The organism is Nonomuraea jiangxiensis, assembly GCF_900099965.1.
GTDB lineage: Bacteria > Actinomycetota > Actinomycetes > Streptosporangiales > Streptosporangiaceae > Nonomuraea > Nonomuraea jiangxiensis.
Genome location: NZ_FNDJ01000012.1, coordinates 56790 through 170682 on the forward strand (window position 1 = coordinate 56790; position 113893 = coordinate 170682).

A 113893-nucleotide genomic window follows, 5' to 3' on the forward strand; every position below is an offset into this window, starting at 1 on the left:
CCCAGGTCGTCTACGCGGTGGGCCTCGCCCGTGGGGCGTTCGACCTGCTCCTGGAGTCCGCGGACCGCGCGGCGGACGCGGACGACCACGGCGCCAGGGTGATCGCGCTCGCCCAGGCCGTGGTCACGGCCTGCCGGTTCACCTCGGGCTTCGCCGACCCGATCCCCCGCTCCCGGTTGCGCACCCTCCTGACCCAGGCGGCCACGATCGCCGATCCCGCGCCGCACGCGGCTCCGGCCGGGCAGCCGGACGGTGGGAGGAGCATCGACGGGGCCGTGGTGGGTGCTCATGTGGCTGCCGCGAGTACCTGGTGTCCGGGTCCGTCATGGGACTCGCCCGATCCGGTGCTCGCCGAAGCGGCCGTGGCGGCGGCACGGGTGACCGGCGACCCGGTGCTCATCAGTGCCGCGCTGGACGCGACCGGTACGCAGGCGATCCGGGCGGGCCGGTTCCGGCAGGCGTACCGCATCGCGCGGGAGCGGCTGGCGCTGGTGGAGGAGATGGACCGGCGTCACCCGGCCTCCGCGGCGGAGATCCTCGACTCCTTCCACAACGCCTGGCTCTGCGCGTTCGCCGCCGGTGACCTGCTCGCGGCGCTGTCCACGGCCGAGCTGATCGCCGGGGACGAGCTGCTGGGCGCCCATCCGTACCGGTCGGCGGGCAAGCTGATCCCGCCGCTGGTGCTGCTCGGGCGCTTCGACGAGGCGTTGGAGCTGGCCCAGCCCATGTGGCAGGCGTGGCGGCGCTCCGGCACGCCGATCGCCGCCTGGCTCTCCCCCGCCGCCTCGGCCGTCGCGCTCGCCCACGGCCTGCGCGGCGACCACCCCGCGTACCGGCTCTGGCAGGCCCGCGCCGAACAGGCCCTGGGTCCCGGCAACCCCGCCCCGGCCGCCGACTCCATGGTCTTCGCCGCGTTCGTGGCCGCTCGCGTCGCCGTACACACCGGTGAGGACGTGGCGGCTCCGGTCACCCGGGCCTTCGCCGGCTCCGCCACCGGGTGGCCCGCCGCCTACGCCCGTGCCGCCGGGGCCGAGCTGGCCGTGCTGAGCGGCCTGCCCGACGCGGACCGGCGGCTGGCGGCCGCGGCTGAGACGGCCGGCGAGAACGACTGGGCCGCCGCGTGCCTGGCCCGTGCCCGGGGCCACCGGTACGGCGACGCCGCCGCGTATCGGGAGTCGCTGCGGGCCTGGACCCGCATCGACGCGCGGTTCGAGCGAGAGCACACCTCGGACCTCCTCGTCACCGGCCCACGATGCCCCGCATGACACCACACCACCTGCCCGGCGACGTTCACAGCCTGGCCCGGGTAGGGGCTGCCCGCTCTCCGCTGGGTCCGCTCCGGGCGAACCGCAGGGCGGCGGCTCCGGCGAAGTAGGCTGCCAGCGCCGCCGTGGGCAGACCGGCCGGGCCGTGGTGACCGGGGCCGGCCGAGGCGATGCCGAACAGCCCGGCCACCACCGCGGCCATGCCGGCGGCCGTGAGCGGGCCCGCGCCGCGTCCCGGCTCGCGGTACGGGCGGACGCGCTGCTCGATGGGCCCGAACAGCATGACCAGCAGCCCGAGGAACACCCCCAGGACCGCCAGCCAGGGCAGCCGCAGCAGCAACCACGGCACCGACCCCGGCGCGGGCTGCGGGAACACCCCCGTCACGTACAGCGCCAGGACGCCGAACACGACGGCGGTCATGTGCCACAGGAACACCGTCATGATCACTGAGTTGACCGCGACCACCACCGTCCACGGGCCCACGTCGCGCAACCACCGGTTGACCCGGTCATGCAGCAGCAGCACGAACCCGGTCTGGGCCGTGGCCAGCGCCAGTAGCGCCAGGGTGGGCGGCGAGGTGTTCTGGCCCACCATGCTGACCGGGTACGGCCCCCACACGGTGAGCCCCACCAGCACGGCCAGCCCGCCGAGCGCCAGCGGCGCCGCCACCGCCGGCCGGGACGGCAGGCGCCCGTCCCGCCAGGCGAAGCCGAGCTGGTGGATCGCCAGCCAGGCGAACAGGTAGTTGCCCTCTCCTCCGTGCGGGACCTGCCACACCAGCCCCGCCAGGTCGCCCGCGCCGACCAGGACGAGCAACGCGAGGGGCACGGCCAGCCCGAACCGCTGATGGAGCGCGTACGTCACGGGAGTCAGGACGACCACCGCCAGGTACGCCACCAGGAACCACAGCGGGATCCCGGCCACCCAGGTGGCCAGGCCGACCAGCGTGGGATCGACCCCCGCCGCCCCGGCCGCCAGAGCCGCCACGGTGAGCACGATCAGCAGCATGGTGGTGGGCCGCACCAGCCGTTCGGTACGGCGCAGCGTCCAGCCGGTGACGGTCCCGCCCCGGCGCCGGTGGGAGGCGAGCGAGGCCGCGTTGGCGAAGCCGCCCACCAGGAAGAAGATCGGCATGACCTGGAACAGCCAGGTCAGCGGGCGGGTCCACGGCACAAGGTCCAGGACGCTGCCGCCGCGGAACCCGCCGTCGTAGGCGACCTGGACGATCAGCCAGTGTCCGGTCACCACGGCGGTGATCGCCATCGCGCGCAGCAGGTCGACATGGCGGTCCCGGCGTGCGGGAGTCCGCTCGGCCTTACGCCGCAGCCCCCGCGCCACCCGCCGGAAGGCCGCCAGGGCGTCCGGGTTCATCCGCGCTCCGGCCGCACCAGCGGCCCGGGGTTCGTGCGCCCAGCCGCCCGGGAGCCGGGGGCCTTGCTGGGCTCCCCCGCCGCCCGGGGTCCGGGGGCCTTGCTGAGCTCCCCCGCCGCCCGGAGTTCGGGGGCCTTGCTGAGCTCACCCGCCGTCCGGGGTTCGTAGGCATTCTTAGGCTCCCCCGCCACTCGGGGTTCGGGGGCTTTGCTGAGCTCCCCCGCCGCCCGGAGTTCGGGGGCTTTGCCGAGCTCACCCGCCGTCCGGGGCCCATGCGCGGGCGGGCCGCCCGGCCTTCCGTACTCGACCATGCCGGACCCCCGTACTCGACCATGTGGGGGTCCTACCCCGGCCCGCCTGCGGAAAGCCCCTCACCGGCGTGGGACAGGCCGGGTGTGCAGGAGCCGCAGGAGGATGGGAACCGGGTGGCGGCCCGCCCGCGACCGGGCGGGCGGCCAAGGGCGTCTGCGGCGACGAACGCGGAGCGCGGCCCAGGCGCAGCCTGTCAGCGCCGAGGCCGCGAACACGCCCAGCCTGAACAGGTCGCCGGTCCCGAACGACAGCTCCCCCTTCGCGTGCACGAGGAACCCCGTCGCGAAGCACCAGGCCATCACGCCCGCCGCCAGAGCGGGGAGACAGCGCCGCGCCCAGACCCCGAACAGGCCGACGGCCGCCACCATCAGGGCGACACGAGCCGTGGTCTCGATGAAGACGAGCGCGGCCGTGACGCAGGCGCCGATCGCGCAGGCGAAACCCACCGGAAGCAGCACCTCCGCACGATGCACGGACATCGGCCCTCCCTTCCCACCAGCCATACGCCTCACCGAACACCGCCGCAACGCCCAGGACGCCGATTTTCACGAGATCCATGCGCATTGACCACGACCGCCGCCGTCCTCTTGACGCGGCAAACGCTTACCGCCGTCGCCGCCCGCTCCCGCACGCTTCCGCCCACTCCCGCACGCTCCCGCACGCTCCCGCACGCGGCCCAGATCCGGGGCGACCGATCAGCCGGGGTACCGGTGGTCGCGCCACTCCCGATCCCATCGCGCGACCGCCCGGCGGGCGGTCCACCACGCGTACAGCGCCGGAACCGCCAGCCAGGTCAGCGTCCCGGCCGGGAGCGCGGCGAGCAGGAAGCCGAACACGACCTCCACCGCCCCGACCGGCCGCGACGCGGGCCGTCCCAGGTCGTCGAGCCAAATCCGCACGGCCGTGTCCGACACGCGCTCCAGCGGACGGCGCGCCCAGCCGCTGCGCCGCCCGCCGTCCCAGGTGACGCGGGCCACGACGGCCCTCTCGTCCATGACCTGGGCGACGACCTGGTGGTGCGTGGCGGCGTAGGAGCCGCGCTCGGCGCGCAGGGCGACCACCGCCGCCGCCCCGGCCGGCAGCGCGACGCACAGGGCGACGAGCAGCGCGGCCCGCGCGACGACAGGCCGGGCGAAAGGCCGGGCGACGGATCGGGCGGCGGATCGGGCCCCGGATCGGGCGGCGGGCCGGGCGGCGCGGTGGAACGGGTCCCACCTGCGGAGGGTCATGGTTTGAACCGGTATCCCATGCCGGGCTCGGTGATCAGGTGGGCGGGGTGGGCCGGGTCGCGTTCGAGTTTGCGGCGGATCTGGGCCATGTACTGGCGCAGGTAGTGGGTCTCCTTGACGAACTTGGCGCCCCACACCTCGGTGAGGATCTGCCGCTGGCTGATCAGCTTGCCCGGATGGCGCAGCAGCAACTCCAGGATGTGCCACTCCGTCGGGGTCAGCCGTACGTCGCCGGAGACCGACTTGCTGGTGAGGTCGATGACGTGGTCGCCGAGCTCGATCCGGGCCAGCTCGGCCTCCTGGATGGAGGCGCGCCGGGTCACCGCCCGTACCCGGGCCAGCAGCTCGTCGATCCCGAACGGCTTGGTGACGTAGTCGTCGGCCCCGGCGTCCAGCGCCTCGATCTTGTCCTGGTTGCCGGCCCGGCCGGACAGGACGATGATCGGGATGGCGGTCCAGCCGCGCAGGCCGTGGATGACGTCCACCCCGTCCAGGTCGGGCAGCCCCAGGTCGAGGATGACCAGGTCCGGCGAGTTGTCGACGGCCACCCTGAGCGCCGAGGCGCCGTCGGCGGCGACGGCCACCTCGTAGTGGCGGGCGGCCAGGTTGATCCGCAGGGCGCGGAGGATCTGGGGTTCGTCGTCGACGACGAGGATGCGGGTCACGGCGTCACCGCCGGGCCGCGATGGGCAATGTGAGTCTCATGGTGAGACCTCCCCCTGGTGTCTCTTCGGGTAGCAACGTGCCTCCCATCGCCTCGGTCAGGCCGCGGGACAGAGCCAGCCCGAGCCCGACGCCGGAGTGGTTGTCGCGGTCGCCGAGCCGCTGGAACGGCTGGAAGACCCGGTCGTGGTGCTCGGGCGGGATGCCCGGCCCGCGGTCCATCACGCGGATCTCCACGTTCTCGCCGTACCAGCTCGCGGTGATCAGCACCGGCTGGTCCGGCGGGCTGTAGCGGACCGCGTTGGACATGAGGTTGACCAGCACCCGTTCCAGCAGGGCCGGGTCGGCGAGGATCTCCGGCAGTTCGATGGAGATGTCGCCCTCGACGCGGTCGCGCAGCGGGCCCAGGTCGTCGATGGCGCGCGGCACGATCTCCTCCAGGGCCAGCGGTTCCGGGGCCGCGCCGAGCACGCCGGCCTGCAGGCGGCTCATGTCGAGCAGGTTCGCCACCAGCCGGCCCAGCTTGTCCAGCGATTCCTTCGCGGTGGCCAGCAGTTCGGCGCGATCGTGGTCGCTCCACGCGACGTCGGTGTTGCCCAGGCTCTCGACCGCGGCCTTGGCCGAGGCGAGCGGGGTGCGCAGGTCGTGGCTGACGGCGGCGAGCAGCGCGGTGCGCATCTTGTCGGCCTCTGCCAGCGGGCGGGCCTGCTCGGCCGCCTCCTGAAGGCGTTCCTGGCGCAGCGCGACGGCGGTCTCGGCGGCGAACGCCTCCAGCACCGTACGGTCGGCGGCGTCCAGCGGCCCGCCCTGGGCGGCCAGGATCATGTCGTCGTCGATGACCACGTCCGTGTCGGACTGCCCGGGGCAGGTGGACGGCGCGCCGCCGGAGGTCGCCACGATCCGCCAGGCGTCGGGATCCGACTGGTCGTCGGGGGTGCGGGCGGCCTCGGACCGTCGCTCCAGCAGGGTGACGGAGGTCAGGCCGAAGGTCTCGCGGGTACGTTCCAGCAGCGACGGCACGGCGGCCTGGCCACGCAGCACGTGCCCGGCCAGCGTGGACAGCAGCTCGGCGTCGGCGCTGGCGCGGGCGGCCTCACGAGTGCGGCGGGCGGCGATGTCCACGATCGTGGAGACCGCGGCGGCCACCACCACGAACACCAGCAGCGCGAACAGGTTCTCCGGGTCGTTGATGGTGAACTCGCCGATCGGCGGCGTGAAGTAGTAGTTGAGCAGCAGCGACCCGCCGACAGCCGCGGTGATGGCCGGCCACATGCCCCCCGCCAGCGCGACCCCGACGGTCAGCGTGAGGAAGAACAGGATCTCGCTGGGCAGCGACACCACGTCCCGGAACGGGACCAGCGCCGCCGTCAGCAGCGGCATCCCCGCCACCGCCATCACCCAGCCGCTCAGCCGCCGCTTGCGGGTCAACGCGGCCCGGGTGAGAGCGGGGCGGCGCCGCCCCTTCTTGGCCTCGTCGTGGGTGATCATGTGGACGTCGATGGAGCCCGACCGGGAGGTGGTCTCCACCCCCACGCCCCGCGAGAAGAGTTGCGCGAACCGGCCGCGCCGGGAGGCGCCGAGGACGAGCTGGGTGGCGTTGACCCCGCGGGCGAAGTCCAGCAGGGCACGCGGGACGTCGTCGCCGACGACCTGGTGGTAGGTGCCGCCCATGCTCTCGACCAGGGTGCGCTGGCGGGCCAGGCTGGCCGGGTCGGCCCCGGCCAGCCCGTCGGCGCTGGTGACGTGGACGGCCAGCAGGTCGGCGCCCTTGGTCCGGGCGGCGATGCGGGCGGCCCTGCGTACCAGGGTGTCGCCTTCCGGGCCGCCGGTCAGGGCGACCACCACCCGTTCGCGGGCCTCCCAGGTGGTGGCGATGCCGTGCTCGGCGCGGTAGTGGTCGAGCTGGTCGTCCACCTTGCCCGCCACCCACAGCAGCGCCAGCTCGCGCAGCGCGGTGAGGTTGCCGATCCGGAAGTAGTTCGACAGCGCGGCGTCGACCTTCTCCGGCGCGTAGACGTTGCCGTGCGCCATGCGGCGGCGCAGCGCGTCCGGTGACATGTCGACCAGCTCGACCTGGTGGGCCCGCCGCACCACCTCGTCCGGTACGGTCTCCCGCTGCGGCACGCCGGTGATCTCCTGGACCACGTCGTTGACCGACTCCAGGTGCTGGATGTTGACCGTCGAGACGACGTCGATCCCGGCGTCCAGGATCTCGTCGATGTCCTGCCAGCGCTTGACGTGCTTCGAGCCCGGCACGTTGGTGTGGGCCAGCTCGTCGATCAGCGCCACCTTGGGCTCACGGGCGATCACCGCCGCGGTGTCCAGTTCGGCGAAGGTGGCGCCCCGGTGCGTCACCGTCTTCCGCGGGATCACCTCCATGCCCTCCAGGAGGGCTGTGGTGCGGGGGCGGCCGTGTGTCTCGACGAGCCCCACGACCACGTCCCGGCCGCGCTCGCACGCCCTGCGGCCCTCGCTCAGCATCGCGTACGTCTTGCCGACCCCGGGGGCCGCCCCGAGGTAGACCCGCAGGCGGCCTCGTCTCATGACCGGTCGAGCGCCAGGTTGAGTTCGAGCACGTTGACCGCGGGCTCGCCCATGAAGCCCAGGGCCCGGCCGGTGGTGTGCTCGCCGATCAGCGCCTTCACCTGGTCGACGGAGATCCCGCGTTCCTTCGCCACCCGAGGCGCCTGGAGGTCGGCGTAGGCCACGGTTATGTGCGGGTCGAGGCCGGAGCCGCTGGCCGTCACCGCGTCCGCCGGCACGGCGGGCGTTCCGGCCGTGCCCCTGATCGGGACCGTACGACCAGCCGCGTAGTCCTCACCCGGCTTGCCGCATTCCACCTTCCTGCCCTGGTACTCGGCGATGAAGGGGGTGGCGGGGCAGGCCTGGTTGACGCTCACGGCGCGGCCGGGGAAGACCTTCAGCACCGCGCCCACCCCGTCCGAGGTGCAGTACGGGCGGGCGCCGCTGACGCCCTCCAGCTCGCCGACGGCCTTGGACCGGGCGCAGACCTGGGTGAGCAGCGACTGCTTGCCCTCGTCCGGGTTGCCCTCCTCGTCCTTGGCCCCCGGCACCGGCAGCATGTCCACGACGTCCTCCGGGCCCAGGTTACTGGCCGACGTGGAGGTCGGGTCGTAGCCGTCCCCGGCCGCGGACGGCCGGGACTGGAAGTATTTCCCGATCGGGTTGCCGTCGACGTCGGTGAAGGACTGGCCGATGATCGAGCTGCCCACGTCCTTGCCACCGGCCTGGATGATGGAGCCGTTGGCGTTGCCGTTGAACAGGGCCTGCGCCACGCCGGTCGTGACCAGCGGGTAGATGAGGCCGAGCAGCACGGTCAGCACCACGACCGCCCTGAGCGCGGCGACGTGCTGGCGGATCCAGCTAGGCATTCTGTCCATTTATGACATCCCCGGAAGGAACTGAATCAGCAGGTCGATGAGTTTGATGCCGATGAACGGGACGATGATCCCGCCCAGGCCGTACAGGTAGAGGTTGCGGGAGAGCAGCTTGGAGGCGCTGGAGGGCCGGTAACGAACCCCGCGCAGCGCCAGCGGGATCAGCGCCACGATGACGACCGCGTTGAAGATCACCGCCGACAGGACGGCGGACTGCGGGCTGGTCAGGCGCATGACGTTGAGGGCGTCCAGGCCCGGGTAGACCGCCGCGAACATCGCCGGGATGATCGCGAAATACTTGGCGATGTCGTTGGCGATGGAGAACGTGGTCAGCGCGCCCCGGGTGATGAGCAGTTGCTTGCCGATCTCGACGATCTCGATGAGCTTGGTGGGGTTGGAGTCGAGGTCGACCATGTTCCCGGCCTCCTTGGCGGCCGAGGTGCCGGTGTTCATGGCCACGCCGACGTCGGACTGGGCCAGGGCGGGGGCGTCGTTGGTGCCGTCGCCGGTCATGGCGACCAGCCGGCCGCCTTCCTGTTCCTTCCTGATCAGGGCGAGCTTGTCCTCGGGGGTGGCCTCGGCCAGGAAGTCGTCCACTCCGGCCTCGTCGGCGATGGCCTTGGCGGTCAGCGGGTTGTCACCGGTGATCATGACGGTGCGGATGCCCATCCGGCGCATCTCGTCGAACCGTTCCCGCATGCCGGCCTTGACCACGTCCTTGAGGTGGATGACGCCGAGCACCCGGCCCTGCTCGGCCACGACGAGGGGCGTGCCGCCGGAGGCGGAGATGCCGTCCACGAGGTGACCGACCTCGTCGGTGGGGTGGCCGCCGGCGTCGCGCACCCATTTCATGACGGCGGTGGCGGCGCCCTTGCGTACCTGGCGGCCGTCGAGGTTCACCCCGGACATGCGGGTCTGCGCGGTGAACGCCACCCACTCTGCGCCGTGGATCTCGCGCTCGCGCAACCCGTAGCGTTCCTTGGCGAACACCACGATCGAGCGGCCCTCGGGGGTCTCGTCGGCCAGGCTGGACAGCTGGGCGGCCTCGGCGAGCTGCTGCTCGCTGACACCGGCCACGGGTACGAACTCGCTGGCCTGCCGGTTGCCGAGGGTGATGGTGCCGGTCTTGTCCAGCAGCAGCGTGGACACGTCACCGGCGGCCTCCACCGCCCGGCCGCTCATGGCCAGGACGTTGCGCTGCACGAGGCGGTCCATGCCGGCGATGCCGATGGCCGACAGCAACGCGCCGATGGTCGTCGGGATCAGACACACGATCAGCGAGACCAGCACGATACCGGTGACGCCGTCGCCGGTGAGGGCGATGGAGTCGGCCACGCCGGGGTTGACCAGCTTGGAGTAGATGGCCAGCGGCTGCATGGTGACCGTGGCGACCAGGAAGATGATCGTCAGCGCGGCGAGCAGGATGTTGAGGGCGATCTCGTTGGGGGTCTTCTGCCGGTTGGCGCCCTCGACCAGCGCGATCATGCGGTCGATGAAGCTTTCACCCGGCTTCTGGGTGATCTGGACGATGATCCGGTCGGACAGGACCCTGGTTCCGCCGGTCACGGCGGACCGGTCGCCGCCGGACTCGCGGATGACCGGGGCGGACTCGCCAGTGATGGCCGACTCGTCCACCGACGCGATGCCCTCCACCACATCGCCGTCACCCGGGACGACCTCCCCGGCCTCGACGATCACGAAGTCGCCCTGCTGGAGCTCGGCCGCGCCGACGACGTCCCAGTCGGCGGCGGCGCGGCTCTTCAGGCGGCGGGCGGTGGTGTCGCGCTTGGCCGCCCGCAGCGTGGCGGCCTGCGCCTTGCCCCGGCCCTCGGCGACCGCCTCGGCCAGGTTCGCGAACACCACGGTCAGCCACAGCCACACCACGATGGCCCAGGCGAAGAACGAGGGATCCAGGACGGCCAGCACGGTGGTGAACACCGCGCCGACTTCCACGATGAACATGACGGGGTTGCGCCACAGGGTCACCGGATTGAGCTTCTTCAGCGCGTCCGGGAGCGAACTGATCAGCTGTTTGGGGTCGAGCAGGCCGCCGCTGACCCGGCCGTTCTTCTTGGGCGCGGGTGCCTGGCTCGGCGCCTCGAGCACAGAGGTTGACATTTCAGGACAGTCCTTCTGCGATGGGGCCGAGCGCGAGCGCCGGGAGGAAGGTCAGTGCGACCAGAATGATCGTCACGCCGACGACCATGGCGACGAACTGCGGCCGGTGCGTCGGCAGCGTGCCGATCGATTCGGGCACCGGCGCCTGCCTGGCCAGCGATCCGGCCAGGGCCAGTACCAGGATGATCGGCAGGAACCGGCCGAAGACCATGCACAACCCGGTCGCCACGTCGTACCAGGGGCTGTTGACCGTCAGGCCCGCGAACGCCGAGCCGTTGTTGTTGGAGGCGCTGGTGAAGGCGTACAGGATCTCGGACAGGCCGTGCGCCCCGCCGTTGAGCATGCTCGCCCGCTGCTCGGCCGAGCCCATCGCGAACGCGGTGCCGACCAGGACCAGGATCGGGGTGACCAGGAAGTAGGACGACGCGAGCTTGATCTCCCGGGGGCCGATCTTCTTGCCCAGGTATTCGGGGGTGCGGCCGACCATCAGCCCGGCCACGAACACCGTGATCACGGCCAGGATGAGCATGCCGTACAGGCCCGCGCCGACGCCGCCGGGGGCGACCTCGCCGAGCATCATGTTGAACATCGTCATCAGGCCGCCGAACGGCGTGTAGGAGTCGTGGAAGGAGTTCACGGCTCCGGTGCTGGTGAGCGTGGTGGCCGCGCCGAAGGTGGCGGAGTTCGAGACGCCGAACCTGACCTCCTTGCCCTCCATGGCCGCCCCGACCGCCTGGGAGACGGTGGCGTTGCCGCCCAGCTCGAACGCGTTGGTCAGCAGCACGCTGGCCAGCGCGATGATGCCCATCACCGCGACGATCGCGTAGCCCTGCCGGACCTGGCCGACCATCCGGCCGAAGGTGCGCGGCAGCGCGAACGGGATCACCAGGATCAGGAAGATCTCCAGCCAGTTGGTCCAGGCGGTGGCGTTCTCGAACGGGTGGGCGGAGTTGGCGTTGTAGAAACCGCCGCCGTTGGTGCCCAGCTCCTTGATCGCCTCCTGGGAGGCGACCGGGCCACCGGTGATCGTCTGGGTGCCGCCGGTCAAGGTGGTGATCTGGTGCCCGCTAGAGAAGTTCTGGATCACCCCGCCCGCCACCAGCACGAGCGCCCCGACGAACGCGATCGGCAGCAGGATGCGGACCGAACCGCGAACCAGGTCCACCCAGAAGTTGCCCAGCGTCCCGGACCTGCGCCGGGCGAACCCGCGTACCAGCGCGATCGCCACCGCCATACCCACGGCCGCCGAGACGAAGTTCTGCACCGCCAGCGCGGCCATCTGGGTCAGGTGGCCCATGGTGGACTCACCGGAATAGGCCTGCCAGTTGGTGTTGGTGACGAAGCTGATCGCGGTGTTCCACGCGACGTGGTCGGTCACCGGCGGGCGCCCCAGGCTCAGCGGCAGCTTGTCCTGCAACCGCTGGATTCCGTACACGACCAGGATGGACAGCACCGAGAACGCCAGCAGGCTCCGCGCGTAGACGCCCCAGCTCTGCTCGGTGTCGGCCCGGACGCCGAGCAGGCGGTAGACGACCCGCTCGACGACGTTGTGCCGGGTGGTCGTGTAGACGCGGTACATGTAGTCGCCGAGCGGCTTGTGCACCAGGACCATGGCGAGGATCAGGGACGCGATGAAGAGCATCCCCGCAGCGGTGGCGTTCATCAGAACCGCTCCGGGAACAGCAGCGCCGCGACCATGAAAATCACTAAGGCCACCGCGATCACGAGGCCGGTGGCGTTGATCGCGCTCATGAGCGCTCCACCGCCTTCACCACAAGCCCGAAGACCGCGAAGATCGCGATCGTCAGGGCGACGAAGATGACGTCAGCCATCCCCACTCCTCAAAGCTTCGGAACGCATTGCCGGCCGCCCGGTCGAGCGGCACCAGACAAGCAAAGCCCCGAATTGACCCAGATTTTCCGTTCTTGACGGGTTACCTACGTTTGAGGAGGGATTCTTGATGACATCCGTACACCGTCCTCACGCCCGTCAGCCGACGTGGACGCGGGGCCTGCGTTCCGGGTCCGGCTCGGCCTGACGCAGCACCTCTCGGCTCAGCGGCGGCACGTCGCCGCCACCGAAGACCAGATACCGCAGCATCGCCACGACGGGGTTGCCCTCGGCCCAGTGGAAGTAGATGTGCGGCACGGAGCCGGTCCGGTCGCGCAGGTAGAGCAGGAGGGCGGCCAGCGAGTTCGGCACGGCCGAGCTCTCGATGGCGAGGATCCGGTGGCCGAACCGTTCCTCCCCCTTGACGTGCAGCTCCGTCTCGAACTCGGAGGCGTCCGGCACCGACACCTCCACGAACAGGACCGGCTCCGCCGTGCGCAGCCGGTGATTGATCCACTGTTCGCGCAGCTTGTCGGTGTACTCGGCCTGGTCCCGCGCGTTCGGCTCGTTGGCGATCAGGTGGATGTCGCCGCACGCCTCGTTGACGAACCGCTCGGCCAGCGGGTCGAGGCGTACCTCGGTGACCCGCAGCTCGGTGGAGCGGGTGGCGCGGGAGATCAGCGAGGTGATGACGATCGCCGCGATGAAGAACGACGCGATCTTCACGCCGTCCGGCCGCTCGATCACGTTGTCCACCAGCGTGTACGCCAGCACGGCCGTGATCAGAGCGAACCCGGCGGTGGCCCCGTGCCGGCGTTTCCTCCTGGCCGACAGGGTCACGGCGACGGCGGCGGAGAGCATGAGCACGAGGACCCCGGTGGCGTACGCGCCGCCCTGGGCGTCCACGTCGGCGTCGAAGATGACCGTGATGGCGAACGCGATGGCCGAGAACACCAGCACCAGCGGCCGCACCGCGCCGGTCCACTCCGGCGCCATGCCGTAGCGGGGCAGGTAGCGCGGCACCAGGTTGATCAGCCCGGCCATCGCCGAGGCCCCGGCGAACCAGAGGATGGCGATCGTCGAGACGTCGTACGCGGTGCCGAACCAGTCCCCCAGATACTGGTGCGCGAGATACGCCAGCGCCCGCCCGCTCGCGCTGCCGCCCTCCTCGAACTCCCGCTGCGGGATCAGCACGGTGGTGGCGAAGCTGGACAGGACCAGGAAGCCGCTCATGATGAGGGCGGCGGTGGTGAGCAGCCGCCGCGTGCCCCTGATCCGCCCCTGGATGTCGCCCTTGACCACCGGCATCACCGCGACGCCCGTCTCGAACCCGGACATGCCCAGCGCCAGCTTCGGCATGACCAGCAGCGACAGGCCGATCATGGCCGGCGGGCCGCTGAAGTTCAGGCTCAGCGCGCGCTGCCAGTCCACGACCAGCTGCGGCGCGCCGACGACGTGCACGACGGCGGTCGCCACCACGACCGCGTTCATGCCCAGGTAGACCAGGACCAGCAGGACGGCGATGCCGATCGCCTCGGTGAAACCCATCAGGAACACGCCGCCGAGCAGCGCGAGCAGCACCAGCGTGACCAGGACCCGCTGCCCGTCCAGGAAGTCGGGCACGAACGGGTTCTCCAGGATGTGCGCGGTCGCGTCCGCCGCCGACAACGTCATCGTGATCACGAAGTCGGTGGCCGCGAAGCCGAGCAGGGCCAGCACGAACAGCTTGCCCCACCACTGCGGCGCCAGCTTCTCCAGCATCGCGATCGAGCCCTGCCCGTACGGGCTCTCCGCGGCCACCTGACGGTAGACCGGCAGCGCGCCCAGCAGCGTGAGCCCCACCAGGAACAGCGTGGCCAGCGGCGAGAGGAACCCGGCGGCCACGGCGGCGATGCCGGGCTGGTAGCCGAGGGTGGAGAAGTAGTCCACCCCGGTCAGGCACATCACCCGCCACCACGGGTGCTTCACGTGGGGACCGTGCTCTATCTGCTCGCGGTCGGTCTGCAGCCCCTGCAGCAGCCAGGAACGCAACGTCCCCGCAGTGGCGGCCGGCCGTTTCGCCAGCACCATTCGGTCACCCCAAATCGCACAAATCCGTCAAATTAGCATAAAGACGCATTGCACCTTACTGAGGGTCTGGGGGTGTTTGGCCTGGTTAGGGCGTCAAGAAGGCGTATGGAGGCGTATCGGGACAACCGGCGCCACCGGGCGTCGAGGGCTTCACCGCGGCCCGTTCGCGGATGCGAGCGGGATCACCGAATCATCCGATGTCTTGACTTGACCCGCGCCACCGGGAAACCCTACGGTTCGGCCATATGGAACACGGTGATCCCTCCCTGCGGAGCTCCTCGGAATCGGCCGCGAACCGGCTGGTCGAGGTGACCTGCACGGTGAACGGAACGGCCCGGAGCCTGCGCGTTGACCCGCGGGCGACACTGCTCGACACCCTGCGCGAACGGCTGGAGCTGACCGGCACGAAGAAGGGCTGCGACCGCGGCCAGTGCGGGGCCTGCACGGTGCACGTGGACGGCAGGCGGGTGCTGTCGTGCCTGACCATGGTCGCCACGCTGGACGGCCGGGAGGTCACCACGATCGAGGGCCTGGCCGAGGGCGACCGGCTGCACCCGGTGCAGAGGGCGTTCATCGACCAGGACGGGTTCCAGTGCGGCTTCTGCACGTCGGGGCAGATCATGTCGGCGGTGGCCCTGCTGCGCGAGGGGCACGCGAGCACGGACGGGGAGATCCGCGAGGCCATGTCGGGCAACATCTGCCGCTGCGGCGCCTACCCGAACATCGTCGAGGCCGTGAAGCAGGCGAGGTCCTGATGCGCGCCTTCGACTTCGCCGTCCCCCACGACATCGACGACGCCCTCGGCCTGGCCCGGGACGAGTCGGCCTTCCTGGCCGGCGGCACCACGCTGGTCGACCTGATGAAGCTCGAAGTGGTCTCCCCCGAGCAGGTCATCGACATCAACCGCCTGCCGCTGCACGGGATCCGGCCGGAGCCGGACGGCCTGCGGGTCGGCGCCCTGGAGCGGATGGAGGACGTCGCCCGCCACCCCGCCGTGGCCGGCCCGTACCCGGTCATCGCGCAGGCGCTGCTCGCCAGCGCCTCACCGCAGCTGCGCAACATGGCCAGCATCGGCGGCAACCTGCTGCAGCGCACCCGCTGCGGTTACTTCCGCGACGTGGCCACGCCCTGCAACAAGCGCTCGCCCGGCACCGGCTGCCCGGCGCAGCACGGCGACAACCGGGGCCACGCCATCCTGGGCACGAGCGCGTCATGCGCCGCCACGCACCCCAGCGACCTCGCGGTGGCGCTGGTCGCGCTCGAAGCGTCCGTACGGCTGCGCGGCGCCGACGGCGAGCGCACGATGCCGCTGGCGGACTTCTACCTCCCGCCCGGCGACACCCCGCACGTGGAGAACCGGCTGCGGCCCGGCGAACTGATCACCGAGGTGATCGTGCCGCCCCTGCCGTGGGCCGGGCGGTCCCGCTACGTCAAGGTCCGCGACCGCCAGTCGTACGAGTTCGCGCTGGCCTCGGCCGCCGTCGCGGTCGACCTCCACGACGGCGAGGTACGCGACGCCCGGGTCGCGGTCGGCGGCGTCGGGACCGTGCCCTGGCGGCTGCCCGCCGTCGAGGACGCCCTGCGCGCGGGCCGGAGCCACGAGGAGGCGGCCGCGCTCGCCGCGGCGGGCGCCCGCCCGCTGGCCGGCAACGCATTCAAGGTGACACTCGTACAGCGCGCCATCCTGCGCGCCCTGACGGAACTGGCGGGCCCGCGATGAGGTCGGTGAACAGGGAAGACGGGCCGGTCAAGGTCACCGGCGCGGCACGCTACGCGGCCGACCACCACCCGGAGGGGCTCGCCTACGGCTATCTGATCACCAGTACGGTCGCCCGCGGCACCATCCTCGGCATGGACACCGCCCCGGCGGAGCGGGCACCGGGGGTGATCGCGGTCTACACCCCGTTCAACCCGCTCCGGCTCCACCCCTACACCCAGGCGGACACCGCCGAGCTCCTCCCGCCGCTGCAGGACGACCGCGTATGCTACTACGGCCAGGTCATCGGGCTGGTCGTGGCGGAGACGTTCGAGCAGGCCAGGGACGCCGCGGCGCTGGTGACCACCCGCTACGACGCCGAACGCCCCCGCGCCTCCTTCACCGCCGGCCTGCCGAACGCCACCCCGCCGTCCGGCGGCACGCCCGAGACGGACGTGCTGGCCCCGGGCGTCACCTCCATCGACGAGGCGCTGGCGGCGAGCGACGTCTCCATCACCGAGACCTACACCACCCCGGCCGAGACCCACGTCGCGATGGAACCCCACGCCACCGTGGCGTCCTGGACCGGTGACCGGCTGACGGTCCACACCGCGAGCCAGGGGGTGCGGCTCCCCGTGGAGCGGCTGACGGAGTCACTCGGCATCGACGCCGCGCAGATCCACGTCATCAACCCCTACGTCGGCGGCGGATTCGGCAACAAGTGGGGCACCTGGGCGCACACTCCGCTGACCGCGGCGGCGGCCCGCGCCCTCGGCCGCCCGGTCAAGACCGTCCTCACCCGCGAGCAGGTGTTCACCGTGATCGGGCACCGGCCGATCACCAGTCAGACCGTCTCACTCGGCGCCGCCGCGGACGGCACGCTCGTCGCCGTCAAGAACGACGGCATCTCCAGCAAGTCCGCCGCGAACGACTTCTACGAGTCGGTCGCCGACCTCTCCCTGGCCCTGTACGGCTCGGCCAACCTGCACGTGAGCAGGAAGGTCGTCACGATGGACGTCCCGGCCACGACCATCATGCGCGCGCCCGCCGAGTCCAACGGCTCCTTCGCGCTGGAGAGCGCCATGGACGAGCTGGCCGACGCGCTCGGCATGGACCCGCTCGACCTTCGCCTGAAGAACGACACCCCCTCCCACCCGGTCAGCGGGCTTCCCTGGTCGAGCAAGCATCTGGAGGAGTGCTACCGGGTGGGCGCCGAGCGGTTCGGCTGGTCGCGTCGGAGCCCCAGGCCCGGCACGGTCACCGACGGCGACTGGCTGGTCGGCCTGGGCATGGCGACCGCGACCTTCGGCGCCTCGCGCGGCGAGGCCTCGATCGAGGTACGGCTGCGCGACGACGGCCGGGCGGTGGTGTCGGGCGCCGCGGCCGACCTCGGCACCGGCCAGTCCACCGTGTTCGCCATCCTCGCGGCCGAGGTCCTGGGCATCCCGGTGGACCGGGTCACGCCCGTGCTCGGCGACTCGGCCACGCCGCCGGCGGCCAAGGCGGGCGGCTCCGGCTCGACCTCCGCCAACGGGCCCGCCGTCCGCCTGGCCGCCGAGGCCGCCAAGGAGGCGGTGGTCAAGCTGGCGGCCGAGCACGAGAAGTCTCCGTTCAGGGGCGAGGCGGTCACGTACGCGGACGGGGAGGTCAGGGGCGGCGGGGACGCGATGCCGTTCGGCGAGTTGCTGGCCCTGCTGGGGGTGCCCGAGGTCGAGGTCACCGCGACCTCGCCCCGCCATCCCCGGCGCGAGCACGCGTTCAGGTCGTTCGGCGCGCACTTCTGCGAGGTGCGGGTCAACCGGTGGACCGGGGAGCCGCGCGTCGCGCGGTGGCTGTGCGTGGTGGACGCCGGCACGATCGTCAACGTCAAGACGGCCCGCAGCCAGATCGCCGGCGGCGTCGTCATGGGGATCGGCCAGGCGCTGCTGGAGGACCTGCGGATCGAGCCGGACACGGGCCGGTTCGGGAACGCCACGATGGCCGACTACCTGGTCCCCGTCAACACCGACATTCCCCCGATCGACGTGGAGTTCCTGAACTATCCCGACACCGTGCTGAGTGATCTCGGTGCCCGCGGCATCGGCGAGCTCAGCATCGTCGGCGCGGCGGGCGCCGTGGCGAACGCGGTCCACAACGCCACCGGCAGGCGCGTCCGCGATCTCCCCATCACCCTGGACAAGCTTTTGTGACCCGGGGCCCGTCCGATGAGTCGCGCGGGAGCCTCACCAGCAGCGTCGTGCCGCCGCCCGCCGGACTGGAGATGTCGAGCGTGCCGCCGAGCGCCGCGACCCGGTCGGCGAGGCCGAGGAGTCCCGTCCCGCGGCTCGGATCGGCGCCGCCCACCCCGTCGTCGCGGATGGACAGCCGCATCGCCGCCCTCTCCTCCGTGACGGAGACGCAGGCGAAGGTGGCGCGCGCGTGTTTGGCGATGTTGGTCAGCGCCTCGGACACGATGTAATAGGCGGTCTCCTCGACCCGCTCGGCCGGCCGCCGGCCGACGTGCAGGTCGAGCTCGACCGGCAGGGGTGAGCGACGGGCCAGCGTCTTCAGCGCGGGCTCCAGGCCGCCGCTGGACAGGATGGCCGGATGCAGCCCGCGGGAGACCTCCTGGAGCTCCTCGACCACGCCCTTGACGGTCCGCAGGGCACGCGCCAGCTGCTCCTTGGACTCCGTGCACTCAAGCGGCAGCCCCACCTCGGCGGCGCGCAGTTCGAGCCCGAGGGAGATCAGGCGCTGCTGGGTGCCGTCGTGCAGGTTGCGCTCGATGCGGCGGCGGGTGTCGTCGGCGGTCGCCAGGACCCTGGCGCGGGACTCGGCGAGCTGCGCACGCGCCTGGGCGTTCCCGATCGCCGTGGCGAGCAGCTCCGTGAACTCCTGCATCCGCTTCTCCACGCCCTCGGGCAGCATCTCGGGGGTGGAGGAGACGGCGATCATGACGCCCCACATCCGCCCTTCGACGATGATGGGACAGCCGACGGCGCAGGCCACGCCCCGCTTGCGGGCCCATTCGGCGATCTCGCCGGAGACGGAGCCGTATCCGGTCATCCGGGCGGGCTGCCCGGTCTCCCACACCAGCGCGGCCACGCTCGGCTCGTCGACCGGCCACCGCGACCCCACAGGCATGCGGAACGCGGCCCCCCGCGCGCTCCAGGTGCCGACATAGAGCATCGTGAGGTCCGGGTCATAGCGCACGATCGCGGTGGTCTCCACCTTCAGGATGCGGCCCATCTCGCTCGCGACCGCGCTGAACAGCTCGGACGGAGAAACGCCGCGGGCCACCAGGGTGGCCACCCGCCGCAGGGCGGCCTGCTCCTCGACGATGTGCCGCAGCTCGTCACGGCTGCGATCCAACGCCCGCGAGATGGCCGCGCGGTCGCCGGCGGCCCGCAGGAGGGCCACGAGGGAGGGCCGCAGCCGCGCTATCGAGGGTCCCAGCTCAGGCTCGGCCTCCGCGGGGACGATCAGCGTCCCGAACCGCGACGCGCCCTCCTGGATCGGCACGGCCACGCAGCCCCCGGGGGCGGTCACCTCGCCGAGCTCGATCGTGACGTCCGCCGGGCCCAGCGACTCGCTCAGCAGGCGTGAGGCGGCCGACAGAGCCGGGCGCAGATCCTTCGCGCCCAGCACGAGCCGGGTCATCCGGGCGGAAAGGTCGGCGGCGCGACGGCGATCGTCGATCTCGGTGATCAGCGGGCGCACCATCGCCGCGAGCAGGCACACCATGAGCGCCACGACGACGAACACGCTCAGCTCCAGCCACTCCCTGGGGCTGAAGAGGTTGAAGGACATCAGAGGGGCAATATAGAAGTAGGAGAAGGCGATGCCGCTGGCGACGACGGTCGCCATGCCCAGCCACGGGCCCCACACCAGCGAGACCAGGAGAATGCCGGGGACGTAGACCTCCCCCTGCGCGCGCGCCGGCGTCAGCTCCACCAGCGCCCCGACCAGCAGGGTCTCCGCTGCGACGCACAGCAGGCCGACCGCGACCCCCAGCGCGAACGGCGGACGTCTCGCGCGAAGCAGCGACGGCAGCAACCCCTCGCTCATATCAGGTAACTATACGCTCATATTCGCAGGTAGAAGCCTGGGTAGCAGCTTGGGTGGCGGCTCCGCCGGAAGCTCCGGCGGCAGTGCCGGGCGGCACCGGTGACATTCCGAGCCTGCCCGGCGCGCCGGAACCCCGGCGCGGGCCTCGGAACGATCGACGCAGGACGGGACATGACCGGAAGCCGGACACGGGTGGCGCTGGCGGACGACGACGTCCTGCTCCGGGAGGGGCTCGCCTCCCTGCTCGAACATGCCGGATTCGACGTCGTCGGCCAGGCGGGCAACGTGCCGGAGCTGCTCCGGGTGGTCCGCGACCAGAACCCTGATCTGGCCATCATCGACATCCGGATGCCCCCGACCAACACGACCGAGGGCCTCGACGCGGCCCGCGAGATCCGCGCCGGGTGGCCGGACCTGGGGATCCTGCTGCTGTCGGCGTACGTCGAGGCCGAACGGGCGATGGAGCTGCTGGCCACCGGCCGCCGGGTGGGCTACCTGCTGAAGAACCGGGTGATCGACGTGGCGGACTTCGTGGGCGCGGTCCGGCACCTCGCGGAGGGCGGGACGGTCGTCGATCCCAGCCTGGTCCAGGAGCTCATCGCCGCCCGCCGCCGGGACGACCCACTGGAGCAGCTCACGCCGCGGGAGCGGGAGGTGCTCGCCCTGATGGCGGAGGGGCGCTCGAACGCCGGCATCGCCCACCAGCTCTGGATCACCGAGGGCACGGTGGAGAAGCACGTCCGCAGCATCATGACCAGGATGCGGCTGCCCGAGACCGAGGACGTCCACCGCCGCATCCTCGCGGTGCTGACCTTCCTCGACTCCCGCTGACCACGCCCGTCAACAGTGATCATGTGCGGCCCTGCCGAGGATCTCGTGGATCGCCGCCGCGGACAGATCGGACTTCGACAGGAACCCGACAGAGGGGCACTGCGCGAGTACGTCGGTGAGATCCCTTTCCGGGTACGTCGAGATGAGGATGACCCGCGCCCCCCCGCCCCCGTCCCCGTTGCCGCCGCCGGCCAGCCGCCTGGCCAGGTCCAGCCCGTTCTCCTCTCCGAGCTGGACGTCGACCAGGGTCACGTCGGGGCGGCACTCCTCGAAGCGCGCCAGCGCCTCGGAGCAGGTCGAAGGAATGCCGACGACGGTGATCCCCTCCCGCTCCAGGAGCCACCGGGCGGCCCGGAGGAAGTGATCATTATCATCGACGATGAGACAGCGCAGAACCACACATCCAGGATCTCAACCACGGTTACGCCGTCACATTGACGCTAGCTGCAATCTGCGTGGCCCGACTGCCTGCCATCCCAAGATGGGTGCTGGCAGCGAAGACATCGCAGGCCCGGGGCGCGATCCTTGAGGGAGAAAGCAGTTCAGCACGGAAGTGGGAACCATCCCATGAGCGCAACACACCTGGTCCACGCAGTCCCGATGGACATTCCGCAGCCCGGCGCGCGGCGGGGTGTCCGGGTCACGCTGCACGACGCAGGCGTGTTCCGCTGGCCCAGCTCCTTCATCCGCCGGTTCCGCTGGTTCACCGGGGGCGGAAGGCCACCCCCCGACCACCGGGCGACCTGGATCCTGCCGGACGACCTGTCCTCGGTGCCGGCCGGACGGCGCCTGATCCACGCGCAGCTCGCCGAGTGGCACTTCCCCGGCGACACGGACGTCGCGGAGCTCCTCGTTGACGAGCTGGTCACCAACGCGCTGCGGCACGCCTGGGGGCAGCCGGTGCTCAGCCTGTCCCTCTCGGACAGCGTGCTCCGCTGCGCGGTGGCGGACGAGACCTCGAAAGTGCCGCACGCCCAGACCCCCGACAGCTGCGAAGAGAGCGGCCGGGGGCTGCAGATGGTCAACATGCTGGCCTCCAACTGGGGGGTCGAGCTCACCCGTACGGGGAAGGCCGTCTGGTTCGAGCTCCGCGCGGACCAGCCTGCGTTGTGATCTACCGCCCCTCCCCGGGACGTAGGTCGCGCGGGCGTCACGGGGCCTCGCAGTGCGCCTCGGCGACCGCCGACATACGGTCCCCGACGATGGCGAGCTCCTCGGCCCCGAACCCACCGAACGCCTCCACCACCCGCCGCTCCAGCCCTCCCCAGTACGCCTGCCCCGCGGCGAGCGCCGGCACGATGAGCACCCGGCGCCGATCGCGAGCCGCCCCCTCGACGCCGTGCAGCCCGTATCCGCCGCCCCCGCCGGGACCGATAGGGTTCTCGGGCTCCGGTCTCACGTTCGCGCGGCGCCGGGCGTCTACCGGAAGGGGTTCGCGGGATGGGTGACCGGGTGCACACCGTGGTGGAGAGTCCCGTGGGGCCGCTGACCCTCGTGGCCGACGACGGCGCGCTGGCCGGGCTCTACATGGTCGACCAGCTCTACCGCCCGCCGCAGGAGAGCTTCGGCCCCCGGGACGACGAGCCCTTCACCGAGCCGGCCAGGCAGCTGGCGGACTACTTCGCCGGCCGCAGGACCGCCTTCGACCTGCCGCTGCGCCTTTCCGGCACCCCGTTCCAGCGCACGGTATGGACGGCGCTGTCCGAGATCCCGTACGGCGAGACCCGCACGTACGGCGAGCTTGCCGAGCACATCGGCCGGCCGACCTCGGCGCGGGCGGTGGGGCACGCGAACGGCCGCAATCCCGTCGGCATCATCGTGCCCTGCCATCGCCTCGTGGGCTCGACGGGCGGCCTGCGCGGCTACGGCGGCGGCATCGAGCGCAAGAGCCTGCTACTGGCACTCGAACGCGGCCTGCCCTGGTGACCGCGGCGCCTGCCCTGGGGCCTATGTGGCCGGTGCGACCAGGCCGGGGAAGGGCCGGATCCGGCCAGCCCAGCGGGGTTCTCGACCGGATCATCGCTAATTAAACTCCGATCCGGAGCGCAGCCGTCCGACCGGGCGGCCGCTCCCGCTCGTCACCCGCCGGGGAGGGTCATGGCTCTCTCCGGCGTGCGCTTTCTGACGGGGTGACCTGACGCCTCCTGGGCGGCCCGGCGAGTGCACGCAGCCCCTCGACCAGGAGGTCCTCTCGTGCCATTCGGTTCTCACTTACCCAGCGCGCGGCGGCTCGGCTCGGTCGCCGTCGGCCTGAGTCTCGTCGTGGCCATGAGCGCCGCGCCGGCCGCGGCCGATCCCCCGTCGTCACCCCCTTCATCACCATCCGCCGACCGGTGGACGGCCATCCCCCTGACCGGCGCCGAGGTGGTGGACGGCGCCACGTCCCCGACGGGCAAGCTGGCCAGGAGCGACCAGGCGCTGCTGCGCAACACCTCCCCGGCGCCGGTCAACATCGTGGTCAAGCTCGACTACGACTCGCTCGCCGCCTACCGGGGCGGCCTGCCCGGCCTGCCCGGCACCAGCCCCGCCGTCACCGGCCGCGCCCTGGACACCAGGAGCACGGAGGCCAGGCGGTACGGCGAGCACATCCAGCAGGTCGAGAACGCCTTCCTCGCCGACCTGGCCGAGAAGGTCCCCGGAGCCGTGGTGGGCCAGCGGATCAGAACGGTCTACGGCGGCATCGCCCTGCGCATCCCGGGCGACAAGGCGGCCCAGGTGCTGAAGCTGCCCGGCGCGGTCGCCGTGCAGGAGGACAAGCCGCAGCGGTTGCTCACCGACTCCAGCCCCGCCTTCATCGGCGCCCCCACCGTCTACAACCAGCTCGGTGGCAGCGACTCCGCCGGCAAGGGCGTGATCGTCGGCATCCTCGACACCGGCGCCTGGCCCGAGCACCCGTCGTTCGCCGCCCGTCCCGGCCTGCCCGCCCCCGGCCCCACCAAGGACGGCACGCCACGGGTCTGCGACTTCGGCGACAACCCGCTGACCCCGGCCGGCGACCCGTTCCCCTGCAACAACAAGCTGATCGGCGGGCAGCCGTTCCTGGAGACGTACAACGAGGTCTTCGGCGGCGAGGTCTACCCCGACAGCGCCCGCGACTCCAACGGCCACGGCACCCACACCGCGACCACCTCGGCCGGCGGCGCGGTGGCCGACGCCAACCCGCAGGGCATCAGCCGGGGCGCGATCCACGGCATCGCGCCCGGCGCCGCGGTCTCGGTCTACAAGGTGTGCGGCGCGCAGGGCTGCTTCCCGTCGGACTCGGCGCAGGCGGTGGCCCGGGCCATCCTGGACGGCGTCCGGGTGATCAACTTCTCCGTCTCCGGCGGCAGCGACCCGTACAGTGACCCGGTCGAGCTGGCCTTCCTCGACGCGTACGCGGCGGGCGTGCTGGTCTCGGCGTCGGCGGGCAACTCCGGGCCAGGCGCGGACACCACCGACCACCTCGGCCCGTGGGTGACCACGGTGGCGGCCTCCACGCAGACCAGGACGTTCCAGTCCACGATCACGCTGAGCGGCGGCGGCGCGACGGCGACGATCAAGGGGGGCTCGATCACCCCGGGGCTGGCCGGGCCGCGGCCCCTCGTGCTCGCCTCGGCGCCGCCCTACAACAACCCGTCATGCGAGGTCCCGGCGCCTCCCGGGATCTTCACCGGGAAGATCGTCCTGTGTGAGCGCACCCCCAACCGGGTGCTGAAGAGCTTCAACGTCAGGCAGGGCGGCGCGGCCGGGATGATCCTCTACAACAGCTTCCCGTTCGACGTCTTCACCGACTCCCACTGGCTCCCGTCGGTGCACGTGGACAAGCCGGAGGCCGACACGCTGCTGGGCTTCCTGGCCGCGCACCCGGGCGCGACCGCGTCCTTCACCCAGGGGACCAAGGCCACCTGGCAGGGCGACGCGATCACGCACTTCTCCTCGCGCGGCCCCGGCGGGGACTTCCTCAAGCCGGACGTCACCGCGCCCGGCCTGCACATCATGGCGGGCATGACGCCGACCCCCGAGTCGCCGCTCGAAGGCCCGCCCGGCAACCTCTTCCAGGTCATCTCGGGCACCTCGATGTCGGCGCCGCACGTCGCGGGCTCGGCCGCGCTGCTGTTCGCGCTGCACCCGGACTGGACGCCGGGCCAGGTGAAGTCGGCGCTGGAGACCACGGCCAGGACCTCGGTCACCAAGCAGGACCGGACCACCCCGGCCGACCCGTTCGACATGGGCGGCGGCCGGATCGACCTGACCAAGGCCGGTGACCCGGGCCTGACCCTGGACGAGAGCGCGGCCGGCTTCGTCGCCTCGGCCGCCGACCCGATGGGCCGCATCGACCTGAACCTGCCCTCGATCAACGCCCCGACCATGCCGGGCATCGTCACCGCCGAGCGCACGGTCACCAACATCACCGGCAAGCGGCTCACCTTCACCGCCACCGGCAAGACCGTCAGCGGCGCCGACATCACGGTGCTGCCGCCGCTGCTGTCCGTCGCGCCGGGCAAGAGCGCCAAGTTCCGGGTGGTCATCACCGCGCCCGACCTGCCCGACGGCCAGTATTTCGGCCAGGTGGACCTCAAGCAGGTCGGCGGCTCCCGCGCGCTGCACCTGCCGGTCGCGTTCTTCCGCCAGGAGGGCGCGGTGCCGGTCGAGCAGACCTGCACGCCGTCCACCATCCCGCGGAACACCGGCGTGTCCACCTGCACGGTCACCGTACGGAACGACACGATGCAGGACACGGAGGTGACCGCGCTCAGCACCCTGGACGCGCGCCTGCGCCTGAACAGCGTCACGGGAGCCACCAAGGTCGGTACCCAGATCGCCACCGCCAAGGCCACGCTGGCCGGCAGGCAGCCTCCCACGCCGACGATCGAACCGGGCGCCGGTCCCGCCGGTTACCTCCCGCTGGACATCTTCGGCGTCACGCCGATCCCGATCGGTGACGAGCAGGCGGTCAACTTCACCCTGCCCCCCTTCATCTACGCGGGCCGGACCTACACCAGGCTCGGCGTCACCTCCAACGGCTACAGCGTCGCGGGTGGGGCCATCGGCTCCGACATCCTGGCCGACCCGCAGACGTTCCCCGACCCGGCACGGCCGAACGGCGTGCTCGCCTCCTACTGGACCAACCTTGACGGCGCCGGCGCCCCGGGGATCCTCGCCACGATCCTGACCGACGGCGTCAGCGACTGGCTGGTGGTCGAGTGGCGGCTGAACATCTTCGGCACCACCGACCTCAAGGTGTTCCAGCAGTGGATCGGGCTCAACGGCGTGGAGGACATCAGCTTCGCCTACGACCCGGCCAACCTGCCCGGCGCCCCGCCCGCCGGCGCGGGCCTGACCGTGGGCGCCGAGAACGCCGAGGGCACGGGAGGCGACCAGATCAGCGGGCCGCCCACCGAGGACCTGGTGGTCCGGAGCGCCCCCGCGGCTCCCGGCGGCACCCTGACCTACTCGATGCAGGTCAAGGGGGTCAGCCCGGGGAACGGGAAGGTGACGACGGCCACCTCCACACCGCAGGTCAAGGGGATCACCGTCGAGGTGGACACGATCACCGTGCAGTGAACCCCGCCGAGCCGCGGGCGGGGCACCCGCCCGCGGCTCTCCCGGCGGCGGCCTCCGCCGCAACCTGAGCGCACAACGCCGCGACGTGGGGGACCGGCAGCACCCGCACGGGGAACGATTCCGGCCTGCGGAATTCAAGGTAGGGACCATTGCACCTAGTGGAAGCCCTACATAGGTTCCCCTTAACCATGCGGTAACACGAGCCCCAGGTTAGGAAGGAGGCTGCCGTGGTATCCCTCGCCCGCGTGTCGGCCGGACGCGGCTCGGATCTCGGCCTCAAGGTGGCGGGCATCGCGGTGGCCCTGCTGCTGGTGGAGCTGTGCACGCGCAGCGGGCTGCTGCCGGAGCGCTGGTTCCCACCGGCCGGCGAGATCTACGCCGAGTTCTTCCGGCTGGCCGGCGGACGGCCGCTGTGGGTGGAGATCGGCAGGACGTTACTCGGCTGGGCCACCGGGCTCGGCCTCGGCGCGGTGCTCGCGGTGCCCATCGGCATGGCGCTCGGCTCCAGCCGTACGGCCTACCGGCTGTCCCGCGTCGTCATCGAGTTCTGCCGGCCGGTCCCGCCGGTGGCGCTGATCCCGCTGACCGTCCTGGTGTACGGCACCGATTTGCAGACCAAGACCTTCCTCGTCGCCTTCGCGGTGTTCTGGCCGATGCTGTTCCAGACCATCTACGGCGTCCAGGACGTCGACCCGGTCGCCATCGACACGGCCCGCGCGTACGGACTCGGGACGTTCGCCCGGTTCCGCACGGTCGTCCTCCCGAGCGCGACCCCCTACATCGCGACCGGCCTGCGCATCTCGTCGTCGATCGCGCTGATCCTGGCGATCACCGAGGAGCTGGTCGTCGGCACGCCCGGCCTTGGCCGCGCCATCATCGTCGCGCAGTCCGCGGGCGACCCCACCCGCATGTACGCGCTGATCATCGCGACCGGCCTGCTCGGCTGGGCCCTCAACGCGGCGTTCGGCGCCCTGGAACGGCGGGTGCTGTCCTGGCATCCCGCGCAACGGCAGGAGGTGGCCCGATGACGCGTACCGCGATCGGCACGGCGGCCGGCGGGCGGACCCGTCCGGCGGCCGGCGGCGGGACCCGCCGGTGGGGACGCGCGCTGCGGCTGCTCGCGCTGCAGCTCGTCGTCCCGGTCGTCCTGCTGGCGGGCATCTGGTGGTGGACCGGCCAGGCGGGCAGCTTCTACTTCCCGCCCGCCTCCGAGGTCGCCCGGTATTTCGCCGACCTGTGGCTCTTCGAGCGGGTGGGCGGGGACGTGCTGCCCAGCCTCGGCCGGATGTTCGCCGGCTACGCGATCGCGGTCGTCGTGGGGATGGTGCTCGGCACGGCGCTCGGGCTGTCCCGGCTGCTGCGGACCGCGGCCGACCCGGTGGTCCAGTTCCTGCGGGCGCTCCCGCCGCCCGCGCTCATCCCGTTCGCGCTGCTGCTGTTCGGGGCCGGCGACTGGTCAAAGGTCTTCATCATCGCGCTGGGCACGGTCTGGCCGATCCTGCTCAACACCATCGACGGCGTCCGCGGCGTCGAGTCGCAGCTGCTGGACGCGGCGCGCTCGTTCCAGATCCCGGCGGGCGCCCGGCTGACGCGGATCGTGCTCCCTGCGGCCACCCCGCGGATCTTCGCGGGCATGCGGACCAGCCTGTCCATCGCGATCATCCTGATGGTGGTCTCGGAGATGGTCGCCAGCGACAACGGGATCGGTTACTTCGTACTGGAGTCGCAGCGGTCCTTCGCCATCCCGGAGATGTGGACCGGGATCGTGCTGCTCGGCGTGCTCGGCTTCGTCCTCAACTGGCTCTTCGTGGTAATGGAGGCACGCGTCTTGTTCTGGCACCGCGGTCTGAAGGGGAACTCCGATGCTTGAGGTCGCCCAGCTCAGCAAGGTCTACGGGCCCGACCCGGCCGCCCGGCCCGCCGTCGCCGATCTGACCTTCGACGTCGCGGCGCGTGAGTTCGTCTGCATCCTGGGGTCGTCCGGGTGCGGGAAGACCACGATGTTGCGCTGCCTGGCGGGGCTGGAGCCGGTCACCTCCGGCCACGTACGCCTGCGGGACGAGGTCGTCTCCGGGCCGCCCCGGGAGATGGCCTTCGTCTTCCAGGACTACAGCAGGTCGCTGTACCCGTGGATGACGGTGGAGCGGAACGTCGCCTTCCCCCTGCGCTACAAGGGGGTCCCGAAGCAGGAGGCGCGGGCCGCCACCCAGGAGGCGCTGGAGGCCGTCGGGCTCGGTGGGCGCGGCCGGTCGTACCCGTGGCAGCTGTCCGGCGGCATGCAGCAGCGCGTGGCCATCGCCCGGGCGCTGGCCTACCGGCCGCAGATCCTGCTGATGGACGAGCCGTTCGCCTCGGTCGACGCGCAGACCCGGGCGGGCCTGGAGGACCTGCTGCTCGACGTCTGGCAGCGGTACGAGATCACCGTGCTGTTCGTCACGCACGACATCGACGAGGCGGTCTACCTGGCCGACCGCGTCCTGGTCCTGCGGGCGCCCGCGCACGTCGCGCTCACCGTCGAGGTGGACCTCCCCCGGCCGCGCAACCAGCTCACCACCAAGGGCCATCCGGACTTCGGCCGGCTGCGCAGCGAGCTGCTCGCCGCGCTCAGCCCGGCGGGAACGCCGCAATGACCAGGCTCGGCCGGGTCGGCGCCCTGCTGGCCGCGCTGTTCCTGGTCACCGCGTGCAGCGACTACCCCGGTGACCTGTCCGGCGGCGGCTCCGGCCCGGCGGGCGGCAGCGCCGGGCTGACCCAGATCAAGGTGTCCGACACGGCGGGCATGCCCGCGGCCTTCATCACCTACGGGGTGCAGCGCGGCTTCTTCAAGGAGCAGGGCCTGGACGTCCGGATGCAGACCTCGGCGGGCGGCGCCGCGGTGATCCCGGCGCTGCTCAACGGCGGGCTGGACGTGGCCGGCTCCAACGTCGTCTCCGCCGTGATCGCGATGAACCGGGGCCTGCCGCTCACCATGGTCGGCTCGGGCACCAGCACGGCCGACGACCCGGAGCAGGACTTCTCCGGGATCGCCGTCCCGGCGGGCAGCGCGATCACCAGCGCGGCGGGGGTGAACGGCAAGCGGATCGCCGTCAACACGCTACGCAACATCAACGACATCGTGATCGACGCCTCCATCCGCAGGGCCGGGGTCACCCCGGCCGGCGTCAAGTACGTCGAGATGGGCTTCCCCGACATGCTGCCCGCCCTGGAACGCGGCGACGTGGACGCGGCGATGCTCATCGAGCCGTTCCTGACCATGGCGCGGTCGGCCGGGATGCGGGTGGTGGCCGACCCGTACACCGACGCCCGGCGGGGGCTGCAGATCGGCACGTATCTCATGGCGGCCGAGAAGGCGCGGCAGAACCCGCGGCTGGTGTCGTCCTTCCAGGCGGGGGTGCGCCGGACGGCGGAGGCCATCCGGCGGGACCCGGCCACGTTCCGCGCGGCGCTGCCGAAGATCGCGGGGATCAAGCCCGAGCTGGCCGGGAGCATCCACCTGCCGCAGTGGAAGGGAACCACCGACCGCGCCTCGGTGGACCTCATCGCGACCTCCATGAGGCGCCTGGGCCTCACCGACCGCACCTTCGACCACGACAGGTACGTGCTCAAGTAGCCCGGGTCAGAGGCTGGCGCGCAGCAACCGCTGGACGGAGGCGGCGGCCCCGTCCAGCAGCGGCACGAAGTCGCGGCGCGCGTCGGCCTGGCCGATCCGCGCCGCGGGCAGCAGCACGGCCAGCGCCGCCAGCGGGGCGTTCGTCAGGTCGCGCACCGCCACCGCGACCGCGCACACGCCCTCCTCGCCCTCCTGCTCGTTGAGGGCGTAGCCGTGCCGCCGCACCAGCGCCAGCTCCCTCTCCAGCCGCTCCCAGGTGGAGATGGAGTTGGGGGTGCGGGTGACCAGGGTCCGGTCCTGGTAGCGGCGGTCGAGCTCCATCGGGGACAGCCCGGCCAGGATCGCCTTGCCCGCGGCCGTGCAGTGCGCGGGCATGACGATGCCCGTACGGTCGCCGACGCGGACCGTGCGCGGGCTCTCGACGCAGTCCACGAAGCGGACGTTGCGGCCCTCGATGAGGCTGAGGCTGACGGTCTCCCGGGTCTGCTCGCTGAGCTCCTCCAGCACCGGCCGGGCGACCGAGCGGATGTCGATGCGCCCGATGGCGGCCAGGCCGATCTCGTGGAGCACCGGGCCGGGCCGGTAGACCCCGTTGGGCTTGTCCTGGAGCACGAACCCGTGCCTGCGCAGCGCGCTGAGCAGGCGGTGCGCCGTCGAACGCGCCACGCCGAGCCGCTCTGCGGCCTCGGAGACGCGGATGGTGCGCTGCTCGCCGATCAGGGCGAGCAGGCTCAGCGCGTTGTCCACCGACGTGGGCACGGAATCCGACCCCGGAACCAAATTCGACATACAGGAACTCTACCGTCTTGCCTTTCGCACCTCCGGAATAGCTGATTACCGTCGAAGGCATGACCCAGCTCACTGATCTGCCGGTGATCGTCGTCGGGGCGGGGCCGGTCGGGATGACGGCGGCGGCGCGGCTGGCCGTGGACGGCGTGCCCGTGGTGGTGGTCGAGGCCGAGCCCGTCCCGAAGACGGACTGGCGGGCCTCGACCTTCCACGCCGCCACGCTGGAGTTGCTCCAAAGCATCGGCGTGACGGACCAGATGAACGCCGAGGGCCTGGTCGCACCCATCTACCACTTCCGCGACCGCAGGGACGGCCTGGTCGCCGCGTTCGACTTCGGGCTGCTGGCCGACGAGACGGCCTTTCCGTACCGGCTCCAGCTCAACCAGCAGCACCTGGTACGCATGCTGCACGACCGGCTGCGTGCCGACGACCACGTGGAGCTGCTGTTCGGCTCCCGGGTCACCGGAGTGGCCGGCACCGCGGACGGCGTCACCGCCACCGTCGAGACCCCGGACGGCCCCCGCGAGCTGCGCGGCAGCCACCTGATCGGGGCCGACGGCCCGGCCAGCACGGTGCGCCGGTCCCTGGGCATCGAGTTCGCCGGCTACACCTACCCCGAACGCTTCCTCATCGTCAGCACCACCGTCGACCTGAGCGCGCGCATCCCCGGCCTGGCCCACGTCAACTACATCGCCGACCCTGCCCAGTGGCTGTTCTTACTGCGCACGCCCGAGTCGTGGCGGGCGGTCTATCCGGTGCCGCCGGACGAGCCCGCCACGGCGGCCACCGCGCCCGACCGGATGCAGGAGCAGCTCCAGGCGGTGGCGCCCTACCCGGCCGGCTACCCGATCGTCGACTTCCAGGTCTACAACGTGCACCAGCGGATCGCCGCCACCTTCCGGGCCGGGAACATCGTGCTCGCCGGCGACGCGGCGCACATCAACAGCCCGCTCGGCGGCGTCGGCCTCAACAGCGGCATCCACGACGTGATGGACGTGGTCCCCCGCATCGTGCGGATCCGCGCCGGCCAGGGAGACCCCGACGCGGAGCTGGGCACGTACGACGCTGTGCGCCGCCAGGTCGCCACGGAGTACATCCAGGCCGACACGCAGCGCAACACCGAGCGGCTCAAGGAGACCGACGAGGCGCGCAGGCGGGCCAACCAGGAGGAGATGCGGGCCGTGGCGGCCGATCCGGCGCGGGCCCGCGCGTACATGCGGCGGGCCTCGTTGCTGGAGAGCGTGCGGCGCTTCGGCATCGGCCTGCCCCCCGGACACACCATGGAGGTGCCGTCATGACGACGACGACCGACGAACTGCAGGACCTGTACGCGCGCCTGGAGGCAGCGAGCCTGCGCCCCCTGTGGACCATCACCGAGCAGTTGCTCACCCCCTCACCCCGGCCCAAGGCGGTGCCCTGGCTCTGGCCGGGACGGGTGCTGCGCCCGCTGGCCGAGCAGGCCATCCGGCTGGTCCCGGTGGAGCGCGGCGGCGAGCGCCGGGTGTTGTCCCTGGCCAACCCCGGGCTGGAGGGCAAACCGTACGCGGCCGGCACGCTCTGGGGCGCCCTCCAGGCCCTGGGCCCCGGCGAGTCGGCGCCCGCGCACCGGCACTCGCCCGGCGCCATCCGGTTCGTCCTGTCGGGACAGGGCGTCTGGACGACGGTGAACGGCGAGTCCTGCGCGATGTCCCCCGGCGACCTGATCCTCACGCCCGGATGGGCCTGGCACGACCACACCAACGGCGGCGACGAGCCGATGTTCTGGTTCGACGGCCTCGACCTGCCGATGATCGAGGCCCTGGACTGCATCTTCTTCGAGCCGCACCCCGAGGACCGCCAGCCGGTGCGGGGCCCGCACGACCCCGCGGGGCACGGCCCGGCGTACGTCCCCGGGCAGGTCACCGAGGCCCTGGACCCGGCCCCGTCGCCCCTGCTGGTCTACCGGTGGGCCGACACGGACGCGGAGCTGACCCGGCTGGCGGCGGGCACCGACGCGGGCACGGTCAGCCTGGAGTTCACCAACCCGGTCTCGGGCGCCAGCGTCCTGCCCACCCTCGCCTGCGGCATGCACCGGATCGTCCCGGGGCGCGGCACGCTGCCCGTCCGGCGCAGCGGCAACACCGTCTACGTCGTCTTCCGCGGCGAGGGTCACTCGATCATGGCGGGCCGCCGCTTCGACTGGCGGGCGGGCGACATGTTCGCGGCGCCGTCGTGGGTGCCGGTGGAGCACCACGCCGCCACCCCGGCGGACCTGTTCAGCCTCGGTGACGCCCCGGTGCACCGCGCCCTGGGGATCTACCGGGAGGAGACCCTGGCCGCCCCGCAGGCGGTCACGTCCACGTTCATCCCCGAGGAGCCCTCATGAGACTGGCCCTGTTCGACGACTACCGGCTCGGGGTGGTGACCGGTGACGGCGTCGTCGACGTGACGGACGCGCTGCCCTGGCCCCACGATCCCGACCCGCTGAGCGCGGGCTGGTGGCGCCGGCTGTGCCGGGACTTCGCGGACGTGCGGGAGGCGCTGGAGAAGGCCGCCGAACTGGGCCGCCCGGTGCGGCCGGCGCGGCTGCTCGCCCCGGCGCTCAACCCGTCCAAGATCGTCGCTTCGGCCAGCAACTACGCCGACCACGTGGCCGAGATGCACGACGTGCAGGAGCGCACCCTCGGCGGCGTCGTGTCGTGGATGTTCGACTTCGACGTCTTCCTCAAGGCGCCGTCGTCGATCTCCGGGCCGCAGGACGACATCGTGCTGCCCGACGCGGTCGTGGCGGCCGGCCAGGAGATCCACCACGAGTCCGAGCTTGTCGTGGTCATCGGCGCCGGCGGCAAGGACATCCCGGAGGAGTCCGCCCTCGACCACGTCGTCGGCTACACCCTCGGCCTGGACATCACCGTGCGCAGCGCCGCCGACCGCTCCCGCCGCAAGAGCTACGACACCTTCAGCCCGCTGGGCCCCTACCTGGTCACGGCCGACGAGGTCGGCGACCCGGCCGGCCTCGACATCCGCCTGTCGGTGAACGGCGAGGAGCGCCAGGCGGTGCACACCTCCACCATGATCACCAAGGTTCCGGCCATCGTCGCGTACGCCTCGTCGATGATGACGCTGCTCCCCGGCGACCTGCTCTTCACCGGAGCCCCGCCCGGTGTCGGCCCGATCCACCGCGGCGACGTCCTGGACACCGGCATCAGCCGGATCGGGACCATGCGCCTGACCGTCCGTTAGCCGCGCGGGGCCGGGCCCACCGCGGCGGACCCGGCCCCGCCCGCCGATGACGTGCGACTCGATGACCTAAGCTGGGACGGGTCGTTCTCCCGCGAACAAGGAAAGACCCGTGCCCGACGACGCCCGTGCCACCGCCATCTCGGTCGACCAGTTCATCCCCGCGCCGCCGGCGAGAGTGTGGAGCTCCCTGACCGAGCCCGACCTGCTCGCCCGCTGGTGGGCTCCCGGTGACATCCGCCCCGTCGTCGGCCACCGCTTCCACCTGCTCATGCCGGGCCGGGGCCCGGTCCCGTGCGAGGTGCTCGAAGTCGAGCCGTACGAGCGGCTCGTCTACACCTTCAACGGCACCTGGACGCTGACCTGGAGCCTGGTCGCCGAGGGCAAGGGCACCCGGCTGCTCCTGGAGCACTCCGGCTTCGACCTGGACGACCCCGGGGACCTCAGCGCGTTCGACCGGATGGGCCGGGGGTGGCGGAGCACGGTCCTGCCCCGGCTGGCCGCCCTCGCCGCCCAGCCCGCCTGAACGGCGCCCCGCCCGCCCCGGCCACTCGCGCCTACCGGCCCTGCTCGTCCGCCTCCTGCTCCTCCAGCACGGTGTCGTGCAGGAGCCGCAGCCGTTCGCGCCAGTAGGCCTCGTACGGGTGCAGCCAGTCGGAGATCTCCCGCAGGGGTTCCTGGCACAGTGAGTAGTGGCGCTCCCTGCCGACCTTCCGCTCGGTCACCAGGCCGGAGTCCCGCAGCACCTTGAGGTGCTCCGACACGCTGGGGCGGGCCATGTCGAAGTGCGCGGCGAGGGCGTTGACGGACTGCGGACCTTGGAGCAGGAGCTGCAGGATGCGGCGCCTGACCGGGTTGGCCAGCGCAGGGAACACGTCGTCGAGCAAGGTGGGGACCTGGTCCGGTGACGCCGTCTTCCCGCTCCGCGGCATGGTTCGCAGTCCTCGATCGCGCTCACGCCGGGGCCCCGGTGCCCGCCGGCCCCACCACATTACCAGTAGGGGCTCTCCTACCCGTCAAACGCGCGTGCGACAGGGCGGTCAGGCGGGACCGTCGGTGAGGATGAACGTGTTGCCGTCGGGGTCGGCGAAGGTCGCCTGGTTGCCCCACGGGGTCCGCTGGGGGTCGTCGATGGCGACACCGGCATCGCGCAGGGCGGCGACGGCCAGGTCGGTGTCCTTGGTCGCGAGCATGGCGCCCCGCAGCTTGGGCGCGTCCGGCAGCCAGTCGCACAGCACCAGCGTCGTCTGCGCGCCCTTGGGCGCCACCTCGATCCAGCGCGAGTTCTCGCCCATCGGCACCGGCAGGTCGCCGCGGAGCTCGAAGCCGAGCTTGCCGACATAGAACGCCTTGGCGACGTCCTGGTCGGTGACGGGGACGGTCAGCTTATGCACATGTGTGATTTCCATGCGGCCACCTTAGGTAGGGAACATCCTACCCGTCAAGCGTCGGCTATATCCTACGGATTTCATCGTCCCATGTCCGGGGCCTTCGTGGCAGCACTGTGGGAGAAGGCTCTGACCGGCCCGTCAGGCATCCTCAAGACATGCACCCGACGAGGCGAGGGCGCGTACTCGTGGCAGGCCGGGACCTCGCCGGGATCGCGCCGGAACTCACGCCGCGCGACCGCGCGGTCGCGCGTCTCCCGCGCGGCTCAGCCCTGCCCGTCGCCCGGCCGCTTCTCCCGCGCGGCTCAGCCCTGCCGGTCGCCCGGCCGCCTCTCCCCCGCCCGGCTCGCCAGGTAGGCGGCGCCTCGCGGGGAGATCCGGTAGCCCGTGTCGAGGCTGACGGTGAGGCCGAGGTTCTTCAGCTTGCGCACGTCCAGCTTGAACCGCGCCACCTCGCGGCCCAGCTCCGCGGCCAGGTCGCCGGCGCGCACGGCGGGCCGCCGGTCGATGATCTCCAGCGCCGCCTCCGTCCACGGGCCCGTCCTGCTCGCCCGGTCCAGCCGGGCGAGCCTGGCCGCCACGTCCGCCAGCTCGTCCGCGGGCAGGTCATCGGTGGCCGCCAGCTCGTCGCGCGGGTCCGGCTCGGGGACGTACCTGATGGCGAGCCGGTAGACCGGGTCGCCGGGGCTGCCGCGAAGGTCCTCGATCGCGGCGGCGGCGGACGGGTAGCCGGCGGCCGTCGCGTCGGCGTCGGTGATCTGGGCGGTCGTCACGACGTCGATCGCGTCGACCGCCACTCGGCCCAGCGCGGTGCGGTACACGTGGCCCGCGCTCGCCTGCCGCTGCCGCCAGCGGCGGAACAGCACCGTGATCGTGCCGTCCCGGATGCCGTCATGCCGTTCCCTCTCGATCAGCATGATGAGACGATATCGAGCGGCGTCGGTGATCCCGGGCTGCATGCCGGTGGCTTCAGGAGCCGGTCCGGGGTGGCGACGACCTGGTCCCAGCCCGGCGCCCGGCCGGTCAGCACGAAGCCGCCCACCCGCTCGTCCGGGTGGCCGGCCGCACTCCCCCCATCGCGGCAACGCCGGGAGGACTGACCTGTGGCTTTCCTGACCGTCCCGGCCGCCCCCGCCGGCGCCGTCCCGACCGGCGCGCGGCTCGTACCGGCGGCCTCATGAGCACGGCCGCAGCGACCCCACCCCCGCGCCGGGCGATCGCCGCCGGCCGCACGTCCATCCCTTCCACCGGAGCGAGTACTCGACGTCAGGAGCTCACATGCCCCCTCAAAACGCCGGATTTCTGACGCGGCTCAACGAGCAGCACCACAAGACCGCCCTCGGGCTCTTCCTGGTGATCGTCGTGGCCCACTGGGCCGAGCACATCGCGCAGGCCATCCAGATCTACGCCCTCGGCTGGCCGCTCAAGGAGGCGCGCGGGGTGCTCGGTGTGCCGTTCCCGTGGCTCGTCACCTCCGAGTGGATGCACTACGGCTACGCCCTGATCATGCTCGCCGGCCTGCTCCTGCTCCGGCGGGGCTTCACCGGCCGCTCCCGGACCTGGTGGACCATCGCGCTCGGCATCCAGTTCTGGCACCACATCGAGCACTTCCTGCTGCTGGTCCAGTCCATGAGCGGCACGTATCTCGCCGGTCGGCCCGTCCCGACCAGCATCATCCAGCTCCTGGTCCCCCGCGTCGAGCTGCACCTGTTCTACAACGCCGTGGTGTTCGCGCCGATGGTGGTCGCGATGCTGCTGCACCGCAGGCCGACGCCGACCGAGCGCGCCGACATGCGCTGTGGTTGCGCGCTCGCGCCCGCGCCCGCACCCGCGCCGGCATGAGGCGACGGCCCCTGCCCCTGCCGCTGGCCGCCGTCCTGCTGCTCGTCGCCGGGCTCCTGGTGTCCTGTACGGCACCGGCGCTCGGCCCGGCGCTGCGGCTGGCCGGCGGCGACGGCCGGCCCGGAACCTTCACCGCCCGGCACCTGGAGTGCGTCCAGCACCCCGGCCACGAGACCTGCACCTGGATCGGCGACTTCCGGTCTGAGGACGGCGCCGTCCGGCGCGCGGGGGTCGCCCTCGCCGGCAGCGACCGGGGCACCCACCAGGCGGGCCTGCCGACCGAGGCGATCGACGTCGGGCTGGCCGGCCGGGTCTACGGGCCGGCCGGGTCAAGCGAATGGATCTTCACCGCGATCCTGTTCCTGGCCGCGCCGGCGCTGGCGGCCTTCGTGCTCGCGCCGGTCGCCGGGGCGCTTCGCCGCAGGCGGGCACTCGCCCGGGAAGGACACGAGCGTGATCGTCGCCTCCCCGTGGCGCGAGGGGCTGACGGCTGACGGGCCGTGCCGTACGTCACGCCGAACGCGCCGGGCCCGCGGGCCCGGCGCGCCGGTGGATCCGGGCGGCCGCTAGTCCACCTCGACGACCGCCTGGGCGAACTGGGCCGAGTACAGCCGGGCGTAGGCGCCGTCCGCGGCCAGCAGCGACTCGTGCGTGCCCTGCTCGACGATCCGCCCGTTCTCCATGACCAGGATGAGGCTGGCGTCGCGGATCGTGGAGAGCCGGTGGGCGATCACGAAGCTCGTACGGCCCGCGCGCAGCGAGCTCATCGCCCGCTGGATGAGCACCTCGGTCCGGGTGTCGACCGAGCTGGTCGCCTCGTCCAGGATGAGGATCGCCGGCTCGGAGAGGAACGCGCGGGCGATCGTGATCAGCTGCTTCTCGCCCGCGCTGACCGTCCCGCCCTCGTCGTCGATCACCGTGTCGTAGCCGTCGGGCAGCGTGTGCGCGATGCGGTCCACGTGGGCGGCCCGCGCGGCGGCCTCGATCCGTTCGCGGGTGGCGCCCTCCGCGCCGTAGCCGATGTTCTCCGCGATCGTGCCGCCGAACAGCCAGGTGTCCTGCAGCACCATGCCGATGTTGGCCCGCAGCTCCTCCCTGGACATCTCGGCGATGTCGACGCCGTCGAGCGTGATGCGGCCGCCGGTCACCTCGTAGAAGCGCATGATGAGGTTGACCAGCGTCGTCTTGCCGGCGCCCGTGGGGCCGACGATGGCCACGGTCTGGCCCGGCTCCACGTTCAGCGAGAGGTCCTCGATCAGCGGCCGGTCCTCGGCGTAGCGGAAGGACACGTTCTCGAACGTCACCCTGCCCCTGACCTGGTCGGGCCGCGCCGGCTTGGCGGGCTCGGGAGACTGCTCCGCGGCGTCCAGCAGCTCGAAGACCCGCTCGGCCGAGGCGATGCCCGACTGCACCAGGTTCGCCATGCCGGCCACCTGGGTCAGCGGCTGGCTGAACTGCCGCGAGTACTGGATGAAGGCCTGGACGTCGCCCAGCGAGATCGAGCCCGAGGCCACCTTGAGCCCGCCCACCACAGCGACCAGCACGTAGTTGAGGTTGCCGATGAACATCATCGCCGGCTGGATCAGCCCGGAGATGAACTGGGCGCGGAAGCTGGCGGCGAACAGGGCCTCGTTGTGCTCGGAGAAGGTCTCGGCCGCCTCCTTCTGCCCGCCGAACACCTTGACCAGCGTGTGCCCGCTGTACATCTCCTCGATGTGGCCGTTGAGCTTGCCGGTCGAGGACCACTGCTTGATGAACTGCGGTTGCGACCGCTTGCCGACGACCGCGGTGACGTAGATCGACACCGGCACCGTGACCAGCGCGATCAGCGCCAGGACCGGCGAGATCACGAACATCATCGCCAGCACCGCCACGACCGTCAGCACCGACGTGATGAGCTGGCTCATCGTCTGCTGCAACGTCTGGGCGATGTTGTCGGTGTCGTTGGTGGCCCGGCTGAGGATCTCGCCGCGCGGCTGGTCGTCGAAGTAGCTCAGCGGCAACCGCGCCAGCTTGGCCTCGATCTGGTCGCGCAGCCGGGACGCCGCCCGCTGCACGACGGTCGTGGTCAGCCGGAACTGCGCGATCCCGAGCACCGACGCCACCAGGTAGATCACCAGCACCCAGCCCAGCACCTGGGCCAGCGCGGTGAAGTCGATGCCTTGCCCGGGCACCACGCTCATCGACGACACCATGTCGGCGAACGTGTTCTGGCCCTGGGCGCGCAGCCCCGCCACGGCCTGCTCCTTGGTGACCCCGGCGGGCAGCTGGGCCCCGATGATGCCGGAGAAGATCACGTCCGTGGCGTGGCCGAGGATCTTGGGGCCCGTCACGGTCAGCGCGACGCTGACCGCCCCGAGGGCCAGGATGACGGTCAGCAGCGTGCGCTCGGGGCGCAGCAACCGCAGCAGGCGGCGGAACGAACCGCCGAAGTCGAGCGCCTTCTCCGCGGGCCCGGACATCATCCGGCCGGGTCCGAAGGCGGGAGGACGGCGCGCGGGGGTCTGCGTCGTCATGCCGCGGCCTCCTGTTCGGTGAGCTGGGAGAGCACGATCTCCCGGTAGGTCGGGCAGGTGGTCATGAGTTCGGCGTGGTCTCCGCTGCCGACCACGCGGCCCTCGTCGAGCACGAGGATGCGGTCGGCGTGGCGGATCGTGTTCACCCGCTGGGCCACGATGATCATCGTGGCGTCCGCGATCTCCTCGGCCAGCGCGGCCCGCAGCCGGGCGTCGGTGGCGTAGTCGAGGGCGGAGAAGGAGTCGTCGAACAGGTAGATCTCCGGCCGGTGCACCAGGGCCCTGGCGATGGCCAGGCGCTGGCGCTGGCCGCCGGAGACGTTGGTGCCGCCCTGGGAGATCGGCTCGTCCAGGCCGCCGGGCATCTCCTCGACGAAGTCTCGGGCCTGAGCCACCTCCAGTGCCCGCCACAGCTCCTCGTCCGTGGCGTCCTGCCGGCCGTACCTGAGGTTGGAGGCGACGGTGCCGGAGAAGAGGTAGGGCGACTGCGGGACCAGTCCGACCGCGCGGGAGAGCGCGGCCGGGTCGAGGTCGCGCACGTTGACGCCGTCGACCAGCACGTCTCCGGCGGTCGCGTCGAACAGGCGGGGGATGAGGTTGAGCAGCGTGGTCTTCCCGCTGCCGGTGCTGCCGATGATGGCGGTGGTCCGGCCCGGCCGCACCGTGAAGCTCACGCCGGACAGCACCGGCTCCTCCGCGCCGGGATAACGGAAGTCCACGGACCGCAACTCCAGCTCGCCGATCTGCCTTTCCGGGACGACGGGCTCCGCCGGCGGATGGACGGTCGGCTCGGTGTCGAGCACCTCCTGGATGCGCTCGGCGCAGACCTCGGCCCGCGGGATCATCATGAACATGAACATCGCCATCATGACCGACATGAGGATCTGCATCAGGTAGGAGATGACCGCGGTCAGCGCGCCCACCTCCATGGAACCGTCGGCGATGCGGTATCCGCCGAACCACACCACGGCCACGCTGGACACGTTCACCACCAGCATGACCGAGGGGAACATCAGCGCCATCAGCCGGCCGACCCGCAGCGACACGTCGGTCAGGTCGGCGTTGGCCACGCCGAAGCGCTCGCGCTCGTGCCGGTCGCGGACGAAGGCCCTGATGACCCGGATGCCGGTGATCTGCTCGCGCAGCACCTGGTTGATCCGGTCGATGCGCTCCTGCATCGTGCGGAAGAGCGGGCGCATCCGCATCACGATCAGGCCCACGATGACGATCATCAGGGGCAGCACGACGACCAGCAGCGACGACAGCGCCGTGTCCTGACGCAGCGCCAGCACGATGCCGCCGACGCACATGATCGGCGCGGCCACCATCATCGTGAACGTCATCAGCACGAGCACCGTGACCTGCTGCACGTCGTTGGTGGTCCGGGTGATCAGCGACGGCGGGCCGAACGCGTTGACCTCCTGGACGGAGAAGTCCTGCACCCGGTGGAAGATCGCGGCCCGCAGATCCCTGCCGAGCGCCATCGAGGTCCGGGCACCGTAGTAGACGGCCACGGCCGAGCAGATGATCTGTACTAACGTCACCCCGAGCATCACCAGCCCGATGCGCATGATGTAACCGGTGTCGCCCTTGACGACACCGTCGTCGATGATGTCGGCGTTGAGGGTGGGCAGATAGAGCGTGGCCAGTGTCTGCACGAACTGGAAGAGGACGACGAGCGTGATCTCTTTCCGGTACGGCCTGAGCTGGCCCCTTAGCAGGCGGAACAGCATCAAGAGGGGCTTTCTGTCGAAGGAGTGGAGAGGGGCCGGACCAGCAGTCCGTCGAGCAGGACGGAGACGATCTCCTCGTCGTCCATGTCGCCGAACTCGCCGCCCTGGCCGAAGCCTCGGTGCACGCTCACCGCGACCAGCATGAGCAGCAGTTGGGCGGTGGCCTGGGGGGAGCGGCGCAGCCGGGCACGGTCGGGTTCGACCAGGGCGGCGAGCCCGTCCATGATCCGCCGCCGGTCGTTCATCAGCCGCTCGCGGAACTCGGTGTCGTCGGCCAGCAGCTCCTTGGGCGCGGCGACGAGGTTGGCGTTGGCGTTCATCCCGAATCGCAACATGGTGACCGCCTTGCGCAGCCGTACGCGCAGGTCCAGCCGCGGGTCGATGGCCGCCAGCGCGTCCACCGCGGGCTGCGGGTCGAAGGCGGCCATCAGCGCCGCCCGCAGCAGCGAGGCCTTGTCGGGGAAGACGCCGAAGATCGTGCCCTCGGCCACGCCCGCGGCCTCGGCGATCTGGCGGGTGCTCACCGCGGTGCCGTGCTCGCGGAGCAGCGGGATCGTGGCGGTGATGAGCGCGGCCCGACGGTCCTCCGGCGCCATCGCCGGCACCCTTCGCCTTCTGGTCATGCCGGGGAGTCTAATGAGCGAGTACTCACTCGTTCAAATCAATTAACGGTGATATGCCCCACTGAGGGCAGACCCCTCGCCGGGGACCGTGCTTTCATCCGCGGTGACGCGCGACCGCCGCGTCACCCTCCCGCCGGCTGGTCGGCGCGCCGCCAGCCGAGATATCCCCCGTCGAGGGTGCGGGCGGTGTAGCCGTGCTCGCCGAGGACGCGGACTGCCTCCGCGGACACCGCGCAGTACGGCCCGCCGCAGTACGCGATGATCTCCGCCTCCTTCGGCAGCTCGTCCAGCCGGTCGCGCAGCTCGGCCAGCGGCAGCGAGATCGCCCCCGGCACGTGGCCGGCCGCGTAGTCGGCGGGCGAGCGCACGTCCACGACCAGCGTGCCGGCGTGGGACAGGCGGGCGGCCAGCTCGTGCGCGGTCACGCCCTCCGGGGAGGCCAGCCGCTCCCGTACGGCGTCGCGCAGGTCGGCGAGCCGGTCGTGCGCGAAGCCGTGCAGCTCCCCGAGGAAGCGCGACACCCGGTCGTCCGCCACCCGGTAGTAGACCCGGGAGCCCTCCTTCCTGCTGGTCACCAGGTGCGCGGCACGCAACTGCTGGAGCTGGGCCGAGGTGTTCTTGAGCGCCACCCCCGCCGCCTGGGCCAGCTCCTCGACCGTGCGCTCGCGCTGGTCGAGCACGTCCAGCAGGCGCAGCCGCACCGGGCTGGCCAGGGCCTTGCCGATGCGGGCCAGCTGCTGGTAGATCGGCTCCTCCGGGAAGTCGGACATCAGACCATGTACTGGTCGTGGCGCAGGTACAGCTCCGTCCACTCCTCGGGAGTGAGCTGGCGGCCGGTGTGGGAGATGTCGGCCAGCTCCTCGAAATACGCCTCGCGGGGCGCACCCGGGGTGAACAGGATCAGCATCGAGGCGGGCTCCCCGGACTGGTTGCGGAAGGCGTGCACGCCGCCCTCGGGCACGAACAGGAAGTCGCCGGGCCGCCCTTCAGCCCACTTCTCGCCGTTGTAGAGCTGGATCGCGCCGGACAGCACGTAGAACGACTCGGTGATCGTGCGGTGGAAGTGCGCGCCGGGGCCGGACGGGCCGGGACCCATCTCCCATCGGTACAGGCCGAACGCGCCGTTCGTCGAGCCGCCGGTGCCGAGGTAGTGCACCTGCGTCCCGCTGGCCATGGACAGGTCGGCCGGCAGATCGGCCGCACGCACGACGCCACTGTGCTCGCCGGTCTCTCCCAGGTAGCGGGGCTCGGGATAGGACATTCCAACTCCTCCTCAGATTCTAAGGATCGTTAGAATAGCATCGCGCGCGCCGGCCTCCCCTCGGCGGTGGGCCCGCTCACCGGGCCGTCTCGCGCGGTCCTCCCGTTTGCAGCAGTTCCAGGAGGGCGCCGGCCGCCGGGGTGAGGCTGCGGACCAGGGCGTGGGTGGTCCGGGTGATCTCGATGGCGGAGATCGGCCGGAGCACGACGCCGTCGGGGACGCCGACCACCGTGGCGACGAGCTCGGGCACCAGGCCCGCGCCCAGGCCCTCGCGGACCATGCGCATGACGAGCGCGTAGTCGTCGGCGGTGTGGACGACGTTGGGGTGGAAGCCGGCCAGGGCGCAGGCGCGGTCGAGCATCTCGTGGTCGGTGGTGTCTCGGGAGCCCGCCACCCAGGGGTCCCGGCGCAGGAGGCGCAGGTCCACCGCGTCCGCCACGGCCGGGTGGCCTTCCGGGAGGGCGATCATGATGGGCTCGGCGCCCAGGACGCGGCCGGTGGCGCCGGGTGGCGGCTCCTCGGGGATGAGGTTGTAGGTGAAGGTGATCGCGAGGTCGCAGCCGCCGGCGCGGAGCGTGTCGAGCGCCTCGCGGGGTTCGAGCTCGTACAGGATCACGTGCAGGTCAGGGTGGCGGGTCCTGGCCACGGCGATGGCGGGGAGCAGCCGGTGGACCGCGGCCGTGGCGAAGCAGGCCACCCGGAGCGGTCCGCGTGGGGTCGCGGCGGAGCGGAGGTCCTCCTCCGCGGCGTCCAGGGCGTTCAGGACGATGTGCGCGTGCCCCAGGAGGCGCTCGCCTTCGGCGGTGAGGCGGACGCGGCGGCCGGCCCGCTCGAACAGCCGGACGCCGGCCTCGCGCTCGAGCGTGGCCAGTTGCTGGGAGACGGCGGAGGAGGTCATCCCGCAGGACTCGCCCGCGGCGGTCATCGTGCCGTGATCGGCGAACTCGCGCAGCAGGCGGAGCCGGGCCGGATCCAACATCAAGCAATCCTTACAGATCAGCGCAGAAACACTAAGTGGACATTGCCAATTGCAGCACGCGACACTGGCAGCCGCCTACTACGAGAAACGGAGCACGGCATGGTCACCGTCGTTGAGGTTCCCCAGTGGCAGGGGTCGTTGTCGCCCACCGCCCCCAGGCTCGTCGAAGGCGCCGCCCGGCTGGCGGCGATGGTGCCGGGGGCGCGGCACGTCCGGGTGGAGACCGGCGCCACCCTCCGCGAGACCGCCGACCGGGTCCGGCGGTCGCTCCCGGACGACGACGACTTCGTGGTCACCGTCGGCGGCGACTGCGGCGTGGAGCTGGAACCGATCGCCTCCGCGCTGCGCAGGCACGGCGACCGGCTGGCCCTGGTGTGGTTCGACGCGCACGGAGACCTGAACAGCCCGGCCACCTCCGCGTCGGGCGCCTTCCACGGCATGATCCTGCGCACCCTCCTGGGCGAGGGCCCGCCCGAGCTGGTGCCCGCGCCCGCGCTGCGCCCCGGTCAGGTGTCCATGGTGGGAACCCGGTGCCTGGATCCCGCGGAGGAGGACTACATCCGCGACAACGGCATCGGCGGCCCGGACACGATCGACGCGGACGCGGTCGTGTACGTGCACGTCGACCTCGACGTCCTGGACGGCTTCGCCTCGGTCGGCTACCCCGAACCGGACGGCCTGTCCGCCGAGGCGCTGACCGCGGCGGTCGCCCGCCTGACCGCCCGGCACGAGATCGCCGGCCTGGGGATCACCGAGTACGCTCCCGCCGACCCGAAGGACGAGGAACTGCTCAGGCGGCTGGTGCCCGACCTGGTACGCCTGTGCACTTCCCGCTGAATCCTCCGGGCGTCCCGTACGTTCAGGACAGAAGCTGACCGCTATTGACGGCAGCCTGGTACTCGACGGCAGAACGAAAAGAACGGAAGGCCGAGAGCCATGACTGTCAACGAGCTGACCACCCGCGAGCGCGCCGACCTGCTGGCGGCGCTGGCCCAGCACCGGCACTTCCTGCGGTTCACCACCAGGGACCTCACCGACGAGCAGGCCCGGCTGCGGACCACCGCCAGCGAGCTGTGCCTGGGCGGCCTGATCAAGCATGTCGCCGCGGTGGAACGGGCGTGGATGGAGTTCATCCTGACCGGTCCGTCGGCGATGGGTGACGCCGCCACCATGACCGAGGCCGACTGGGCCGAGCATGCCGACCAGTTCCGGATGCTGCCCGGCGAAACCCTGGCCGGGCTGCTGGACGAATACGCGGAGGTGGCCCGCCGGACCGACGAGCTGGTGACCAACCTGCCCGACCTGGACGCCGCCCAGCCACTGCCGGAGGCCCCGTGGTTCGAGGCCGGCGCCCAGTGGTCGGCCCGCCGGGTGCTGATGAACGTCATCGCCGAGACCGCCCAGCACGCCGGCCACGCCGACATCATCCGCGAGTCCCTGGACGGCGCCAAGAGCATGGGCTGACGCGCTTCACCGTTCACGTCAGGGCGTCGGCGGCGAATCGGGGGCGCTGTTTTCCGATAAAAATGCAGGACTTTCGGCCGTACTCGAAAGACGTCGACGTCCCCGGCAGCCGGATCACACACTTCACCTATGACGCCGAACGAGAAACGGCGCACAGAGAAGGGGATTGTCACAGTGATCCGACGGGGACGCATCATCGCCGCGCTGGGGGCGGCGGGCGCACTGGTCACAACCCTGCTCATCGGGGGAATCAGCGGCGCCTCCGCGGAAACGCGGAACACCACCACCACGCAGGCCAGAATCGCCGATGTGCCGGAAATCAAGCTCACCGACCCGGAGAAGCAGGCGCTGCAGGCCGAAGTGGACAAGCACCTGAAGGACTATGGCGGCGGCAAGCAGATCGGCATCAATGAGATCGCCTACGAAGACAACCGGCTCATTCTCACGTTACCGCTGCCGGGTGAGAAGAAGGCCCGCGCGGCCAACGAGCCCATCACCCCGTTGGGGGTCGCCAACTGCGCGTATGAGTACGCCTGCCTGTGGTCGGACACCAACTTCAACGGCACGCGAATCGCCAGGTACGCCTGCGGGACCATCGCGCTGGGAGCGCCCTTCAACTCCAGCGTGGGATCCATCCACAACAACCAGACGACCGGGACGCAAACGCTGCTCCTTAACGGGTCGCGTCAGATTCTGAACGGAAGCCTGGCGCCGAGCAGGGTCAACGACACGGGGGTCGGAAGCCGCGCGAATGCCCGCAACTGGACGGTCTGCTGATATCCAGCACCTTTCCAGGTTGGACCAGTAAAGGGATCTGGCCGAATGTGGCGCCACCTGCCCGAGCCGGGCAGCGGCCCCCTCGGCCAGATCCCTTCACCATGTGAAGACGATTTCACCCGACAACCGTCTGGCCTCTGCTTTACCGCACCTCTACGATCATCTCCATGATGGGACGAAATGTGTGCTTAACCGTTGGTGCGGTGACCCTTTCTCTCGCCGCGTACGGCGTTTTGGTAGTCGACACGCCAGTGGACATCGGCAGGGTTTCCGCTCTCGCCATCGTGGGCGTGGGCTTCATGATCGGTGCTGTAGCCCTGGCCATGGGAGTGGACCATCGACACCGTAGACGTCCTCAGCCACCGAAGGACAGGCCGACGCACCCCAGCCAGGGGGTAAGGCTCTGAGCCGTCATCGCTAGTCAGCGCACCGGCAGGCCGGTGACGGCGCGGCCGATGATCAACCGTTGGATCTCCGAGGTGCCTTCGAAGATCGTGTAGATCTTGGCGTCTCGGTGGAAGCGCTCCACCGGGTGCTCGCGCGTGTACCCCGCGCCGCCCAGGACCTGGATCGCCTGCTCCGTCACCCACACCGCCGTCTCCCCCGCCACCAGCTTCGACATCGATCCCTCCGCCTGCTCGAACGGCCGGCCGTTGCGGGCCATCCAGGCGGCGCGCCAGGTCAGCAGGCGGGCCATGTCCACGCGGGTGGCCATCTCGGCCAGCAGGAAGGCCACCGCCTGGTTCTCGCCGATCTTGCGGCCGAACTGCTCGCGTTCGCGGGCGTAGTCCCTGGCGTACTCGAAGGCCGCCCTGGCGATGCCGACGGCCATCGCGGCGACGGACGGGCGGGTGGTCTCGAACGTCCGCATCGCCGCCTGCTCCCCGGCCCGCTCCCCACCGCGTACGCGGGCCAGCCGGGCATCCAGCTTCTCCTTGCCGCCGAGCAGGCACGAGCCAGGGACGCGGACGTTGTCCAGGATCACCTCGGCCGTGTGGGAGGCCCGGATGCCGTGCTTGCGGAACTTCTGCCCCATGGACAGGCCGGGGGTGCCGGGCGGGATGACGAAGGTGGCCTGCCCCCTGGTGCCGAGGGACGGCTCGACGGAGGCCACGACCACGTGGACGTCCGCGATGCCGCCGTTCGTGGCCCAGGTCTTGACGCCGTTCAGCACCCAGTCGCCCCGGTCGTGGACCGCACGGGTGCGGATGGCGCCGATGTCGGACCCGGCGTCCGGCTCGGAGGCGCAGAAGGCGCCGAGCTTGACCTCGGTCGCCGACCCGAACATCTGCGGCAGCCACTCCCCCACCTGCTCCGGCGTGCCGTTGCCGGACAGGGCGGCGGCGGCCAGGCCGGTGCCGACGATGGACAGGCCGATGCCCGCATCGCCCCAGAAGATCTCCTCGAACGCCACCGGCACCCCCAGCCCGCTCTCCTCGAACCACTGCGTGGCGAAGAAGTCGAGCGAGTACAGGCCGATCTTGGCGGCCTCCTGAAGGACGGGCCAGGGGGTCTCCTCGCGTTCGTCCCATTCGGCGCCGGCCGGGCGGATCACGTCGCGGGCGAAGGCGTGCACCCAGTCGCGTACCTCGACGACCTCGTCACTGAGCTCCGGGCAGAACCCGCTCATGCGTCCCTCCAAGGGTTACCAGTGGTAACACCTTACCGGTCGGTAGCCCGCACCGGGAAGCAGTCGGCGCGGCGGGCGGGATCACCACGCCGGAGCAACCCGGGTGGTCATGGTGATCATCGGCGGGCGTTCCGCGATGCCGATGTCGCGGACAAGGACGTGGTGCCCGTCCCAGCTCTTCCTGAACTGCGCCAGCCGGGCCGAGGGCGCGTGCCGGGACTCGATCTTGCCCTGGCGTTCCAGCCGTGACCAGGCGGCCAGCATGATCTGCGACGCCATCCCGCCGAGCGCCTCCGTCGACTGCGGCGCGTGCTCGCGTGTGCCCAGATCCACCTGCGCGAACGCGTCCAGCCCCGCGAGGTCGAGCAGATCGATCAGCAGGCCGAGCTCCACGCCGTAACCGGTCAGGAACGGCACCCGCTCCAGCGCCGACCGGCGACCGGCGTACTCGCCGGCCAGGGGCTGCACGAAGCCGGCCAGCAGCGGCCAGTGCAAATTGATCAGCGGGCGGGCCACCAGCTCGGTCACCCGGCCGCCGCCGGTCGGGGAGCCGTGCAGCGGACGGTCGTAGCATCCCTTGGCGTAGACCACGGAAGGATCCGCGAGAAGCGGCCCGAGCAACCCGAATATCAACGAAGCACGAAATTTCCGGATATCGGCGTCGGCGAACACCAGCACGTCACCCGACGTGACGGCCAGCGACTTCCACAGTGCCTCCCCCTTGCCGTCGAGCGGCCTGAGGTGCGGCAGGATCGAGTCCTGGGCGTGCACCGCGGCCCCCGCCCGCGCCGCCACCAGCGCCGTGTCGTCGGTGGAGCGTGAGTCGATGACCACGATCTCGTCGATGAGCCCGCCCAGCTCCCGCCGGATGACCCCGACGATCTCCCCCACGGTGTCGCGTTCGTCGCGGGCGGGGAGCACGACGCTCACCGTGGTCCGCCCCTTGGCGTCCACCAAGTCGCGGATCGGCCAGTCCGCGGCGGACGACGTGCGGTGCCGCAACCATCCACGCACTTCAGGCAGCATGGCGACCCCTCCCCCGAATCCCCGCTTTTCAGGTCAGGCAGTGGTGGCGTGTCGCTCCAGGAACGTGTAGACGTCCGCCTCGTCCACCCCGGGGAACGACCCCGGCGGCAGCGCGGCCAGGACGTGGGAGTTGGCCCGGGCGGACGGCCAGGCGTATCCCTCCCAGCGTTCGGCCAGCTCGGCGGGCGGGCGGCGGCAGCAGTCGCCGCTCGGGCAGTTGGACTTGGTGCGGTTGGTGGTCTCGCGCCCGCGGAACCATCTCGATTCCTTGTAAGGTACCCCGAGGGTGATCGCGAAATCCCTCTCCCGCGACGGATCCACGTGAGCCACGCAGAAATAGGTGCCCGTCGGCGAATCCGAATACTGGTAATAGACGGAGAACCGGTCCGGCGAGGCGAACACCTGCCTCCCCGACCACTGCAGGCACATCCGTTGCCCCTCGATGGCGCCCTGCTCGTCGGCCGGGAAGACGATGCCGTCGTTCTCGTACGCCTTGTAGATGGTGCCGCCGGCGTCGTTGCGCACGAAGTGGCAGACGAGGCCGAGGTGGTGGGTGGCCAGGTTGGTGAAGCGGTGCGCGGCCATTTCGTACGACACGGCGAACACGTCCCGCAGGTCCTCCACCGACAGCGCCCGGTCGGACTTGGCCTCCTGGAGATAGAGCGTGGCGGCCTTCTCGGGGACGAGCACGGCGGCGGCGAAGTAGTTCGCCTCGGTGCGCTGGCGCAGGAAGTCGGCGAAGTCGCGGGGCTTGTCGTGGCCGAGCGCGAGGTGCCCGAGGGTCTGCAGCAGGATCGTGCGCGGGGTGTGCATGCCGAGCTGCTCGTGCTTGACGTAGATGCGGCGGTTGCGCAGGTCGGTGATGGAACGTACGGAGCGGGGCAGGTCCTGAGCGGTGTGGACGGTGTAGCCGAAATGCGTGACCAGGCTCTGGATCATGCTCTGCGACAGGGCGCCCGTACGGTATCCGACCGCCTCCAGGGCCTCGGCGGCGGCCTTCTCGATGTCGGGGAAATAGTTGCCCTGCTCGCGCTGCCGCCGGCGGAGCTCGGCGTTGGCGACCCTGGCCTCCTCCGGCGTGGCGGTGCCCCTGGCCTGCCTGGCGCGCAGCTCGCCGTACAGGCCGAGCAGGTGTTCGAGCACGTCGTTGGGCACCCGGGCGGAGACCTTGAGCCGGGGCAGGCCCAGACCGGCGTAGATGGGGTCGCGTTGCGCCTCCTCCAGCGCGATCTCCAGCTGGGCGCGGCGGTTGGGCGGCTGGCGGCGCAGCAGCTCTTCGACGGGCACGCCCAGGGCGGTCGCCAGTGCCTTGAGCAGTGAGAGCTTGGGCTCACGCTTGCCGTTCTCCAGCAGTGACAGCTGGCTGGGCGCCCTGCTGACGCGGGATCCCAGGTCGGAGAGGGTGAGGCCGCGCTGTTTGCGCAGGTGGCGGAGGCGCTGGCCAAACGCGATCAGATCCAGCTCTTGCGTCAAAGACAGCGGTTCTTCGCCCAGCAACGACGCCATGACCGAATCATAGACAGAAAATCCGCCCATTTTCTAGCCTCCTCACCCTCTCCTCCGGCACCTGTGCGCGGACCGGCCCGGCCCGCTTTCGCTCCACGCGATTGGTCTAGTCCAACGGGAAAATTCGCGAATTGTTCACCGCTGAATCCCTACCTCAAATGACCCATATGGAAACTATCGCGATTCTTCTCCTTCGCTCGATCTATGGACGGGGTCCTCCCGGGCACAGACTCTGCGTGAGCCCCAGGGGACGACCCAAGGAGTGAACGATGAACGATCGCCTCAAGGGAGCTGCTGAGCAGCTGCGCGAAGAGTGGGAGAACGACCCTCGCTGGGAGGGTGTCGAGCGCACGTATGACGCGGAAGACGTGATCAGACTGCGTGGCAGCGTCCAGGAGGAGCACACGCTGGCCCGGCTCGGCGCCGAGCGGCTGTGGGACCTGCTGCACACCGAGGACTACGTCGCCGCCCTCGGCGCGCTGACCGGCAACCAGGCGGTGCAGCAGGTGCGGGCCGGGCTGAAGGCGATCTACCTGTCCGGCTGGCAGGTGGCCGCCGACGCCAACCTGAGCGGGCAGACGTACCCGGACCAGAGCCTGTACCCGGCCGACTCCGTGCCCGCCGTCGTGCGCCGGATCAACAACGCGCTGCTGCGCGCCGACCAGATCACCTGGTCGGAGGGGGCCGCCGGCGCCCCGTACTGGCTGGCGCCCATCGTGGCCGACGCCGAGGCCGGTTTCGGTGGCGTACTGAACGCGTTCGAGCTGATGAAGGGCATGATCGCGGCGGGCGCCGCGGGCGTGCACTGGGAGGACCAGCTCGCCTCCGAGAAGAAGTGCGGCCACCTGGGCGGCAAGGTGCTGATCCCCACCGGCCAGCACATCAAGACCCTGAACGCCGCCCGCCTCGCCGCGGACGTCGCCGGAGTCCCCACCCTGGTCATCGCGCGGACCGACGCCCAGGCCGCGACGCTGCTGACCAGTGACGTGGACCCGCGCGACCAGGAGTTCACCACCGGCGAGCGCACCGCGGAGGGCTTCTACCGGGTCAGGAACGGCCTGGCGGCCTGCGTGGCCCGCGGGCTGGCGTACGCGCCGTACGCCGACCTGCTCTGGATGGAGACGAGCACGCCCGACCTCGACGTGGCGCGCGAGTTCGCCGAGGCGATCAAGGCCGAGTTCCCGGAGCAGATGCTGGCCTACAACTGCTCGCCGTCGTTCAACTGGAAGCAGCACCTGGACGACTCCACGATCGCCAAGTTCCAGCGGGAACTGGGGCACATGGGGTACAAGTTCCAGTTCATCACCCTGGCCGGGTTCCACTCGCTGAACCACTCGATGTTCGACCTGGCCAGCGGGTACGCCACCGACGGCATGGCGGCGTACGTCGGGCTGCAGGAGGCCGAGTTCGCCGCGGAGGCACGCGGCTACACCGCCACCCGGCACCAGCGCGAGGTCGGCACCGGCTACTTCGACCTGGTCAGCACGGCCGTGGCGCCGGACTCCTCGACCACCGCCTACAAGGGCTCGACCGAGGAGGAGCAGTTCACCCGCTGACCGCCTGAACTCGCCGGTACCTCCAGGGCATGGGACGGTTCCCCGGCGATCGGCCGCGCCGACCTCCCCCCAGCGCCGGCGCGGCCCCCTTCGCAGCGCCGCGCCGGTTCGCCACCGGCGCGGCGCTGCCCTTCGAAGGAGCCTGGACCCGTGGTCACGGAGACTGCGTGACGGTGGGGGTCAGGGTGGGTGAGGCCGACACGGTGGGATCCAGGGTCTCGCCGGGTCCCTCCTGCGGGATCGTGCTGATCGACTGCGACGGGGAAGGGCAGTTCGGGCGGGCCGCGTCGCCGCGCCTGTTCCGCGCCGGGTTCGCGCACTCTCCCGGATCGGCGTCCGGCCAGTCGCCCGGGGCGCCGGTGTTCGACGGCCGGAACGTGCGCTTGCGCTCGGGGGGCGAGGTGAGCAGGGCACGCGGCCCGCCGGTCCGGGTACGGGTCACGAAGACCGTCGGGGTGACGACCGGGGACGGGCTCGTGGTCGCGGTGGCCGGGGTGGGCAGGGCGCCGGTCGGCAGGGGCCCGGTCGGCGGAGCCGTGGTCGGCAGGGCCCAGGTGGGCGGGATGCCGCCGACGGGCGTGGCCGTGCGGCGAGCGGTGGCTCCGGCGTTCACCTCGGACTGCGTGATCGGCGGGTCGCCGGGGATGAGCGAGCCGCCGTCGGCGTTCGTCCGGTCGCCGCCGGACGCGGCGATCACCGTGACGGCCGCGATCGACACCGTGGCCAGCGCCGCGAACGTGGCATGCGACAGATGCGCCCCCGCCCTCCCCCTCCGCCGCCCCCCAGCCGCACCGCCACCCGCAGCCGCACCGGCACCCGCATCGAGTCCCCCGGTTTCCCACGGGCCGGAGCCTGCTCGCGCCCAGGGGGTCACGAGATCCCGGCCGTCGGGCGCGCCGGGCTCCCAGGACTCCCCCGGCCCCGAGTACCCGGCCTCCTCCGGCTCCGGGTCCCCCGGTGACATGGCGAGGCTGCCCCGGCCCGGCCGGGGCGGATGGGGGACGGCCGTCCAGATCGCGGTCATCACGCCCGCCACCTCCTGGCGCAGGTCCCACGGATCCCCCACCCCGCCCGCGGCCAGGAGCACCCGCAGCAGGTCGGCCGCCCTCGGGCGGTCGGCGGGAACCTTGGCCAGGGCCGCCTCGACGGCCGGCCGGAGCAGGGCGGGCACGCCCTCGACGCGCGGCGGCTCGAACACGATCCGCCGGGTCAGCACGTCCGGCTCCCCGGTCCCGAACGGGTGGTGCCCCGAGGCGGCGAACGCCACCAGGCACCCCCACGCGAACACGTCAGAAGTCGGCATCGCCGGCCCGCCCGTCAGCCGTTCCGGCGCCACCCAGCCCGGGCTTCCCATGACCTGCCCGGCCTGCGTGTGCGCGGCCGAGGTGTCCACGTCGCGGGCGATGCCGAAGTCGATGACCCGCGGTCCCCGCGGGGACAGCAGCACGTTGGCCGGCTTGAGGTCCCGGTGCACGAGTCCGGCCTCGTGCACGGCCACCAGCGCGGCGGCGACCCCGAGCGCGAGCCCGTAGGCGAGGTCGGGCGGGAGCGGCCCGCCGGCCGCGACGACCTGGGAGAGCGCCGGGCCCGGGATGTACTCGGTGACCAGGAAGGGGCGGTCCCCGTCGGTGCCGTCCTCCACGACCGCCGCCGTACAGAAGGGGACCAATCTTCGCGAGAAAGCGACTTCCTCAGCGAAACGCGCCCGTAGCGTGGCATCGTTGAGATGCACCGCATGCGGTGTCTTGAGGGCGACCAGGCCGCCCTGAGGGTGTTCGGCCAGGTACACCACTCCCATCCCGCCCGTGCCGAGGCGGCCGAGGAGCAGGTATCGGCCGATGATGACCGGATCGCCCACGGTCAGTGGTCGTACGCCAGCAGGCATGTCGCAAGCCCCACCACGCGCCATGCGGGTTCGCCTCTCCTGTCCAGGACACGGCAAGGCACACTGTGGCCCGTTCCGGGGCAGCTTTCCGCATGTCTGTCATAAGGGGTATTGCAGGTAAGACCTTCATGCCTCCGAGGTCAGTAAACAGACGGTCTGGAGTGACGTCGCGCGGCAGGCGTGCCGGATGGGAATGATCGCGGTCAGGAGGCCACGGCGGCCTGCTCCTCGGCCTCGACCCGGCGGTTCCAGTCGGGCTTCACCGCGCGCCACCCCTCGTCGTCCACCCCGGTCCGCCAGTATCCGGAGATGGACAGCCGATCCATCCCGATCCCCCGCTCCAGGCGCAGGTGCCGGCGGAGCTCCTTCACGAAACCGGCCTCCCCGTGCACGAACGCGTGCACGTCACCCTCCGGGAACTCCAGCTCCCGCACCGCCCGGACGAGCGCCTCGCCCACCGGGCGGTCGCGCCGGTGGATCCAGGTGATCCGGGCCTCGCAGGCCGTCCTGAGCTTCTGCTCGTCCTCGGGCCCGTCCACCTCCAGCAGGACGTGGGCCACCGCCCCGTCACCGAGCGCCTCCAGGGACGCCGCGATGGCGGGCAGCGCGCTCTCGTCACCCACCAGCAGGTGCCAGCCGGCCGCGGGGTCGGGTACGTAGTTGCCGCCGGGGCCCAGCATGACCACCTCGTCGCCGGGCTCCGCGCGGGCGGCCCACGGCCCGGCCAGGCCACTGTCGCCGTGGACCACGATGTCGAGGGTCAGCTCGCGGGCGTCGGGGTCCCACGCGCGTACGGTGTAGGTCCGCAGCCGCGGCCACAGCTCGCGGGGCATGGTCTCGCGGCAGGTCCGCACGTCGAACGGCTCGGGATAGTCGACCCCTTCGCGGGGGAAGACGAGCTTGACGTAATGGTCGCTCATCCCGCTCGTGGCGAAACCGGCCAGGCCGTCGCCTCCGATCACGAGGCGGACCATGTTCCGGGAGATCCACTCGGATCGCAGGACGACACCCCGGTGCTGGTTCGCGGGCTTCTCGGCCATCCAACCGCCCCCTGACGCCAAGTTAGGCATACCTAACCTTATACTTACCGATGTCGCCAGCGTACGTCCAACCGCTGAATTGCGGCTGTAGCGAAGGTCACGCCGCGGCCGAATCCCCCCTGGACGCGGGTCTGGCCGCCACCGCGCTGACGAACTGCTTCATGTGCCGGAACGCCAGCCGCGCCTCCGGCAGCACGTCCGCCAGGATCGGGAAGACGTGCGGCATCCGTGGCCATTCCTCGTAGCGGACCGGCACCCCGGCCTGGCGCGCCCGCTCGGCCACCCGCCTGGCCTCGTCCCGCAGGACCTCCGTGGAGCCGGTCACGATCATCAGCGGCGGCAGCCCGGTGAAGTCACCGAGCACCGGGGAGACGAGCGGGTCCCGCGGGTCCAGCCCTGAGGTCCACCGGCGCGCCAGCCAGCGCACCCGCCCGGCGGGGAGCATGGGGTCCTGCCACCGATTGGCCCGGCGCGGGAAGTCGGTCAGGTCGGCCCACGGCGACAGGCAGATGGCCGCCCCGGGCAGCGGCAGCCCGCCGTCGCGCAGCGCCAGCATGGTGACCAGGGTCAGGTGGCCGCCGGCGGAGTCCCCGGCGAGGATGACGTCCCCGGGCGCGTGCCCGCGCCCCAGCAGGCAGTCATAGGCATCCAGCGCGTCCGCGAGCGAGTCGGCCAGCTTGAACACGGGCCCCTGGCGGTAGTCGAGCGCCAGCACGGGCCGCCGGGTCGCCGCCGACAGCCGCCACGTGATGGACCGGTGCGTACGCGGCGAACACGAGAAATATCCCCCACCGTGGAAGTAGAGCACCACCTTCCCCTCGTCCAGCTTCGGACCGCCCCGGATCCACTCACCACCGCACGACGAGAACTCCTCCGGTGCGATCAGGACATGCGGGGGATGGGGCATCTGAACCAGGCGAGCGAGGTCGCCCAGCCGGTTGGCGCAGGCGAGCGCGACCGGATGACGCATCAGCAGGCTGGAGAACGGCTTCAGCGTGCCGTACATGACACCGGTGAGAGCCCGAGCCTGCCAGCTCAAAGGGTAGTCAGGCACAAGGTCCCGATCAATCCGCATAACGGCCCTCCAAGGCCATTGTTCCCGCGCGGACCCCGCCATACCAGCCAGTAAGCGTCTGATTCTTACAGGGATATTTCGCCAATGTTTCAAGCGAGCGACCTGGCGGGCCCGCGAGCCTGAGCCCACCCGGGCGCCATGCCCGGCCCCCGGCCGCCCGGCACCACCGAGACCCCGGAGCCGCCGGCTTTGCGCCGCATTTAAACGCGTTGCGGACGCTCGGCCAGGCGACGCATAATTCCATGCTTTCCCAACGGCAGACCCGTGCGCGGGCACGGACACGGCCTGTCACCGTGTCCTCACACCCTGGAGGTGCAAAACCATACCGCTCTATAGCCGGCTCGTCCGGTACGGCTTCCGCAAACACGCCACCTACGCCGGCGCCGCGCTCGCCGGCGCGTTCACCAACAGCGTCTTCGGCGTCCTGCGCGCCTACATCCTCATCGCGTTGTGGCAGGCCCGCCCCGGGCTTGCCGGATACGACGTGGCCGACGCCATCACCTTCTGCTTCATCACCCAGGCCTTCATCGGGCCGATGCAGCTGTTCGGCGGCGGGCTGTCCATCCCCGAGCGCATCCGCAGCGGCGACATCGCGCTCGATCTGGTCCGCCCGGCCTCGTTGCAGCTCTGGACGCTGGCCGAGGACCTGGGCAGGGGGGCCTACCTGTTCATCGTGCGGAGCATCCCGCCGATGCTGCTCGGCGCGGCCCTGTTCGGCATCGTCCTGCCCACCGATCCCGGCCGGTGGCTGGCCTTCCTGGCGGGCTTCGCGATCGCCCTGCTGGTCAGCTTCGGCTGGCGTTACCTGGTGGCGCTGTCGGTCTGCTGGCTCCTCGACGACCGCGGCGTGGCCGTGCTGTCGCTGGTCCTGACGACGTTCTTCAGCGGGATGATGCTGCCTTTGCGCATCTTCCCCGGCTGGCTCGGCGACCTGGCCGGGGCGCTGCCGTGGGCGGCCATGGTCCAGTTGCCCACCGACCTCTACCTCGGCAAGGCGCCGGTCCTGGACACGCTGGCCTTCCAGGCGTTCTGGGCCGTCGTGCTGCTCGGGCTCGGCATGCTCGGCACCCGGGCGATCCGCCACAAGGTGGTGATCCAGGGTGGTTAGGACGTACGTCCTGCTGCTGTGGACCTGGACCAGGGCCGCCGCCGCGTACCCGGCCTCGTTCACGCTGATGATCCTGCTCGGCTTCGTCACGGCCGGGCTCGACGTCGCGGTGATCCTGGTCGTCTTCGCCAACACCACCACCCTCGCCGGGTTCACCCGCGAGGAGGTGCTGTTCCTCTACGGCGCCGCGAGCCTGTCCTTCACCGTCTGCGACACGTTCGTCGGCAACATCGACCGGGTCAGCCAGCACATCAAGGCGGGCACCCTGGACACGTTCCTGATCAGGCCGGTCGGCGCGTGGATGCAGCTCACCGCCGACCGCTTCAACGCCAACCGGGCCGGGCGGATCGTCCAGGCGGCCCTCGTGCTCGGCTACGCCTGCGCCGCGCTCCACCTCGACTGGCGGCGGGCCTGGATGATCCCCGTCATGGTGATCACCGGGATGGTCATCTTCTCGGCGCTGTGGACGCTCGCGGGCGCGATGCAGTTCGTGCTGACCGACGCGCCCGAACTGGCCAACGCCTTCACCTACGGCACCCACCAGCTGAGCCAGTATCCACTCAGCATCTACGCCCGCGACCTGGTCAAGGGCGTGACGTACGTGCTCCCGCTGGCCTTCGTCAACTGGCAGCCCGGCCTGTACGTGCTGGGCCGGGACGACCCCTTCGGCACGCCGGAGTTCATGCGCTTCCTCGGACCGGCCGCCGCGCTGGTCCTCGCCCTGCTGGCCGCGCTGGCCTGGCGGCAGGGCCTCAGGCACTACCGATCCACGGGGAGTTGACGATGATCGAACTCGACCGGGTGGGACGTTCGTTCAAGGTGAAGCGGAGCGTCGTCCACGCCGTACAGGACCTGTCGTTCACGGTGTCGGCGGGGGAGTTCGTCGGTTACCTCGGGCCGAACGGGGCGGGCAAGTCCACCACGATCAAGATGCTGTGCGGCATCCTCACCCCCACCTCCGGCAAGGTGCGGGTGGCCGGGCTGGACCCCTCGCGCCGGCGCACGACGCTGGCGCGGCGCATCGGGGTGGTGTTCGGGCAGCGCACGACGCTGTGGTGGGACCTGCCGCTGGCCGACAGCTTCCAGCTGATCAGGCACCTCTACCGGGTCGACCGCGCGACCTTCAGGACCCGGCTCGACGAGCTGACCGAGACGCTCGACCTGGGCGGGTTCCTGCGCACGCCCGTGCGCCAGCTCAGCCTGGGCCAGCGCATGCGCGGCGACCTCGCGGCGGCGCTGCTGCACGCGCCCGAGGTGCTGGTGCTCGACGAGCCGACGATCGGGCTGGACGTGGTCAGCAAGGCCGGCATCCGGGCCTTCCTGCAGCGGGTGAACGCCGAGCAGGGCACGACCGTGCTGCTGACCACGCACGACCTCGGCGACATCGAACGCCTGTGCCGCCGCGTCATGGTGATCGACCATGGGCGGCTGGCGTTCGACGGGACGATCGACGACCTGATGGCCACGGCGCCGGGCCAGTCCAGCATCGAGGACGTGGTCACCCGCCTGTACACCGGGGAGGCGTCGTTGCCCGGGTCCCCGTAGCGGTCCCGCGGCTCAGTAGTAGCCGCCCTCCTGCTCGGTCTCGTAGTCCTCGTCCTCGTCGTCGTGCCGGCGTGCCCAGCGCGAGGGCATCAGGACGGGGATGAAGAGCGCCACGCCGAGCAGGGCGAACACCCCTGTGGTCAGCATCGTCCGGACGCCGAGTCCGGCGTCCCGGATGATCTGGTCGACCGAGGGCTCGGACGGGATGAGGGACAGAGCCCTGTTGACGTCGAGCGCGTACACGACCGTCCAGGCCAGCAGCACCATGGACGGGATGAACGTCGCCACCGGGGAGATCCGGCCCGCCGTCACGAGCCCGACCACCAGTCCGACGGCCGCCATCGCGCCCAGCGCGATCCACAGTTTCTGGTCCTCCGGTGGCGCCGCCGCCGCACCGCCGAAAGTCTGCTGAACAGCCCATCCCCCGCCGCCCAGGACGGCCGCCGTCACGACAAGTCCGACGAGCAAACCCGCTAAGTGCCGCAACGCTCTCACCTCTATGTCAACGTGCTCGGCACGACCTTAGCGACAAAAGCCATTTCGGCCCAGGCATTGCCTCAGCTTCGATGGGGAGGTCTCAAAACGCGCCGCCCCATGAGAGCATGAGCACACTTATGCGTGCGCGACTCCCCCTCAGGCTCGCGCGGACGGCCGCCTTCACCGCTGTCTGCGTGACCCTGGCCGCACTCGCCCACGTGCTGGGCGGTGGCTCGGCGCCCGAGCCGTGGGTGGCCGGGCTGGGCCTCGTGGCCGTCTTCGGGCTGGGGCTGGCGCTGTGCGGCCGGGAGCGCTCGACGGCGGCGATCAACGTGCTGCTGGTCATCGCGCAGTTGGGGCTGCACGAGCTGTTCGCGGGCGAGGAGACGGCCTACGTCTCGGTGCACGAGCACGGGCAGGGCGGCCTGGCCATCAACCTCGGCATGCTGCTCACCCACCTGACGGCCAGCGTGATCACGGGGCTGTGGGTGGCGCGCGGGGAGGCCGCGCTGTGGGCGCTGCTGCGCCGCCTCGGCCGCCGTCTCGTGCTGCTGGCGCCGGTCGTCGTGCCCGCCGTGCGGCCCGCCGTACCGGTCGTTCTCACCAGGGTGGTCCCGCTGCCGCCGGTCCTGCGGCACAGCGTGGCCAGGCGTGGTCCTCCACTTCCCGCCTGACACCTGACACCCCTTTTCTGACATTCACCCAAGTGGAGATTTCGCATGTCCTTCATTCGCCGTGCCGCGACCGTGCTCGCCGCCGCCACCGCCATCACCGCCGGCCTCGCGCTGCCCGCGCTGGCCCACGTCACCATCCAGCCGGGGAGCGCCGAGCAGGGCGGGTTCACCAAGGTCGCGTTCCGGGTGCCCAACGAGCGCGACGACGCCTCCACCGTCAAGCTGGAAGTGTCCTTCCCCACCGATCACCCGCTGGCCTTCGTCTCCGTCAAGCCCGTGTCCGGATGGGACGTCAAGGTCACCGAGGGCAAGCTGCCCACGCCGGTCAAGACCGAGGACGGCGAGCTGACGGAGGCCGTGACCAAGATCGTGTGGTCCGGCGGCAAGATCGCGCCCGGGGAGTTCCAGGAGTTCGAGGTGTCCATGGGGAAGCTTCCCACGGACACTGACACGCTGGTGTTCCCCACCAAGCAGGAATACTCCGGCGGCGAGGTCGTCGACTGGGCCGACGCCCCGAAGACGGACGGCACGGAGGCCGAGCACCCCGCCCCGACCCTCAAGCTCGTCCCGCCGGCCGCGGCGAGCTCCACCTCCTACGCCACCCCCACGGCCGCCGCGGCCCAGGCCGCGCCGTCGGTGACCCCGGTGGCGGCCTCCGCGTCGTCCTCCTCCTCTGACGGCACGGCCCGGCTGCTGGGCGGCGCGGGTCTGGCGGTGGGCGTCATCGGCGTCGTGACCGCCGCCGTCGCCCTCCGCCGCCGCCCGACGGCCTGATCCAGGCGCGGGGAGGGGCCCAAAAGTGGCCAGGGTGTGCCGTCAGGACGTGATGTCCTTGCCGGAGAAGCGGGCCCAGGCGATCGAGCCGAACAGCGCGATGTACGCCCCGAAGGCCACCAGCCCCTCCCTCAGCGCCCCGAAGTCGACCGGGGCCCGGAGCACCGCGTCGAAGTTGGTGAACCAGGTCGGCAGCAGGTACGGAGTGATCGAGTCCAGCTCGGGGATCGCCCGCAGCACCTGGCAGACGATGACCAGCACGATGGTGCCCGCGATGGCCCCGATGGAGACCTCGGTGAACGTCGACAGCGCCAGCCCGATCGCGGCCAGGGCGGCCATGCCCGCGCCGACGTACCCGACGGCGATGAGGATGCGCAGCAGGCCCTCGGCCATCGTGATGGTGGTGCCGGACAGCAGCGTCACGGGGCCGGCCGGGAACAGCACCAGGCCCGTCAGCAGGGCCGACAGCGCCACCACGGCCGTGACCGCGTAGGCGTAGATCGCCGCGTTGAGATATTTGACCAGCAGCAGCCGGGTGCGGCCGGCCGGGGCCGCCAGCAGGTAGCGCAGGGTCCCCGCGCCCGCCTCGCCCGCCACCGAGTCGCCCGCCACCACGGTGACGGCGACCGGCATCATCAGGAGGACCAGGAAGGACAGCGCGAAGAACGTCAGCATCAGGCTGTTGCCCGCCACGTCCGCGATGATCCCACCCATGCCCCCCTGACCGCCGACGATCCGCAGCGTCACGCCGATGATGACCGGCACGCACGCGATCACGGCCAGCATCGCCAGATTGCGCGGGCGGCGGAAGGTCAGGCCCAGCTCCGAGCCCAGCAGCCGCCAGAACGCCCACCGCTCGCGAGCCGACGGCACCGGCGGCGTGGGGGTCTCCGGCCGCGCGTGGCGCTCGGTGGTCTCCAGCGTCTCCGCCACCGGTACGAGCCCCGGCGTACGCCGCGCCTCCCCCGCCCGAACCCCGGACCCCGCGCCGGGCGACGTCGAAGTGTCAACCGTCGACATCGAAGCCCTCCCCTGTCAGTCCCACGAACACGTCCTCCAGGCTCGGCCGCAGCACGGCCAGCCCCCGGACGGCCACGCCCTCCTCCACCAGCGCGGCGTTGATGCGCTCGGGCGCGTGCCCGCCCAGCTCCGCCGTGACCTGCCCGGCCTCGGAGCGCACGTCGGCCAGGCCGAACGTGCCGAGCACCCGGGCGGCGTCGGCCGTGTCCGGGGTCTCGATCCGGACCCGGGTGGCCAGCCCGCCGCTCAGCGAGGCGATCGTGCCCTGCGCCACCAGCGTGCCGGTCCGCATGATCGCCGCGTGCGTGCACATCTGCTCGACCTCCGCCAGCAGGTGCGACGAGACGAACACCGTGGTGCCGTCGGCGGCGATCTCCTTCACCAGCGCGCGCACCTCGCGGGTGCCCTGCGGGTCGAGGCCGTTGGTCGGCTCGTCCAGGATGAGCAGCTCGCGCGGTCCCAGCAGGGCGGCGGCGATGGCCAGCCGCTGGCGCATGCCGAGGGAGTAGTTGCGGTAGCGCTTGCCGGCGGCGGCCGACAGGCCCACGCGTTCGAGCGCCTCGGCGACGCGCCGCCTGGCGGTGGTCCGCGGGGCGGTCGGGTCGGCGGCGTCGAAGCGCAGCAGGTTGGCCGTGCCCGACAGGTACGGGTAGAAGGCCGGCCCTTCGACCAGCGCCCCCACTCTCGGCAGCGCCTGCGTGGCGGGCAGCCCGAGCACGGAGTGGGTGCCGGCCGTGGGCGTGACCAGGCCGAGCAGCATGCGGATCGTGGTGGTCTTGCCCGAGCCGTTCGGGCCCAGGAAGCCGAACACCGAGCCCCGCGGCACGGCCAGGTCGAGCGCGTTCACGGCGACCTGGCCGCCGCGGAAGCGCTTGGTCAGCCCCTCCGTGACGATGGCGCTCTCCCCGGCGCCGTCCGCCGGGGGCGGGGCCGCCCCGAAGGGCGCCCCCGCTTCCTGCGTGACGGTTGTCACTTGGTGCCCGCCGCCTCGATGATCTCCTCCGGCGTGACCGCGCCGACGAGGAGACGGCCGTCGTCGGTCACCAGGGCGGTGACGAGCTTCGTCTTGATCAGCTTGCCGGAGCCCCACGTGCCGCTCACCGGGGTGGCGGACTTGAGCACGCTGTCCAGCAGCGCGCTCGGGTCGGAGCCGCCGCCGCCGAACGGGTCGTGCGCGTCCGCCGAGCCGGTCGCGGGCGTGGGCGCGGGCGCCAGGTCCGACGGCGAGAACGGCACGACGGCCACGCTCGTCCAGCCGTCACCGACGACCTTCAGCTGGTCGGCGACGTCCTTGGCGTGCTCGGCCCGCTGCTCGGCCTGCTGGCCGGCGGCGTCGAGGCCGAGCGTCCTCTCCTCCACCTTGGTGCCCGCGGGCGGGGTGAAGGTGAAGTTCTCAGGCGCCGGCGGCGTGAACGTCACCTGCGTGAACCCGAGCTGGAACGCCGGCTCCGCCGAGCCCTTGGCGTAGACCTGGACCTGCAGCGGGACGTAGTTCTCCCCGTCGAGCGCGATCCGGATCTCCTGCACCAGCGAACCCGGGTCCTTGGGCGCCACCACGAGCTGGTAGGCCGGGCGGCCCGCCACCTCCGCATTGTTGATCACCCGGACGGCGGTGTGCTGGTCGACGTTGGCCAGCAGCCGCTCGGCCACCTGCTGCGGGGTCACGTCGGTCGGCTGCGGCGTGGGCAGCCGGTGCTGCTTGCCGGCCTCTCCCTTGATCGTCAACTTGGTGGCGGTGTTGCTGCTGCTGTCGTAGTACCAGGCCTGGCCGCCGTTCAGGATCAGGTTGGTCTCGTTCATCTGGGTCGGCATGGCCACCCGCAGCTTGTCGTGGGCGCCGTACCAGACCTTCACCTCGTGCGAGCCGGACAGCAGGCTCAGCGGCGACTCGACGCCGGTCTGCGGCAGGGCGGGCAACCCGAGGGAGGCCGTCTGCTGCACGGTGCCGGACATCGGCGGGAGGCCGCCGTCCTTACCGGTCGCGGCGGCGGCGTCGGCCAGCAGTTGCTGGGGCGTGCGCTCCGGCAACACGGGCTCTCCGCTCACTGCGGCGATGACAGGGCCGGCGCCGATCGCGGCTCCGATCACGGCCGCGGTCGCGATCGGGACTCCCCACCTCACGAACGTGCCTCTTCGCATCTCACTCCCTAACGGTATGTCGTCGCGGACTCGGCGACGTTAGAAGTCGTTAGTGAGAGCCTGCGTGATGCATCCTGTGACGAGCCTGAGGCTGTCTGAGACCGCTCTCAGGCTTCTCAGCGTGGTCTCAGCGCACGAACGGGAGAATCGCCACATGAGAGTACTTGTCGTCGAGGACGAGCGGCGGATGGCCGCCGCGCTCCAGCGGGGGCTCCAGGCCGAGGGCTTCGCCGTGGACCTCGCCCACGACGGCGAGGAGGGGCTCCACGCGGCCAGGAACGGTGACTACGACGTCGTGGTGCTCGACATCATGCTGCCCAGGCTGTCGGGCTACAACGTGTGCAAGCAGTTGCGCGCGGAGGAGAACTGGGTGCCGATCCTCATGCTCTCCGCCAAGGACGGCGAATACGACATGGCCGACGGCCTCGACCTCGGGGCCGACGACTACCTGACCAAGCCGTTCTCGTACGTGGTGCTGGTGGCCAGGTTGCGGGCGCTGATGCGGCGCGACTCCGGGCGGCGGCCGTCGGTGCTGGCGGCGGGAGACCTGGCGCTGGATCCGGCGCGGCGCAGGGTGACCCGCGGCGAGCAGGCGATCGAGCTGACGCCCAGGGAGTTCGCGCTGCTGGAATATCTGCTGCGGCGGCGTGACGAGGTGGTGTCGAAGTCGGAGATCCTGGAACACGTGTGGGACACGTTCGACACCGACCCGAACGTGGTCGAGGTCTACGTCGGCTATCTGCGCCGGAAGATCGACGCCCCGTTCGGCCGGAACGCGCTGCAGACCGTGCGCGGCGCCGGCTACCGGCTGGCGGGCGACGGTGGCTGACTCCCCGCTGGACTGGTGGCGGCGGCAGGGGCTGCGGTTCCGGCTGACGGTGGCGGCGGCCGCCGTGCTCGCCCTGGCGCTGGCGCTGTCGGCGTGGGTGCTGCTCACCGTCCTGGACGGGGCCCTCATGGACACCGTGGACGAGACCACCATGCAGCAGGCGCAGGCCGTGCGGGTGGCGGCCGACGCGAACACGCTGACCAGCCCGATCACCACGCATGACGGCACGATCGTGCAGGTCATCGACGCGCGGGGGCGGATCACGCACGTCACGTACGGCACCGACCGGCTCGTGCCGCTGCTGGACGCGCGGGCCCGGGCCGACGTGCTGGCGCACGGCCGGCCGACGATGCTGGACGGGCGGCCGTACGCGATCCCGGGGTTCCTGCGGGTGGTCGTGCTCAGCGCGGACCACGGGCAGACCGTGGTGGCGGCCCGGCCCATCGGCGAGATCCAGACCAGCCTGGCCACGGCCGCCCGCGTCCTGCTGGTCGGCACGCCCGCGCTGGTGGTGCTGCTGGCGGTGGCGAGCTGGCTGATGATCGGGCGCACGCTGCGGCCGATCAGCGCGCTGCGCAAGAGCGCCGCGGACATCACGGACACCGCCCGGTCGCGCCGGCTGCCGGTCCCGCAGTCGCATGACGAGGTGCACTCGCTGGCCACCACCCTCAACGGCATGCTGTCCCGGCTGGAGGAGGCCGAGCAGCGCCAGCGGGCGCTGGTGTCCGACGCCGCGCACGAGCTGCGCAGCCCGCTGGCCAGCATCCGGCTGCAGTTGGAGGTGGCGCTCGGGCATCCCGAGGGGCAGCAGTGGCCGGAGACCGCCGAGGGCGTGCTGGAGGACACGATGCGGCTGTCCCGGCTGGCCGAGGACCTGCTCGCGCTGGCCAGGCTGGACGAGCGCGGCGGCGTGCCGGCCCGGCGCGAGCCCGTCGACCTCGACGAGGTGGTGCGCCAGACCGTCGACCGCTACGGCGAGGCCCGCCTGGCGGTCTGCGACCCGGTGGTGGTCCGCGGCGACGCGCTGGACCTGAGCCGGGTGCTGACGAACCTGATGGACAACGCGGTACGCCACACCTCCTCCAAGGTCGAGGTGACCCTGACCGCCGACGGCGTGCTGACGGTCACGGACGACGGTCCCGGCATCCCCGAGCAGGACCGCGAGCGGGTGTTCAACCGTTTCACCCGGCTCGACTCCGGCCGCAGCCGCGACGAGGGCGGCGCCGGGCTGGGGCTGGCCATCGTGCGGGAGACCGTGCACGCGCATGGCGGCACGGTCGCGCTGCAGGACGCCGCGCCGGGGCTGCGGGTCGTGGTGAGTCTTCCGGTGTCCCGATAGGGACGAAGGCTCCGATCCTGGGTCCTCTTCACGCCGGCGGGGGGACGACGGCGGGTCCGACGGCACCGCTCGCGCGCCCGGCAGGGACGCGCCGGCCGGTACGGACGAGTGGATGGATCAGGAGCCGAGGGTGGCCCTCAGGGGCACGGCGTCCTCGCCGGGCCCCCTGGGCTCGGTGGTTTCCGGGCCCTTTGTACGGTAGTGGTGGACATGGAGCGTTCCGAGGGGGCTCAGGCGGCGGTGCCCTTCTCGGCGGTGGCCAGGAAGTCCTGGGCGATGAGCGGCAGCCGGCGACGGGCGTGCACGACGGCGATGACCCGGCGCACGGCCGGTTCGAGCGAGCGCACCACGAGGCCCGCGCGCGCGGCCTGCTCGGCCAGCCCGCGGTACCACAGCAGTGACGCCTGGCCCGTGCGGACCGCGTTGAGCCAGCCGTTGCGCTCGTCGGTCTCGAGTACGACGACCGGGGTGACCGCGTACTTGCCGAACATCGCGTCGAGCTCCCTGCGCCGCAGGCTGCCACGGGCGGGCAGCGCCAGGCGCATGCCGTGCAGCTTGCCCATCGGCACGGGATTGGGCAGGTCGAGCCCGGGCGGGGAGATCAGCACGATCTCCTGACGCTCGAGCGGGTGGGTGATGAGGTCGGTGGGCACGGGCAGATCGGTCAACCCGAGATCGGCTCGCTGATCCCGGATCGCGCTGACGACGGCGTCCCTGCCGTCGCAGCGCACGATGTGCACGCGTACCCCCGGATGTTCGGCCGTGTAGGCGGGCAGAAGCCGCCCGGCGAGGCCGGGTTCGAGGCTGGGGGTGGAAGCTATGCGGAGCTCGGCCTCGGTGACGGTGCCATGATTGGCCAGACCCTCGATCTCGTGAACCGCGTCGAGTGCCTCCCTTGCCAGCTTGACCACCCGGCGGCCTTGTGCGGTGACGACCACGCCACGGCCTGAACGAGCGAAGAGCGTCATGCCGAGCTCCCGCTCCAGATCACGGATCGCGCGGGACAGCGCAGGCTGCGCGATGTAAAGCGATCTTGCCGCGTCGGTCATGGTGCGGTGCTCCGCAGTCGCGACCACATAGCGGAGCTGCTGGAGATTCATGCCAACGAAGCTAGGACACCGCCTGCCACGCGCACCGGAAGATAGCGGAGATCACCTCGAATGATTTCGGACTGTAACCGAGCACCGCTACATCCGTGACGGGTGAGAAATCAGTATGCTTTTGCCCCAAATTTGGCAAGGGTCCGGCAAGTCCTCCGACAAAGCCCCCATTGCCGACAAGTAGGTGAACGGGGATACAGGGTGACAGGGAACGGTCAATATCCACCGCCGCCACAGGGGCCAGGGCAGCCACACAGGCCACCCTCGTTACCATGGCCGCCGCCTGGGCACCGCCGGCCGCAGCCGCCGGGGGGCGGGCAGGGGAGCCCGTACCCGCCGGCCGGTCCTCCTTATGCCCCACCGCAAGCCCCGCCTCCTCAGGCCCCGCCGCCGCAGAGCCGGCCGCCGTACGGTTCGCCGCCCCAGGGACGGCCGCCGCAGGCGTGGCCACCGCAGGGGCCGCCACCGCCTCCGCAGGGGCGGCCGTACCCGCAGGGCGGGCCGCCACCGCCGCCACCCTACGGGCAGCCGCAACAGCAGTACCGGCAGCCCCCTCCCCCGCCGCCGCCTCCCATGCCGACGCGGCAGTGGCCGCAGCCGCCGCAGCGCAGGAAGTCCGGGGCGGGCGTCCTCGGGGTGATCGGTGGCGTGCTCGGGGGCCTGGCGGCGCTGTTCGTGCTGCTCATCATCGGGTCCGCGATGCTCAAGAGCTCGCCGGGGTCGGACACGACCACGCCGGTCGCGATCCCGACGTACGAGCCGTCGGAGCGGGCCACCCACGAGGCCGAGCCCTTCCCCACGCGGACCAGGACGCGCGAGCCTTCGCGGGAGCCGACGCGTGAGCCGGCCGAGGAGGACGACACCCCCGTGAACCCGCCCGCCCAGGTCACGCTCAACACGTCGCTGAAGAACAACACCGTCTACCGGGCGGGGACACTGCCCAGGCTGAACTGCCGGGCGGGCAACGTCAGCATCTTCAGCCACAGCCAGCTCAAGGCGCTGATCCTGAAGACGGGCAGGTGCATGGACCAGGCGTGGCAGCCGATCCTGGAGAAACAGGGCATCCGGTTCAGCCCGCCGAACTATGCCATCGCCGCCACCCGCGGCCGGGGCGCGTGCGGGGATTACCCGTCGGCGGGGAGCATGGTGCCGTACTATTGCCCACAGAACAACACGATCTACGCCTCCACCGGGGCCATGGCCAGGGGCAACGGCAACGCCCGCGGATACGGCCAGATCATCACCTGGCACGGCGGGATCATCAGCATGCTGGCCCACGAATACGGCCACCACGTCCAGAACATCACCGGCCTGATGGACTCCTGGTGGAAGTCGACCCTGGACGCCGGCAGCCAGAGCGGCAAGCTGGCGCTCAGCAGAAAGCTGGAGCTCCAGGCCACCTGCTTCGGCGGCATGTGGATGCGTTCGGTGGCGGCGTCCTATCCGGTGAACACGGGGAACCGGAGCCGGCTGTTCTGGTTCTACGGCCAGGTGGGCGACTACCCCGGCTATCCGCGCGACCACGGCTCCCGGACCAACAACAACCGGTGGTTCAGGCAGGGGTGGGAGCGGAACGCGGCCTATCAGTGCAACACGTGGATGGCGCCGTCCTCCACGACCTCCTGACGGACATATGGCGTTCATCTCAGGTTGAGCACATGTCTTTGATGTCCAGATAAGGGCACTAGAATCCTGGCAATCTTGTGCCCCGTGGCGGGCAATGTCCAGTTTTGCCTGGTAGGCGGGTAAAGGAGCCGGGTGTGAGTGAGCGCGATGGGGTAGAGGCCGTTCCCGGAGACAGGAAACGGCGCCCCATTCGCCGCCGCCCTCGCCCCGGCTCCGGTTCCGCCGCACCGCGGTTCGCCAAGCCGCTGACCACCGGTTCCGTGCTGGGCTGGACCGCGCTGTCGGCCGTCCTGCCCGGCGCCGCCCACCTGCGGGCCGGGCACCGCCGTACCGGGCTGGCGCTCATCGGCGCGTACGCGGTGCTGCTGCTCGCGGTCCTGGCCTACGTGCTGATCAACAGCGACGACCTGCTGGCGAGCGCCACCTCGTTCGTCAGCGACGGGATGATGGTCGCGGTGGTCGTCGCCGCCTCGGTCCTCGCGCTGGCGTGGTTCGCGCTGCTGGTGAGCTCCTACATCGCGCTCGGGCCCAACCGGCTCAACCAGCAGGGCCAGGTGGTGACCGGCATCGTGGTCGGGGTGCTGTGCGTGGCGGTGATGTCGCCGTTCGCCCTGGTCGGCAACACCGTGCTGACCGTACGGAACACGATCCAGAACATCTTCCCTTCGGTGGTCGACCCGGACGCGCCCGCCGCGGCCAAGGACGGCGAGGACCCCTGGCACGGCAAGACCCGGGTGAACTTCCTGCTCGTCGGCGGTGACGCGGCGGGCAACCGCACCGGCGTGCGTACCGACAGCATGAACGTGGCCAGTGTGGACCTCAGGACCGGCGCCACGGTCCTGTTCAGCCTCCCGCGCAACCTCCAGCACGTGCGCTTCCCGCCGACCTCCCCGTTGCACAAGCAGTTCCCCAACGGCTACATGGCGGAACTGCCCAACGGCGGCCTGCTCAACGAGGTCTGGCAGTACGCCAACGACAACCCGCAGATCATGGGCGGCAGGAACAAGGGCCCCCGGGCGCTGATGGACGCCATCGGCTACACCCTGAACCTGAAGATCGACTACTACATGCTGATGAACATGTACGGCTTCGCGGACCTCGTCGACGCCATCGGCGGTCTGAGGATCCGGGTCGACCAGGACGTCAAGTGGGGCGGCCTCTACGGCACGGCGGGCACCATCAAGGCGGGCTTCCGCCGGCTGACCGGCGAGCAGGCCCTGTGGTACGGCCGCTCCCGGGTCAACAGCGACGACTTCTCCCGCATGGCCCGCCAGCGCTGCGTCATCGGGGCGTTCGCCCAGCAGGCCACGCCCGCCAAGATCCTGGCGAACTTCACCAAGATCGCCGGTGCGGCCCGGCGGCTGGCCCAGACGAACATCCCGCAGCACCTCGTGCAGCCGCTGGTGGAGCTGGCCGTCAAGGTCAAGGACGCCAAGATCACCAGCCTGCAGTTCGTGCCGCCGGAGTTCTACTCGGGCCGCCCGGACTGGGTCAAGATCCGCCAGGCCACGCGGAAGGCAATCAGCGACTCGACCCGGCCGGTCCAGGCCAAGGCCGCCAACGTGAGCGCCGCGCCGAGCCGCACCAGCAGCCCGACGGCGTCCCCGACGGCCACCCGGCCCGTCACGCCCACGCAGACGCCCACCAGGAACACGCAGAAGGCCGACAACGCCAAGTCCCTCGACGAGCTGTGCGGCCTCTGAGCACCGGCCGCCACCGGAGGACCTGGGGCCGCGGACGGCCGGCCTGACGCGCCAGCGGCGCACACCGCAGGAGCCGCCGGCGCCGATTCACACCGGCGCTGGTCACACCGGCGCGATGGTCTTCCGCGGCAGCAGCGCCAGCGCGCCGACGTAGAGCACCGCCGCCACGATGAGCAGTCCCTTGTAGCCGATCAGCAGTGACGCGTACTCCAGGCACCCGCCGACCATCGCGCCGAGCAGGTTGGCGCCGAAGGACGTGGTGGCGTCGGCCGTGTCGGCGAAGCGCTTGGCGAAGACCACGTTCGCGGCGAAGATCGGCAGGAACGCCACCGTCACGGCCGCCACCGCGCGCAGCGGCACGGGCAGCGACAGCAGCCACTCGTTGGGCACCAGCCAGGCCAGCAGCAGGCCCGCCAGCAGCACCCCGTACATGACCGGTAGTGGCGGCATCCGGAAACGGCGGGTCACCTCAACGGCGGCGAGCACCGCGACCAGGACGCCGGCGAAGACGATCGCGTTGACCACCCAGGTCGTGCCGAACAGCAGCGCGAACCCGGTCACGCTCTTCGTCTCCAGCAGCATGAACCCCACGCCCAGCAGGAACAGGTCCGCGTACGGGCGCATGCGGTCGTAGGGGCCGGCGACGGCGCGGACGGCGAGGAGGCTGACGAGGAGGATCAGGCCGAGTGTGATGAGGTAGATCGGCGGGATCGTCGCGTCCTTGAGGTAGAGGAAGGGCCGGTCGTCGTCGGCGGGCGCCGGCGTGCCGGGGGCGGCGCCCGGCCACTCGCCCGCGCAGCGCTGGTCCGCGGCGGTCAGGCCCGCGGTGATCACGGCCTGCTGGCCCGCGACGTTGACCACGTCGACGCACGGTTTGTGGCCGAAGGCCTGCTGCATGGTCGAGGCCAGCCGGTCGACGAGCCAGCTCTCGCGGTAGTAGTTGTACATCGAGAAGGTGCCGCCCGGCTTGAGGCGGGCGCGGGCCGCCTTCATGGCCTCCTCGGTGAACAGGTAGCTCTCCAGACGCAGGGAGCTGGCCCCGGAGACGAGGGTGAGCGAGTCGGGCAGGGCGAACAGGATCAGGTCGTACTTGCTGTCGGTGCGCTCGAGGAAGGCGCGGCCGTCGGTGATGTGGGTGAAGACGCGCGGGTCGTCGTAGGGCTTGTCGGGGTGGATCGCCATGCCGAGCTCGTGCAGCTTGGGGTCGATCTCCACGGCGTCGACGCGGCCCGCGCCCTTGGACAGCGCGATGGCGACGTCGGTGCCGCTGCCCGCCCCGACGATGAGCACGTCCTTGGGCGGGTTGGTGGCCCGCTCGTACGGCAGGCCGTACTGCTGCTCGAACTGCAGCCGGAAGCCGGCCGGCATGGTCTGCTGGTGCGGGATGCCGTTGACCGCGATGTCGGTGATGGGGATGCCGGCCTGCCGGAGCTCCGGGCTGGTGGCGTCCTTGGTGGTGACCTTGTAGTAGGGCGACCAGATCGCCCCCGCCGTCAGCGTCTCGGCCAGCAGCAGCCCGACCACGACCAGCGAGGGCACGGCCACCAGGCCGACGTAGAGCGCGCGCGGCCGGGGCACCAGCAGCACGGCGTAGCAGCCGGCCGCGATCAGCCCCCAGAACACCGGCGGGGCGCTGAGGAACGACAGCGCCGTGAACGCCGCGATCCCGGACAGGCTGCCGATCAGGTCGTAGCGGTAGGCCTCCAGCCGGGGCAGCTCGGGAAAGCAGCGGCCGACCAGCTCGGCGGGCCCCATGAGCACGGCGGCGGCGGCGCAGAAGATCACCGGCAGGATGAGCCAGGCGGGCGGGCCGCTGGTGGACAGGCTCGTCCAGTACAGGACGCCCTCGGTGTTGCGGTCGACGGTCACCGGGAACGTGAACACGACGACGACCAGGACGGCGAGCACGACCGGCGAGTAGTACGGCTGCCGCCGCGAGCGCCCCACCCGTAGGAAGCCGAGCCCGATGCCGAGGAACGAACCGAGCAGGACGAAGTTCGTGAAATAGCTGAGGTGGACGATGTTGGATCCGGTCCACCGGATGAGCGCCAGCTCAAGGAAGAGCATGAAAGCGCTGGCCAGAATGAGCCTGGGCCGCACCGCCAGCCAATGGTCCTTCTCCCCGCCAGTGACCGGCGTCTGCGCCTGGAGCGTCATAACGCATCACCGTAGTGAACTGATCGAAAACAAGGAAGTACGGCCGCCCAGAATAATGTCGTCCGCTTCGCCTGGAATGCGGCATTTTTGCAGGTCAAACCCCTGAGAGGCGCTGGACGAGGGCGCGTTGATGAGTGAATGTTAGGGCATTCGTTTCCCTCCGACTCTCCGGTGGTGGCTCATGCGAGTCCTGATCCAGCTCCGTCCCTCCCCCGACCTCGTGGCGGCCGTCGCCGACCCCGAGCAGACCGCCACCACGGCCGACGTCGCCGACGGGTTGCCCGGGGTCGAGCTCGACACGGCGTTCGTCCCCGTGGCGGTGCCGCGGCCCGTTCCCCCGGCCGGTGGTGATCCGCTCTCGCTCAACCAGCCGCTCGACTTCTCCCTGGCCGCCGAGGACGCCTCCGTGCTGGTGCGCGGCACGATCTCGGACGACGAGCTGGCCGCCAGGGTGACGCTGCTGCCCGCGCTGAGACCCGACGTGGTCGGCGTCTTCTCCGACCCGGTCATCGGGTCCACGCTGACGTGCGGCGGCGATCCGCCGGTCGGCACCTGGCACGACGTGGAGCGCCTGCTGAACGTGCCGGGGCTGCACGCCGAGGGCCTCGACGGCACCGGGGTGGCGCTGGCGGTCCTCGACACCGGGATCAACACCGCCCATACAGCCAGGCAGCTCGGCCGCGGGGTCACGCTCGACGCGGGGCGCTGCTGGAGCCCCGCGGGCGTGCGGGGCAAGCCGGGCGAGTTCGAGGTGGACCACGGGACGATGTGCGCGTTCGACACGCTCATCGCCGCTCCCCAGGCGACGCTGCTCGACATCCCCCTGCTGCTGTCCACCCGGCCGGGCGGCTCGGCGATGGACGGGCTGCTGTCGGACGCGGTGTCGGCGTTCGCCCACCTGCGTACCGTGCTCAACGCCCAGCCCGCCGAGTCCAGGGCGCTGGTGGTGAACAACTCGTGGGGGTCGTTCTCCCCCGAGTGGGACTTCCCGGTCGGGCATCCGGGCAACTACTCCGACAACGCGGCGCATCCGTTCAACCTGATGGTGGCCGAGCTGGACAAGGCGGGCGCCGACGTCCTGTTCGCGGCGGGCAACTGCGGGAAGGAGTGCCGGGACGGCCGCTGCGCCTACCACGAGCGGCCCCTCGTGGGCGCCAACTCCCACCCCAAGGCCCTGTCGATCGGCGGGGTCGACGTCAACGGTGAGCGGGTGGGCTATTCCTCGCAGGGGCCGGGGCGGCTGACCGCGCGCAAGCCCGACCTGTGTGCCTACACGCACTTCTCCGGGTCCAGGGCGTTCGGCGACCGGGCGCCGGACTCGGGCACGTCCGCGGCGACGCCGGTGGCCGCGGGGCTCGTGGCCGCCGTACGTACCCGCTGGCCGGCGACCCGGCTGTCGCCGGCCCAGCTGCGGGCGCTGCTGCGGCGCACCGCGGAGGACCGCAGCGAGGTGGGCTTCGACTACGACTACGGCTACGGGATCGTGGACCCCGCCGGGATCATCGCCGCGCTCCAGCGGCGGGCCAGGAGCGCGGCGTGAGAGCCCGCCAGGCGTTCGCCGGTGAACGCCTGGCGGCCGGCGCTAGGCGTTCGCCCGGTTGAACACGCGGCTCCCGACCGTGAGGGCGACCGCGGTGAAGACCACGGTCACCGCCACGCCCGCCCCCACGGTGCCCGTCAGGTAGTGCCCCTGGAACAGGTCGCGCAGGGCCTCCAGGACGTATCTGAACGGGCTGACGCGCGAGATGGCGTCGAGCCAGCCCGGCGCCATCGACATCGGCAGGAACGAGCCCGACAGCAGGATGAGCGGCACCACGGCCGTGGTCATCACCGGCGCGAAGAGCTCCTCGTTCATCGTCAGCGCGACGCTGTACGACAGCGCGGCCAGGCTGATCCCCAGCACCACGACCAGCACCAGCCCGGCGACCAGCCCGAGCGCCGGAGCGCGCAGGCCGAGGGCGAAGGCGACGGCGAGCAGGACCACCGTCTGGATCACCAGCGTGACCGCGTTGTTGAGCACCCGGCCGAGCAGCAGGGCCAGCCGGCTGGCCGGGGTGACGCGCATGCGCTCCAGCACGCCGGAGCGCTTCTCGAAGACCACGCCGAACCCGGCCAGCCCCATGCTCAGCAACCCGAGCTGGATGATCAGGCCCGGCACCAGCGTCTCCCACGTGCCGAACGTGGTGAAGATCGGCCCGAACAGCACCAGGAACAGCATCGGCTGGATCGCGCCGACGACGATGCCGACCTTCTGCCGCAGCGTGACGCCCAGGCCGTGGCGGAACAGCACCAACGTGTCGCGCAGCATCAGGCCCCCTGCCCCGTCAGCGCGCTCTCCTCGCGCAGCGACCTGCCGGTGATGTCGAGGAACACGTCGTCGAGCGTGCGGCCGCCGGTCTTGAGCTCGGCCGGGGCGCCCTCGGCCACGATCCGGCCGTGGTCGATGATCAGCACCCGGTCGCAGAGCGCGTCGGCCTCGTCGAGGTAGTGGGTGGTGAGGAAGACCGTCATCCCCTTCTCCCGGCGCAGCGTGCGGATGTGGTCCCACAGGTTGGCCCGGCTCTGCGGGTCGAGGCCGGTCGTCGGCTCGTCGAGGAAGAGCAGGACCGGGTCGTGCAGCAGGGCGAACGCGATGTCGAAGCGGCGGCGCTGACCGCCCGAGAGCGTCTCGCCGAACCTGGTCTCCAGCCCGTCGAGCCCCAGCCCGGCCACGACCTCGGCCACCTTGCCCGCGGCCGTGCCCCGGTCCAGGCCGTAGAGCCTGCCCTGGAGCTCTAGCTCGCCCTTCAGCGGCGTCCCGAACGGAATGCCGCCGCTCTGGGAGACGTAGCCGATGCGGCGCCGGACCTCCCTGGCGTCGCCGAGCAGATCGCGGCCCGCCACCGTGGCGCTGCCCGACGTGGGGCGGAGCAAGGTCGTCAGCATCCGCATGGTGGTGGTCTTGCCCGCGCCGTTGGGGCCGAGAAAGCCGACGATCTCGCCGGGCTCGACCGTCATGTCCACGCCTCGGACGGCGTCCACGCCGGCGTCGAAGGTCTTGCTCAGACCCACTGTCTTGATCATTTGATCGCCTCCAAAATTAGGGTAGCTACAATTTTGGAGTCACTGCAAGTTGGATATCATCGGCACATGGAAGAGGGGCTGCGGGAGCGGAAGAAGCGTGAGACCAGGCAGCGCATCGCGGACATCGCGATGGGCCTGTTCATGGTCAAGGGGTTCGACAACGTGACCGTGGCGGAGGTGGCGCGGACCGCGGACGTGTCGGTCAACACGGTCTTCAACTACTTCAGCACCAAGGAGGACCTGTTCGCCGACCGGCAGGACGTGGCCGTGGACCATCCCGTGCAGGTGGTGCGGGGGCGCGCCCCGGGCGAGAGCGTGGCCGCGGTCTTCCGCCGCGACTTCCTCGACGCGCTGGAGACGCGCCACTGGCGCTACGGGTTCAACGTGGGCGCCGACGTGTTCGCCAAGCTCGTCAACGACAGCCCCACTCTGGTGGCCCGGATGCGCGAGATCCACGAGCTGCGCGAGCGGTCGCTGGCGCGGGCGCTCGCCGACGAGGCCGAGGCCGATGATCTCACGCCGCTGCTGGTCGCCTCACAGGTGCTCAACACGACGCGGCTGCTGGCCGACTTCGCCCTGCGCCGGACGCTGGCGGGCGAGCCCTGGGAGAGCATCGCGCCCGACCTCAGGGCGCAGGCGGAACGGGCCTTCGACCTGCTGGAGTCGGGCATCGGCGGCTACGGCACGCGGCCGCCGCTGACCCCCGCTGGAAGTGCGCCGCCGCTAGCCGTAGCTGGCGGAGAGCAGCCCGGCGCCGAGCCCGAGGACCGCGAACGCGGCGGCGAGGATTAGCAGGACGGAGCCGACGATGCCGCAGATGCGACCGGCCTGCACAGTGCCGCGGTTCTCGTAGTAAAGGCCGCTCTCGTCGATCTCGCGCAGCGCCCTGTTGCCCATCACCCAGGCGAAGGGGCCGAGGATGGAGCACACCACCAGGCTCAGGATGCCCAGCACGAGAATCGTGGTGCCGTTGGGGTGGCTCTGCACCGGGCCATAAGGGGATGGACCGTAATTCGGATAGGTCATAGCCGCTCCACCCCCGTCGCCCGCTGACGTCTGGAGGGATTTATACCACAGTCTCCGCGACGATCATGTTGCGTCATCATGGGACCGCACATGATCGGACTTTAGGAGCCTGCCCCCGTGCGTGAACGCACTCGTGCCTTCCTCGCCCATCCGCGCTTCCAGCGCTTCATCATCGGCGTCATCCTGATCAACGCGGCGACCCTGGGCCTCGAAACCGTCCCGCCCGTGGTCGAGCAGTACGGCCACCTGCTCACCGCGATCGACCACATCGCGCTCTACATCTTCGTCGCCGAACTGCTGGCCAAGATCTACGCCGAGCGCTCGGCCTTCCTCCGCGACCCCTGGAACATCTTCGACACCACGATCGTCGCCATCGCCCTGGCACCCGCGACCGGCGGCCTGTCGGTGCTGCGCTCGCTGCGCATCCTGCGCGCGCTGCGGCTGCTGTCGGTGGTGCCGAGCCTGCGCCGAGTGGTGTCGGCGCTGCTGCGCGCGATGCCGGGGATGAGCTCGATCGTGGTGCTGCTCTCCCTGGTCCTGTACGTGGCCGCCGTCATGGCCACCAAGCTTTACGGCGAGAGCGCCCCGGAGCGCTTCGGCAGCCTGCCGACCTCGCTGTTCACCCTCTACCAGACGATGACGGGCGACGACTGGGGCAACATCGCCAGGGAGGTGATGCAGACCCACCCCTCGGCCTGGATCTTCTTCACGATCTTCATTCTGGTGTGCACGTTCGTCGTGCTCAACCTCTTCATGGCCGTGGTCGTGAGCGCCATGGACGAGGAGAACGCCGAGGAACGGGCCGCGCTGGAGGACACCTCGGCGCACACCCAGCAGATCCTGAACGAGCTCGCCGAGCTGCGCAAGGAGCTCGCCGAGCTGCGCCACGAGGCTTCCCAGCCGAGTCCCCGCTAGCGCGAGTAGAACTCCACGACGAGCTGCTCGTCCACGGGGACGGTGATCTGCTCGCGTTCCGGCCTGTGCGTCAGGGTGACGCTCAGGCCGGCGTGGTCGACCGACAGGTACGGCGCGATGCGCTCGTCGGCGTGCACGCCCTCCGCCGCCGCCACGAACGGCGCCATCCCGCGCGAGCGCTCCCGGTCCGTGACGACCTGCCCGGGCCTGACCAGGTAACTGGGGATGTCCACCTTGCGGCCGTCCACGGCGATGTGCCCGTGGCAGATGTACTGACGGGCCGCGTAGATCGACGGCGCGAGCCCGGCCCGTAGCAGGACCGAGGCCAGCCGGCTCTCCAGCAGCGTGACCAGCTCCGCGCCGGAGGCGCCCGGCTTGCGGACGGCCAGGTCCCAGTAGCGGCGGAGCTGCCGCTCCGACACGTCGTAGTACCAGCGCAGCTTCTGCTTCTCCAGCAGCCGCAGCCCGTAGTCGCCGGTGTTGCGGCGGTCGGTCCCGCGGCCGTGCTCGCCCGGCGGATAGGGGCGCTGGTCGAAGTAGCGGCGGGTCCGCACCCTCGCCGCGACCGCCGCCGTCGCCAGGCTGTCCGTCGACGGCGCCCCCGCGCGCTCCCACCTGTGCCGGGAAACGGCGCTGCGCAGCCTGCTGTGCACGTGTTGATCCCCCGCTGACGGGGCGGCCTTCGCCGGACTTTTATGCTGGGCTCCATGCCCCCAAGCCTCAAGATCGTGGGATTCGACACCTTCCTCGTCCGGCCCCGCTGGTTGTTCCTGCGGATCGACACCGACGAGGGGATCACCGGATGGGGCGAGCCGATCGTCGAGGGCCGCGCGGAGACGGTCAGGGAATGCGTGCACACCCTGATGGAGCGCCTGCTCGGCGCCGATCCCGGGCGGATCGAGGACCACTGGCAGCGCATGACCAAGGGCGGCTTCTACCGGGGCGGGCCGGTGTTGTCGAGCGCGGTGGCCGGGATCGACCAGGCGCTCTGGGACATCAAGGGCAAGGCACTCGGCGTGCCGGTGCACGAGCTGCTCGGCGGCCCCGTACGGGATCGGGTGCGGGTCTACACCTGGATCGCCGGCGACTCGGCCGCGGAGCTGGCGGACGCGGCGGTGGCCAGAAAGGAGGCGGGGTTCACGGCGATGAAGTTCACGCCGTTCCAGGCCACGCCGCACGTGCCCGCCGCCGCGCAGGTGAAGGAGGCCGTGGGCCTTGTCGCGGCGCTGCGCGAGGCGGTGGGCGACGACGTGGACCTGGCGATGGACTTCCACGGCCGGCTCTCCCCCGCGGCGGCGCGGCGGGTGCTGCCGTTGCTGGAGCCGTACCTGCCGATGTTCGTGGAGGAGCCGGTGGTGCCGGAGCTCTCGCGCGACCTGCGTACCGTGGTGGAGGCCAGCTCGGTGCCGATCGCCACGGGCGAGCGGCTCTACTCGCGCTGGGACTTCCGCGAGGTGCTCGCGACCGGCATCGCGGTGGCCCAGCCGGACGTCTCGCACGCGGGGGGCATCTCGGAGCTGCGCAGGATCGCCGCGATGGCGGAGGCGTACGGGGTCGCGGTGGCGCCGCACTGCCCGCTGGGGCCGATCTCGCTGGCGGCCTCGCTCCAGCTCGACTTCGCCACCCCGAACTTCCTCATCCAGGAGCAGTCCCTGGGCATCGGCTACCACCCGGGGAACGCGCTGCTGGACTATCTGGTGGATCCGTCGGTGTTCGCCTTCTCCGACGGGTACGTCGAGCGTCCCGTCGCGCCCGGGCTGGGGATCGAGGTGGACGAGCGGGCCGTCCGAGAGGCGGCCGAGCGCGGGCACGCCTGGCGCAACGAGGTGTGGGAGCACCCGGACGGGTCGTTCGCCGAATGGTGATATTCCGGACATACCTTTGCATTGGCCCGAAGAGTGCGCCCGCCTCTCTAGCATGAGACCGGTGACCGGGACGCACCGACCCTCAGATCCCCCCTTACCCAACAATTCCCCCATTCCGTTCGGGGAGGCCCGAACGTCGGCCGACCAGGCAGTGCCGGCGGCCGATCGTGGCGAGCGGCGCCGGCGGGCGCTGATGGCGGGCGGAGTGGTGACCGGGACGCTGATGCTGGTCTCGGCCGGGGTGCTGATGACCGGCGCGTTCGGCACGAGAACGCTCGACGCGGCCGACTGGCCGGGCAGCCACGCCTCCCGGGACCCGGGCCGGTTCGCCCTCGAATCGTCCGCCACCGCCCGCCGGAACTCACGGCCGTCGCCCTCGGGCGCGCTGACGGCCACCCCACCGGCCTCGGGACAGCCGGCCTCGGGACAGCCGGTATCGGGCCCGCCGGCGCCCTCGCCCCGCGCGTCCGCTTCGGCGGCGTCCGGCGCGACGACGCCCGGCCGATCGATCCCGCCATCGGGCTCGCTACGGTCCGGCGGCCGCGGCAACCCCGCCGCCCAGGGTGCGGGCGGCACCGGTGGTGCGCTGCCCGGTCGCGGGCCCGTCTCCTCCCGAGCCCTCGGCGGCGGGGTCGTCACCTCGCGGGCGCCCGTCACCTCACGCGCGCCGGTCGTCAGCGGGGGCCGCCCGCCGATCACCCGGACCCCGGCCACCGCCGGCACCCTCCTCGGAACCGAGTCCGGCGACACCCCCGGGACCGTGCCCGGCAACGCGGGGACCAAGCCGCACACCAGCGCCACGACCTTCGGTACGGCCTCCGGCTCGCCGGAACCAGGCCGCGACCGGCCCGCCACCACCCCGATCAAGATCCTGGAGTCCGGCCCCGACCCCGCGGCATCCGACACCCCGTCCGGCACGCGCGAAGAAGCCGCCGACCCCCCGGCGACCCGTTAGCCGGGGCCGTCAGGGGAGCCGGCCGGTCCCCTGACGGCGGGCCTGTTCCATGCCCGCGAGCAGGTAGCCGAGCCCCTCGTCGAACGTGGCGTCCCACTCGTGGTCGAGGCCGTGCTCGGCGAGGGCCGGATAGCGGTCGGCCCGCTCCCGCAGGAACCCCTCCGTCCCCTCCTCCTCGCGGTCCTGCCACGTCACCTGCATGACGACCGAGCCCATCACGTAGTTCGACAGGCTGTACGCGGCCGCCTTGGGAGCGGCGAGCCCCGCGGCGATCAGGGTCTCGTAGAGGAACTCGGTGCGCTCCAGCGCGTTCGGCCCCATGAGCGGCCGGTCGAGGATGGTGGCCGACCACGGGTGGCGCAGCAGTGCGGCCCGCCACCCGCCGATCAGCGCGCGGACGGGCGCATGCCAGCCGTCCCCGCCCCCGTCCGTCGTGTCGTCCATCGTGGCCCGTGACGGCACCCGCACCTCGCCGAACACGGCATCCAGTGCCAGGTCCAGGACGTCGTCCTTGGTCCTGACGTGCCAGTAGAGGGTGGTCGAGCCGGTGTCGAGCCGCTCGGCCAGGCGGCGCATGGTCAGCCGCCCCACGCCCTCCCCGTCGAGCAGCGCCACCGCCTCGGCCACGATCCGCTCCAGCGTCAGTGTCTGCCTGGGCGCCTTCCGTGGGCGCGACCACACGTTGTCCACCCGGTGATAATACGTTGTACGAGAGACCGGATCGATGGTCTAGTAAGTGGATCGAAGGTCGAGAAGGGAGCCTCCCGTGGGGCACATCGAGGTGAGTGGGCTGACGTACCTGCTGCCCGACGGGCGGCCGCTGCTGCTGGAGGCGTCGTTCAAGATCGCCGACGGCGCCAAGGCGGCCCTGGTGGGGCCGAACGGCGCGGGCAAGACCACGCTGCTGCGGCTGATCGCGGGCGAGCTCCACCCGTCCGACGGCCGGATCGCGAGCAGCGGCGGCATCGGCGTGATGCGCCAGTTCACCGGCCCGGGCACCGTGCACGACCTCCTGCTCGGCGTGGCGCCGCAGCGCGTACGGCAGGCCGCCGCGGCACTTGAGGCGGCGGAGGCGGCCCTCGCGCGGGCGGACGACGAGCCGGCCCAGCTCGCCTACGCGCAGGCCCTGGCCGACTACTCCGACGCCGGCGGCTACGAGCTGGAGGTGGTGTGGGACGTGTGCGCCACCGAGGCGCTCGGCCTGCCGTACGAGCGGGTGAAGGACAGGGACCTGGCCACGCTGTCCGGCGGGGAGCAGAAGCGGCTCGTGCTGGCGGCGCTGCTGCGCGGGCCCGACGAGATCCTGCTGCTCGACGAGCCGGACAACTTCCTGGACGTGCCGGCCAAGCAGTGGCTGGAGCGGGCGATCAGGGGCTCGGCCAAGACGGTGCTGCTCGTCTCGCACGACCGGCGGCTGCTGGCCGAGGCGGCCGACCGGATCGTGACCGTGGAGGGGCGCGGGGTGTGGGTGCACGGCGGCGGGTTCGCCGGTTACGCCGAGGCCCGGCGGCGGCGCGGGGAGCGGCTGGAGGAGCTGCGGCGGCGCTGGGAGGACGAGCGGGGCAAGCTGCGGCGGCTGGTGCACACGCTGCGGCAGCGCTCGGCCCACAACGACGCGCTGGCGGGGGCGTACCGGTCGGCGGTGACGCGGCTGGAGCGGTTCGAGCGGGCGGGGCCGCCCGAGCGGGCGCCGAAGGAGCAGAACGTCCGCATGCGGCTGCGCGGCGGGCGCACCGGGAAGCGGGCTGTGGTGTGCGAGGAACTGGAGCTGACCGGGCTGCTGCGGCCGTTCTCCACCGAGATCTGGTACGGCGAGCGGGTCGGCGTGCTCGGCCTGAACGGCACCGGCAAGACCCATTTCCTGCGGCTACTGGCCGGGGAGCCGGTCGCGCACCGTGGCGTGGCCCGGCTGGGCGCCCGGGTCGTGCCCGGCCATTTCGCGCAGACCCATCTCCGGCCCGACCTGCACGGTCGGGCCGCCGTGGACGTGGTGATGCGGGAACACGCCATGACCAGGAACGAGGCGATGGCGGCGCTGGCCCGCTACGAGCTGGCGGCGGCGGGCGGGCAGCCGTTCGAGACACTGTCGGGCGGGCAGCAGGCCCGGCTGCAGATCCTGCTGCTGGAGTTGTCGGGGGCGACGTTGCTGCTGCTCGACGAGCCGACCGACAACCTCGACCTGGCCAGCGCGGAGGCGTTGCAGCAGGGGTTGGCGGGGTTCGAGGGCACGGTCCTGGCCGTCACGCACGACCGGTGGTTCGCCGACGACCTCGACCGCCACCTGATCTTCGGCGCCGACGGCACCGTACGGGAGCACGACGACCCCCGCTGGGACCTCTAGCCGGGAGCGCGACGACCCGCGCTCGGGCTTCTGACGGAAGCCCGGACCCGGACCTGGCCCTAGCCGGAGACGCCGCGGAGGACGGAGACCGTCATGGCCTCGTCCACCGCCTCGGGCGAGAGCACGTGGTCGAGCACCATCACCGCGCAGCCGCTGATGCCCGCCCCCGCGCCCAGCCGGCTCGGCTCGATGCGCAGCCGCCGGGTGGCCAGGGCCGTGGAGCGACGGTAGACGACCTCGCGGATGCTCGACATGAGCGGCCCGAACGCCTCGGCCACGTCACCCCCGAGCACCACCACGGACGGGTTGAGGATGTTGACCGCCCCGGCCAGCACCTCGCCGATCCTGCGCCCGGCCTCCCGCACGGTGGCCATCGTCTCGGCGTCGCCCGCGCGCACCAGCGCCGTCACGTCGGCGATGGTCTTGACGTCCTTGCCGTGCGCCCGCAACTCGCGAAGGAGCGCGGTGCCGCTGGCCACGGAGTCCACGCAGCCGGTGTTGCCGCAGCGGCACAGCACGTCGCCGCCGTCCAGCACCGGGATGTGCCCGATCTCGCCCGCAGCGCCGAGGGCGCCGCGCAGGATCTCGCCGCCGGCGATCACGCCTGCGCCGATCCGCGTCGAGATCTTCACGAACATCAGGTCCTTCAGCTCGGGGTAGATCCCCCGGTGCTCGCCGATGGCCAGCACGTTGACGTCGTTGTCCACGAGCACGGGGACGGGGAAGCGCTCCTGGATGATCGGCGGGATCACCACGCCGGTCCAGGACGCCATCACCCGTGCGCTCTCCGTGCGGCCGTGCGCGAACTCGACCGTGGCCGGCACGCCCATCCCGACGCCTCTGATCATCGAGTGCGGCCGGTCGCCGAGCAGCTCGTCCCAGGTGTCCATGATCAGCGGCAGCACGGTGTCGGGGCCCTGCTCCACGTCCATCGCGAACATGCGCCCCGCCAGCTCCCGCCCGGCCAGGTCGCACACGGCCACCCGGGTGCGGCTGGCGCCGAGCGCGGCCACCAGCACCACGCCGCCCGCGGCGTTGAACTCCAGCCGGACCGGCGGCCGCCCGCCGGTGGAGGGGGCGTCGTCGCGCTCCACGACCAGGCCGCGTTCCAGCAGCTCACCGACGCGCAGCTGCACCGCGGGACGCGACAGGCCGGTCACCCGGCCGAGGTCGGCCCGCGTCACGGCCTCACCGGTGCGGATGAGGCGAAGAATCTCGCCACTCGTGGCGAGATTCGCTGCGGTACGTCGTGGCATCGGTTAAGTGAACCACACGGTGTTAGGTAATGAAAAGTCCATACTTTTTCATCTCGAATGTCAAAACTCGGCTTGTGTGCGACCCAAACTCCGGTTAGTGTCCGTTCTGTCCTGCTTACAGATCATCGGAGCCTTCAGCCGTGTCCCTCCCCACGACCTCACCCGACTCTGGCGCCCAGACCGCCGATCTCGTCGTCTTCGGCGGCACCGGCGACCTGTCCATGCGCAAGCTGCTCCCGGCGCTCTACCACAGCGACAGGGACGGCCGGCTCTCCCCGGAGACCCGTGTCATCGCCCTGTCCAGGGGTGGGCTGACCGACGCCGACTTCCGCGGCAAGGTGGACGCCGAGGTACGCGACCGGGTCCCGGCCGACGACCCCGCGGGATGGCGGCGTTTCCTGGAGCGGCTGCACCACGTGTCGGTCGACGTGGGCGGCGCCGACCGGAACGGCTGGCAGGCCCTGGCCGAGCTGCTGGCCGGGCACGATGATCGTGATCGGGTGTTCTACCTGGCCAGCCCGCCGCGCACGTTCGGGCCCTTCTGCCGGGAGCTGGAACAGGCCGGGCTGGTGACGCCGCGCTCGCGCGTGGTGCTGGAGAAGCCGCTGGGCCACGACCTGCTGAGCGCGCAGCGGATCAACGACGAGGTCGGCGCCATCTTCGACGAGCGCCAGATCTTCCGCATCGACCACTACCTGGGCAAGGAGACCGTGCAGAACCTCCTGGTCCTGCGCTTCGCCAACGCCTTCCTGGAGCCGATCTGGAACTCCCTCTGGATCGACCACGTGCAGATCACGGCCGCCGAGACCGTCGGCACGCCCGGCCGGCGCGGCTACTACGACCACGCCGGCGCGCTGCGCGACATGGTGCAGAACCACCTGCTGCAGCTCCTCACCCTGACCGCGATGGAGCCGCCGGCCCGCAACGACCGCGAGGCCATCCGGGACGAGAAGGTCAAGGTGCTGCAGGCGCTGCGGCCGATCTCCGGCACGGAGGTGGACCGCTTCACCGTACGCGGCCAGTACGTCGAGGCCGCCGACATGCCCGGCTACCTCGACGAGCCCGCCTCCACGCCGCCGACCGAGGCCTCGCGGCGGGTGGAGACCTTCACCGCGATCCGGGCCGAGATCAGGAACTGGCGGTGGGCGGGGGTGCCGTTCTACCTGCGTACCGGCAAGCGCATGCCGTACCGGCGCTCGGAGATCGTGGTGCAGTTCAAGGACGTGCCGCACTCCATCTACCCCGGCGGCACGCCGAACCGCCTGGTGCTGCGGCTGCAGCCGGAGGAGGGCATCGAGCTGCACATCATGGCCAAGGCACCGGGCGCGGGCGAGGTGGCGCTCAAGCCGGTGCCGATGTCGCTGAGCTTCGGCAAGACGTTCAGGGCGCGGGTGCCGGAGGCGTACGAGCGGCTGCTGACGGACGTGCTGGCCGGGAACCCGACCCTGTTCATGCGCCGCGACGAGGTGGAGGCCGCCTGGCGCTGGATCGACCCGATCCTGTCCACCTGGGAGACGTCCGCCGACCTGCCCGAGCCCTACCCCGCGGGCACCACCGGCCCCACCGGGGCCCACGAACTGCTCGGCCGCAGCGGTCGTGCCTGGCACGAGGAGGAACTGTGAATTCGCTCATTCAGGACGTCACCGATCGCATCGCCGAGCGCAGCGCCGCCAGCCGGGCCGTGTACCTGGCGCGGATCCGCCGCGACGGCGAGGCCGCGCGGGCGAGCGGCCCGGCGCGTTCCCGCCTGGGGTGCGCGAACCTGGCGCACGGCTTCGCCGCGTCCGGGACGGACAAGCCCGCCCTGATGGGCTCGGCCAAGCCGGGCGTGGCCATCGTGACGAGCTACAACGACATGCTCTCGGCCCACCAGCCCTTCGAGACCTACCCGGCGGAGCTGAAGACCGCCGTGCGCCGGGCCGGGGGCGTGGCGCAGGTCGCCGGCGGCGTGCCCGCGATGTGCGACGGCATCACGCAGGGCCGGGCCGGCATGGAGCTGTCGCTCTACAGCCGCGACGTGATCGCCATGGCCACCGCGATCGCGCTCTCGCACGACATGTTCGACGCGACGCTGCTGCTGGGCGTGTGCGACAAGATCGTGCCGGGGCTGTTCATCGGGGCGCTGCACTTCGGGCACCTGCCCGCGATCTTCGTGCCCGCCGGCCCGATGACCTCCGGGCTGCCGAACAAGGTCAAGGCCCGCACCCGGCAGCTCTTCGCCGAGGGCAAGGTGGGCCGGGTCGAGCTGCTGGAGGCGGAGTCCAAGTCGTACCACTCCCCCGGCACCTGCACCTTCTACGGCACCGCGAACTCCAACCAGGCGCTGATGGAGGTCATGGGCCTGCACCTGCCGGGCTCCACGTTCGTCAACCCGCACACCGAGCTGCGCCACGCCCTCACCGAGGCGGCCGGGCGCCGGGCGGTGGAGATCACCGCGCACGGCGCGGAGTACACGCCGATCGGCGAGCTGGTCGACGAGAAGGCCATCGTGAACGCGTGCGTCGCGCTGCTGGCCACCGGCGGCTCCACGAACCACACCCTGCACCTGGTGGCCATGGCGGCGGCCGCGGGCATCGTGCTGACCTGGGACGACTTGGCCGCCCTGTCGGGGGTCGTGCCGTCGCTCACCAAGATCTACCCCAACGGCCAGGCGGACGTGAACCACTTCCGCGACGCCGGCGGCATGCAGGTGCTCATCGGCGACCTGCTCGACGCGGGGCTGCTGCACGGCGACGTGCTCACCGTGGCCGGGCCCGGCCTCGACCGCTACCGCGAGGCGCCCGCCCTGGTGGACGGCGAGCTGGTCTGGTCGCCGGTCACCGGCGGCAGTGGCGACCTGGACGTGCTGCGGCCGGTCGCGCGGCCGTTCTCGGCGGATGGCGGGATCCACATGGTCGAGGGCAACCTGGGCCGGGCCGTCAGCAAGGTGTCGGCGGTCAAGCCGGAGCACCTGGTGATCGAGGCGCCGGCGAAGGTGTTCGACGACCAGCTCGACCTGCTGCGCGCGTTCGAGGCGGGCGAGCTGGACGGGCAGGACTTCGTGGCGGTCATCCGCTACCAGGGGCCGAGCGCGAACGGCATGCCGGAGCTGCACAAGCTCACCCCGCCGCTGGCGGTGCTGCTCGACCGGGGGCAGCGGGTGGCGATCGTCACCGACGGGCGCATGTCCGGGGCGTCCGGCAAGGTGCCCGCGGCCATCCACCTGTCGCCGGAGGCGGCCGACGGCGGGCCGATCGCGCTGGTGCGCGAGGGGGACGTGATCAGGCTGGACTCGGCGGCCGGGACGCTGGAGTTGCTGGTGCCGGCGCGGGAGCTGGCCACCCGCACGCCCGAGGGGCGCCCGCTCAGCGACGCGCAGTGGGTCGGGACGGGCCGCGAGCTGTTCGCGGCGTTCCGCCGGATGGCGGGCCACGCGGAGCAGGGCGCCGGGATCTTCGGAGTGAGCGGCGCCGAGTCGCCCGACCACGGCCCGGGACTCGGATTCCCCGCCGAGGCCGGCGCCTCGCACCTGGAGACGGGCGGCACGCAGGTCGCCGCGCTGGCCCGGTGAGCTGATTTGACGGCGTACGTGGCACACGGACCCGTATGGGATGACGTGCAGGCCCATGGCATCCTTTGTACGGCGAGCGATCTTGCCGCCGCCCTGGACGCCGGAGGTGCGCCGTGAATGCCTTTGACCTTCCGTGGCTCGTCGCCGACATCGGCGGGACCAACGCCAGGTTCGGCCTGGTCACCACGCCGGGAGCGCGGCCGTCGAACGTCGCGGTCCTGCACGGGTCCGACTACGAGACCCTCCCCGAAGCCGTAGCCGCCTATCTCGCGGAGCACGCGGGCGGAGTGCGACCGGGGGCGGCGTGCCTGGCCCTGGCGGGGCCGATCGACGGCGACCACTACCGGCTCACGAACTCCACGTGGGCCGGGTCCGCCCGGGATCTCGGCGTGCCGTACGCGATGCTGCTCAACGACTTCGCGGCGCTGGCCGTGTCCCTGCCCCACCTGGACGCCGACGACCTGGTGTCGCTCGGCGGGCCTGCCCCTGGCCACGGGGTGAAGGCCGTACTGGGGCCGGGGACCGGGCTGGGCGTGGGCGGGCTGGTGCCCACCGAGCACGGCTGGACGCCGATCCCCGGCGAGGGCGGCCACGTCACGGTGCCGGCGGTGGAGCCGCGGGAGCAGGAGATCGTCCGGGTCCTGCAGGAGCAGGGGCCGGCGCACGTGGTGGCCGAGCACGTGCTGTCCGGGCCCGGCCTGGAGCGGCTGTATCGGGCGCTGGCCCAGGTGAACGGCGTGGCCGCGCCCGGCCTGACCGCCTCCGACATCGTGGCCAAGCTCGACGACCCGTTGTGCGCGGAGACGGTTGACGTGTTCTGCGGGATGCTGGGGTGTTTCGCCGGGAACGTCGCCCTGACCCTCGGCGCCCGGGGTGGGGTGTACCTGGGCGGCGGAGTGCTGCCCCGTATCGTGGAACGCGTGCGTACCAGTAGCTTCCGCCCCCGGTTCGCGGCCAACCCTGACATGCCTGGATATCTGGCGGACATCGGCACCGCCCTGATCGTGGCGCCCCAACCGGCCCTGACCGGCGCGGCCGCCTGGCTGAGCCAGCACGCCCGGACGAAACTGGTGGGCTGAGACCGGGAAACCGGAAGTGTTCAGGACAATACGGCCCTAAGTGGGCCGGCGAGGAGACAGACCCATGAGCTTGCTCGATCTCGCCCCAGTGATCCCCGTCGTGGTGATCGAGGACGTGGAGAGCGCCGTACCGATGGCCCGGGCGCTGGTCGCCGGGGGCTTGCCGGTCATCGAGGTGACCCTGCGCACCCCGGTCGCCCGGGAGGCCATCGCCAGGATCGCGGCCGAGGTGCCGGAGGCGAACGTGGGGGCGGGGACTGTCCGCACCAGTGAGGACATCGCGGAGGCCGTGTCGGCCGGGGCGCGGTTCCTGGTGTCCCCGGGGACGACCCTCGCGCTGGTCGAGGCGCTGGACTCGAGCGGGGTGCCGTACCTGCCGGGGGCGGGCACCGTGTCCGAGATCATGGCGCTGGCCGAGCGGGGGGTCAAGGAGCTCAAGTTCTTCCCCGCCGAGGCGGCGGGCGGCATCCCCTACCTCAAGTCGCTGCAGGGGCCGCTGCCCGACGTGCGCTTCTGCCCGACCGGCGGGATCAGGGCGGAGACCGCGCCCGGCTATCTCGCGCTGGCCAACGTGGGATGCGTCGGGGGCAGCTGGCTGACCCCGGCCGACGCGCTGGCCGCCGGCGACTGGAGCAGGGTGGAGAAACTCGCCTCCGAGGCCGCCGCCCTCCGGTAGCGGACGCGGCCGGCCCGGCGCCGGCGGGGATGGCGGCCGGGGATAATGGGCCGGTGGCTCTGGAGACGGCGGCCCTGAAGGTGGGCACGGCGGTCGGCGAGCGCGCCCTGCGCGCATGGCTGACCGCACGATCGACCGGGGAGAGCAGCGGCAGGCCGCTCGTCGAGCTCATGCGCGTCCGCTTCCCCGACCACCTCGTCCGGCGCAAGGCCGAACGCCAGCTCGACGACATCGCCGACGCCGTCACGGCGCGGGTGCTGAAGCTATGCGCGCACGAGTTCCCTGGCCTAGACGACGACGACCGGCTGGTCGTGCTCGCCGAGGCACGTGACACGCTGGCCCGGGCGGACCTGTCCGACCGGGCCCTGCTCGCGGCCGACGCCGATCCGGTACGGCTGGCCAGGACCCTCCGCGAGAGCCTGCCCGCGCCCAGGGACCTCGGCGAGGCGCAGTCGCGGCTCTACCAGGTCGTGCTCGACGAGTGCTGCGACTGCCTGGTCAGGGTCGTCCGGCACCTGCCCGAGTTCCAGCCCCGCGCCGCCGCCGAGATGCTCTCCCGCCTGTCCGGCCTCGGCGACCAGCTCTCCGCCATGCTGGCACGGCTGCCGGTACGCACCCTGGAGGCTCCGGACGGCACGGACCTGGACACCGGGTTCCGCCGCCGATACCTGGAGCACGTCTCCCGGACCTTCGACACCGTCGAGCTGCTCGGGGTCAGGGTCGAGCGATTCCGCCGCGCAGCGCGCTGAGCGTGGCGTACATCAGCCTGTCGGTGACCGCCACCCGGGCCAGATCCGCGCACGAATCCTGGCACGACGCGCCGGACGAGCCCGCGACCATGCGGGCGGAGAGCGCGCTCGGACAGGGACGCCGGACGCTGCTGCGGGGCGAGGCCGGCGGCGGCAAGAGCACGCTGCTGCGCTGGCTGGCGATCAGGGCCGCCCGGGGCGAGTTCGAGGGCGAGCTGGCCGAGTGGAACGGCTGCGTGCCGTTCCTGGTGAAACTGCGCAGCTACGCCGACCGCGACCTGCCCAGGCCGGAGCAGCTGCTCGACCTGACCGCCGGCGCGCTGTCCAGGCTCATGCCGCCCGGCTGGGCGCACCGGCAGCTCGCCTCCGGGCACGCGATGCTGCTCGTCGACGGCGTGGACGAGCTGACCGGCGCCCAGCGAAAAGCGATCAGGCCGTGGCTGCGCGGGCTGCTGGCCGAGTTCCCGGCGATCCGGGTCGTCATCACCAGCCGCCCCTCCGCGGCCCGCTCGTCGTGGCTGGAGGAGGAGGGCTTCGCGCCGGCGTTCCTGGAGCGGATGACCCCGACGGACACCCGGGCGCTGGTCGAGCAGTGGCACGAGGCGATCAGGAGCAGTCCGGACCTCCCCTGCCCGCCGGAGCAGCTGCCCGTGGTCCAGGAGCGGCTGATGTCGCATCTCGACAGCGCGCCTCATCTGCGCTCGCTCGCGGCCACGCCGCTGCTCGCCTCCATGCTGTGCGCGCTCAACCTCGACCGGGCCGCGCAGCTCCCGCCCGACCGGATGGGCCTGTACGCGGCGGCGCTGGAGATGCTGCTGGAACGCCGGGACGCCGAACGGGTCATCCCCAGTTACGGCGAGGTGCGTCTGGACCGCTCCCAGAAGGTCCAGGTGCTGCAGGAGCTGGCCTGGCGGCTTTCCATGACCAACCGGGTGGAGCTCGGCAGGCCCGCGGCACTGGCGTGGGTGGAGAAGGTCGTCGCGGCCATGCCCCGCGTCACGGCCACGGCGCGCAGGTGCTGGACTACCTGATCGAGCGGAGCGGCGTGATCCGCGAGCCGGTGGAGGGGCGGGTCGACTTCGTCCACCGGACCGTGCAGGAATACCTGACGGCACGGGCCGCGGCCGAGGTCGGGGACGTGGAGCCGCTGGTGCTCAACGCCCATCGCGACCAGTGGCGCGAGGTCGTGGTCATGGCGGCCGGGCACGCGAACGCGCCGCTGCGGGAGGAACTGCTGGACGGGTTGCTGACCCGGATGGCCGCCGAACCCCGCCACCGGCGGCGGCTCAAGATCGTGGTGTGCGCGTGCCTGGAGACGCTGCCGGCGGTGCCCGAACGCCTGCGCGAGGCGGTGGACCGGTGCCTGGACGATCTCGTCCCGCCCCGCGACCTGGCCACGGCACGGTCGTTGTCCCTCGCCGGCCAGATCATCCTCGACCGGTTACCGGCCGACCTGCGCGGGCTGTCCCCGGCCGCCGCCCGCGCGTGCGTCACAACGGCTCACCTGATCAACGGCCCCGCGGCACTCGACCTGCTGGCCCGCTACGCGTCCGACGACCGGGTCAGGCGAGCGCTGGTCGAGGCATGGCGCTACTTCGAACCGAACGTCTACGCCGACCGGGTGCTCTCCGCCATGGAGACGCCACCCGAGCGGCTCATCGTGGAAACTCCCGGCCAGCTGAATGCCGTACGCGGGCTTCCGCCGCAGCGGCGGATCCACCTCAATGTCGTCAAGGTGCGTGATCTCAGTCCGCTGCTCGCCCATCGCGAATCCCTCGTCGGGCTCACGCTGAACTCTGATCTCAGCGAGGCGGACCTGGAGGTCGTCAGCCGGCTCAGCGCCTTGACGGAGCTCACCATGGTGGGCGTGGGGGAACTCGGCTTCCTCACCGGTCTTCGTCACCTCACCGGTCTGTTCCTGGCGAACATACCGTCCGTGACGGACTTCTCCCCCCTCAGCGGCCTCACCGGCTTGCGGGAGATCGTCATCGTCGGGGCCGCTTCACTGACGACGTGGGACTGCCTGCCGCCGCTCCACTCCCTGTCGGAGCTGTCGCTCTCCGAGGTGCCGGTGGTGACGTCCGTGCGCGAGATCGCCGAACGTGCGCCACGTCTCCGGTCCTTGCACCTGGGAGAATATGACAGTCTGGCGGACCTGGACGCGGTTTCCGGGCTCAAGCTCGATCGGCTGTCGCTGCTGGACATTCGCGCGATCGACGACATCTCCGCTCTCTCTGGATGTGGCACGCTCACCTGGCTGGATCTGCAGAGAATCCCGGTGCACGACCTCCGGCCTCTCGTCCACCTCGACCGCCTGACCCATCTCGACCTCACCGGCTGCCCCGCGCTGCGCGATCTCTCGGCGCTGGCGCAGTTGGGCTGGCTGCGCACGCTCCATCTGAGCGGCGCGCCCGCAGGGCTCGACCTGGCGCCGCTGGCCGCGAACCCCCAGCTGGAAGTGTGGATCAAGACCGGTCAGGAGGTGCGCAACGGCCACCTGCTCGGCAGACGCCTCAAGCACTCCACGTACTGACTCCACCGCCGGTGGGCGAAGTGGCGGTGTCCATTCATGCCGAGATCGTCAGGCTACGCTGAGTATCGGGGACGCGCTGAGGGGTAGGCAGGAAACTGTAAAGGCGCAGCCCCGGGAGACCTTTCGCTCCCTGGAGAGGGAAAGGGACGTTCATGCCGGGGAAGACCGTGAGCCAGCAGGAGCCGCTCGACCCCGCCCGCGCGGCGGCGCAGCCGGGCAGCCTGGAGCGGGGCATCGACATCCTGCTCGCGCTGAGCGCGGCCACCCACCCGCTGACCCTGTCGCAACTGTGCCGCAGCACGGGGCTGCCCAAGTCGACCGGGCACCGGATCCTGGGCGTGTTGTGCGTGCGGCAGCTGGCCCGGCGGGTGGGCAACGGCTACCTGCCCGGCGAGCTGCTGGCGACGATGGCGGGCCTCACCCACACCCGGGTGCCGGGCACCCGCCGCACGGTGCTGCCCTTCCTGCTCTACCTGCACGAGACCACCAGGCAGACGGTGAACCTGGCCGTGCCCTCCGGCCTGGAGGCGCGTTACGTCGAGCGCCTGTACGGCCACAACCGCGTCGCCTCCCGCTCCGACGACCTCGACCGGGCCCCGCTGCACTGCACGGCGACCGGCAAGGCGCTGCTGGCCTTCGACGCCGGGCTGCGTCAGGGGCTGCTGGCGCGCGGCACGTTCGAGCGCGCGACCTCCCGTACGATCACCAACCTGGCGGCGCTGGAGCGGGAGCTGGCCCAGGTCCGCCGTAACGGCCTGGCCTACGCCCGGGACGAATACACCGAGGGTGTGGCCTGCGTGGCTGTTCGGCGATCACCGGGCCGGAACGTTCCATTGGCTGAAACCTCGATTGCGCCCGCGGCCCGGCGGCGATCACATCGACCTATGAACCTCCCTCGCCCTCCGGGACTTGAGACCGCCCGCCGGGCGACGGCACCGCCCGCCCGCCGGTCGACCTCACCGCAGGCCCACCGGGTGAAGGCGCCGCGGGCCCACCGGGCGACCTCGCCGCAGGCTCGTCGGGTGATGATGCCGCAGGCCCGGCGGGTGACCTCGCCGCAGGCCCGCTGCGTGATGGCGCCGCAGGTCCGGTGGGTGACGGCGACGCACGTCCGTGGGGCTATGGCGGCGGAGGAGGCGCCCGCGGTCGTCCGGGACCGGGCCCAGCCGGCTCCGGGCTCGTGGGCGCCGGCCGGACCGCGGACGGCCCCGCGTGCCTAGGGGGCTGCCCAGGGCCACCGTGCTGGAGAACCTGCGACTGGCGTCCCTGCTCGCCTCGCCGGGCCCGCCGCACCTCCTGCTGGAGCGTGACCCGCTGCGTTCCCGCGCGCTGCTGACCGACCTGGAGTCCCGCTACGGCGGCCGTCCCGTCCTGGTCCGCGGCCGGCGCGGCCCCGCGCTGCTGATCCTGTCCAAGCGGGACGCGCTGCGGGTCGTGTCCGCGGACGACGCTTACGCGCCGCCGGCCGAGCCACACGCCGCCGGCTTGACCTCGGACGTGCTGCGCCCGGCCTTCCTCGAGATCGCCCGGGAGGAGGCCGGGCACCTGACCAGCGGCGTGGTGGACCACCCGCGGCTGAGCGCCCGCTGGGAGCGGGTGGCCCGGCGCTGCGTCTACGGGGACGGCGCCGCCGCGGACGAGGAGCTCACCCGCCTGCTGACGGCCGTCACGCGGGCGGGCAGGCGGCGCGCCCACCGCCGGGGACGGCGGTCCCTGCGGCGGCGGGAGATCCTCTCGGGCCGCTACGACGCGCGGCTCATCGACCACCTGCGCCGCGCCGAGCCCGGCAGCCTGGCCGGCCTGATCGCGCGGGCCCCCGACGCCGAGTCACGCGGGCTCATGCAGGCGGCGTTCTGGCTGATGGGGTTCGGCGTGGCCGCGTCGGCGCTGACGCACACCCTGGCCCTGCTCGCCGCTCACCCCCCGCACCGCAAGGCGGCCCGCTCCGACCCCGACTACCTGCGGGCGTGCCTGCACGAGGGGATGCGCCTGTGGCCGGCGGTCCCGGCGCTGGCCCGCGTCACCACCGCCGACACCTCCTGGTACGGCACCACCCTCCCGGCCGGCCGCACCGTGCTCATACCGGTCGCGGCACACCAGCGCAACCCGCGCCTGCCGTACGCGAACACGTTCGCGCCCGAGATCTGGCTGGACGGGACCGCGGCGAGCGAGTGGTGGGCCCAGCCGCCCTGCGCGGGAGTGCACCTCACGGTCACGATCGGCACGGCGTTCCTCAGTGCCATCCTGCGTGACGCCCGCCCCAAACCGGTCGGGCGGGTGCTCTCGCCGCACCGCCCGCTGCCGCACTCGCTCAACCTCTCGCGACTGCGCGTCACCATGCGTCCCGTGCTACGCAGGCCCGTCTCCGGTTGAGCGGGAAGCATGCCAGCTCAGGCCTTGTGGCCAACGGAGAGTCCCGTCCTCCGTTAGAGTCTGGGGGTACAAACGGGTTGCCGGGCGGCGGAAACGGTTCGGGTTGCTGCGGAACGATGAGCCGGGTGGAGGAGCGGTTCGGGTTGAGACAGGATCAGGACGGCGAGAGGACGGCGACGTTGGGGCGCTCCGCAGGCAGTCCACTACAGCCGGATGATCCACCGGCGATCGGCCCCTACGAGCTGATCAGCCGTCTCGGCTCCGGTGGCATGGGCGTGGTCTATCTCGCCAAGACCGCCGACGGCCCGCGGGTGGCGCTCAAGGCCATCCGGCGTGACTTTACGGCCGACCCGGTCTACCGGGCGCGCTTCCACGAGGAGGTCTCCAACGCCCGCAAGGTGGCCTCGTTCTGCACGGCGCGCGTGCTCGACCACGGCGAGGACCGTGGGCGGCTCTACCTCGTCACCGAGTACATCGACGGCATCTCGCTGGAAGACCACCTCATCGAGCATGGCGCGCTGTCGCCTTCCGTGCTGCACGCGGCGGCCGTGGGCGTGGCCGCCGCGCTGACCGCGATCCACGCGGCGGGGCTGGTGCACCGCGACCTCAAACCGGCGAACGTGATGCTGACCCTGGCCGGGCCCCGGGTGATCGACTTCGGGCTGGCGCGGTCGACGCGGCACGTGGACTCCCGGCACACCAACGCCGGCATGGTGATGGGCACGCCCGGATGGATCGCTCCCGAGCAGGTCTTCGAGGGGCGCACCAGCCCGGCGGGTGACGTGTTCGCGTGGGGGTCGCTGATCGCGTACGCGGGGCTCGGCGGGCATCCGTTCGGGGAGGGCGACGCCTACGTGATGGCGGCCAGGGCCCGCACCGCGCCGCCCGACCTGCGCGGGCTGCCCGCGCCGCTGGACCGGCTGGTCGCGGCGGCCATCCACCCGGACCCGGCGCGCCGGCCGGCCGCCCGGCAGCTCCTGCTGGAGCTGGTGGGGGCGGCCGACGAGCCCGCGGCTCAGCTCGCCGCGACCAAGCACCTCACCAACGCGTGGAACCCTTCGGAGTTCGGGCCGCTGATGCCCGGCACACCGCCGCCCCCGATGCCGCCGCCCGACCGCACCGGTCCCGTCCCCGGCGCCGCTCACCCCCAGCCGCCCCGCCCGCCCGAGGGCCGCGGCCCCCAGCCACACCCCGAAACGTCGGGCCGCGTCCCGAATCCCCACCCGGAGACCTCCGGCCGCATCCCACAGCCGCACCCCGAGACGTCGGGTCGCATCCCGCAGCCGCATCCCGAGACCTCCGGCCGCATCCCGGGCCAGCCGCCCCGTGCCGAGACGTCCGGCCGTATCCCGCAGCCGCACCCCGAGACGTCGGGTCGCATCCCACAGCCGCACCCAGAGACGTCCGGTCGCATCCCGCGGCAACCGCCGCAGGCCGAGCGGACCGGGCCCACGAACCGCGGGCCGCAACCGCCGCCGCTCGTGGAGCGCACCGGCCCCACCAACCGGGGGCCGCAACCACCGCCGCACGCCGAGCGGACCGGCCCCACCAACCGGGGGCCGCAACCGCCGCCGCTCGTGGAGCGGACCGGGCCGATGCCGATCGTGCAGATGCCGCTCCCGCACCAGACGGGACCGATGCCGAGCGTGCGCGCGCCGCTGCCGCCCCAGGCCGGGCAGGGGCCGCTGCCGCACCACTCCACCACCGGCCCGGGCCCCCTCCCGCGCTACCGGCCGCCCCGGCCCAGGCGCGGCGTGGTGACGGGCTGCCTGACCGCGCTGGTCATCGTGATCGTGCTGCTGGTGCTGCTGATGGCCGCACTGATGTGGATCTTCCGCACCCCGCCCGCCGGGGCGAACGAATCCGTCCAGGACGGCAGGCTGAAGTTCGCCGTCACGGACACGAAGTGCCCCAAGCCTCCGAAGACCGCCACGAAGCGCACCTGCCAGGTCGGGATACGGGTCGACAACGTCGGCCCCGAGGCCAGGGTGCTCTATCCGGCTCAGCAGAAGCTCATCGACGAGGACGACGAGCCGTACCCCGGCACCGGGCTGCTCGACAGCCACGGCAAGCAGATCACGCCGATCCGCATCGAGTCCGGCCGCTCGTTCACCGGCACGCTGGTGTTCCAGCTGCCGAAGGACCGTGCCCCGGCCAGGCTGGAGGTCCACGACTCGGCGCTGAGCAGGGGAGCCGACGTCACCCTGGACAGCTGACCTCGGCCCGCACGCATCCCGGACAACTGACCGCGGCCCGCACGAATCCCGGACAACTGACCGCGGCCCGCGGGCACCGGCCGCACCGCAGGCGGTGACGCCGGCCAGGCTGCCCGGCCGGGGATCGCTTCCGCGTCAGAAGCCCTGGGACCGCGTCAGAAGCCCTGGGACGGGGAGACCACACCCTCCAGCGGGGTGCCGGTGCGGAAGCGGTGGACGTTCGAGGTGACCCGTTCGGCCAGGCCACGCCAGTAGGCGCCGCGCGGGTTGGCGCAGTGCGGCGTGATCAGTACGTTGTCCAGCGCCCACAGCGGATGGCCGGTCGGCAGCGGCTCGGGGTCGGTGACGTCGAGTGCCGCGCCGCCGATGTCGCCCGCGCGCAGCGACGCCACCAGGTCGTCGGTCACGACGAGGCTGCCCCTGGCGACGTTCACCAGCCAGGCGTCCTCGCGCATGAGCGCGAACTCGCCCGCGCCGAACATGCCCCTGGTCCCCGCCGTGGCGGGCGCGGAGACGACCACGTAGTCGGCCTCGGGCAGCGCCTCGCGGTAACGGGCGCGCGGAACGACCCGGGTCGCGCCCGGCACCTCACCACTGTCGGTGACCGCCACGATCGGGCACCCGAACGGCTCCAGCATCCGGATCAACGCCCGCCCGATCCCGCCGCACCCCACGATGGCGACCGTCGAGCCCACGAACTCCCGGGACTCGTTCGGCCCCCAGGAGGTGGCTCTGGCCAGCCGGTACAGCCCGCGCGCCGCCGCCAGCATCAGGGCCAGCGCGTGCTCGGCGACCGGCACGGCGTACGCGCCGGCGGCGGCGGTGAAGACCGGGTGATCGGCGATGACCCCGGCGTCGGCCCACCGCTCGACGCCCGCGTGCGGGAGCTGCACCCAGCGGATGCCGTCGTGCAGCATCGACCGGATCTCGTCGGGGTCGTCGTTGCCGAAGTAGACGATGGCCTCGGCCTCCTCCAGCGGCACGACCCGCCCGCCGGCCCGGCGGACGGCGTCGATGAGGACGGGCACCGGCTCGGGGCCCACGTGGATGGCGACGGTCATCGTGAATTTCTCCTGGTGTCCGAGGTGCTGGGGAGACGGCGGGACGGGGGCGGTGGCCGTCACGCGGGGGGCGGCGCGGGTGTGCCCGTCAGCGTGCCTGCGCGAGCCTGGCCAGCAGGGCGGTGACCCGCTCGCCCGCCGCCCGCGCCCCGCCCGAGGTCAGCGCGGAGCCCATGCCGCAGGCCACGGCCCCCGCCGCGATCCATTCCGGCGCGTCGTCGATCGTCACGCCCCCGGTGGGGATCGCGGGAACCTGCGGCAGCGCCGCCCGTACGTCCCGCAACCACGACGGCGACACCACCGACGCCGGGAAGATCTTCACCGCGTCCGCGCCCTCCTCCAGGGCCCGTACGATCTCCGTCGGGGTCGCCGCGCCGGGGAATACGGGCACGCCGTAGCGGTGCCCGGTGCGGATCACCTCGGGGTGCAGGCTGGGTGAGACGAGGAAGCGCGCGCCCGCCTCGACCGCGGCGCGGGCCGCCGCCGCGTCGAGCACGGTGCCGGCGCCCACGAGCGCCCGCGGCCGGCGCTCGGTGAGCCGTGCGACGGCGGTGAGGGCGCGCGGCGTGGTGAGCGCCACCTCCACGGCCCTCAGCCCGGCCTCCAGCACGGCCTCGGCCGCGGCCACCGCCTTCTCCGGCCCCGTGGTCCTGACGATCCCGAACACCCGCTGCTCGGTGACGGCCCGGACGATCTCCCAGCGGTACATGACTCCCCTTCTGCCGGCGGAGACTCTCCCCCGGCCTCGGTGAACGGGTCCCGCGCGGCCGAGGTCGGTCCCTGACCGGGACATCCAATCATCCCTGTACGACGCCCGAACTCCAGGCCCAGGCCGCGATGCCCACCCGGTTGGAGGCGTTCACCTTGCGCTGGACGTTGGCGACGTGCGTCTTCACGGTGCCGGGGCTGATGAAGAGGGCGGCGGCGATGTCGGCGTTCGTGTGGCCGCGGGCCACCAGGCGGGCGATCTCCAGCTCCCGTTCCGTCAGGGCTTCGCGCAGGGGGTCGGGAGCGGGGACGCGCAGGTGGCGGAGCAGGCGTACGGTGACCTGGGGGCTGATCAGTGTGTCGCCGGCCATGGCGGCCCGGATGGCCTCCACGAGCAGCGCCGGGCCCGAGCGCTTGAGCAGGAAGCCGCAGGCGCCGTGGCGCAGCGCGGCGTGCACATAGTCGTCGAGGTCGAACGTCGTGACCACGATCACGCGCGTCTCCCGGGCGAGCAGCCGGGTGACCTCCAGGCCGTCGCGCCCGGGCATGCGGATGTCGGCGAGGACCACGTCGGGCTTGAGGTGCCGGGCCAGGTCCACCGCGCGCATCCCGTCGGCGGCCTCACCGGCGACCGTCATGTCCGGCTGGGAGTCGATGATGAGCCGGAACCCGATCCGTACGTCGTCCTGGTCGTCGGCGACGAGCACGCGGATGCTCACGCGGGCAGCACGGCGGCGACCCGCCAGCCCTTCCCGTGGGCGCCCGCCGTGAGGGTGCCGCCGGCGGCGGCGAGCACTTCCGCCAGTCCGGCCAGCCCGTAGCCGCCGTGCCTGGCCGGGTCCCGGGGTCCGGCGCCGCCGTCGTCCTGGACGCATATCAGCACCGTGTCCCCTTCCCTGGTGATCGCGACCTGGACGGTGGTGGCGGCGGGCGCGTGCCTGCGGACGTTCGTGAGGGCCTCGGTGACCACCCGGTAGGCCGCGGCGGAGGTCTCCCTGGAGACGCCGGCGGCGTCGATCGACAACTCCACCCGTACGTCCGGCGAGAAGCCGTCGGCCAGCGCGGGCAGCCCGTCGATGCCGGGCGCGGAGCTCCTGCCGGGCTCGTTGAGCAGGTGAACCGTACGGTCCAGCGAGGCCAGCGCGCGCAGGCCGCCGTCCTCGATGCGCCGCAACGCCTCCGCCACCGGCGCGGGCAGCGCCGGGACCAGCCGCGCGGCCTGAGCCTGCACCAGCATGCCGCTGACGTCGTGGGCCACGAAGTCGTGCAGGTCACGGGCCAGGGCGAGACGCTGGTCGCGTACGGCCGCCGCGACCGCCCGATGGCGCTGCCCGTCGAGGGAGCGCAGGTAGAGCCCGGCCACGGCGGCGCCGGCCGCGCCCAGCGACCAGCCCGCGCAGGCGGCCAGGACCAGCGACGGCGGGCCCGGCCACACCATCCTGAGCAGGATCACCGAGATCGCCGCCCCGGGCACGACCGCCGCCGCGGGCGCCCGCCGGGCGGCCAGCGTGGTCAGCGCGAGCAGCACGGACAACTCGGCGAACAGCCACCAGGTCGCCCCCGTCGTGCCGGTGAGCGGGTGGGCCAGCGTGACGGCGATGGAGGCCACCCCGCCGGCGACCGCGGCCCGGGCGGGCGGAATCCGCGCGACCACCGCGGCGACCCGCCTCCAGGAGAACGACCCGCCGCCCACCGAGCCCGGCCCTCCGCCCACCGAGCCCGGCCCTCCGTCCGGCGAGCCCGGCCTCCCGTCACGCGGTAACTCCCCGATGCGGCCCACGTCCCCGACTCTAGAACGTCGGCGGCCTCCCTTGACCGCTCGCCGACCCTGAGTAACCCTGAAGCGGGAATCGTTGGGGGCAGTGCGCGTGAGGCGTCCATTCATCATCTTGCTGGCCGCCAACGCCGTATCCGTAACCGGAAACATGCTCTCCGTCCTCGCCGTCCCGTGGCTCGTGCTGGACACCACGGGGAGCGCCGCGCTCACCGGGCTGGCGGCGTTCGCCACCGCCTTCCCCATGATCGTCTCGGCGGCCTTCGGCGCGACGATCGTGGACTGGATGGGCTTCCGCGGCGCGAGCGTGCTGTCCGATGTGGCGAGCGGAGTCCTCGTCCTGACGATCCCGGTGCTGTCCCTGACGATCGGGCTCTCCTATCCTGCCCTGCTGCTGCTCCTCTTCGTACGCTGGCTGGCCGCCACTCCGGGGGAGACCGCGCGCAAGGCGATGCTGCCCGACCTCGCCGAGCTCGGCGGGGTCCGGATCGAGCGGGCCACGGCGGCCTACGACGGCATCTACCGCGGCGCCACGATGGTGGGCGGGCCACTGGCCGGTGTGCTCATCCTCTGGATCGGTCCCAGCGCGCTGCTGTTCTTCGACGGGTTCACCTTCCTGCTGTCCGCCGCCCTGGTCGGCGGCGGGATCCCGGGTTCCCGGGGCCGGGTACGGGAAGCGGGCAGGTATCTCGGTGACCTGCGCGACGGGTTGACGTTCCTGTGGCGTGACCGGCTGCAGACGAGCGCGACCGCGATGATCGTGGTCACCAACATGCTCGACACGGGCATGACCCAGGTGCTGCTGGTCCTCTACGCCCGCGACGTGGCCGGCGATCCGCGCGCGTTCGGCCTGCTCACCGGCGCGCTGGGGGCGGGCGCGGTGGCCGGGACGATCGTCTACGGCGCGGCCGGGCGCCGATTACCCCCCAGGCTCACCTTCGGGTGGTGCTTCCTCGTGGCCGGGGTGCCGCGCGTGCTGGTGCTGGCGCTCGGCGCGCCGTTCCCGGTGGCGCTCGCCGCCGCCGCGCTGTCCGGGTTCGCGGCCGGTGCGATCAATCCCATCCTCGGGGTGCTGCAGTTCGACCGGATTCCCGCTGAGTTGCGGGCGCGGGTGCTGGGCGCGATCACGGCCGCCGCCTATGCCGGGATGCCCATCGGCGGGCTGCTGGCGGGCTCGCTCACCGAGCTGACCGGTCTCACCGTCACGCTGTTCGCGTTCACCAGCGTCTATCTGGTGGTGTCCGTTCCCCCGTTCGTCGTCCGGGCCTGGCGGGAGCTGGATCAGTCGTGTCCCGCGCATCCCCCATGAGGCGGATTCGCCCCGCGATGAGCCCCGTGCGATCCCCCGTTCGGCGGATGGGCCGGAAGGGGCCGCCGCAGCAGGCTGATGAGCATGGACGACAACACATCGAAGGCCCGCTGGCCGAGGCGGGTGACGTACCTGGCGTGCGCCTGGTCGGTCCTCTACGGCGGGCTGGCGCTGCACTGGGCGCTGGGCGGCTCCGGTTTCCCGTTCGGTGAGGGCGACATCCCGGACGCGCGGGCGGAGTCGTTACTCGGCTCCGCCACCGCGGCCGGGACGGCCCCGGTCATCGCCGGGCTCTGCTTCGCGGGCGCGCTGCTCGCGCTGCTCATGGCCACCGTACGGCTGCGCGGCCCCGCCAGGGCCGTGATCCTGGCCGCCGCGTGGGCGGGCGCGTTCACCCTGCTCGCCCTGATCCCCGACGCCCGGATCCTGGCGGCGGCCGGATACGCGCCGGTCTTCCTGGCCGGGCTGCCGTTCGGCTGGCCGGAGGCGGACTACTTCCGGCTCGCCTTCCCCTGGCCGGTCCAGAACCTGCTGCTCTGCCTGCTCGGCGGCCTGCTGTGGACCGGCGCGGCGCTGGCCTGGCAGCGGCGCACGCGCGGTGCGTGCGAGAGCTGCGGCCGCTCCCCCATCGCGTCGGCCCGGTGGACGAGCCGCGAGTCGGCGGCGACCTGGGGAAAGTGGGCCGCTTACACGGCCTTCGCCGTGCCGCTCTTCTACGCGGCGGTGCGGTGGGCGTGGGCGCTGCGGATCCCGGTGCTGTTCAGCGAGCGAGAAATCGCGGAGCTGCACGCGTCGGGCCTGGTGTGGGGAGGTGCGGGACTGGCGACGGTCGCGGCGGCCGGCGGGGCGCTCACGCTGGGGCTGGTCCAGCGGTGGGGGGAGATCTGGCCGCGGTGGACGTTGTTCCTGGCGGGACGGCCGGTGCCGCGGGCGTTCCCGTTGGTGTTCGCCTCGCTGGTCACGGCGGTGCTGGCCTCCGCGGGCGTGCAGGCGGCCCGGCTCACCGACTGGGGCCACCCCTCGGCCTGGCTGGCCAACCCGATGGCCTACTGGCCCGTGTGGGCGCTCTCCCTCGGCCTGGCCACGCTGGCCTTCCACTACCGGACCCGGCCCGAGTGCCGCCGCTGTCAGGCGGCCGACCGGCTCAGCGACAGGGCCTCGGTGATCGGGGACTCATGAGTCCAGGCGTGCGCCCCGTCGCCCGCAGTCTGCGCCGGGTTGACGTGGCCGCGGCCCCCAGGCTGCGCCGGGTCGACGTGGTCGCGCCCCACAGGCTGCGCCGGGTCGACGTGGCCGCGGTCCCCCAGGCGCAGGGCACGTCACGTGGCGCGTGGCGGACGAGCGCCACGAGGTCCCGGGTCACCGGTTGACCAGCGGCCCGGAGCCGGTGGAGCCGCGGACGACCAGCTCCGGCTGGAAGATCAGCTCGACGTGCTTGGCGGCGACGCCGTTGACCTCTTCGAGCAACGTCTGCACGGCCGCCGAGGCCATCGCGCCGATCGGCTTGCGCACGGTGGTCAGCGGCGGGTCGGTGAACGCGATGAGCGGCGAGTCGTCGAAGCCGACCACGGACACCTCCCCCGGCACGGCCATGCCCTTCTCCCGGCAGGCGCGGATCGCGCCCAGCGCCATCAGGTCGCTCGCGCACACGATGCCGGTGCAGCCGCGGGTCAGCAGTTGCGCGGCGGCGGCCTGCCCGCCCTCGACGGAGAACAGCGAGTGGGCGATCAGCTCGTCCACGTCCGTCGCGCCGAGCAGTTGCGCCATGGCCTGCCGGTAGCCCTCGATCTTCCTGATCACCGGTACGAACCTGCGCGGCCCCAGCGCGAGCCCGATCCGCTCGTGCCCGAGGTCGACCAGGTGCTGCACGGCCAGCCGGGCGGCCAGCCGGTCGTCGGGCGAGATGAACGGCGCGTCGATGTGCTCGCTGTAGCCGTCGACCAGCACGATCGGCAGCCCCCGGTCGGTGAGCCGGGTGTAGCGGTCCATGCGCGCCGTCGTGTCGGCGTGCAGGCCCGACACGAACACGATGCCGCTCACCCCGCGATCGACGAGCAGCTCGGTGAACTCGTCCTCGGGCGCGCCGCCGGGCAGCTGCGTGCACAGCACCGGCGTGTAGCCGTGCTGCGTCAGCGCCTTCTCGATGGCCTGGGCGAACGCGGGGAAGATCGGGTTGTCCAGCTCCGGCGTCACGAGGCCGACCAGCCCGTTGCTGCGCTGCCGCAGCCGGGGCGGGCGCTCGTAGCCCATGAGGTCGAGCGCGGCCATGACCGCCTGGCGGGTGGCGGCCGAGACGCCGGGTTTGCCGTTGAGGACCCGGCTGACCGTGGCCTCACTCACCCCGGCCTGGGCGGCGATGTCGGCAAGGCGAGCGTGACCGTTCATGCCACCCACTTTACTTTCCACGGCCGCGCCGAATCCGCTGCTCGGGGGGACGTCCGGGACCATCGGCACGCTCGCCGGGCACGGGCGTCCGCGGGCTTCGCGCGGGATCGGGGGGCCATCGGGCCAGGCTCCGGCGCGGGTCGGGGCACGTGCTGTGGCACTCGCGCGACCGGCTCCGGCGGGCGATCGCGATCGCCGATCGGCCCGCGGGCGCCACCGCCGTCCCGGTCGCCGAACCCGCCCGCGCAGACCTGCCTCATCACGCTCCCGCCCACCCGGCCGTCATAGTCCTCCCCCGAGCGTCCGGGACCATGGAAGCCCTTTCTGCAAATTTACGCAAGCCCTTCCAGAACTCCATATACGGAAATATCGGTGTACGGATGCCCAAAACCCCCGACCGAAACAACCGCGAAAGAGATTCTTTATGTCAAGGGTGGACATGTGGCGTTACGGCGCGATGTACTACCTCTTCAATCAGCCTCGTCACTGGTGACACGCGCGCAAGGTGTGAGCCCATGAGCTCGGTCGTTCTCGACAAAGTGACCAAGGTTTATCCGGGCGACTACCTCGCAGTCGACCGACTGAACCTTCGGGCTGAGGACGGCGAGTTCCTCGTCCTCCTCGGCCCTTCAGGGTGCGGGAAATCCACGCTGCTCCGCATGATCGCGGGATTGGAGGAGATCACCCAGGGAGATCTCTGGCTGGACGGCCAGCTGGCCAACCACCTGGCTCCGCGCGACCGCGACGTCGCCATGGTGTTCCAGAACGGCGCCCTGTATCCGCACCGGACCGTACGCGGGAACATCGCCTTCCCCTTGGAGATCGCCAAATCGGACCCCGCGCTGGTACGTGAACGCGTCACCGAGCTGTCCAAGGCACTGCACATCGACGAGACGCTGGACCGCCGCCCCGGCACCCTGTCCGGCGGCCAGCGGCAGCGCGTCGCGATGGGGCGCGCGATCGTCCGGCAGCCCAAGTTGTTCCTCATGGACGAGCCCCTGTCCAACCTGGACGCCGGAATGCGCACCGAGCTGCGCATGGAGATCTCGGCCCTGGTCCGGTCGCTCGGCGTCACCACGATCTACGTGACGCACGACCAGGTCGAGGCGCTGACCCTGGCCGACCGGATCGCCATCCTGAATCGCGGGGTTTTGCAGGACGTCGGAACTCCGGCCCAGATTTACAACGATCCAGCGACGGCTTTCGTGGCGGCCTTTCTCAACTCCCAGCAGTTGAACCTGTTGGCAGCCCAAGTCAGGACGCCGCAGAACCAGTACGTCATGCTCGACTTCGGGCCGCACCGGATCACGTTGCCGTGGAGCGATCCCAGGGCGTACGCGATCTCCCAGCACACGGGCGGGCAGGTGCTGGTGGGCCTGCGGCCGGACGGGCTGGCGCCGGTGCCGGAGTCGTACGAGGGACCGTCGTTCTACGGGCGGGTGCGGACGCTGGAATACCACGGGCACGAGTGGCTGGCGTACCTGGAGTGCGGGATGCCCTCCGTGCCGGTGCCCGAGCCGCCGGACCCGAACCGGCGGGTCAACGGGGGAACGAACGGGTCGGGCAAGGTGTCGGGCCTGATGAGACGGCTGTTCTCGGGCCAGCCGGAGGAGCGGCCGGCACAGGAGCAGGTGGGCCAGAATCCGAACAGCGGCATCCACCGCCGCTCGGACCTGGTCATCCGCCTGGGCAACCGGCCGGTCTGGCGCGCCGGCGACGCCGCCAAGGTGGCGGTGGACCTCTCTCGCGTGATGATCTTCACGGTCGACGGCGCCCGTATCGACCCCCCGCGCCGGTGACCAGACCCTTCCCCCGAGCGGAACACGGGCGGCGCCCATCGGCCTGGTCCGGGTTCCGCTCGGCCGCACGCGCCACGAGCTGCGGGACCTCCTGAGCGTCAGGGGGTCCAGCGCGGGCCGTCCGGGGTGTCCTCCACGACCACCCCGCCGGCCAGCATCGCCGCCCGCAGTGCGTCGGCCACGTCATAGCGGCCCTCGTCGCGCAGCTGAGCACGGAGCGCCAGCAGCGGCCGCACCAGGGCGGTCAGGCCCTGGGCGCGCAGGCCCGCCGTCGAGGCCAGCTCGCCGAGGCGGGCGATCAGCAGCCGGAGCAGCTCCCTGGCCTGGTCGACCCCGCCGGAGTCCTCCTCCGTGTCGGCGGCCCACTTGACGATCTCCGCCTCCAGATCGAGCACGGTCTGCGCGGCCGCCACCATGTCCGGCTTGGCCGCCGCCGCCGTGAACCGCTCCTCGCACGAGTGGATCGTCTCCTCCAGGGTGACCTCGACGGCGGCGGGCTCCGGCGCGGACGGCGAGGGCGCGGCCGGCCCCGTGCCACCCTCGGCCAGGCGGCGGATCCCGGCGAGGTCGGTCACCGTGCCCGTGGGCAGGACCGTCATCGAGCCCGGGCGGCGCACGGTCAGGCCGCCCCGGCCGGCCACCCGCACCGACTCGGTCTCCAGGTCGATGAGCAGCGCGGTGTGCTCGTCGAGCCCGAGCACCATCGTGTCGGGCGGCAGCTCCCGCTCCATGCGTGACAGCCGGCGCTCGCCCAGGTAGCAATAGCGGGTGTCGTGGGTGCCGCCCTCGGCGTTGTCGTAGTGCGGGATCAGCACGGCCTTCAGTCCGAGCGGCTCCAGCACGTCGATGCCCTCGCGCCAGTGCGGCTCCGCGCCCACTTTGTAGATCTCGTAGACGGGCACGGTGGCCAGGCCCGCCGTGCAGGCCGCCGCCGAGGCCAGCACCGTCACCCCCTGCCGGGCGCGCACCCGGGCGCGCAGGTCACCGGCCACCCCGGAGTCGGCCCAGCGGTCGAGGGCGTAGGTGGGACTGCCGGGGCCGGAGAACACCCAGTCGGCGCCCGCGATCCCCGGCGCGACCTCGACCTCCAAGCCGACGCTGTGGGCGAAATATCGGCGGGCACGGGCGGAGATGTCAGCGCGGTTTTCCTGGAAGGCATAAGGAGTGTCGAGCAGCACGGCACGCGCTCCGGCACGCAACGTCCGCGCCGCGGCACGATGGATCTCGACCATGGTCGGGCTCGTCTCGCCCGACCCCATCAACACCAGCAAACCGGGCATGGCTGTCGGCCTCTCTCTCGCACGCCATCGACTACAGCGCCGCCCGCCGCGCCGATCAAGAGCCGGGACAACATGCGTGGGGCACGCACTTGCATATGATTGGCAGTAAGTTGTTGGCGGTGACGGGAAGACACGTGGTCTCGGTTGAGACGCTCATGCTACGGGTGGGGACCGACAATCGCTGGTCATACCGGCATGCCATGAGTCAGCAGCGACGCGGCGAAAGCCCGGACGCGGCGGCGCGGCGGGTCAGCGGGGTCACGGCCGCCGACGAGGACACCGTCGTGCACTCCACGAGCTGGCGATATGAGCCGGACGGAAAAGTCGTACTGACTTATGCGGTTTGCCCAGATCCGGCGCCGTGGCTGCCCGCGGTCGAGGTCCCCGTGCTGGAGATCGCACGGGGTGAGGCGCCCGCCACGCCGTCACCCGACCACATCGCCCTCGCGAACGTGGTCGCGCACGCCGTCCGGCACCTGGCGTTCCTGATGGCCGAGGATCCCGTCGTGGCGCGGGCGCTCGCCCGCCATCCCGGCCTGGCCCCGGCCCTGGAGCCCACGGGCGCTCCGGCCTGAGATCCGGCGGCCCACCACCTGCATGGGCCGCTCGACGTACAGGAAGGTGAGCGTGCTGACGGCCAGGATCGCGGCCACGGCGAGCGCGGCCATGCCGAGCTGGTACGGCACCGCCGACCACCGCAGATCACCGCTGATCTCGACGAAGTATTTCAGCAGCGGATGATGCACCAGATAGAGCGAGTAGCTGATCAGCCCCAGCCAGACGAGCACCTTGGGCAGCCGCCGCCCGCGCAGCGCCATCCCGCCCGCGAACGTGGCTCCCGCCAGCACGATCGTCGTCCACCAGACGTCGGCCCGCACCCACCACCAGCCGCTCTCGATGGCCCACAGGGGCGCGACCGCGACCAGCGCCGTCGTGACCGCCACCGGCCACAACGGCCCGGTGCCGCGCTCCCACCGATGGATCGCCGTGCCCGCGAACATCACCGCCACCACGGCCGCCCCCAGCCACGGCACCCGGCTGCTGAACATCAGGGCCACCAGCGCCATCAGGCCGAGCACGCAGGCCGCCGTCGTACGGAAGCGCCCCCACACCACGAAGACCATGCCGACCAGGAACACCGCGCAGGTCACGTAGGCCGGCCACGGGCCCACCAGCAGCGCCCCCGGCACCACCAGCCCGATGGCCACCGCCGCGACCCCGAACCCGATCGACAACGACCCGCTCCGGTTGTGCCCCCCGACCAGGAACAGCGCCGTGACCAGCAGGTAGAACACCATCTCGTACGACAGGGTCCACATCGTGTCGACCACGCCGCCGACGCTCACGACGTCGAGCAGCATGGTCGCGTGCGCCGCCACCGCCGTCCCGTCCCGGGGCACCTGCTCCCGCACCGGCACCCACCAGGCCAGGGCCAGCGCCAGCGCGATCACCGTCAGGTAGAGCGGGTAGAGGCGGAAGATCCGGCTGATCCAGAACGTGCGCACGTCGCCGTGCCGTTCCAGGGACGTGGGGATGATGTAGCCGCTGACCAGGAAGAACACCAGGATCCCGTAGACCCCGATATTGAACCAGTACGGTCTGAGCGCCGGCAGGAACCACGGCAGGAGGTGCTCGGCCACCACCGCCATCGCGCCGATGCCCCTGAGGGCGTCCAGCCAGGCGAGCCTGGCGACGGGGGTGGGGGTGGCGTGCGGGATCGCTGGCACGGCGGCGGCTGACACTCGGCACAACTTACCCCGAACACGGCAGGTAATGCGATGCGTTACCAGCGATGGGCCGTGACCTGCCACGACGGCCCCGGCATCGGTGACCGACCCGTTGGGACGCCCCTCCACGACCCGCACCACCCCACCGGAACGGGCCAGTGCATCCGATGGGCGTCAGGTGGGGCGGTGGGTGGCCAGGGTGGCGTGGTGGTCGGCGCCGGCCGGGCCGTGCGGATCAGTGTGTACGGTGGCCGCCCGCAGCCTCGGGAGATCGTGGATGAGGCGGTGCTCGGCTTCGACCGCCACCGCATGGGCGTCGACCACCGACATATCGTGATTGACCAGGATCTCCACCTCGGCGTGGAGGGCGTGACCGATCCAGCGCAGGCGTACGGAGCCGATGCCGTGAACGCCCTTCACGGTGGTGAGGATGCGTTCGGCGGCGTCCACCAGGGCCGGGTCGACGGCGTCCATGAGACGGTGGTAGATCTCGCGGGCCGCGTCGCGCAGCACGAAGCAGATGGCGACCGTGATCAGCAGGCCGACGATCGGGTCAGCGATCGGGAGTCCGAGGGCCGAGCCGCCCGCGCCCAGCAGGACCGCGAGCGAGGTGAAGCCGTCGGTTCTGGCGTGCAGGCCGTCGGCCACCAGGGCGGCCGAGCCGATCTCCCTGCCGACCTTGATGCGATAGCGTGCCACCCACTCGTTCCCGAGGAACCCGACCACAGCCGCGCCGGCCACCCAGCCGACCGCCCGCATCTCCTGGGGTTCGAGCAGCCGCAGGCCGGCCTCGTACCCGGCCAGGGCCGCCGAGGCGGCGATGAGCAGGACGATGACGATGCCCGCGAGGTCCTCCGCCCGGCCGTAACCGTAGGTGAAGCGGCGGGTGGCGGCGCGGCGGCCGAGCGAGAACGCGATGGCCAGCGGGACGGCGGTGAGGGCGTCGGCCAGGTTGTGCAGGGTGTCGCCGAGCAGCGCGACCGAACCGGAGGCCGCGACGATCACGGCCTGGATGACGGCGGTGACCATCAGGACGGCGAACGAGATGGCCAGCACGCGCATGCCACGACTGCTCGCCTCCAGTGCGGCGTCGGTTTTGTCGGCACTGTCATGGCTGTGAGGCGTTATTACATGAAATATCCGCCCCAACACCCCACCCAGCCCACCCACAGCCGCATGCCCGTGCCCATGCCCGTGCGAATGCTCATCCCCGGACCCATGCCCGTGCTCGTGCTCGCCTCCCCGTATGTGGCCGTGCCCGTGACTGCGTCCCTGTCCGTGCTCATGTGCGTGTTCGTGCTGGTGAGGAGGTGGGGTGGGGTGTTCGGACATGACATCGCCTCACTTGCGCATTTTATCCCTTTTAGCAAGGATATGTAGTTATGTACGCACGCGACAACACCTCGACGGCCACCCCTTCGCAGGACCACCCCACTCCTGCCCAGGTGAACGCCGCCGTCGACGCTTTTCGCATGCTCAGCGACGGCACCCGCCTCAGGCTGATGTGGTTGTTGTCCTCCGGCGAACTGGATGTGAACTCACTTGCCGAGGCCATCGGCGCACCCCGCCCGTCGGTGTCGCAACACCTCGCCAAACTCCGCCTGGCCGGACTGGTGGACACGCGCAGGGACGGGCGCCGGGTACTCTACCGCGCGCGGGACTCGCATGTACGGGCGCTGATCGCCGAGGCCCTCTTCCACGCCGATCACGAGGTCTCGGGCCTCCCCCGCCACGACTGACCACCCCCAGCGAAGCCAGAGGAGCCAGGGCAGCCGGGGAAGCCAGGCCAGCCGGGGAAACGACCCCCGCCCTCACCCCGACCGGCCGGTCACCAGCCCACCTTGCTCTTGCCCGAGACGAGCGACCGCGCGATCACCATGCGCTGCACGTCGTTGGTGCCCTCCCCGATCGCCATCAGCGGCGCGTCCCGGTAGAGCCGCTCCACGACGAACTCCTGCGAATACCCGTACCCCCCGTGGATCCGCATCGACTCCAGCGCGGCCTTCAGCGCGACCTCCGAGGCGAAGTACTTGGCCATCCCCGCCTCCATGTCCACCCGCTTGCCCCCGTCCGCCTGGGCGGCCGCCCAGTACGTGAGCAGCCGGGCCGCCTGGATGTCGGTGGCCATGTCGGCGAGCTTGAGCTGGATGGCCTGGAAGTCGGCGATCGGCTGGCCGAAGGCGGTGCGCTCGCGGGCGTAGGCGAGCGCGGCGTCGTACGCGGCCTGGGCGACCCCGACGGCGCGGGCGGCGATGTTGATACGGCCCATCTCCAGCCCGCCGAGCACCTGCTGCATGCCTCGCCCCTCGACCCCTCCAAGCAGGGCGGACACCGGCACCCGTACGTGGTCGAGCACCACCTCGCACGTCTCCGTGCCCTTGTAGCCGAGCTTGGGCAGGTCGCGGCTGACGCTGAAGCCCGCCGTGGCCGGGTCCACGAGCAGCACCGACATGCCCCGGTGCGCGGGCTCGGTCACCGAGGTCTTGACGAGCACGGGCAGCGGGTCGGCGTGGCGGGCGTTGGTGATCCAGGTCTTGGTGCCGGTCACGACGTAGAAGTCGCCGTCGCGTTCCGCCCGCGTCTGGATGCCCTGCAGGTCGGTGCCCGCGCCGGGCTCGGTGAGCGCGATCGCGGTCCGGCGGACGCCGGCGGCCAGGTCCTCCAGGTGGAGCCGCTTCTGCTCCTCGGTGCCGTGCCGGGCGATCATCCAGCAGGCCAGCGAGTGGGACCCGATGGTGCCCGCGACCCCCATCCAGCCGCGCGAGATCTCCTCGAAGACCAGGGCGAACGACACCATGTCGGCCCCGAGCCCGCCGTACTCCTCGGGGACCGACAGGCCGAACAGCCCCATCTGCTTCATCTTCTCGATGATCTCCGTCGGATATCTGCCGGAGTGCTCCCATTCGGTGGCCACCGGCATGATCTCTTTGTCGACGAACGCGCGCAGCGTCTCCCTGAAGGCCCGCTGCTCGGGGGTCAGTTCGAAATCCATGACTCTCAATCCTCAGAGCGGACCGGTCTTGGCCCGCGGGAAGTACCCCTTGTCGTACGGGGCGTCGCGCTTGTACACCATGACGGTCCTGGTCCACGACATGATCTCGTCGCCGTCCTGGTTGAGCCCGCGGGTGCGGCAGGTGACGATCCCCGCGTACGGCCGGGACTTCGACTCCCGCTTGGCGATCACCTTCGACTCGGCGTACACGGTGTCGCCGACGAACACCGGGTGGGTGAGCTTGATGTCCTCCCAGCCGAGGTTCACGATCGCCTTCTGGCTCACGTCGATCACGGACAGGCCGAGCACGATGGCCACGCTGAGCCCCGAGTTAACGATGATCTTGCCGACCGGGGTCCTGTCGGCGAAGTGGGCGTTGAAGTGGCTCTGGTTCGTGTTCATGGTCAGGAGCGTGAACCAGGTGTTGTCGGCCTCGCTGATCGTGCGCCCCATCGGGTGCTGGTAGACGTCCCCGACCGTGAAGTCCTCGTAGTAACGGCCGATCTCGGGCTCGTGCACGGTCACTCGGCGGCTCCCTGTTCACCAACGATCAGAGCGCTCACGTTAATCGTCTGACATTTTCCTGGTCAATCAGGCGCGGGCGGCCATCCTGGCGACCACGTCGACGATGCGGGCGGCGCGTTCGACCTCGGCGCGGTGGAACACCGGCCCTTCCGCGCGGGCGACGACCACGTGCATGCTCTGTGTCAGGACGGGCAACAACATCAGCCGCAGCGGGTCGGCGTCCCTGGTGATGGCGCGCGGCGGCGGCTCCGGCAGGAAGAACTCGGCCGGGGCGGCCAGCGAGGCGTGCCGTACGGCGCCGTCGGCCAGCGCCAGCGACCACTCGGCCCCGCACAGGCCCGGCAGGGCGTCCACCAGCGTGGCGAACCCCCGCGCGGGCTCCATCGCGACGTGCATGAGCAGGTCGTAGTCCGGGGCGGAGCCCGGTACGTCCTTGGTCACCCAGACGCCTTCGACGCGGACGCCGGGCACGGCGGACAACCGCTCGCGGGCCTCGGAGGCGGGGACCTTGCCGGGCCAGGAGACGGTGAAGTCGTCCACGGCCCGCCCGGCCTCCCGTTCGAGCACCGTGACCTGCAGGATGTCGGCTCCGAGTGCCCCCAGAGACTTGGCGACCTGGCCGAGGCCACCCGGCCGGTCCGGTAGCGACACCCTCAGTCGCAGCAGCATTGCCCGCCCCCTTTCCAGAGGCTCCACAGTGCCGTGGAAAGATTTCACGCATGTTCCACGGATATGTCGCACATGCTGCGGTTATATCCAAGAATGAAGCGTTAAGTCCGGAATGTCGAACATTGGGGCACCGGACCGGGCCACCGCCCGCGCCCTGCGCCAACGGCGGCCCTCACCAGAGCGCACCGGGGCCGTCCCCAGGCCAGGCGCCTATTCCCGAGTCAGGCGCCCGTCCCCAGCTCAAGCGCCCGTCCCCGGGTCAGGCGCTCGTCCCCAGTTCAG

Annotated in this window: 104 protein-coding genes (1 of these 104 running past the window's edge); 52 read left to right on the forward strand and 52 right to left on the reverse strand. The window is 71.7% G+C overall.

Annotated elements, in window-relative coordinates; genetic code table 11:
• A protein-coding gene (locus BLS95_RS25695; protein ID WP_090936212.1) for an ATP-binding protein crosses the window boundary here: on the forward strand, positions 1 to 1265 show its final stretch. 1756 nt of this gene lie to the left of the window's left edge; 1265 of the gene's 3021 nt are visible here — the last part of the coding sequence; its start codon lies off the left edge, out of view; the stop codon is at positions 1263 to 1265.
• Between the two features lie 25 nt (positions 1266 to 1290).
• Here the strand turns inward: BLS95_RS25695 and BLS95_RS25700 are convergent, their stop codons facing one another.
• From BLS95_RS25700 to BLS95_RS25745, 10 genes are all read right to left on the reverse strand, one after another.
• Positions 1291 to 2637, reverse strand: a complete 1347-nt coding sequence (locus tag BLS95_RS25700) for an acyltransferase family protein (protein WP_090936216.1) — start codon at positions 2635 to 2637, stop codon at positions 1291 to 1293.
• A 371-nt stretch (positions 2638 to 3008) separates the two neighbouring features.
• Positions 3009 to 3428, reverse strand: a complete 420-nt coding sequence (locus BLS95_RS25705; RefSeq protein WP_090936219.1) for a hypothetical protein — start codon at positions 3426 to 3428, stop codon at positions 3009 to 3011.
• Positions 3429 to 3644: 216 nt separating this feature from the next.
• Positions 3645 to 4178, reverse strand: coding sequence for a hypothetical protein (locus BLS95_RS25710; RefSeq protein WP_090936222.1), 534 nt, complete (start codon positions 4176 to 4178; stop codon positions 3645 to 3647).
• Positions 4175 to 4843: a response regulator gene (locus BLS95_RS25715; RefSeq protein ID WP_090936225.1), complete on the reverse strand. Its 669-nt coding sequence runs from the start codon at positions 4841 to 4843 to the stop codon at positions 4175 to 4177. Before BLS95_RS25715 ends, BLS95_RS25710 begins: the two co-directional genes overlap by 4 nt.
• Before the next feature lie 4 nt (positions 4844 to 4847).
• Positions 4848 to 7385, reverse strand: a complete 2538-nt coding sequence (locus BLS95_RS25720) for a sensor histidine kinase (RefSeq protein ID WP_090936228.1) — start codon at positions 7383 to 7385, stop codon at positions 4848 to 4850.
• Positions 7382 to 8242 carry a potassium-transporting ATPase subunit C gene (locus BLS95_RS25725; RefSeq protein WP_090936231.1) on the reverse strand — a complete coding sequence of 287 codons (861 nt, stop codon included), beginning with the start codon at positions 8240 to 8242 and terminating at the stop codon, positions 7382 to 7384. The genes BLS95_RS25720 and BLS95_RS25725 overlap by 4 nt, the downstream gene beginning before the upstream one ends.
• Entirely contained in the window at positions 8243 to 10357 is a 2115-nt protein-coding gene (gene kdpB, locus BLS95_RS25730) for a potassium-transporting ATPase subunit KdpB (protein ID WP_090936234.1), read from the reverse strand.
• 1 nt (position 10358) lies between these two features.
• Positions 10359 to 12020 carry a potassium-transporting ATPase subunit KdpA gene (gene kdpA / locus BLS95_RS25735; RefSeq protein WP_090936237.1) on the reverse strand — a complete coding sequence of 554 codons (1662 nt, stop codon included), beginning with the start codon at positions 12018 to 12020 and terminating at the stop codon, positions 10359 to 10361.
• A complete protein-coding gene (gene kdpF / locus BLS95_RS25740; RefSeq protein ID WP_090936240.1) occupies positions 12020 to 12109 on the reverse strand; it encodes a K(+)-transporting ATPase subunit F in 90 nt (29 codons plus the stop codon). Before kdpF ends, kdpA begins: the two co-directional genes overlap by 1 nt.
• A gap of 237 nt (positions 12110 to 12346) precedes the next feature.
• Positions 12347 to 14257, reverse strand: a complete 1911-nt coding sequence (locus tag BLS95_RS25745) for an APC family permease (RefSeq protein WP_090936243.1) — start codon at positions 14255 to 14257, stop codon at positions 12347 to 12349.
• A 245-nt stretch (positions 14258 to 14502) separates the two neighbouring features.
• Between BLS95_RS25745 and BLS95_RS25750 the strand changes: the two genes are divergently transcribed.
• The 3 genes from BLS95_RS25750 to BLS95_RS25760 are packed head-to-tail and all read left to right on the forward strand — an operon-like array spanning position 14503 to position 18142.
• Positions 14503 to 15012 carry a (2Fe-2S)-binding protein gene (locus BLS95_RS25750; protein WP_090936246.1) on the forward strand — a complete coding sequence of 170 codons (510 nt, stop codon included), beginning with the start codon at positions 14503 to 14505 and terminating at the stop codon, positions 15010 to 15012.
• The gene (locus BLS95_RS25755) at positions 15012 to 15977 is read left to right on the forward strand and encodes an FAD binding domain-containing protein (protein WP_090936249.1); all 966 of its coding nucleotides are present in this window, start codon (positions 15012 to 15014) and stop codon (positions 15975 to 15977) included. The genes BLS95_RS25750 and BLS95_RS25755 overlap by 1 nt, the downstream gene beginning before the upstream one ends.
• Before the next feature lie 5 nt (positions 15978 to 15982).
• Positions 15983 to 18142, forward strand: a complete 2160-nt coding sequence (locus tag BLS95_RS25760; protein WP_218135983.1) for a xanthine dehydrogenase family protein molybdopterin-binding subunit — start codon at positions 15983 to 15985, stop codon at positions 18140 to 18142.
• On the opposite strand, the gene BLS95_RS25765 is transcribed toward BLS95_RS25760, so the two are convergent.
• Positions 18120 to 20000: a sensor histidine kinase gene (locus tag BLS95_RS25765; RefSeq protein ID WP_090936255.1), complete on the reverse strand. Its 1881-nt coding sequence runs from the start codon at positions 19998 to 20000 to the stop codon at positions 18120 to 18122. The genes BLS95_RS25760 and BLS95_RS25765 overlap by 23 nt on opposite strands.
• A 171-nt stretch (positions 20001 to 20171) precedes the next feature.
• Between BLS95_RS25765 and BLS95_RS25770 the strand changes: the two genes are divergently transcribed.
• Positions 20172 to 20831, forward strand: a complete 660-nt coding sequence (locus BLS95_RS25770; RefSeq protein WP_090936258.1) for a response regulator — start codon at positions 20172 to 20174, stop codon at positions 20829 to 20831.
• A gap of 9 nt (positions 20832 to 20840) precedes the next feature.
• On the opposite strand, the gene BLS95_RS25775 is transcribed toward BLS95_RS25770, so the two are convergent.
• Positions 20841 to 21230 carry a response regulator transcription factor gene (locus BLS95_RS25775; RefSeq protein WP_218135984.1) on the reverse strand — a complete coding sequence of 130 codons (390 nt, stop codon included), beginning with the start codon at positions 21228 to 21230 and terminating at the stop codon, positions 20841 to 20843.
• Between the two features lie 168 nt (positions 21231 to 21398).
• Between BLS95_RS25775 and BLS95_RS25780 the strand changes: the two genes are divergently transcribed.
• Positions 21399 to 21944, forward strand: coding sequence for an ATP-binding protein (locus tag BLS95_RS25780; protein ID WP_143043865.1), 546 nt, complete (start codon positions 21399 to 21401; stop codon positions 21942 to 21944).
• Positions 21945 to 21981: 37 nt separating this feature from the next.
• Here BLS95_RS25780 and BLS95_RS54400 read toward each other — a convergent pair whose 3' ends face one another.
• Entirely contained in the window at positions 21982 to 22230 is a 249-nt protein-coding gene (locus tag BLS95_RS54400) for a hypothetical protein (RefSeq protein WP_143043866.1), read from the reverse strand.
• A 41-nt stretch (positions 22231 to 22271) separates the two neighbouring features.
• On the opposite strand from BLS95_RS54400, the gene BLS95_RS25785 reads away from it, so the two are divergent.
• The 6 genes from BLS95_RS25785 to BLS95_RS25810 all read left to right on the forward strand — a co-directional run bounded on the left by BLS95_RS25785 (position 22272) and on the right by BLS95_RS25810 (position 29985).
• Entirely contained in the window at positions 22272 to 22757 is a 486-nt protein-coding gene (locus BLS95_RS25785) for a methylated-DNA--[protein]-cysteine S-methyltransferase (RefSeq protein ID WP_090936265.1), read from the forward strand.
• Positions 22758 to 23024: 267 nt separating this feature from the next.
• Complete coding sequence (locus BLS95_RS25790) at positions 23025 to 26375, forward strand: S8 family serine peptidase (protein ID WP_090936268.1); 3351 nt, start codon at positions 23025 to 23027, stop codon at positions 26373 to 26375.
• Between the two features lie 227 nt (positions 26376 to 26602).
• Positions 26603 to 27403, forward strand: a complete 801-nt coding sequence (locus BLS95_RS25795; protein WP_218135985.1) for an ABC transporter permease — start codon at positions 26603 to 26605, stop codon at positions 27401 to 27403.
• Positions 27400 to 28245: an ABC transporter permease gene (locus BLS95_RS25800; protein ID WP_090936274.1), complete on the forward strand. Its 846-nt coding sequence runs from the start codon at positions 27400 to 27402 to the stop codon at positions 28243 to 28245. Before BLS95_RS25795 ends, BLS95_RS25800 begins: the two co-directional genes overlap by 4 nt.
• Positions 28238 to 29005, forward strand: a complete 768-nt coding sequence (locus tag BLS95_RS25805; protein WP_090936276.1) for an ABC transporter ATP-binding protein — start codon at positions 28238 to 28240, stop codon at positions 29003 to 29005. The genes BLS95_RS25800 and BLS95_RS25805 overlap by 8 nt, the downstream gene beginning before the upstream one ends.
• Positions 29002 to 29985, forward strand: coding sequence for an ABC transporter substrate-binding protein (locus BLS95_RS25810; RefSeq protein WP_090936279.1), 984 nt, complete (start codon positions 29002 to 29004; stop codon positions 29983 to 29985). The genes BLS95_RS25805 and BLS95_RS25810 overlap by 4 nt, the downstream gene beginning before the upstream one ends.
• Positions 29986 to 29991: 6 nt before the next feature.
• Here BLS95_RS25810 and BLS95_RS25815 read toward each other — a convergent pair whose 3' ends face one another.
• Complete coding sequence (locus BLS95_RS25815; RefSeq protein ID WP_090936282.1) at positions 29992 to 30774, reverse strand: IclR family transcriptional regulator; 783 nt, start codon at positions 30772 to 30774, stop codon at positions 29992 to 29994.
• A gap of 59 nt (positions 30775 to 30833) precedes the next feature.
• On the opposite strand from BLS95_RS25815, the gene BLS95_RS25820 reads away from it, so the two are divergent.
• The 4 genes from BLS95_RS25820 (at position 30834) to BLS95_RS25835 (ending at position 34519) form a co-directional block, all read left to right on the forward strand.
• Positions 30834 to 32072 (forward strand): FAD-dependent oxidoreductase, encoded by a 1239-nt coding sequence (locus tag BLS95_RS25820; protein WP_090936285.1) that lies wholly within the window; start codon positions 30834 to 30836, stop codon positions 32070 to 32072.
• Positions 32069 to 33139: a cupin domain-containing protein gene (locus BLS95_RS25825; protein ID WP_090936288.1), complete on the forward strand. Its 1071-nt coding sequence runs from the start codon at positions 32069 to 32071 to the stop codon at positions 33137 to 33139. Before BLS95_RS25820 ends, BLS95_RS25825 begins: the two co-directional genes overlap by 4 nt.
• The gene (locus BLS95_RS25830) at positions 33136 to 33996 is read left to right on the forward strand and encodes a fumarylacetoacetate hydrolase family protein (protein ID WP_090936290.1); all 861 of its coding nucleotides are present in this window, start codon (positions 33136 to 33138) and stop codon (positions 33994 to 33996) included. The genes BLS95_RS25825 and BLS95_RS25830 overlap by 4 nt, the downstream gene beginning before the upstream one ends.
• Positions 33997 to 34105: 109 nt before the next feature.
• Positions 34106 to 34519, forward strand: a complete 414-nt coding sequence (locus BLS95_RS25835; protein ID WP_090936293.1) for an SRPBCC family protein — start codon at positions 34106 to 34108, stop codon at positions 34517 to 34519.
• A gap of 31 nt (positions 34520 to 34550) precedes the next feature.
• Here BLS95_RS25835 and BLS95_RS25840 read toward each other — a convergent pair whose 3' ends face one another.
• From BLS95_RS25840 to BLS95_RS25850, 3 genes are all read right to left on the reverse strand, one after another.
• Positions 34551 to 34925 carry an ArsR/SmtB family transcription factor gene (locus BLS95_RS25840; protein WP_090936296.1) on the reverse strand — a complete coding sequence of 125 codons (375 nt, stop codon included), beginning with the start codon at positions 34923 to 34925 and terminating at the stop codon, positions 34551 to 34553.
• A gap of 108 nt (positions 34926 to 35033) precedes the next feature.
• Positions 35034 to 35402, reverse strand: a complete 369-nt coding sequence (locus BLS95_RS25845) for a VOC family protein (protein WP_090936300.1) — start codon at positions 35400 to 35402, stop codon at positions 35034 to 35036.
• Positions 35403 to 35686: 284 nt separating this feature from the next.
• On the reverse strand, positions 35687 to 36298 hold the full coding sequence (locus BLS95_RS25850) for a hypothetical protein (RefSeq protein ID WP_090937097.1): 612 nt from the start codon (positions 36296 to 36298) through the stop codon (positions 35687 to 35689).
• 361 nt (positions 36299 to 36659) lie between these two features.
• Between BLS95_RS25850 and BLS95_RS25855 the strand changes: the two genes are divergently transcribed.
• Together BLS95_RS25855 and BLS95_RS25860 are read left to right on the forward strand one after the other, a co-directional pair.
• Positions 36660 to 37223 carry a hypothetical protein gene (locus tag BLS95_RS25855; protein ID WP_090936303.1) on the forward strand — a complete coding sequence of 188 codons (564 nt, stop codon included), beginning with the start codon at positions 36660 to 36662 and terminating at the stop codon, positions 37221 to 37223.
• Complete coding sequence (locus BLS95_RS25860) at positions 37220 to 37717, forward strand: hypothetical protein (protein ID WP_143043867.1); 498 nt, start codon at positions 37220 to 37222, stop codon at positions 37715 to 37717. The genes BLS95_RS25855 and BLS95_RS25860 overlap by 4 nt, the downstream gene beginning before the upstream one ends.
• Before the next feature lie 72 nt (positions 37718 to 37789).
• Here BLS95_RS25860 and BLS95_RS25865 read toward each other — a convergent pair whose 3' ends face one another.
• The 6 genes from BLS95_RS25865 to BLS95_RS25890 form a co-directional block, all read right to left on the reverse strand.
• Positions 37790 to 39739 carry an ABC transporter ATP-binding protein gene (locus tag BLS95_RS25865; protein ID WP_090936309.1) on the reverse strand — a complete coding sequence of 650 codons (1950 nt, stop codon included), beginning with the start codon at positions 39737 to 39739 and terminating at the stop codon, positions 37790 to 37792.
• The gene (locus BLS95_RS25870; protein WP_176993396.1) at positions 39736 to 41472 is read right to left on the reverse strand and encodes an ABC transporter ATP-binding protein; all 1737 of its coding nucleotides are present in this window, start codon (positions 41470 to 41472) and stop codon (positions 39736 to 39738) included. The genes BLS95_RS25865 and BLS95_RS25870 overlap by 4 nt, the downstream gene beginning before the upstream one ends.
• Positions 41472 to 42095 carry a TetR/AcrR family transcriptional regulator gene (locus BLS95_RS25875; protein WP_090936312.1) on the reverse strand — a complete coding sequence of 208 codons (624 nt, stop codon included), beginning with the start codon at positions 42093 to 42095 and terminating at the stop codon, positions 41472 to 41474. The genes BLS95_RS25870 and BLS95_RS25875 overlap by 1 nt, the downstream gene beginning before the upstream one ends.
• Before the next feature lie 122 nt (positions 42096 to 42217).
• On the reverse strand, positions 42218 to 42865 hold the full coding sequence (locus BLS95_RS25880) for an ArsR/SmtB family transcription factor (protein WP_090936315.1): 648 nt from the start codon (positions 42863 to 42865) through the stop codon (positions 42218 to 42220).
• Positions 42865 to 43356: a cupin domain-containing protein gene (locus tag BLS95_RS25885; RefSeq protein ID WP_090936319.1), complete on the reverse strand. Its 492-nt coding sequence runs from the start codon at positions 43354 to 43356 to the stop codon at positions 42865 to 42867. The genes BLS95_RS25880 and BLS95_RS25885 overlap by 1 nt, the downstream gene beginning before the upstream one ends.
• Positions 43357 to 43432: 76 nt before the next feature.
• Positions 43433 to 44335: a LysR family transcriptional regulator gene (locus BLS95_RS25890; RefSeq protein ID WP_090936322.1), complete on the reverse strand. Its 903-nt coding sequence runs from the start codon at positions 44333 to 44335 to the stop codon at positions 43433 to 43435.
• Positions 44336 to 44434: 99 nt separating this feature from the next.
• Between BLS95_RS25890 and BLS95_RS25895 the strand changes: the two genes are divergently transcribed.
• The 3 genes from BLS95_RS25895 to BLS95_RS25905 all read left to right on the forward strand — a co-directional run bounded on the left by BLS95_RS25895 (position 44435) and on the right by BLS95_RS25905 (position 46576).
• On the forward strand, positions 44435 to 45172 hold the full coding sequence (locus tag BLS95_RS25895; protein WP_090936324.1) for an arginase family protein: 738 nt from the start codon (positions 44435 to 44437) through the stop codon (positions 45170 to 45172).
• Positions 45173 to 45271: 99 nt separating this feature from the next.
• A complete protein-coding gene (locus BLS95_RS25900; protein ID WP_090936327.1) occupies positions 45272 to 45799 on the forward strand; it encodes a DinB family protein in 528 nt (175 codons plus the stop codon).
• Positions 45800 to 45928: 129 nt separating this feature from the next.
• Entirely contained in the window at positions 45929 to 46576 is a 648-nt protein-coding gene (locus tag BLS95_RS25905) for a peptidase inhibitor family I36 protein (RefSeq protein WP_143043868.1), read from the forward strand.
• Positions 46577 to 46997: 421 nt separating this feature from the next.
• Here the strand turns inward: BLS95_RS25905 and BLS95_RS25910 are convergent, their stop codons facing one another.
• The 3 genes from BLS95_RS25910 to BLS95_RS25920 all read right to left on the reverse strand — a co-directional run bounded on the left by BLS95_RS25910 (position 46998) and on the right by BLS95_RS25920 (position 50738).
• Positions 46998 to 48206: an acyl-CoA dehydrogenase family protein gene (locus BLS95_RS25910; protein WP_090936337.1), complete on the reverse strand. Its 1209-nt coding sequence runs from the start codon at positions 48204 to 48206 to the stop codon at positions 46998 to 47000.
• Positions 48207 to 48287: 81 nt separating this feature from the next.
• Positions 48288 to 49232, reverse strand: a complete 945-nt coding sequence (locus BLS95_RS25915) for a glucosyl-3-phosphoglycerate synthase (RefSeq protein WP_090936339.1) — start codon at positions 49230 to 49232, stop codon at positions 48288 to 48290.
• Between the two features lie 33 nt (positions 49233 to 49265).
• Positions 49266 to 50738: a helix-turn-helix domain-containing protein gene (locus BLS95_RS25920; RefSeq protein ID WP_425434748.1), complete on the reverse strand. Its 1473-nt coding sequence runs from the start codon at positions 50736 to 50738 to the stop codon at positions 49266 to 49268.
• Positions 50739 to 51007: 269 nt separating this feature from the next.
• Here BLS95_RS25920 and aceA point away from each other — a divergent pair, with 269 nt between their 5' ends.
• Positions 51008 to 52294: an isocitrate lyase gene (aceA, locus tag BLS95_RS25925; protein WP_090936342.1), complete on the forward strand. Its 1287-nt coding sequence runs from the start codon at positions 51008 to 51010 to the stop codon at positions 52292 to 52294.
• A 154-nt stretch (positions 52295 to 52448) separates the two neighbouring features.
• Here aceA and BLS95_RS25930 read toward each other — a convergent pair whose 3' ends face one another.
• The 3 genes from BLS95_RS25930 to BLS95_RS25940 form a co-directional block, all read right to left on the reverse strand.
• Positions 52449 to 54152: a serine/threonine-protein kinase gene (locus BLS95_RS25930; RefSeq protein WP_176993386.1), complete on the reverse strand. Its 1704-nt coding sequence runs from the start codon at positions 54150 to 54152 to the stop codon at positions 52449 to 52451.
• Positions 54153 to 54382: 230 nt separating this feature from the next.
• A complete protein-coding gene (locus BLS95_RS25935; protein ID WP_090936347.1) occupies positions 54383 to 55219 on the reverse strand; it encodes a siderophore-interacting protein in 837 nt (278 codons plus the stop codon).
• 97 nt (positions 55220 to 55316) lie between these two features.
• A complete protein-coding gene (locus tag BLS95_RS25940; protein WP_245765278.1) occupies positions 55317 to 56225 on the reverse strand; it encodes an alpha/beta hydrolase in 909 nt (302 codons plus the stop codon).
• Between the two features lie 517 nt (positions 56226 to 56742).
• On the opposite strand from BLS95_RS25940, the gene BLS95_RS25945 reads away from it, so the two are divergent.
• From BLS95_RS25945 to BLS95_RS25955, 3 genes are read left to right on the forward strand one after another with little or no spacing between them, the layout of a single operon-like run.
• The gene (locus tag BLS95_RS25945) at positions 56743 to 57402 is read left to right on the forward strand and encodes an ABC transporter permease (RefSeq protein ID WP_245765279.1); all 660 of its coding nucleotides are present in this window, start codon (positions 56743 to 56745) and stop codon (positions 57400 to 57402) included.
• Entirely contained in the window at positions 57395 to 58183 is a 789-nt protein-coding gene (locus BLS95_RS25950) for an ABC transporter permease (protein WP_090936356.1), read from the forward strand. The genes BLS95_RS25945 and BLS95_RS25950 overlap by 8 nt, the downstream gene beginning before the upstream one ends.
• A gap of 2 nt (positions 58184 to 58185) precedes the next feature.
• Positions 58186 to 58947, forward strand: coding sequence for an ABC transporter ATP-binding protein (locus BLS95_RS25955; protein ID WP_090936359.1), 762 nt, complete (start codon positions 58186 to 58188; stop codon positions 58945 to 58947).
• A 12-nt stretch (positions 58948 to 58959) separates the two neighbouring features.
• Here BLS95_RS25955 and BLS95_RS25960 read toward each other — a convergent pair whose 3' ends face one another.
• The gene (locus BLS95_RS25960; RefSeq protein WP_090936361.1) at positions 58960 to 59433 is read right to left on the reverse strand and encodes a hypothetical protein; all 474 of its coding nucleotides are present in this window, start codon (positions 59431 to 59433) and stop codon (positions 58960 to 58962) included.
• Positions 59434 to 59561: 128 nt separating this feature from the next.
• Here BLS95_RS25960 and BLS95_RS25965 point away from each other — a divergent pair, with 128 nt between their 5' ends.
• Both BLS95_RS25965 and BLS95_RS25970 read left to right on the forward strand, forming a co-directional pair.
• A complete protein-coding gene (locus BLS95_RS25965) occupies positions 59562 to 60098 on the forward strand; it encodes an MFS transporter (RefSeq protein WP_090936364.1) in 537 nt (178 codons plus the stop codon).
• Between the two features lie 45 nt (positions 60099 to 60143).
• Positions 60144 to 60872 carry a YcnI family copper-binding membrane protein gene (locus BLS95_RS25970; protein WP_090936367.1) on the forward strand — a complete coding sequence of 243 codons (729 nt, stop codon included), beginning with the start codon at positions 60144 to 60146 and terminating at the stop codon, positions 60870 to 60872.
• A 42-nt stretch (positions 60873 to 60914) separates the two neighbouring features.
• Here the strand turns inward: BLS95_RS25970 and BLS95_RS25975 are convergent, their stop codons facing one another.
• From BLS95_RS25975 to BLS95_RS25985, 3 genes are read right to left on the reverse strand one after another with little or no spacing between them, the layout of a single operon-like run.
• Positions 60915 to 61892 carry an ABC transporter permease gene (locus BLS95_RS25975; protein ID WP_090936370.1) on the reverse strand — a complete coding sequence of 326 codons (978 nt, stop codon included), beginning with the start codon at positions 61890 to 61892 and terminating at the stop codon, positions 60915 to 60917.
• Positions 61879 to 62865: an ABC transporter ATP-binding protein gene (locus BLS95_RS25980; RefSeq protein ID WP_090936373.1), complete on the reverse strand. Its 987-nt coding sequence runs from the start codon at positions 62863 to 62865 to the stop codon at positions 61879 to 61881. The genes BLS95_RS25975 and BLS95_RS25980 overlap by 14 nt, the downstream gene beginning before the upstream one ends.
• Complete coding sequence (locus BLS95_RS25985; RefSeq protein WP_090936376.1) at positions 62862 to 64031, reverse strand: LolA family protein; 1170 nt, start codon at positions 64029 to 64031, stop codon at positions 62862 to 62864. The genes BLS95_RS25980 and BLS95_RS25985 overlap by 4 nt, the downstream gene beginning before the upstream one ends.
• A 154-nt stretch (positions 64032 to 64185) precedes the next feature.
• On the opposite strand from BLS95_RS25985, the gene BLS95_RS25990 reads away from it, so the two are divergent.
• Both BLS95_RS25990 and BLS95_RS25995 read left to right on the forward strand, forming a co-directional pair.
• Complete coding sequence (locus BLS95_RS25990) at positions 64186 to 64860, forward strand: response regulator transcription factor (protein WP_090936379.1); 675 nt, start codon at positions 64186 to 64188, stop codon at positions 64858 to 64860.
• On the forward strand, positions 64853 to 66199 hold the full coding sequence (locus tag BLS95_RS25995; protein ID WP_090936384.1) for a sensor histidine kinase: 1347 nt from the start codon (positions 64853 to 64855) through the stop codon (positions 66197 to 66199). Before BLS95_RS25990 ends, BLS95_RS25995 begins: the two co-directional genes overlap by 8 nt.
• A gap of 230 nt (positions 66200 to 66429) precedes the next feature.
• Here BLS95_RS25995 and BLS95_RS26000 read toward each other — a convergent pair whose 3' ends face one another.
• Positions 66430 to 67299 (reverse strand): LysR family transcriptional regulator, encoded by an 870-nt coding sequence (locus BLS95_RS26000; RefSeq protein ID WP_090936387.1) that lies wholly within the window; start codon positions 67297 to 67299, stop codon positions 66430 to 66432.
• Positions 67300 to 67872: 573 nt separating this feature from the next.
• Here BLS95_RS26000 and BLS95_RS26005 point away from each other — a divergent pair.
• Together BLS95_RS26005 and BLS95_RS26010 are read left to right on the forward strand one after the other, a co-directional pair.
• Positions 67873 to 68925: a neutral zinc metallopeptidase gene (locus tag BLS95_RS26005; protein ID WP_090936390.1), complete on the forward strand. Its 1053-nt coding sequence runs from the start codon at positions 67873 to 67875 to the stop codon at positions 68923 to 68925.
• A gap of 134 nt (positions 68926 to 69059) precedes the next feature.
• Positions 69060 to 70628, forward strand: coding sequence for an LCP family protein (locus BLS95_RS26010; protein ID WP_090936393.1), 1569 nt, complete (start codon positions 69060 to 69062; stop codon positions 70626 to 70628).
• 102 nt (positions 70629 to 70730) lie between these two features.
• Here the strand turns inward: BLS95_RS26010 and BLS95_RS26015 are convergent, their stop codons facing one another.
• Complete coding sequence (locus tag BLS95_RS26015; RefSeq protein ID WP_090936396.1) at positions 70731 to 72785, reverse strand: spermine/spermidine synthase domain-containing protein; 2055 nt, start codon at positions 72783 to 72785, stop codon at positions 70731 to 70733.
• A 181-nt stretch (positions 72786 to 72966) separates the two neighbouring features.
• Here BLS95_RS26015 and BLS95_RS26020 point away from each other — a divergent pair, with 181 nt between their 5' ends.
• Positions 72967 to 74325, forward strand: coding sequence for a S8 family peptidase (locus tag BLS95_RS26020; RefSeq protein WP_090936399.1), 1359 nt, complete (start codon positions 72967 to 72969; stop codon positions 74323 to 74325).
• Positions 74326 to 74367: 42 nt separating this feature from the next.
• On the opposite strand, the gene BLS95_RS26025 is transcribed toward BLS95_RS26020, so the two are convergent.
• Together BLS95_RS26025 and BLS95_RS26030 are read right to left on the reverse strand one after the other, a co-directional pair.
• A complete protein-coding gene (locus BLS95_RS26025; RefSeq protein WP_090936402.1) occupies positions 74368 to 75093 on the reverse strand; it encodes an ABC transporter permease in 726 nt (241 codons plus the stop codon).
• Positions 75093 to 75848, reverse strand: coding sequence for an ABC transporter ATP-binding protein (locus BLS95_RS26030; protein ID WP_090936405.1), 756 nt, complete (start codon positions 75846 to 75848; stop codon positions 75093 to 75095). Before BLS95_RS26030 ends, BLS95_RS26025 begins: the two co-directional genes overlap by 1 nt.
• A 66-nt stretch (positions 75849 to 75914) precedes the next feature.
• Here BLS95_RS26030 and BLS95_RS26035 point away from each other — a divergent pair, with 66 nt between their 5' ends.
• Complete coding sequence (locus BLS95_RS26035) at positions 75915 to 76640, forward strand: TetR/AcrR family transcriptional regulator (RefSeq protein WP_090936408.1); 726 nt, start codon at positions 75915 to 75917, stop codon at positions 76638 to 76640.
• Here the strand turns inward: BLS95_RS26035 and BLS95_RS26040 are convergent.
• Positions 76572 to 76874 carry a DUF4190 domain-containing protein gene (locus BLS95_RS26040; protein ID WP_090936411.1) on the reverse strand — a complete coding sequence of 101 codons (303 nt, stop codon included), beginning with the start codon at positions 76872 to 76874 and terminating at the stop codon, positions 76572 to 76574. The genes BLS95_RS26035 and BLS95_RS26040 overlap by 69 nt on opposite strands.
• Positions 76875 to 76991: 117 nt before the next feature.
• Here BLS95_RS26040 and BLS95_RS26045 point away from each other — a divergent pair, with 117 nt between their 5' ends.
• On the forward strand, positions 76992 to 77789 hold the full coding sequence (locus BLS95_RS26045) for an ion transporter (RefSeq protein ID WP_090936414.1): 798 nt from the start codon (positions 76992 to 76994) through the stop codon (positions 77787 to 77789).
• On the opposite strand, the gene rpsD is transcribed toward BLS95_RS26045, so the two are convergent.
• Complete coding sequence (gene rpsD / locus BLS95_RS26050; RefSeq protein ID WP_090937106.1) at positions 77786 to 78370, reverse strand: 30S ribosomal protein S4; 585 nt, start codon at positions 78368 to 78370, stop codon at positions 77786 to 77788. The genes BLS95_RS26045 and rpsD overlap by 4 nt on opposite strands.
• A gap of 126 nt (positions 78371 to 78496) precedes the next feature.
• Between rpsD and dgoD the strand changes: the two genes are divergently transcribed.
• Entirely contained in the window at positions 78497 to 79654 is a 1158-nt protein-coding gene (gene dgoD, locus BLS95_RS26055; RefSeq protein ID WP_090937109.1) for a galactonate dehydratase, read from the forward strand.
• 151 nt (positions 79655 to 79805) lie between these two features.
• Positions 79806 to 80609: a hypothetical protein gene (locus BLS95_RS26060; protein ID WP_090936417.1), complete on the forward strand. Its 804-nt coding sequence runs from the start codon at positions 79806 to 79808 to the stop codon at positions 80607 to 80609.
• Positions 80610 to 80618: 9 nt separating this feature from the next.
• Here the strand turns inward: BLS95_RS26060 and BLS95_RS26065 are convergent, their stop codons facing one another.
• Positions 80619 to 81299, reverse strand: coding sequence for a TetR/AcrR family transcriptional regulator (locus BLS95_RS26065; protein ID WP_090936420.1), 681 nt, complete (start codon positions 81297 to 81299; stop codon positions 80619 to 80621).
• A 76-nt stretch (positions 81300 to 81375) separates the two neighbouring features.
• Between BLS95_RS26065 and BLS95_RS26070 the strand changes: the two genes are divergently transcribed.
• Positions 81376 to 82950: an ATP-binding cassette domain-containing protein gene (locus BLS95_RS26070; protein ID WP_090936423.1), complete on the forward strand. Its 1575-nt coding sequence runs from the start codon at positions 81376 to 81378 to the stop codon at positions 82948 to 82950.
• Between the two features lie 59 nt (positions 82951 to 83009).
• Here the strand turns inward: BLS95_RS26070 and BLS95_RS26075 are convergent, their stop codons facing one another.
• Positions 83010 to 84206, reverse strand: coding sequence for an ROK family transcriptional regulator (locus BLS95_RS26075; RefSeq protein ID WP_090936426.1), 1197 nt, complete (start codon positions 84204 to 84206; stop codon positions 83010 to 83012).
• Positions 84207 to 84346: 140 nt separating this feature from the next.
• Here BLS95_RS26075 and zwf point away from each other — a divergent pair, with 140 nt between their 5' ends.
• From zwf to BLS95_RS26125, 10 genes are all read left to right on the forward strand, one after another.
• The gene (gene zwf, locus BLS95_RS26080) at positions 84347 to 85828 is read left to right on the forward strand and encodes a glucose-6-phosphate dehydrogenase (protein ID WP_090936430.1); all 1482 of its coding nucleotides are present in this window, start codon (positions 84347 to 84349) and stop codon (positions 85826 to 85828) included.
• Positions 85825 to 87756: a phosphogluconate dehydratase gene (edd, locus tag BLS95_RS26085; RefSeq protein ID WP_176993387.1), complete on the forward strand. Its 1932-nt coding sequence runs from the start codon at positions 85825 to 85827 to the stop codon at positions 87754 to 87756. Before zwf ends, edd begins: the two co-directional genes overlap by 4 nt.
• A 113-nt stretch (positions 87757 to 87869) precedes the next feature.
• Positions 87870 to 88835 (forward strand): glucokinase, encoded by a 966-nt coding sequence (glk, locus tag BLS95_RS26090; RefSeq protein WP_090936433.1) that lies wholly within the window; start codon positions 87870 to 87872, stop codon positions 88833 to 88835.
• Between the two features lie 64 nt (positions 88836 to 88899).
• Positions 88900 to 89511, forward strand: coding sequence for a bifunctional 4-hydroxy-2-oxoglutarate aldolase/2-dehydro-3-deoxy-phosphogluconate aldolase (eda, locus tag BLS95_RS26095; RefSeq protein ID WP_090936436.1), 612 nt, complete (start codon positions 88900 to 88902; stop codon positions 89509 to 89511).
• 53 nt (positions 89512 to 89564) lie between these two features.
• A complete protein-coding gene (locus tag BLS95_RS26100; RefSeq protein WP_090936438.1) occupies positions 89565 to 90260 on the forward strand; it encodes an NACHT N-terminal Helical domain 1-containing protein in 696 nt (231 codons plus the stop codon).
• 2 nt (positions 90261 to 90262) lie between these two features.
• Positions 90263 to 91291, forward strand: coding sequence for an NACHT domain-containing protein (locus BLS95_RS26105; protein WP_090936442.1), 1029 nt, complete (start codon positions 90263 to 90265; stop codon positions 91289 to 91291).
• The gene (locus BLS95_RS26110) at positions 91276 to 92793 is read left to right on the forward strand and encodes an NACHT domain-containing protein (RefSeq protein WP_090936445.1); all 1518 of its coding nucleotides are present in this window, start codon (positions 91276 to 91278) and stop codon (positions 92791 to 92793) included. The genes BLS95_RS26105 and BLS95_RS26110 overlap by 16 nt, the downstream gene beginning before the upstream one ends.
• 152 nt (positions 92794 to 92945) lie before the next feature.
• Complete coding sequence (locus BLS95_RS26115; protein ID WP_090936448.1) at positions 92946 to 94013, forward strand: IclR family transcriptional regulator; 1068 nt, start codon at positions 92946 to 92948, stop codon at positions 94011 to 94013.
• On the forward strand, positions 94006 to 95166 hold the full coding sequence (locus BLS95_RS26120; RefSeq protein ID WP_143043869.1) for a cytochrome P450: 1161 nt from the start codon (positions 94006 to 94008) through the stop codon (positions 95164 to 95166). Before BLS95_RS26115 ends, BLS95_RS26120 begins: the two co-directional genes overlap by 8 nt.
• 143 nt (positions 95167 to 95309) lie before the next feature.
• The gene (locus tag BLS95_RS26125; protein ID WP_176993388.1) at positions 95310 to 97382 is read left to right on the forward strand and encodes a protein kinase domain-containing protein; all 2073 of its coding nucleotides are present in this window, start codon (positions 95310 to 95312) and stop codon (positions 97380 to 97382) included.
• A 155-nt stretch (positions 97383 to 97537) separates the two neighbouring features.
• Here BLS95_RS26125 and BLS95_RS26130 read toward each other — a convergent pair whose 3' ends face one another.
• The 4 genes from BLS95_RS26130 to BLS95_RS57000 form a co-directional block, all read right to left on the reverse strand.
• Positions 97538 to 98443: a D-isomer specific 2-hydroxyacid dehydrogenase family protein gene (locus tag BLS95_RS26130; protein WP_090936456.1), complete on the reverse strand. Its 906-nt coding sequence runs from the start codon at positions 98441 to 98443 to the stop codon at positions 97538 to 97540.
• Between the two features lie 88 nt (positions 98444 to 98531).
• Entirely contained in the window at positions 98532 to 99152 is a 621-nt protein-coding gene (locus BLS95_RS26135; RefSeq protein ID WP_090936459.1) for a bifunctional 4-hydroxy-2-oxoglutarate aldolase/2-dehydro-3-deoxy-phosphogluconate aldolase, read from the reverse strand.
• Positions 99153 to 99240: 88 nt separating this feature from the next.
• On the reverse strand, positions 99241 to 99870 hold the full coding sequence (locus BLS95_RS26140) for a response regulator (RefSeq protein ID WP_218135986.1): 630 nt from the start codon (positions 99868 to 99870) through the stop codon (positions 99241 to 99243).
• On the reverse strand, positions 99867 to 100931 hold the full coding sequence (locus BLS95_RS57000; RefSeq protein WP_143043870.1) for a sensor histidine kinase: 1065 nt from the start codon (positions 100929 to 100931) through the stop codon (positions 99867 to 99869). The genes BLS95_RS26140 and BLS95_RS57000 overlap by 4 nt, the downstream gene beginning before the upstream one ends.
• 88 nt (positions 100932 to 101019) lie before the next feature.
• Between BLS95_RS57000 and BLS95_RS26150 the strand changes: the two genes are divergently transcribed.
• The 3 genes from BLS95_RS26150 (at position 101020) to BLS95_RS26160 (ending at position 103604) form a co-directional block, all read left to right on the forward strand.
• The gene (locus BLS95_RS26150; RefSeq protein WP_143043871.1) at positions 101020 to 102234 is read left to right on the forward strand and encodes an MFS transporter; all 1215 of its coding nucleotides are present in this window, start codon (positions 101020 to 101022) and stop codon (positions 102232 to 102234) included.
• A gap of 84 nt (positions 102235 to 102318) precedes the next feature.
• Entirely contained in the window at positions 102319 to 103413 is a 1095-nt protein-coding gene (locus BLS95_RS26155; RefSeq protein WP_218135987.1) for a hypothetical protein, read from the forward strand.
• Positions 103414 to 103421: 8 nt separating this feature from the next.
• Positions 103422 to 103604 (forward strand): hypothetical protein, encoded by a 183-nt coding sequence (locus BLS95_RS26160; protein ID WP_090936474.1) that lies wholly within the window; start codon positions 103422 to 103424, stop codon positions 103602 to 103604.
• Here the strand turns inward: BLS95_RS26160 and BLS95_RS26165 are convergent.
• Entirely contained in the window at positions 103594 to 104619 is a 1026-nt protein-coding gene (locus tag BLS95_RS26165; protein WP_090936477.1) for a LacI family DNA-binding transcriptional regulator, read from the reverse strand. The two genes, BLS95_RS26160 and BLS95_RS26165, sit on opposite strands and share 11 nt — an antisense overlap.
• Positions 104620 to 105134: 515 nt before the next feature.
• Here BLS95_RS26165 and BLS95_RS26170 point away from each other — a divergent pair.
• A complete protein-coding gene (locus tag BLS95_RS26170; RefSeq protein ID WP_090936480.1) occupies positions 105135 to 106418 on the forward strand; it encodes an ABC transporter ATP-binding protein in 1284 nt (427 codons plus the stop codon).
• A gap of 98 nt (positions 106419 to 106516) precedes the next feature.
• Here the strand turns inward: BLS95_RS26170 and BLS95_RS26175 are convergent, their stop codons facing one another.
• The 3 genes from BLS95_RS26175 to BLS95_RS26185 all read right to left on the reverse strand — a co-directional run bounded on the left by BLS95_RS26175 (position 106517) and on the right by BLS95_RS26185 (position 110487).
• Positions 106517 to 107698 (reverse strand): hypothetical protein, encoded by a 1182-nt coding sequence (locus tag BLS95_RS26175; protein WP_090936483.1) that lies wholly within the window; start codon positions 107696 to 107698, stop codon positions 106517 to 106519.
• A 425-nt stretch (positions 107699 to 108123) separates the two neighbouring features.
• Positions 108124 to 109440, reverse strand: coding sequence for an acyltransferase family protein (locus BLS95_RS26180; protein ID WP_245765280.1), 1317 nt, complete (start codon positions 109438 to 109440; stop codon positions 108124 to 108126).
• A gap of 159 nt (positions 109441 to 109599) precedes the next feature.
• Positions 109600 to 110487 (reverse strand): cation diffusion facilitator family transporter, encoded by an 888-nt coding sequence (locus tag BLS95_RS26185; protein WP_245765281.1) that lies wholly within the window; start codon positions 110485 to 110487, stop codon positions 109600 to 109602.
• Positions 110488 to 110807: 320 nt separating this feature from the next.
• On the opposite strand from BLS95_RS26185, the gene BLS95_RS26190 reads away from it, so the two are divergent.
• A complete protein-coding gene (locus BLS95_RS26190; RefSeq protein WP_090936489.1) occupies positions 110808 to 111164 on the forward strand; it encodes an ArsR/SmtB family transcription factor in 357 nt (118 codons plus the stop codon).
• Positions 111165 to 111253: 89 nt separating this feature from the next.
• Here the strand turns inward: BLS95_RS26190 and BLS95_RS26195 are convergent, their stop codons facing one another.
• From BLS95_RS26195 to BLS95_RS26205, 3 genes are all read right to left on the reverse strand, one after another.
• Complete coding sequence (locus BLS95_RS26195; RefSeq protein WP_090936492.1) at positions 111254 to 112417, reverse strand: acyl-CoA dehydrogenase family protein; 1164 nt, start codon at positions 112415 to 112417, stop codon at positions 111254 to 111256.
• A gap of 12 nt (positions 112418 to 112429) precedes the next feature.
• On the reverse strand, positions 112430 to 112942 hold the full coding sequence (locus BLS95_RS26200) for a MaoC family dehydratase (RefSeq protein ID WP_090936495.1): 513 nt from the start codon (positions 112940 to 112942) through the stop codon (positions 112430 to 112432).
• A gap of 66 nt (positions 112943 to 113008) precedes the next feature.
• Entirely contained in the window at positions 113009 to 113611 is a 603-nt protein-coding gene (locus BLS95_RS26205) for an ACT domain-containing protein (RefSeq protein ID WP_090936498.1), read from the reverse strand.
• Positions 113612 to 113893: the final 282 nt, after the last annotated feature.

Coding starts and splice junctions, on each gene's coding strand:
- BLS95_RS25700 (WP_090936216.1), bottom strand. CDS start 2,637: ATGAACCCGGACGCCCTGGCGGCCTTCCGGCGGGTGGCGCGGGGGCTG.
- BLS95_RS25705 (WP_090936219.1), bottom strand. CDS start 3,428: ATGTCCGTGCATCGTGCGGAGGTGCTGCTTCCGGTGGGTTTCGCCTGC.
- BLS95_RS25710 (WP_090936222.1), bottom strand. CDS start 4,178: ATGACCCTCCGCAGGTGGGACCCGTTCCACCGCGCCGCCCGGCCCGCC.
- BLS95_RS25720 (WP_090936228.1), bottom strand. CDS start 7,385: ATGAGACGAGGCCGCCTGCGGGTCTACCTCGGGGCGGCCCCCGGGGTC.
- BLS95_RS25725 (WP_090936231.1), bottom strand. CDS start 8,242: ATGGACAGAATGCCTAGCTGGATCCGCCAGCACGTCGCCGCGCTCAGG.
- kdpB (WP_090936234.1), bottom strand. CDS start 10,357: ATGTCAACCTCTGTGCTCGAGGCGCCGAGCCAGGCACCCGCGCCCAAG.
- kdpA (WP_090936237.1), bottom strand. CDS start 12,020: ATGAACGCCACCGCTGCGGGGATGCTCTTCATCGCGTCCCTGATCCTC.
- kdpF (WP_090936240.1), bottom strand. CDS start 12,109: ATGAGCGCGATCAACGCCACCGGCCTCGTGATCGCGGTGGCCTTAGTG.
- BLS95_RS25745 (WP_090936243.1), bottom strand. CDS start 14,257: ATGGTGCTGGCGAAACGGCCGGCCGCCACTGCGGGGACGTTGCGTTCC.
- BLS95_RS25750 (WP_090936246.1), top strand. CDS start 14,503: ATGGAACACGGTGATCCCTCCCTGCGGAGCTCCTCGGAATCGGCCGCG.
- BLS95_RS25755 (WP_090936249.1), top strand. CDS start 15,012: ATGCGCGCCTTCGACTTCGCCGTCCCCCACGACATCGACGACGCCCTC.
- BLS95_RS25765 (WP_090936255.1), bottom strand. CDS start 20,000: ATGAGCGAGGGGTTGCTGCCGTCGCTGCTTCGCGCGAGACGTCCGCCG.
- BLS95_RS25770 (WP_090936258.1), top strand. CDS start 20,172: ATGACCGGAAGCCGGACACGGGTGGCGCTGGCGGACGACGACGTCCTG.
- BLS95_RS25780 (WP_143043865.1), top strand. CDS start 21,399: ATGAGCGCAACACACCTGGTCCACGCAGTCCCGATGGACATTCCGCAG.
- BLS95_RS25785 (WP_090936265.1), top strand. CDS start 22,272: ATGGGTGACCGGGTGCACACCGTGGTGGAGAGTCCCGTGGGGCCGCTG.
- BLS95_RS25800 (WP_090936274.1), top strand. CDS start 27,400: ATGACGCGTACCGCGATCGGCACGGCGGCCGGCGGGCGGACCCGTCCG.
- BLS95_RS25805 (WP_090936276.1), top strand. CDS start 28,238: ATGCTTGAGGTCGCCCAGCTCAGCAAGGTCTACGGGCCCGACCCGGCC.
- BLS95_RS25810 (WP_090936279.1), top strand. CDS start 29,002: ATGACCAGGCTCGGCCGGGTCGGCGCCCTGCTGGCCGCGCTGTTCCTG.
- BLS95_RS25815 (WP_090936282.1), bottom strand. CDS start 30,774: ATGTCGAATTTGGTTCCGGGGTCGGATTCCGTGCCCACGTCGGTGGAC.
- BLS95_RS25820 (WP_090936285.1), top strand. CDS start 30,834: ATGACCCAGCTCACTGATCTGCCGGTGATCGTCGTCGGGGCGGGGCCG.
- BLS95_RS25825 (WP_090936288.1), top strand. CDS start 32,069: ATGACGACGACGACCGACGAACTGCAGGACCTGTACGCGCGCCTGGAG.
- BLS95_RS25830 (WP_090936290.1), top strand. CDS start 33,136: ATGAGACTGGCCCTGTTCGACGACTACCGGCTCGGGGTGGTGACCGGT.
- BLS95_RS25840 (WP_090936296.1), bottom strand. CDS start 34,925: ATGCCGCGGAGCGGGAAGACGGCGTCACCGGACCAGGTCCCCACCTTG.
- BLS95_RS25845 (WP_090936300.1), bottom strand. CDS start 35,402: ATGGAAATCACACATGTGCATAAGCTGACCGTCCCCGTCACCGACCAG.
- BLS95_RS25850 (WP_090937097.1), bottom strand. CDS start 36,298: ATGCTGATCGAGAGGGAACGGCATGACGGCATCCGGGACGGCACGATC.
- BLS95_RS25855 (WP_090936303.1), top strand. CDS start 36,660: ATGCCCCCTCAAAACGCCGGATTTCTGACGCGGCTCAACGAGCAGCAC.
- BLS95_RS25860 (WP_143043867.1), top strand. CDS start 37,220: ATGAGGCGACGGCCCCTGCCCCTGCCGCTGGCCGCCGTCCTGCTGCTC.
- BLS95_RS25865 (WP_090936309.1), bottom strand. CDS start 39,739: ATGACGACGCAGACCCCCGCGCGCCGTCCTCCCGCCTTCGGACCCGGC.
- BLS95_RS25870 (WP_176993396.1), bottom strand. CDS start 41,472: ATGCTGTTCCGCCTGCTAAGGGGCCAGCTCAGGCCGTACCGGAAAGAG.
- BLS95_RS25875 (WP_090936312.1), bottom strand. CDS start 42,095: ATGACCAGAAGGCGAAGGGTGCCGGCGATGGCGCCGGAGGACCGTCGG.
- BLS95_RS25880 (WP_090936315.1), bottom strand. CDS start 42,865: ATGTCCGACTTCCCGGAGGAGCCGATCTACCAGCAGCTGGCCCGCATC.
- BLS95_RS25885 (WP_090936319.1), bottom strand. CDS start 43,356: ATGTCCTATCCCGAGCCCCGCTACCTGGGAGAGACCGGCGAGCACAGT.
- BLS95_RS25890 (WP_090936322.1), bottom strand. CDS start 44,335: ATGTTGGATCCGGCCCGGCTCCGCCTGCTGCGCGAGTTCGCCGATCAC.
- BLS95_RS25895 (WP_090936324.1), top strand. CDS start 44,435: ATGGTCACCGTCGTTGAGGTTCCCCAGTGGCAGGGGTCGTTGTCGCCC.
- BLS95_RS25900 (WP_090936327.1), top strand. CDS start 45,272: ATGACTGTCAACGAGCTGACCACCCGCGAGCGCGCCGACCTGCTGGCG.
- BLS95_RS25905 (WP_143043868.1), top strand. CDS start 45,929: ATGACGCCGAACGAGAAACGGCGCACAGAGAAGGGGATTGTCACAGTG.
- BLS95_RS25910 (WP_090936337.1), bottom strand. CDS start 48,206: ATGAGCGGGTTCTGCCCGGAGCTCAGTGACGAGGTCGTCGAGGTACGC.
- BLS95_RS25915 (WP_090936339.1), bottom strand. CDS start 49,232: ATGCTGCCTGAAGTGCGTGGATGGTTGCGGCACCGCACGTCGTCCGCC.
- BLS95_RS25920 (WP_425434748.1), bottom strand. CDS start 50,738: ATGGCGTCGTTGCTGGGCGAAGAACCGCTGTCTTTGACGCAAGAGCTG.
- aceA (WP_090936342.1), top strand. CDS start 51,008: ATGAACGATCGCCTCAAGGGAGCTGCTGAGCAGCTGCGCGAAGAGTGG.
- BLS95_RS25935 (WP_090936347.1), bottom strand. CDS start 55,219: ATGGCCGAGAAGCCCGCGAACCAGCACCGGGGTGTCGTCCTGCGATCC.
- BLS95_RS25940 (WP_245765278.1), bottom strand. CDS start 56,225: ATGTACGGCACGCTGAAGCCGTTCTCCAGCCTGCTGATGCGTCATCCG.
- BLS95_RS25955 (WP_090936359.1), top strand. CDS start 58,186: ATGATCGAACTCGACCGGGTGGGACGTTCGTTCAAGGTGAAGCGGAGC.
- BLS95_RS25965 (WP_090936364.1), top strand. CDS start 59,562: ATGCGTGCGCGACTCCCCCTCAGGCTCGCGCGGACGGCCGCCTTCACC.
- BLS95_RS25970 (WP_090936367.1), top strand. CDS start 60,144: ATGTCCTTCATTCGCCGTGCCGCGACCGTGCTCGCCGCCGCCACCGCC.
- BLS95_RS25975 (WP_090936370.1), bottom strand. CDS start 61,892: ATGTCGACGGTTGACACTTCGACGTCGCCCGGCGCGGGGTCCGGGGTT.
- BLS95_RS25985 (WP_090936376.1), bottom strand. CDS start 64,031: ATGCGAAGAGGCACGTTCGTGAGGTGGGGAGTCCCGATCGCGACCGCG.
- BLS95_RS25990 (WP_090936379.1), top strand. CDS start 64,186: ATGAGAGTACTTGTCGTCGAGGACGAGCGGCGGATGGCCGCCGCGCTC.
- BLS95_RS26000 (WP_090936387.1), bottom strand. CDS start 67,299: ATGAATCTCCAGCAGCTCCGCTATGTGGTCGCGACTGCGGAGCACCGC.
- BLS95_RS26005 (WP_090936390.1), top strand. CDS start 67,873: ATGCCGACGCGGCAGTGGCCGCAGCCGCCGCAGCGCAGGAAGTCCGGG.
- BLS95_RS26015 (WP_090936396.1), bottom strand. CDS start 72,785: ATGACGCTCCAGGCGCAGACGCCGGTCACTGGCGGGGAGAAGGACCAT.
- BLS95_RS26020 (WP_090936399.1), top strand. CDS start 72,967: ATGCGAGTCCTGATCCAGCTCCGTCCCTCCCCCGACCTCGTGGCGGCC.
- BLS95_RS26025 (WP_090936402.1), bottom strand. CDS start 75,093: ATGCTGCGCGACACGTTGGTGCTGTTCCGCCACGGCCTGGGCGTCACG.
- BLS95_RS26030 (WP_090936405.1), bottom strand. CDS start 75,848: ATGATCAAGACAGTGGGTCTGAGCAAGACCTTCGACGCCGGCGTGGAC.
- BLS95_RS26035 (WP_090936408.1), top strand. CDS start 75,915: ATGGAAGAGGGGCTGCGGGAGCGGAAGAAGCGTGAGACCAGGCAGCGC.
- BLS95_RS26040 (WP_090936411.1), bottom strand. CDS start 76,874: ATGACCTATCCGAATTACGGTCCATCCCCTTATGGCCCGGTGCAGAGC.
- dgoD (WP_090937109.1), top strand. CDS start 78,497: ATGCCCCCAAGCCTCAAGATCGTGGGATTCGACACCTTCCTCGTCCGG.
- BLS95_RS26075 (WP_090936426.1), bottom strand. CDS start 84,206: ATGCCACGACGTACCGCAGCGAATCTCGCCACGAGTGGCGAGATTCTT.
- eda (WP_090936436.1), top strand. CDS start 88,900: ATGAGCTTGCTCGATCTCGCCCCAGTGATCCCCGTCGTGGTGATCGAG.
- BLS95_RS26115 (WP_090936448.1), top strand. CDS start 92,946: ATGCCGGGGAAGACCGTGAGCCAGCAGGAGCCGCTCGACCCCGCCCGC.
- BLS95_RS26130 (WP_090936456.1), bottom strand. CDS start 98,443: ATGACCGTCGCCATCCACGTGGGCCCCGAGCCGGTGCCCGTCCTCATC.
- BLS95_RS26135 (WP_090936459.1), bottom strand. CDS start 99,152: ATGTACCGCTGGGAGATCGTCCGGGCCGTCACCGAGCAGCGGGTGTTC.
- BLS95_RS26155 (WP_218135987.1), top strand. CDS start 102,319: ATGGACGACAACACATCGAAGGCCCGCTGGCCGAGGCGGGTGACGTAC.
- BLS95_RS26165 (WP_090936477.1), bottom strand. CDS start 104,619: ATGAACGGTCACGCTCGCCTTGCCGACATCGCCGCCCAGGCCGGGGTG.
- BLS95_RS26170 (WP_090936480.1), top strand. CDS start 105,135: ATGAGCTCGGTCGTTCTCGACAAAGTGACCAAGGTTTATCCGGGCGAC.
- BLS95_RS26175 (WP_090936483.1), bottom strand. CDS start 107,698: ATGCCCGGTTTGCTGGTGTTGATGGGGTCGGGCGAGACGAGCCCGACC.
- BLS95_RS26185 (WP_245765281.1), bottom strand. CDS start 110,487: ATGCGCGTGCTGGCCATCTCGTTCGCCGTCCTGATGGTCACCGCCGTC.
- BLS95_RS26190 (WP_090936489.1), top strand. CDS start 110,808: ATGTACGCACGCGACAACACCTCGACGGCCACCCCTTCGCAGGACCAC.
- BLS95_RS26195 (WP_090936492.1), bottom strand. CDS start 112,417: ATGGATTTCGAACTGACCCCCGAGCAGCGGGCCTTCAGGGAGACGCTG.
- BLS95_RS26205 (WP_090936498.1), bottom strand. CDS start 113,611: ATGCTGCTGCGACTGAGGGTGTCGCTACCGGACCGGCCGGGTGGCCTC.